This window comes from Kitasatospora sp. NPDC032121, from assembly GCF_055580145.1.
Map to the genome: position 1 here is coordinate 47,503 of NZ_JBVILX010000007.1, position 106,295 is coordinate 153,797.

Annotated in this window: 73 protein-coding genes and 1 pseudogene; 40 read left to right on the plus strand and 34 right to left on the minus strand. The window is 73.8% G+C overall.

Translation table 11 applies throughout. From position 1 onward, the window contains the following. Positions 1-96 precede the first annotated feature (96 nt). Entirely contained in the window at positions 97-1,065 is a 969-nt protein-coding gene (locus ACZ5OX_RS19830) for a pirin family protein (protein WP_465631496.1), read from the minus strand. A 96-nt stretch (positions 1,066-1,161) separates the two neighbouring features. Between ACZ5OX_RS19830 and ACZ5OX_RS19835 the strand changes: the two genes are divergently transcribed. From ACZ5OX_RS19835 to ACZ5OX_RS19865, 7 genes are all read left to right on the plus strand, one after another. Next, positions 1,162-1,650, plus strand: a complete 489-nt coding sequence (locus ACZ5OX_RS19835) for a carboxymuconolactone decarboxylase family protein (RefSeq protein ID WP_465631498.1) — start codon at positions 1,162-1,164, stop codon at positions 1,648-1,650. A 176-nt stretch (positions 1,651-1,826) separates the two neighbouring features. Continuing rightward, positions 1,827-3,092 (plus strand): serine hydrolase domain-containing protein, encoded by a 1,266-nt coding sequence (locus ACZ5OX_RS19840; RefSeq protein WP_465631500.1) that lies wholly within the window; start codon positions 1,827-1,829, stop codon positions 3,090-3,092. Between the two features lie 90 nt (positions 3,093-3,182). After that, entirely contained in the window at positions 3,183-3,668 is a 486-nt protein-coding gene (locus tag ACZ5OX_RS19845) for a hypothetical protein (RefSeq protein WP_465631502.1), read from the plus strand. Between the two features lie 115 nt (positions 3,669-3,783). Then, on the plus strand, positions 3,784-4,350 hold the full coding sequence (locus tag ACZ5OX_RS19850; RefSeq protein WP_465631504.1) for a GNAT family N-acetyltransferase: 567 nt from the start codon (positions 3,784-3,786) through the stop codon (positions 4,348-4,350). Further along, positions 4,347-5,087 (plus strand): leucine-rich repeat domain-containing protein, encoded by a 741-nt coding sequence (locus tag ACZ5OX_RS19855; RefSeq protein WP_465631506.1) that lies wholly within the window; start codon positions 4,347-4,349, stop codon positions 5,085-5,087. The genes ACZ5OX_RS19850 and ACZ5OX_RS19855 overlap by 4 nt, the downstream gene beginning before the upstream one ends. Positions 5,088-5,315: 228 nt before the next feature. Then, a complete protein-coding gene (thrS, locus tag ACZ5OX_RS19860; protein WP_465631508.1) occupies positions 5,316-6,560 on the plus strand; it encodes a threonine--tRNA ligase in 1,245 nt (414 codons plus the stop codon). A gap of 176 nt (positions 6,561-6,736) precedes the next feature. Then, positions 6,737-7,021: a hypothetical protein gene (locus tag ACZ5OX_RS19865; protein ID WP_465631509.1), complete on the plus strand. Its 285-nt coding sequence runs from the start codon at positions 6,737-6,739 to the stop codon at positions 7,019-7,021. A gap of 76 nt (positions 7,022-7,097) precedes the next feature. On the opposite strand, the gene ACZ5OX_RS19870 is transcribed toward ACZ5OX_RS19865, so the two are convergent. Next, a complete protein-coding gene (locus ACZ5OX_RS19870) occupies positions 7,098-7,499 on the minus strand; it encodes a VOC family protein (RefSeq protein WP_465631511.1) in 402 nt (133 codons plus the stop codon). 145 nt (positions 7,500-7,644) lie between these two features. Here ACZ5OX_RS19870 and ACZ5OX_RS19875 point away from each other — a divergent pair, with 145 nt between their 5' ends. Further along, the gene (locus ACZ5OX_RS19875) at positions 7,645-8,121 is read left to right on the plus strand and encodes a MarR family winged helix-turn-helix transcriptional regulator (RefSeq protein ID WP_465631513.1); all 477 of its coding nucleotides are present in this window, start codon (positions 7,645-7,647) and stop codon (positions 8,119-8,121) included. 22 nt (positions 8,122-8,143) lie between these two features. On the opposite strand, the gene ACZ5OX_RS19880 is transcribed toward ACZ5OX_RS19875, so the two are convergent. Next, positions 8,144-8,770 carry a C40 family peptidase gene (locus tag ACZ5OX_RS19880; protein ID WP_465631515.1) on the minus strand — a complete coding sequence of 209 codons (627 nt, stop codon included), beginning with the start codon at positions 8,768-8,770 and terminating at the stop codon, positions 8,144-8,146. A gap of 269 nt (positions 8,771-9,039) precedes the next feature. Then, complete coding sequence (locus tag ACZ5OX_RS19885; RefSeq protein ID WP_465631889.1) at positions 9,040-9,609, minus strand: TetR/AcrR family transcriptional regulator; 570 nt, start codon at positions 9,607-9,609, stop codon at positions 9,040-9,042. 98 nt (positions 9,610-9,707) lie between these two features. Between ACZ5OX_RS19885 and ACZ5OX_RS19890 the strand changes: the two genes are divergently transcribed. Next, positions 9,708-9,998, plus strand: coding sequence for an antibiotic biosynthesis monooxygenase (locus ACZ5OX_RS19890; protein ID WP_465631517.1), 291 nt, complete (start codon positions 9,708-9,710; stop codon positions 9,996-9,998). A gap of 48 nt (positions 9,999-10,046) precedes the next feature. Here the strand turns inward: ACZ5OX_RS19890 and ACZ5OX_RS19895 are convergent, their stop codons facing one another. After that, the gene (locus tag ACZ5OX_RS19895) at positions 10,047-10,274 is read right to left on the minus strand and encodes a hypothetical protein (protein WP_465631519.1); all 228 of its coding nucleotides are present in this window, start codon (positions 10,272-10,274) and stop codon (positions 10,047-10,049) included. 75 nt (positions 10,275-10,349) lie between these two features. Between ACZ5OX_RS19895 and ACZ5OX_RS19900 the strand changes: the two genes are divergently transcribed. Then, on the plus strand, positions 10,350-10,535 hold the full coding sequence (locus tag ACZ5OX_RS19900; protein ID WP_392882222.1) for a hypothetical protein: 186 nt from the start codon (positions 10,350-10,352) through the stop codon (positions 10,533-10,535). A 48-nt stretch (positions 10,536-10,583) separates the two neighbouring features. On the opposite strand, the gene ACZ5OX_RS19905 is transcribed toward ACZ5OX_RS19900, so the two are convergent. The 3 genes from ACZ5OX_RS19905 to ACZ5OX_RS19915 form a co-directional block, all read right to left on the minus strand. Beyond that, positions 10,584-11,216 carry a peptidase inhibitor family I36 protein gene (locus tag ACZ5OX_RS19905; protein WP_465631521.1) on the minus strand — a complete coding sequence of 211 codons (633 nt, stop codon included), beginning with the start codon at positions 11,214-11,216 and terminating at the stop codon, positions 10,584-10,586. Positions 11,217-11,332: 116 nt separating this feature from the next. Continuing rightward, positions 11,333-12,160: a DUF4389 domain-containing protein gene (locus ACZ5OX_RS19910; protein WP_465631523.1), complete on the minus strand. Its 828-nt coding sequence runs from the start codon at positions 12,158-12,160 to the stop codon at positions 11,333-11,335. Between the two features lie 219 nt (positions 12,161-12,379). Next, complete coding sequence (locus ACZ5OX_RS19915; RefSeq protein ID WP_465631525.1) at positions 12,380-12,916, minus strand: hypothetical protein; 537 nt, start codon at positions 12,914-12,916, stop codon at positions 12,380-12,382. A 170-nt stretch (positions 12,917-13,086) separates the two neighbouring features. On the opposite strand from ACZ5OX_RS19915, the gene ACZ5OX_RS19920 reads away from it, so the two are divergent. The 3 genes from ACZ5OX_RS19920 (at position 13,087) to ACZ5OX_RS19930 (ending at position 17,260) form a co-directional block, all read left to right on the plus strand. Next, positions 13,087-14,589 (plus strand): BTAD domain-containing putative transcriptional regulator, encoded by a 1,503-nt coding sequence (locus ACZ5OX_RS19920; protein WP_465631527.1) that lies wholly within the window; start codon positions 13,087-13,089, stop codon positions 14,587-14,589. Between the two features lie 144 nt (positions 14,590-14,733). After that, a complete protein-coding gene (locus tag ACZ5OX_RS19925) occupies positions 14,734-16,101 on the plus strand; it encodes a M14 family metallopeptidase (RefSeq protein WP_465631529.1) in 1,368 nt (455 codons plus the stop codon). Between the two features lie 376 nt (positions 16,102-16,477). Then, positions 16,478-17,260 (plus strand): ScbR family autoregulator-binding transcription factor, encoded by a 783-nt coding sequence (locus tag ACZ5OX_RS19930; protein ID WP_465631531.1) that lies wholly within the window; start codon positions 16,478-16,480, stop codon positions 17,258-17,260. Positions 17,261-17,513: 253 nt separating this feature from the next. Here the strand turns inward: ACZ5OX_RS19930 and ACZ5OX_RS19935 are convergent, their stop codons facing one another. Continuing rightward, positions 17,514-21,527, minus strand: a complete 4,014-nt coding sequence (locus ACZ5OX_RS19935; protein WP_465631533.1) for a DUF7507 domain-containing protein — start codon at positions 21,525-21,527, stop codon at positions 17,514-17,516. A 368-nt stretch (positions 21,528-21,895) separates the two neighbouring features. On the opposite strand from ACZ5OX_RS19935, the gene ACZ5OX_RS19940 reads away from it, so the two are divergent. Continuing rightward, positions 21,896-22,687, plus strand: a complete 792-nt coding sequence (locus ACZ5OX_RS19940; RefSeq protein ID WP_465631535.1) for a putative protein N(5)-glutamine methyltransferase — start codon at positions 21,896-21,898, stop codon at positions 22,685-22,687. 79 nt (positions 22,688-22,766) lie between these two features. Here the strand turns inward: ACZ5OX_RS19940 and ACZ5OX_RS19945 are convergent, their stop codons facing one another. Then, positions 22,767-23,195, minus strand: a complete 429-nt coding sequence (locus ACZ5OX_RS19945) for a PPOX class F420-dependent oxidoreductase (protein ID WP_465631536.1) — start codon at positions 23,193-23,195, stop codon at positions 22,767-22,769. 331 nt (positions 23,196-23,526) lie between these two features. Here ACZ5OX_RS19945 and ACZ5OX_RS19950 point away from each other — a divergent pair, with 331 nt between their 5' ends. Beyond that, on the plus strand, positions 23,527-24,030 hold the full coding sequence (locus ACZ5OX_RS19950) for a DinB family protein (protein WP_465631537.1): 504 nt from the start codon (positions 23,527-23,529) through the stop codon (positions 24,028-24,030). A 63-nt stretch (positions 24,031-24,093) separates the two neighbouring features. On the opposite strand, the gene ACZ5OX_RS19955 is transcribed toward ACZ5OX_RS19950, so the two are convergent. Beyond that, complete coding sequence (locus tag ACZ5OX_RS19955) at positions 24,094-25,506, minus strand: pyridoxal phosphate-dependent decarboxylase family protein (protein ID WP_465631539.1); 1,413 nt, start codon at positions 25,504-25,506, stop codon at positions 24,094-24,096. A 220-nt stretch (positions 25,507-25,726) separates the two neighbouring features. Between ACZ5OX_RS19955 and ACZ5OX_RS19960 the strand changes: the two genes are divergently transcribed. The 3 genes from ACZ5OX_RS19960 to ACZ5OX_RS19970 all read left to right on the plus strand — a co-directional run bounded on the left by ACZ5OX_RS19960 (position 25,727) and on the right by ACZ5OX_RS19970 (position 29,511). Further along, entirely contained in the window at positions 25,727-27,139 is a 1,413-nt protein-coding gene (locus ACZ5OX_RS19960; RefSeq protein WP_465631541.1) for a cytochrome P450, read from the plus strand. Between the two features lie 110 nt (positions 27,140-27,249). Next, positions 27,250-28,239, plus strand: a complete 990-nt coding sequence (locus ACZ5OX_RS19965; RefSeq protein WP_465631542.1) for a terpene synthase family protein — start codon at positions 27,250-27,252, stop codon at positions 28,237-28,239. Between the two features lie 72 nt (positions 28,240-28,311). Continuing rightward, on the plus strand, positions 28,312-29,511 hold the full coding sequence (locus tag ACZ5OX_RS19970) for a cytochrome P450 (protein ID WP_465631544.1): 1,200 nt from the start codon (positions 28,312-28,314) through the stop codon (positions 29,509-29,511). A gap of 31 nt (positions 29,512-29,542) precedes the next feature. Here ACZ5OX_RS19970 and ACZ5OX_RS19975 read toward each other — a convergent pair whose 3' ends face one another. The 5 genes from ACZ5OX_RS19975 to ACZ5OX_RS19995 form a co-directional block, all read right to left on the minus strand. Continuing rightward, positions 29,543-30,841 (minus strand): MFS transporter, encoded by a 1,299-nt coding sequence (locus ACZ5OX_RS19975; RefSeq protein WP_465631545.1) that lies wholly within the window; start codon positions 30,839-30,841, stop codon positions 29,543-29,545. A gap of 37 nt (positions 30,842-30,878) precedes the next feature. Then, a complete protein-coding gene (locus ACZ5OX_RS19980; RefSeq protein WP_465631547.1) occupies positions 30,879-31,472 on the minus strand; it encodes a helix-turn-helix domain-containing protein in 594 nt (197 codons plus the stop codon). A gap of 68 nt (positions 31,473-31,540) precedes the next feature. Continuing rightward, entirely contained in the window at positions 31,541-32,461 is a 921-nt protein-coding gene (locus ACZ5OX_RS19985; RefSeq protein WP_465631549.1) for a transglutaminase-like domain-containing protein, read from the minus strand. Between the two features lie 187 nt (positions 32,462-32,648). Continuing rightward, a complete protein-coding gene (locus ACZ5OX_RS19990) occupies positions 32,649-35,492 on the minus strand; it encodes an RNA repair domain-containing protein (protein WP_465631550.1) in 2,844 nt (947 codons plus the stop codon). Next, positions 35,492-37,285: an RNA ligase family protein gene (locus tag ACZ5OX_RS19995; protein ID WP_465631552.1), complete on the minus strand. Its 1,794-nt coding sequence runs from the start codon at positions 37,283-37,285 to the stop codon at positions 35,492-35,494. The genes ACZ5OX_RS19990 and ACZ5OX_RS19995 overlap by 1 nt, the downstream gene beginning before the upstream one ends. A 387-nt stretch (positions 37,286-37,672) precedes the next feature. Here ACZ5OX_RS19995 and ACZ5OX_RS20000 point away from each other — a divergent pair, with 387 nt between their 5' ends. Continuing rightward, on the plus strand, positions 37,673-39,175 hold the full coding sequence (locus ACZ5OX_RS20000) for a carboxylesterase/lipase family protein (protein WP_465631554.1): 1,503 nt from the start codon (positions 37,673-37,675) through the stop codon (positions 39,173-39,175). A gap of 189 nt (positions 39,176-39,364) precedes the next feature. On the opposite strand, the gene ACZ5OX_RS20005 is transcribed toward ACZ5OX_RS20000, so the two are convergent. After that, positions 39,365-40,102 (minus strand): FadR/GntR family transcriptional regulator, encoded by a 738-nt coding sequence (locus tag ACZ5OX_RS20005; RefSeq protein WP_465631556.1) that lies wholly within the window; start codon positions 40,100-40,102, stop codon positions 39,365-39,367. Positions 40,103-40,158: 56 nt separating this feature from the next. Here ACZ5OX_RS20005 and ACZ5OX_RS20010 point away from each other — a divergent pair, with 56 nt between their 5' ends. The 8 genes from ACZ5OX_RS20010 (at position 40,159) to ACZ5OX_RS20045 (ending at position 60,621) form a co-directional block, all read left to right on the plus strand. Then, positions 40,159-40,971: a gamma-glutamyl-gamma-aminobutyrate hydrolase family protein gene (locus ACZ5OX_RS20010; RefSeq protein WP_465631558.1), complete on the plus strand. Its 813-nt coding sequence runs from the start codon at positions 40,159-40,161 to the stop codon at positions 40,969-40,971. Beyond that, a complete protein-coding gene (locus ACZ5OX_RS20015; protein WP_465631560.1) occupies positions 40,968-42,434 on the plus strand; it encodes an amino acid permease in 1,467 nt (488 codons plus the stop codon). Before ACZ5OX_RS20010 ends, ACZ5OX_RS20015 begins: the two co-directional genes overlap by 4 nt. A gap of 236 nt (positions 42,435-42,670) precedes the next feature. Further along, the gene (locus ACZ5OX_RS20020; protein ID WP_465631562.1) at positions 42,671-43,921 is read left to right on the plus strand and encodes an alpha/beta hydrolase family protein; all 1,251 of its coding nucleotides are present in this window, start codon (positions 42,671-42,673) and stop codon (positions 43,919-43,921) included. Positions 43,922-44,384: 463 nt separating this feature from the next. Next, positions 44,385-48,524: a non-ribosomal peptide synthetase gene (locus ACZ5OX_RS20025; protein WP_465631564.1), complete on the plus strand. Its 4,140-nt coding sequence runs from the start codon at positions 44,385-44,387 to the stop codon at positions 48,522-48,524. Continuing rightward, positions 48,524-57,904 (plus strand): amino acid adenylation domain-containing protein, encoded by a 9,381-nt coding sequence (locus tag ACZ5OX_RS20030; protein WP_465631565.1) that lies wholly within the window; start codon positions 48,524-48,526, stop codon positions 57,902-57,904. The genes ACZ5OX_RS20025 and ACZ5OX_RS20030 overlap by 1 nt, the downstream gene beginning before the upstream one ends. 92 nt (positions 57,905-57,996) lie before the next feature. Then, positions 57,997-59,061, plus strand: a complete 1,065-nt coding sequence (locus ACZ5OX_RS20035) for a GSCFA domain-containing protein (protein WP_465631567.1) — start codon at positions 57,997-57,999, stop codon at positions 59,059-59,061. Next, the gene (locus ACZ5OX_RS20040) at positions 59,024-59,716 is read left to right on the plus strand and encodes a hypothetical protein (RefSeq protein WP_465631568.1); all 693 of its coding nucleotides are present in this window, start codon (positions 59,024-59,026) and stop codon (positions 59,714-59,716) included. Before ACZ5OX_RS20035 ends, ACZ5OX_RS20040 begins: the two co-directional genes overlap by 38 nt. A gap of 32 nt (positions 59,717-59,748) precedes the next feature. Beyond that, positions 59,749-60,621, plus strand: a complete 873-nt coding sequence (locus ACZ5OX_RS20045) for a TauD/TfdA dioxygenase family protein (RefSeq protein WP_465631570.1) — start codon at positions 59,749-59,751, stop codon at positions 60,619-60,621. A 42-nt stretch (positions 60,622-60,663) separates the two neighbouring features. Here the strand turns inward: ACZ5OX_RS20045 and ACZ5OX_RS20050 are convergent, their stop codons facing one another. The 8 genes from ACZ5OX_RS20050 to ACZ5OX_RS20085 form a co-directional block, all read right to left on the minus strand. Next, complete coding sequence (locus tag ACZ5OX_RS20050) at positions 60,664-61,431, minus strand: SpcZ (RefSeq protein ID WP_465631571.1); 768 nt, start codon at positions 61,429-61,431, stop codon at positions 60,664-60,666. Between the two features lie 199 nt (positions 61,432-61,630). Continuing rightward, positions 61,631-66,421: a DUF7617 domain-containing protein gene (locus tag ACZ5OX_RS20055; protein ID WP_465631572.1), complete on the minus strand. Its 4,791-nt coding sequence runs from the start codon at positions 66,419-66,421 to the stop codon at positions 61,631-61,633. 276 nt (positions 66,422-66,697) lie between these two features. After that, entirely contained in the window at positions 66,698-70,843 is a 4,146-nt protein-coding gene (locus ACZ5OX_RS20060; RefSeq protein ID WP_465631574.1) for an AAA family ATPase, read from the minus strand. Between the two features lie 5 nt (positions 70,844-70,848). Beyond that, positions 70,849-71,943 (minus strand): effector-associated domain EAD1-containing protein, encoded by a 1,095-nt coding sequence (locus tag ACZ5OX_RS20065; RefSeq protein ID WP_465631576.1) that lies wholly within the window; start codon positions 71,941-71,943, stop codon positions 70,849-70,851. 4 nt (positions 71,944-71,947) lie between these two features. Continuing rightward, positions 71,948-73,021, minus strand: a complete 1,074-nt coding sequence (locus tag ACZ5OX_RS20070; protein ID WP_465631578.1) for a trypsin-like peptidase domain-containing protein — start codon at positions 73,019-73,021, stop codon at positions 71,948-71,950. Between the two features lie 67 nt (positions 73,022-73,088). After that, a complete protein-coding gene (locus ACZ5OX_RS20075) occupies positions 73,089-74,429 on the minus strand; it encodes an alpha/beta hydrolase (protein ID WP_465631580.1) in 1,341 nt (446 codons plus the stop codon). 266 nt (positions 74,430-74,695) lie between these two features. Next, positions 74,696-75,394: a hypothetical protein gene (locus ACZ5OX_RS20080; RefSeq protein WP_465631581.1), complete on the minus strand. Its 699-nt coding sequence runs from the start codon at positions 75,392-75,394 to the stop codon at positions 74,696-74,698. Beyond that, complete coding sequence (locus tag ACZ5OX_RS20085; protein WP_465631583.1) at positions 75,391-75,954, minus strand: RNA polymerase sigma factor; 564 nt, start codon at positions 75,952-75,954, stop codon at positions 75,391-75,393. The genes ACZ5OX_RS20080 and ACZ5OX_RS20085 overlap by 4 nt, the downstream gene beginning before the upstream one ends. 405 nt (positions 75,955-76,359) lie before the next feature. On the opposite strand from ACZ5OX_RS20085, the gene ACZ5OX_RS20090 reads away from it, so the two are divergent. Then, positions 76,360-77,190, plus strand: coding sequence for an SAM-dependent methyltransferase (locus ACZ5OX_RS20090; protein WP_465631585.1), 831 nt, complete (start codon positions 76,360-76,362; stop codon positions 77,188-77,190). Between the two features lie 190 nt (positions 77,191-77,380). Here ACZ5OX_RS20090 and dnaE read toward each other — a convergent pair whose 3' ends face one another. Beyond that, complete coding sequence (gene dnaE / locus ACZ5OX_RS20095; protein ID WP_465631586.1) at positions 77,381-80,944, minus strand: DNA polymerase III subunit alpha; 3,564 nt, start codon at positions 80,942-80,944, stop codon at positions 77,381-77,383. Between the two features lie 368 nt (positions 80,945-81,312). On the opposite strand from dnaE, the gene ACZ5OX_RS20100 reads away from it, so the two are divergent. Together ACZ5OX_RS20100 and ACZ5OX_RS20105 are read left to right on the plus strand one after the other, a co-directional pair. Continuing rightward, positions 81,313-81,627 carry a hypothetical protein gene (locus tag ACZ5OX_RS20100; RefSeq protein ID WP_465631588.1) on the plus strand — a complete coding sequence of 105 codons (315 nt, stop codon included), beginning with the start codon at positions 81,313-81,315 and terminating at the stop codon, positions 81,625-81,627. A 105-nt stretch (positions 81,628-81,732) separates the two neighbouring features. After that, on the plus strand, positions 81,733-82,647 hold the full coding sequence (locus tag ACZ5OX_RS20105) for a Crystal protein ET79 (protein WP_465631589.1): 915 nt from the start codon (positions 81,733-81,735) through the stop codon (positions 82,645-82,647). Between the two features lie 73 nt (positions 82,648-82,720). Here the strand turns inward: ACZ5OX_RS20105 and ACZ5OX_RS20110 are convergent, their stop codons facing one another. From ACZ5OX_RS20110 to ACZ5OX_RS20140, 7 genes are all read right to left on the minus strand, one after another. After that, positions 82,721-85,486 carry a helix-turn-helix transcriptional regulator gene (locus ACZ5OX_RS20110; RefSeq protein ID WP_465631590.1) on the minus strand — a complete coding sequence of 922 codons (2,766 nt, stop codon included), beginning with the start codon at positions 85,484-85,486 and terminating at the stop codon, positions 82,721-82,723. Between the two features lie 277 nt (positions 85,487-85,763). Then, positions 85,764-86,720: an AraC-like ligand-binding domain-containing protein gene (locus ACZ5OX_RS20115; RefSeq protein ID WP_465631591.1), complete on the minus strand. Its 957-nt coding sequence runs from the start codon at positions 86,718-86,720 to the stop codon at positions 85,764-85,766. A 118-nt stretch (positions 86,721-86,838) separates the two neighbouring features. Next, positions 86,839-87,660 carry a carbohydrate ABC transporter permease gene (locus ACZ5OX_RS20120; RefSeq protein WP_465631592.1) on the minus strand — a complete coding sequence of 274 codons (822 nt, stop codon included), beginning with the start codon at positions 87,658-87,660 and terminating at the stop codon, positions 86,839-86,841. Continuing rightward, positions 87,657-88,595, minus strand: coding sequence for a carbohydrate ABC transporter permease (locus ACZ5OX_RS20125; RefSeq protein ID WP_465631593.1), 939 nt, complete (start codon positions 88,593-88,595; stop codon positions 87,657-87,659). Before ACZ5OX_RS20125 ends, ACZ5OX_RS20120 begins: the two co-directional genes overlap by 4 nt. After that, positions 88,567-89,832, minus strand: a complete 1,266-nt coding sequence (locus tag ACZ5OX_RS20130) for an ABC transporter substrate-binding protein (protein ID WP_465631594.1) — start codon at positions 89,830-89,832, stop codon at positions 88,567-88,569. Before ACZ5OX_RS20130 ends, ACZ5OX_RS20125 begins: the two co-directional genes overlap by 29 nt. Before the next feature lie 165 nt (positions 89,833-89,997). Next, positions 89,998-92,745: a helix-turn-helix transcriptional regulator gene (locus ACZ5OX_RS20135; RefSeq protein WP_465631595.1), complete on the minus strand. Its 2,748-nt coding sequence runs from the start codon at positions 92,743-92,745 to the stop codon at positions 89,998-90,000. Positions 92,746-92,857: 112 nt separating this feature from the next. After that, positions 92,858-94,462, minus strand: coding sequence for an MFS transporter (locus tag ACZ5OX_RS20140; RefSeq protein ID WP_465631596.1), 1,605 nt, complete (start codon positions 94,460-94,462; stop codon positions 92,858-92,860). 461 nt (positions 94,463-94,923) lie between these two features. Between ACZ5OX_RS20140 and ACZ5OX_RS20145 the strand changes: the two genes are divergently transcribed. Continuing rightward, the gene (locus tag ACZ5OX_RS20145; RefSeq protein WP_465631597.1) at positions 94,924-95,694 is read left to right on the plus strand and encodes an alpha/beta fold hydrolase; all 771 of its coding nucleotides are present in this window, start codon (positions 94,924-94,926) and stop codon (positions 95,692-95,694) included. 206 nt (positions 95,695-95,900) lie between these two features. Continuing rightward, positions 95,901-96,971, plus strand: a complete 1,071-nt coding sequence (locus ACZ5OX_RS20150) for an alpha/beta hydrolase (protein WP_465631599.1) — start codon at positions 95,901-95,903, stop codon at positions 96,969-96,971. Positions 96,972-96,995: 24 nt separating this feature from the next. Here ACZ5OX_RS20150 and ACZ5OX_RS20155 read toward each other — a convergent pair whose 3' ends face one another. Then, a complete protein-coding gene (locus ACZ5OX_RS20155) occupies positions 96,996-97,997 on the minus strand; it encodes a S41 family peptidase (RefSeq protein ID WP_465631601.1) in 1,002 nt (333 codons plus the stop codon). A gap of 90 nt (positions 97,998-98,087) precedes the next feature. On the opposite strand from ACZ5OX_RS20155, the gene ACZ5OX_RS20160 reads away from it, so the two are divergent. From ACZ5OX_RS20160 to ACZ5OX_RS20195, 8 genes and pseudogenes are all read left to right on the plus strand, one after another. After that, a complete protein-coding gene (locus tag ACZ5OX_RS20160) occupies positions 98,088-98,600 on the plus strand; it encodes an ArsR/SmtB family transcription factor (protein WP_465631603.1) in 513 nt (170 codons plus the stop codon). A gap of 221 nt (positions 98,601-98,821) precedes the next feature. After that, complete coding sequence (locus ACZ5OX_RS20165; protein WP_465631605.1) at positions 98,822-99,127, plus strand: GNAT family N-acetyltransferase; 306 nt, start codon at positions 98,822-98,824, stop codon at positions 99,125-99,127. 439 nt (positions 99,128-99,566) lie between these two features. Beyond that, the gene (locus ACZ5OX_RS20170; protein WP_465631607.1) at positions 99,567-100,673 is read left to right on the plus strand and encodes an LLM class flavin-dependent oxidoreductase; all 1,107 of its coding nucleotides are present in this window, start codon (positions 99,567-99,569) and stop codon (positions 100,671-100,673) included. A 20-nt stretch (positions 100,674-100,693) separates the two neighbouring features. Continuing rightward, entirely contained in the window at positions 100,694-101,317 is a 624-nt protein-coding gene (locus ACZ5OX_RS20175; protein ID WP_449806701.1) for a CE1759 family FMN reductase, read from the plus strand. 197 nt (positions 101,318-101,514) lie between these two features. Beyond that, positions 101,515-103,041, plus strand: coding sequence for an FMN-binding glutamate synthase family protein (locus ACZ5OX_RS20180; RefSeq protein ID WP_465631609.1), 1,527 nt, complete (start codon positions 101,515-101,517; stop codon positions 103,039-103,041). Positions 103,042-103,316: 275 nt separating this feature from the next. Further along, positions 103,317-103,889: pseudogene (locus ACZ5OX_RS20185) on the plus strand (carbohydrate binding domain-containing protein); the annotation flags it as partial. Positions 103,890-103,931: 42 nt separating this feature from the next. Continuing rightward, on the plus strand, positions 103,932-105,035 hold the full coding sequence (locus tag ACZ5OX_RS20190) for a chitinase (protein ID WP_465631891.1): 1,104 nt from the start codon (positions 103,932-103,934) through the stop codon (positions 105,033-105,035). 128 nt (positions 105,036-105,163) lie between these two features. Further along, positions 105,164-106,162 carry a quinone oxidoreductase family protein gene (locus ACZ5OX_RS20195; RefSeq protein WP_465631611.1) on the plus strand — a complete coding sequence of 333 codons (999 nt, stop codon included), beginning with the start codon at positions 105,164-105,166 and terminating at the stop codon, positions 106,160-106,162. Positions 106,163-106,295: the final 133 nt, after the last annotated feature.

Here is a 106,295-nt window from a genome sequence, read left to right on the forward strand (position 1 = left end):
TCGACGGGGGCGTTGGGGGGGGGGGGGCGTACGGGACCTCTGGCTCGGGGGTGCGGCGGCCCCGCCCCCCCCACCCCCGATTGGCAAATGCCCAGGTCAGCGTACGTTTCCGCGGGGCTTGAGGGGGGTCCCCGGGAGTTCCGGGGCGGGGAGGCGGTCGCCCGGGTAGCCCTCGACGGCGCCGAAGCGGTCGGAGGCGGCCTGCCACTCCTCGCGGGCCTGGACTATGTCCTCGTGGGACCGTCCGATGAAGTTCCACCACATGACGATCTGCTCCTCGAACGGGGTGCCGCCGAGCAGGACCAGCCGGGCGTCGGTCCCCGCGGTGTTGGTGAGGGTGAGGGTGCGGCGGCCGGGGGCGACGTAGCCGAGGTCGGCGGGGTGCAGCGGGGTGTCGAGGAGGCGGATCTCGCCGCTGTCGACCAGCACGCCATGTTCGAAGGCGGGGTCGACGTCGAGGGTGACGGTGGCGTGCGGGCGCAGGGTCAGTTCGGCGCCGAGCAGCGGGGTGAAGGTGGGGACGGGGGAGGTGTCGCCGGCGAGGGTGCCGAGGAACACCCGTGCCTCGCCGCCGTCGAGGGCGACCGGGGCGGGCACGTGGTGGTGGAAGTCGCGTCCGGTGTGGCGGTGCTCCTCGGGCAGGGCGACCCACAGCTGTACGCCGTGCAGGACGGTGGTGGCCGGGGTGGAGACCTCGGAGTGGGCGATGCCGCGGCCGGAGGTCATGAGGTTGACCTCGCCCGGGCGGACGTAGGCGTGCACGCCGAGGCTGTCCCGGTGCTCGATCTCGCCGGTGAACAGCCAGCTCACGGTCTGCAGCCCGGTGTGCGGGTGCGGGGCGACGTCCATGCCGCCGGTGGTCGCGACGTCGTCGGGTCCGTAGTGGTCGACGAAGCACCAGGCGCCGATCGTGGTGCGGGAGCGCTGCGGCAGGGTGCGGCGTACGGTCATCGCGCGCGGGCCGCCGAGCGGCACGTCCCGGGCGGGCAGGACCTCCACCCGCGGGTCGGCGGCGGGGGTGCCGGCGCGGTCGGTCTGGACGCGGTCGGTCTCGGCGGTGCTCACGGGTGGGTCCCTCCCGGGTGTCAATTAGTTCTATATTCAACTATCATGCCATGGCAGAGTGGCGGACGACAGTTGCGATCAGCCTAAGGAGTCCAGGTGAGTGATGTGACGGTGGTCCCGACGGACCGGCGGGTGTTCATCGACAAGCAGAGCCCCCAGGTGTACCGGGCGATGCTGGCGGCCGCCGAGGCGGCGCGCGAAGCCGCGGCCGCGGCGGGGCTGGACCGTCGGCTGATCGAACTGGTCAACCTCCGGGTGTCGCAGATCAACGGCTGCGCCTACTGCCTGCACGTGCACACCAGGGCCGCGATCCGCGAGGGCGAGAGCGCCCAGCGCCTGGGCGTGCTCGCCGCCTGGCGCGACACCGAGGTGTTCAGCGACCGCGAGCGGGCCGCGCTCGGGCTGGCCGAGGCGACCACCGCCCCGGCGGACGCGGCGCTCCAGGAGGCCGCGTACGGCGTGGCGCGCCAGGTGCTGAGCGACGAGGAGATCTCCGCGGCGGTCTGGGTTTCCATCGCCATCAACGCCTTCAACCGGGTGTCCATCCTGAGCAAGCACCCGGTCCGCCCGGCCGCGGCCCGGTAGCCGCGCGCCGGAGGGTCTCCACCCTCCACCGACGGGCCTCCGCCGTTCGGTGGAGGCCCTCCGTTGGCCGATGTACAACCGGCTCCTCCCGGCGGGGGATGACGGACCGTCAACGATGCGGCGAGGCTGGGCGGCGAGGGCGAGGAACTGCTCGCCGACGGCGAAGGTGGGGTCGCATGGCACGTCGTACGCTTTCCGCGCTGGTGGGGGCGGTCTGTCTGGCGCTGGCCGGGCCGGTCGTCTCGGCCGGCGCCGTCGAGCCCGCGGGCGGGCAGCCGGGCGCCGGTGACCCGAGGGCGGCCGCCCTGCGGGCGGTGACCGGCGCCGGTGCGGTCGGGGCGATCGCGGAGGTCAGGGACGGCAACGGGGTCTGGCGCGGGGCGTCCGGCGTCTCCGACCTGGCCACCGGCGCACCGGTCCGCGCGGACGGGCGGTTCCGGGTCGGCAGCGTCACCAAGGTGTTCACCGCCACCACGGTGCTCCAGCTGGTCGGGGAACGGCGGATCGGCCTGGACGACCCGGTCGAGCGGTACCTGCCCGGGCTGGTCCCGAACGGCGACCGGATCACCGTCCGCCGGCTGCTCAACCACAGCTCCGGCCTCTGGGACTCCACCAACGAGAAGGGCGGGGTGTTCCCCGACTGGACGGACCCGGCGGGCATCCGCGACTGGCTGGACCACGGCGGCCTGACGCGGCACATCACCCCGGCCCAGGTGGTCGCCTCCTCGGTGGCGCACCCGCCGGCCTTCCCGCCGGGCGCCCGGTTCGGCTACTCCAACGTCAACTACACCCTGCTCGGCATGATCATCGAGAAGGTGACCGGGCACGGCTACGCCCAGGAGGTCACCGCGCGCATCCTGCGCCCGCTCGGCCTCACCGGCACGTACTTCCCGGGCACGGCCACCGGCATCCGGGGCCCGCACGCGCACGGCTACTGGACGCTGCCCGAAGGCCCCGGCCCGCAGGACCGCAGCGACCGGGACGTCACGGTCGCGAGCCTCACCTGGGCGAACTCGGCCGGTGAGCTGATCTCCACCCTGGGTGACCTGAACCGCTTCCACCGGGCCCTCCTGGACGGCCGGCTGCTGCCGCCGGCGCTGCTCCAGGAGATGACCACGACCACCCCCATCGTGGTCGACGGCGGACCGTCCTCGCTGGGCTACGGGCTCGGGCTGGCCCGCTGGGAGCTCTCCTGCGGTCCGGTCTACGGGCACGACGGCTCGGTGCCCGGCTACAGCACCCAGCTGTGGAACTCGGGCGACCGGCAGGTGTCGCTGTCCGTCACCCCGCGCGGCGACGAGGCGCAGTTCGTCGCGCAGCTGCAGGCGGAGGGCGGCTTCCTGGAGCAGGCGTTCTGCGGCACCGGGCAGCGGGGGACCGGCGCGGCGGAGGCGGCGGGGGTGGCGCAGGGGCCGACCGCCGTGGCGCCGAAGCTGGGCTGACCGCCCGCCGTTTCCGCGGCTCCGAAGAGGGGGACGAGTGCCCGGGGAAAACGGGTGGCGTCGGCGTGGCCGGGTGGTGGGACTGCACCGGTGAACGCCTTGCCGCTGCTGCCCGTACCGGACCCGCGCGCCCACTTCGTCGCCCCCGACTACGCGGGCATGGACACCCTGGTCGCCGGTCTGGCGCTGCCGGCCGGGGCGTCCAGCTCCGTGATGAGCGTGCTGGAGACCTCCCGGGAGCTCATCCGGCACTCGTACTTCCGCTATGAGTTCGCCACCGTCGCCGTCACGCACGCGCTGTTCGCCCTGGAGCAGGTCCTCGCCGAGCGGCTGGCCGTCGGCGGGCCGCTCCCGGAGCTGATCGAACGGGCCGTCGCCGAGGGGCTCCTCGGGGACGGCCCGGCCGCCGAACTCGGCCACGGCGTGCGGCTGCGCGACCGGCTCGCGCGGGGCGCGGCGACGAGTGCCGACGTCAGTCCGGAGCGGGCCGCCGGGCTGACCCTCGCCGTCTTCACCGCCGTTACCGCGCTGCTCCGCCCGGTTGCGGCGGAGCGCCACCTCCCGCCCGCGACCTGAGCCCGGCGTCCTGAGGCCTGCGTCCTGAGCCCCGCGAGCGGTCACGGGCCGGAGTTCCACCCGGTGGCCAGGGTGCGTACGGTGATCCACACACCATCGGAGAGGGGCTTGGGTCATGGCGGGAACGGAAGAGGGGCCGGAGACGGTGCTGACCACCGAACGGCTGGTGGTGCGGCAGTGGACCATGGCGGACCAGGACCGCGCCTTCGACATCTACTCCCGGTCGGAGGTCGCCCGGTGGATCGGCCGGGCCCCGCGGGCCATGACCGAGCCCGAGGAGGCCCGGGCCTTCGTCGAGCGCTGTCGGAAGCGTTCCGTCGATCCGCGCTACGGCGCCTGGGCGATCGAACGGCGTGACACCGGGGTCGTCGCCGGTACCGTCCTGCTGGTGCCGCTGCCGGACGGCGACGGGGAGATCGAGGTCGGCTGGCACCTCCATCCCGACAGCTGGGGGCAGGGCATTGCCACCGAGGCCGCCCGGGCCGTCCTGGCCAAGGGATTCGCCGACGGGCTGACCGAGATCCGGGCCGTGCTGGCCCCGGACAACGCCCGGTCGGCGGCGGTGTGCCGGCGCCTGGGGATGACCAGCACCGGGCTGACCGACCGGTGGTACGGCCGGGAGTTGGCGGAGTTCCGCATCACCGCCGACCAGGCGGCAGGCATGGGGACGTGGGTGCGATGACGGGTCCGACGGATGTGACGCTCAACCTCTGGCGTCGGCCGCTCGACGAGGCACCGGCCGAGGTGTGGGACCGCACCGAGCTGACGGTGCTCATCCTCGCCGAGACGGGGATCAGTGAACTACCGTCCGGCATCGGCAGGTTGACCGCGCTGCGGACCATCGACCTGGGGCACAACCGACTCGCCGAACTGCCCGTCGAACTCTTCGACCTCACCGGACTCGGGGACTTCCTCTACCTGCACGACAACGCGCTGACCGCCCTGCCCGAGGAACTCGGCCGGCTCACTGCGCTGCGCTACCTCAACGTGGGTGAGAACCGGCTCGCCGAACTGCCCGCCACCATCGGCGGGTTGGCCTCGCTGGTCGAGCTGCGCGCGCAGCACAACCGGCTCACCGCCCTGCCGGAGTCGATCGGCGGACTCCGCTCACTGCGTGAACTCTGGCTGCGCGGCAACGAGTTGACCGGCCTGCCGGAATCGGTCGGGCAGCTCGGCGAGCTGCGCGAGCTGGAGCTCCGGGAGAACGCGCTCGCCGAGGTCCCCGCCGTGCTCGCGGGGCTTCCCCGGCTGCGCCGCCTCGACCTGCGTGGCAACCGGATCGCCGAGCTGCCCGACTGGTTGGCCGATCCGGGCGCGCTGCCCGCGCTGGAGAAGCTGGACCTGCGGTGGAACGACGCGCGGCCGTCGGCCCGGCTGGTGGCGGAGCTGGCCGCGCGCGGCTGCGTCACGCTCTTCTGAGCCGGGCGGCCTTCCGGGCCCGGGCGGCGCCGTCCGTAAAAGACCGGCACCCACCGGCGCGGAGCTGCTACCGTGGAACGCATGAAGCGCGCTGCACTCGTCACGACGACGCCGGAGAGAGTCCCGGCGCGCTGACTGCTGATCTAGTCCGAAGCCCCGGGGCGAGTGCCCCGGGGCTTCGCCGTTCCCGGACCCACTCGCCCGCAGACCCGAGTGGAGACCACCGCCATGCACGACCACCCCAAGCACGACCACCGCAAGCTCGGCCGTGAACTCGACCTGTTCGACACCGACCCGCTGATGGGCTCCGGTCTGCCGTACTGGCTCCCCGACGGCGCCGCGATCCGCCACTCCCTGGAGGAGTTCATCCGCGGCCGCGAGCGCCGGGCCGGCTACCGCCACGTGTACTCCCCGGTGCTCGGCAAGCGGGAGTTGTACGAGATCTCCGGCCACTGGGCGCACTACCGCGAGGACATGTTCCCGCCCATGGAACTGGGCTCCGAGGAGATGGTGCTGCGCCCCAGCCTCTGCCCGCACCACGCGCTGATCTACCGCTCCCGCTCCCACAGCTACCGTGAACTACCATTGCGCATGGCGGAGTTGGGCGGCATGTACCGCTCCGAGCTGTCCGGGGTGCTGGGCGGACTGACCAGGGTCCGGGCGATCCAGCTGAACGACGCCCATGTCTTCTGCACCCCCGAGCAGGCGGCCGACGAGGCCGTCGCCGCACTGGAGTTGATCCGTGAGGCGCACCGGGCGCTGGGTGTCGTCCCCGTCCGCTACCGGCTCTCGCTGCCGGGCGAGGGCGGCAAGTACGTGGCGGATCCGGCGCTCTGGGAGCGCGCCGTCGCGCTGCTCACCGAGGTGCTGGAGCGCTCCGGGGTGCCCTTCGAGGCGGCGGAGGGCGAGGCCGCGTTCTACGGGCCCAAGATCGACGTGCAGATCGCCGACGGCGCCGGGCGCGAGTTCACCCTCTCCACCGTGCAGATCGACTTCCATCAGCCCGAGCGGTTCAACCTGCACTACATCGGCGCGGACGGCGCCAAGCACCGCCCGGTGATGGTGCACCGCAGCGTGATCGGGAGCGTCGAGCGCGTGGTCGCCCACCTGATCGAGCTGTACGGCGGTGCGTTCCCGGCCTGGCTCGCGCCCGTCCAGGTGGCGCTGCTGCCCGTCTCCGAGGCCGAACTGCCGCAGGCCGAACGGTTCCGGCAGCGTTGTCTGGACCTCGGACTGCGCGCCGAGGTCGCCGGTCCGGAGCACGGCAGTCTGGGCGCCCGGATCCGGGAGGCCAGGCTGGTGCCGTACCAGGCGGTGATCGGGGCGAAGGAGGCCGTGGACGACCGGGTCGCGCTGAGGCTGCGGGACGGTCGCCGGCTGGAGCCGCTGCCGGCCGAGGAGGCGTGGGCGCGGATCGGCGCGCTGGTGGCGGCGTGCGACTCGGAACTCTGGGCGGAGGATGCCGAGCGCTGAACCGGGGGCCGCGACGGTAGCGGCGCCGCCGCCACCGTCCGGCACGCCGGTGGCGTCCGTACGACTAGTGCGGCGCGCGGTGTGTCGGCCGGGCGGCGGATGGCGGCCGACCGTCGAATGGGCCCCGCGGCCGAGGCGATGGCCGCCGCTGTCCCCACCCGTACGGAGGTACCCCGATGTGCATCCCCCGTGGCCTCGCCGTTCCCGCCCTGGTCGGCTCGCTCGCCCTCGCCGGGGCCGTGGCCGCCTCCCCGGCCGGCTCGGCGGAACTCCGCCCGCTGCCCATCCCGGCCGTCCAGTACTGCGCCGCCGTGCTCGGGCACGTCCCGGGGGCCGACACCGCCTCGCAGACCCTCGGGCGGGCCTGCTCCTCGGACTTCAGGACGGATCAACTCGCCCAGGCCGGTGCCGGCTTCGGATCCTTCGGGCCGATGGGGCGACCCCTCCCGCCGATGCAGTAGGCCGGCGGGCGCGTCCCCCGGCCCGCACCGCAGCGCACGAGACGCGAGCCCCGTGCGGTGCGGGGCCGGGGGGCAGTCAGTAGGACTGGAGCTCGACCAGGCGGCCGTCCGGGTCGCGCAGATGGGCGTTGCGCAGGGTGGGGCCCCACTCCGGGCGGTCGGTCGCCGGCGTGACCGGGGTGCCGCCGTGGCGCAGGCAGAGGTCGAGGGCGGCGTCCACGTCGTCGACCCGCAGGACCAGCATCGCGGCGTCCTGTGCGGGTGGCCCTGCTTGCAGCCCGGTGCCGAGGGCGGCGGCCATCGCGGAGCGGTCGAAGAGGGCCAGGAGGGTCTGGTCGGCGAGGTCCCAACTGGCGTACGGGCCCTCGGGTGCGCCCTTGGCCAGGATGGCGCCGGTGAGGGCCGGCAGGACCGCGCGGTAGAAGCCGAAGCACTCGGCGAAGCGGGTGACGAGCAGACGGGAGTACAGGGCGTCCACGGGCGAACTCCTGGGCGACGGGGCGACCTTCCGAACGGGTGGGCCGAACGGGCGGGCCGGACAGGCGTGGTGGATAGGCGTGGCGGATAGGCGTGGGAATTAGTGGGTCGACACCCACTATAGGGAGAGACCCTAGACTGACGCCATGGCCTCCGAGAACCCGCCGCCCGCCGTCGGCCTCCCTCCGTCGCTGCTGGACCTCAGCACCTACCTGCTCTCCCGGATCGGCCGGACGGCGCGCGCCCGGCTCGCCGAGTGCTTGGCCGAACGCGGCCTGCGGCTCTGGGACATGGCGGTGCTGGCCGCGCTCGCCGACTTCGGACCGCAGGCCCAGCGGGACCTGGTGCGGCGGCTGGCCATCGACCCGAGCGACCTGGCCAAGGTCGCCGACCAGCTCGCCGCCGCCGGGTACGTCGAGCGGGCCAGGGACCGGGCCGACCGGCGTCGGGTCTCGGTCTCGGTGACCGACGCCGGACGGGCGCTGCTCGCCGAACTGGACGCGCTGGCGCGGGCGGTGCAGGACGAGGTGCTCGCGCCGCTGGACGCCTGGGAGCGGCGGGCCCTGCAGGAGTTGCTGCTGCGGGTCCACCACGGGACGGGGGAGTGGCGCGGCGGCCCGTGACCGCCCGGGCCGGTCGGCCGGCTCAGGCTGTGGGCTGCCCCGGGCGGCGGGCACCGGCGAACTCGCCCGCCCAGCGCGGGACGTCGAGCACGTTCTCGACCCGGGCGACCAGGGTGCCGGTCCGCTCGGCGTGGATCATCGCGCCGTCGCCGACGTGGATCCCGACGTGGTGCAGCGGAGCGTCGGGGCGGGAGAAGAACAGCAGATCGCCCGGGGCGAGCGCGTCGAGCTCCACCGGGGCGCTGAGGTTGAACTGCGCGCCCGTGTAGTGCCCGAGTTCGACGGTGCCGTGGCTGGCCCGGTACCAGCAGTAGAGCGACAGGCCGCTGCAGTCGAACCCGACCGTCTTCTCGCCCATGCACACCCCGTTCAGCCAGCCGTTGTCGGCGTCGCAGAAGCCGAGGCTCGCGCCCAGCCGGTCGCCGCCGCCCCAGGCGTACGGCACGCCGAGCTGGCTCGCGGCCACGTCGGCGACCCGGCGGCCCAGTGCGGCGGCCGGCAGCGATCGGGCGGCCTCGGGCGAGGCGTCGGACGCGGCCTGGGCGGCCGGGCCGAGCGCCGGGACGAGGCCGGCCCCGAGCGCGAGGCCGAGCATGCGGCGCCGACGGACTCCGGAGGCCTGGTCGGGGCCGGACGGTTGGGGCTGCATGACGGTGCCTCCCGGTGCTGTGGCGGTGGCGAGGGATGGGCGCTCGGGGGCGTGGTGCCCGGGCGCACGTACCAGCATTCCGCTCCGGCGGGCCGCTCCGCCATCACCCGCAATGGTGAATCGCGGACGCAACGGCCCGAAAGCGGAGGGGAGTTCGCCGGTGAACGGTTCGAGGGCCGTCCAGGAGGGGCCGACGACGGGCGCGAACGTTCGGTCGTGATCGAGGGCCGAGGAAGCCTGGGTGCGCCCGTCGGGCCGGCCGTAACGGGTCAGCGGGCGGGGCCGTCGGACGGCTGCCTGAGGATGAGGCAGCCGGCGCGGTCGAGGACCTCGGCGCGGGTGCGGCCGGGGTGGTCGGCGGCGAGGAAGTGGTTGCCGATGGCGAGGCAGAAGGCGAGCAGGCTGCGGGCCTCGATCTCGTCGGGGTCGGTGCAGACGGTGCCGATGGCTTCGCGCAGCAGATCCATGCGCCGGTTGTCCACGCGGCGCAGGCGTTCGGCGACGGCCTGGTCGCGGCGGGCCCAGTCGCGGACGGCGAGGTCGATGGGGCGCAGGCGGTCGGAGAAGGTGAGCTTCCCGGCGAGGCGGGCCTTGGCCCGGGTGTCCGCGTCCTCGTGGGCGAGCCGGTCGAGGACGTCGTCGGTGGCCTCGTGCTCCCAGGTGTCCAGCATCTCCGTCAGCAGGGCGTCGCGGTCGGCGAAGTAGCCGTAGAACCCGCCTTTGGTCACGCCGAGGGACTTGGCCAGGGCTTCGACGCGTACGGCGTCCACGCCGCCCGAGGCCAGTGCCTGCAGTCCGGCCTCGACCCACTTCTCACGCGGTGTGCGCAACGCGCCCATGGTGTGGTCCACCTCACGATCCCACCCGTTGTGCGGAGGCGTACAACGGGCCTAGCCTCTGGTTATACGCAATCGTACAACACTGGGAGGGCACCGTCATGTCGTTCGGTTTCGTCGCGTTCCACTACCCGAAGCCCGAGTGCGTCGAGGAGTTCGTCGGCCGCTGTCACCGGGTCCGCGAGGTGCTGGCCGCGCGGCCGGGATTCCTGCGGGCCGAGGTCTGGGTCACTCCCGAGGGCGACGCGGTCGTCACCACCGGCGAGTTCGGGTCCCAGGAGGCGTTCCAGGGGGCGTTCGCCGCCGTGGGGCGCGAGGCCGGCGAGGCGGTCGTGTTCGACGAGCGCGAGGTCAGGCCCCGCGAGGTGCGCACCCTGCTGTCGCGGGGGTGAGGGGCCGCCGGCGCCGGCGTGTGACCGGGCGCCCGGCGGGGGAGACGGCTACTCCGTCGCGCAGTCCAGGACCCGGCCGTCGGCCGTGCCGACGGGCAGACGCCCGTGCCCGGGGGCGGTGAGCGCCGTGGGGACGGCGGGGACGCCGGCGACCGTCAGCCGGTGGCGCCGGCGGAGGGTGCCGGTGCGCAGGTCCAGGGCCGGCAACTCGCCGTCGCGGTACGCGACGTGCGCGGTGCTCCCGTCGAAAATCCTCCCAACCGGCGCCGTCGTCAAGCGCGGTTGACGCTCGGCGTGGCCATCGGGCCGTGGCGGCAAGGAAGTTGGCCGTGGCGACCCTACGCTTGGGCCATGAAGCAGCACATCGTCACGTTGGTCCTCGGCGGCCTCCTGCTCGGCATCGTCGCGTTCGGCGCGGGCTGGTTCGCGGCGGACTCCCGGCAGACGGCTCCGGCGCCGACGTACATCATGGTCACGCCGGAGCCGGTCGCCACGGGCGGCGCGGTCTCGCCGCCGCCTTCGGCCGGCGGCCGGTAGCGCGGCCGGCGGGTCGGTCGGCGGGTCGGTCGGGGGATCGGTCGGCGGCTACTGCCTGACGGCCCAGAAGCGATCGGCCATGTTGTCGTAGGCGACCGACCCGGACAGCGCCTGGGCCGGCTCCTTCCAGAGCATCTGCCACTGGCCGTCGCCCGGGTCGTTGTCCACGATCACCTCCAGGCCGCGCGCCGTGTTCACCCAGCTGCTCGCCTGGTCGCGGAACCCGTAGTCGGCGAAGTACACGGCGGCGTCCTCGTGGAAGAGGTTGAACTGGAGGCGGCGGCCGCCCCAGTTCTTTTCGGTGTAGAAGCAGTAGTAGGACGGTTCGGTGGCCGGGGTGGGGCAGTTCTTCCAGTCCGGGCCCCGGGGCGTGCGGCGGCGGTGGTCGCCGCTCCAGGCCGGCGCCTGCGCCTGGCCGGGGAGGGGGAGTACCACCACCGCCCCGTCGGGGTAGCTGACCTCGTTGGCGGCGGTCTGCCTGCCGCCCCGGCTCGTGGCGAGCTGGGCGTCCACCGACCGCTGCAGCGCGTCGCGGTCGCCGTCGCTGAGGGCGGTGATGACGGTCCGCTGGTCCCCGGGAGGGGTGTGCGCGGAGGCGGCCTGTACGCCGAGGGGCGCGGCCAGGAGCACGAGGGCCCCGGCCGTACGGACGAGAAGTCGGCGGACTCGAGAGTGCGTCATATGCCAAACGTAGCCGTACACATACTGCCGGTAACCTGACTTTCTCGATCAGGCGGCGCGTGCGCGGCAGGGGCGCGCTGGTGCGTACGCGCCCCCCGATCGGGCGAACCTGCGCGTCACTCCCTGGGCGCGTGGCCGGCGGGTCCGGGAACGAGCGGCGCGACGACCCGCTCGGCCGGGCCGGTGGTGCCGTCGTCGTCGTTCTCGTCCGAGGTCACCGAGGCGGTGATCGAGCCCGTCGCCCAGGAGGCCAGGCCGAGGATCAGGAAGAGGACCAGCAGGCCGCGCCCGGCTCCGCTCAGGACCAGCGGCCGGGTGGCCGAGGCCGGGCCCTGCGGCTCGCTGCCCGGCTCGTCGCCGAACAGGCGCTTGGGGTAGGCGGACGAGATCATCACCAGGTAGGCGGCGTAGCGCATCCGGTAGCGCACGATCGCGGCCGTCGCCTCGAACAGCGGCTGCGGCATCCGGCCGAGGACCAGCACCACCAGCCAGAGGACGAACGACACCGTCCACCACCCCGCGTTCACCAGGGCCTGCACGATCGAGGCCGGGATGACCAGGACGATGCGGAACAGCACGGCGAGCCGGTTCAGCTCACCGGGCCGCAGGCCGACCTGCACCGGGTAGTCGGGGACCTCGAACCGGAACGGCGGGTAGCGGTCCACGGTGAGCATCAGGTATGCGGTGACCCGCGTGTCGTACGGGAGGAACGCGGTCAGGTAGTCCGCCACGAAACCGGGCAGCCGGCCCAGCACCAGCGCGCCGAACCAGCCGATGACGGTGACGAAGAACCCCACCACCGACAGCACCCACACCACCACGAACTGGGGGATCAGCAGCAGCGCCCGCAGCAGCACCGTCCAGCGGTTCTGCGGGCCGGGGGCCGGCATGTCCAGGACCGGGAGCCACTCGCGGCTGACGGGGGCGGGGGGAGCCTGCCACATCCGGGCCTCCACGGTCTCGGGACGACGGGACCCGGCCGTCGGGCGTTGCCGGGTGCCCTCCGAAGATCGCAGCAACCCGCCCGTCCCGCCCGTCCTGCTGCGCCGGACGGGGCAGCAGGACCGGGCAGCAGGACCGGGCTGCAGGATGGGGCCGCAGGACGCGCGGGACGGGCCGTGGCCGATCGGGCCGTGGTCGGTGGCGCCCTGTGGGCCGGCCGGTCAGCCGATCCTCGCGCAGAGCGGTTCGGCGGAGCCCCGCTCGATGCTCAGCGTGCGGTAGCCGGTGGCACTGATGTCGAGGGTGTAGACGCCGTCGACGGTGTAGAGGTCGCGGGGCAGGTTGCCGCCGTCCGGGCCGACGCCGAGCAGGATCGGGCCGTGGGCGTGCCAGGTCTGGGAGTTGTCGGCGCGGTAGTCGACGACGGCCCGGCCGCCGGCGTCCGCGTCGTACGAGGCGCCGGTCGCCGTGTTGGTGAGCCGCAGGACGAGGGCGCCCCGGAAGGCGGCGCGGCGCACGGTGGTGCCGTCCGGGGCGTACTCCAGCACCCGCCGCTGGACCTCGTCGACGACGGGCTCCATGTGCACGGGGAAGTCGCAGCGGGAGCCGGCCGGGAGGTCGAACGCCCGTGTGGGCGAGGGCTCCCACCCGCCCTGACCGGTGACGGCGCCGGCGGGGGCGGCCGCCAGGCCGGTGAGGGTGACGGCGGTGACGGCGGCCAGCGCGGCGGACGCGGCGGTGGGCAGGATTCGGCGCATGATCGGTCCTCCTGGTGAGGTGTCGGGCGTGCGGAGGCCCAGCGTGGCAGGCGCCCCTGACCGGATTCTCACCACGAGCCCGGCACTGCCGCCGCCCGGCGCACGCCGATCGAGATCGTGCCTCCGGAGGTCTCCTCGTACGGCCGTTCGGGGTTCTAGGGTGGGCCGCCATGGAGTTCCGACTGCTCGGATCGTTCGAGGCCGACCACCGGGGTGAGCCCGTCCTGGCCGGCAGCCGCCGCCAGGAGCGGTGCCTGCTGGCCGTCCTCCTGCTGGAGGACGGCCGGGTCGTCAGTACCGACCGGCTGATCGACCTGCTCTGGAGCGGCAACCCGCCCGGCTCGGCCCGCGGCACCGTCCACACGTACATCGGACGGCTGCGGGCCAGGCTGCGCCCGTACGGCGTGGTGATCGAGACCCGGCACGACGGGTACGCCCTCGCTGCCGGTCAACACGCCGTCGACGTAAGGGAGTTCATCGACCTGACCACCCGGGCGGCCGCCACCGGCGACCCCGGCGAACGGCTGCGCTGCCACGACCGGGCGCTCGCGCTCTGGCGTGGGCCGCTGCTCGCGGACGTCGTCGACGAGGCGCTGCGCGGGCGGCTCGGCCGTCGGCTGGCCGAGTTGCGGCTGTCCGCCCTGGAGCAGCGGGCCGAGATCCTGCTCGCCATGGGCCGACACGAACAGGTGCTCGCCGATCTGACGGCACCCAACCTGACCGCAATCGACCAGACCGCACCCGACCTGACCGCACCCGCTCCGGCCGCGCCCGACCCGACCGCGCCCGCCTCGACCGCACCCGCTCCCGCCGCCCCCTCGGCCGGGCCGCAGCCCGCCGCGCCCGCCGAGACCCCGACCGGCCTTCCCGCCGACGACCTGCTGCCCCGCGAGCGCCTCGTCCTCGCCCTGATGACCGCCCTCTACCGGGCCGGTCGGCAGACCGAGGCGCTCGCCCTCTACCGCCGCACCCGGCGCGTGCTGGTGGACGGCCTCGGGGTCGAGCCCGGCGCCGAACTCGCCGCCCTGCACGACCGCATCCTGCGGGCCGACCCCCGGCTGGACCGCCCTCCGGCGCCGCTGTACGCGGTGCGGGTCGGCGACCAGTGGCTGCCGTGGAGCGCGGGCGGCCACCCCGCACTGGAGTTCTGCAACACCTACGCCGGCTGGGGCGCCGAGCCGGGTGCCGCGCCGGCTCCCGGGTCGGACTGGCTGCGCGGCTACCCCACGCTCGCCGTCTGGGCCGGCCACCACGACCTCGCCGACGAACCGGTCGTCGAGGCGTTGCTCCGCGGGGCGGCGGAGCGGTCCGAGGAGGCGGCCGGCGTGCTCGCCGACGCCCGCGCGTTCCGGTCGGCCCTCTACGCGGCCCTGACCGACCCGCAGGACGGCTCCGCCTTCGGTGCGGTGGCGACGGTGGTGCAGGAGGCCGGGCGGTCGGCGGTCTTCACCCGGGGCGAGGACGGCCTGGCGCACTGGCGGCTGCCACCGGCGGCCGGCCTGCGACTGCCGCTGTACGCCGCCGCCCGTTCCGCCGCCGAACTGCTGGCCGACCCACGGCGGTTCACCATCCGCCGCTGTCCCAGCACCGGCTGCGGCTGGCTGTTCCTGGATGCGAGCGGGCGCCGCCGCTGGTGCAGTCTGGCGACCTGTGGGACCCGAGCGGCCTCCTGAGCCTCCTGAGTCGCCCGCGCCGTCCGCCGAGTGCACCCGGACTTTCCGATGCCTTGACGAATCCATGGCATTGACGGACCATCAAGCTGGCGCGCGCCACCTCCTCCACCGTCCCGCCCCCACGGACCCCCCAGGAGGACAGTCATGCGACTGCCCCGCCGAGGGAAGCCCGCCGCGGCCACCGCCGTGTTGCTGGCCCTCGCTCTCGCCGCCCCGCTCACCGCCCAGGCCGCCACCACCGACCGCCCGCCGGCGCCCGCGTCCGTCACGGCCGACAGCGCCGCCGACACCGCGCGGCAGTACCGGCTGGACGGCCCCCGCACCGTCGCCGAGCGCACCGCCGTCGCCGCCACCGGCGCCTCCGTCGACGCCGTCCTGCCCGACGCGGTGGTGGTCACCGCCACCCCCGCCGAGGCCGCCCGGCTGCGCGCGCTCGGCTGGTCGCCCGTCGCGCTGCCCGGCCCCCGATACGGCGCCGAACCCGGGGACGAGGGCCTGGCCGCGCCGGTGTACGACTTCCCGCAGGCCGACGCCGGCTACCACAACTACGCCGAGGCCACCGCCGACATCGACGCGGTGGTCGCCGCGCACCCGGACATCATGAGCAAGCGCGTCATCGGCACCTCCTACGAGGGCCGCCCGATCGTCGCGGTGAAGATCAGTGACAACGTCGGCACCGACGAGGACGAGCCCGAGGTGCTGTTCACCGCCCACCAGCACGCCCGCGAGCACCTCACCGTCGAGATGTCCCTCTACCTGCTGCACGAGTTCGGCGACAAGTACGCCACCGACAGCCGCATCGCCAACGCCGTCAACAGCCGCGAGATCTGGGTGATCCCCGACCTCAACCCGGACGGCGGCGAGTACGACATCGCCACCGGCCGCTACCGCAGCTGGCGCAAGGACCGCCAGCCGAACATCGGCAGCAGCAGCATCGGCACCGACCTCAACCGCAACTGGAACTACAAGTGGGGCTGCTGCGGCGGCTCCTCGGGCTCCACCTCCAGCGAGACCTACCGGGGCAGCGCACCGGAGTCCGCCAAGGAGACCAAGGTGGTCGCCGACTTCGTCCGCAGCCGGGTCGTCGGCGGCAAGCAGCAGATCACCGCCGCCATCGACTTCCACACCTACAGCGAACTCGTGCTCTGGCCGTTCGGCTGGACCACCGCCGACACCACCACCGGCATGACGGCCGACGAGTACAACACCTTCGCCGCCCTCGGCCGCGACATGGCCGCCACCAACGGCTACACGCCCGAGCAGTCGAGCGACCTCTACATCACCGACGGAGCGATCGACGACTGGCTCTGGGGCGCCCAGCGGATCTTCGCCTACACCTTCGAGATGTACCCCGGAGAGACCGGCAGCGGCGGCGGCTTCTACCCGCCCGACGAGGTGATCGGCCGCGAGACCAGCCGCAACCGCGAAGCGGTCCTGCGTCTGGTGGAGACGGCCGACTGCGTCTACCGCGCGATCGGCAAGCAGCAGCAGTACTGCGGCATTCCGGCCTGACCCGGCGCCGCCGGTACGACCCGCTCCGCGCGGGAAGTCGGCCGGTCCGACTTCTCGCGCGGCCTCGGCGGGTTCTCGACCCGGACGGCCTCCCGCGCACGCAGGAGGCCGGCGCGTGTGTACGGGGACGAACACCTGGAAGAAACCCTTCATCCGGATTCCGTGCGGTGCGAGGACGGCGGGCCGGAGATCGAACCGTCGGGCCAGGCCGGCGTGCGTGGTCGCCGAGCAGTTGGCCGAGCAGTTGGCCGGGTCTGACGGAATGTGAGGAAGGCGAGGGGTCGGCGGGATTCACCGACATCGCCTTGTCGGTCGCCCGTGGCGCGCAGCTAAGATACGGGGTGTTTGGTTTTGTTTTCCGGGAGTTCAGGGCGGGGTGGTTTCGGTGGTACGGCAGGAGCGGGCGCTCCGGACTCGTCGGCTGATCCTGGAGGCGGCGGCCTCGGTCTTCGACGAGTTCGGGTACGAGGGCGCGACCATCGGCGAGGTGGTCTCCCGGGCCGGGGTGACGCGTGGCGCGGTGTATTTCCATTTCGCCTCGAAGCGCGATCTGGCGCAGGGCGTGGTGGAGGAGCAGTTCGTCCAGGACGGAGTTCCCGAACGGAGCTGCAAGCTCCAGGAGTTCGTGGACACCGGGATGGCGGTCGCGCACCTGATGCCCCGTGACCCGCTGCTCAGCGCGGGTGCCCGGCTCTCGCTCGGCCAGGACCTCTTCGACGACCTCGGCAGCGGCGCCATCCCCGGCTGGGTCAGCCGGTTCGAGGTGCTGCTGACCGCGGCGGGTGAGCGTGGCGAGCTGCTTCCGCACGTCGTGCCGGCGGACACCGCCTGGCTGCTCGTGGCCGCGTGGACCGGGGTGCAGATCCAGTCCCAGAAGCTCAGCGGCCGGGCGGACCTGGAGTCGCGGGTGTCCGCGCTGTACCAGCACCTGATGCCGAGCATCGCCGTGCCGGGCGTGCTCGGTTCGCTGCAGATGGGGCCCGACCGCGGGGCCCAGGTGGTCGCCGAGGCCGCGGCGGCCCGTGCGGCCGCGGAGGACGGTGGCCCGGCCGTCGACCCGGCCCCGGGCGGTGAGTCGCGCGGTGAGTCGCGCGGTGAGTCGCGCGGAACGGGCGGCCCCGTGCGCGCCGAGGTGCCGACGGAGATCGGCGTCGGCTGACGGCGGCCCATGCCCTCCTGCCCGCAGGACTCCTGACGGGTGCGGGCTGACCGGCGGCGACGGGACCACGGGATCCGTGCGGAGTCACGCCCTTCGCAGTAACAAACAGCACGTTCGGTTTCCTATCGACCCGGACACGGTCGGCGGCTGCGGCTGCCCGACCCCTGCCACGCCGGACCGACAGCGGGCCGCCCCCGGTACCCGAAGGCACCGGGGGCGGCCCGACCGCCGTCACACGGCGGGAGTGTCGGCGTTACGCGACGGGCTGCTTGGCGGCAGCGCGGCGCCGGGACCGGTGGAGCGCCAGACCGCCGAGGGCGATCAGCCCGTCCCCGGCCAGGCTCGCGCTCGCGGCAGGGGTCGGGGAGCCGGTCGTCGGCAGCCCGCCCTTGCCGCCGCCCTGCGGCGGAACCGGGTGGTGACCCGGGTGGCTCGGGCAGCCGTGGCTGCCGCCGCCCTTGTGGTCGTGCCCCTTCGGCGGGCAGGGCGCGACGACGATGCAGAGCTCGACCGGCGGACTCTCCACGACCTCACCCTGCGGGTCGCGGGCGGTGGCCCGGGCGGTGTTGGTGATGCTGCCCGCCTTCGCGTCCTCCTCGGTCACCGTGTAGGTGCCCTGGCAGGTGGTGCTCTCGCCGGGGGCGAGGGTGGTCTGCTCGCAGGTCACGTTCTGGACCCGGTCGTCGTTCACGGCGACGTCGGTCAGCGTGGTGGAGCCGGTGTTGGTCACCGTGTACGTGTAGGTGACGATGTCACCCGGGAACACGGTCCCGTCGGCGTCGGACCGCTTGGTGATGGTCAGCGAGGGCGCGCCGCCGGCCACGACCACCTTGACCGTGGCCTCGGCGGGCGGGCTCTGGACGGGCCGGCCGTGGGGGTCGGTGGCGTTGGCGTGGGCCGTGTTGGTGACGTGTCCGGCCTGGCCGTCGGCCGCGGTGATCACGTAGCTGCCGTGGCAGGTGGTGCTCTGGCCGGGGTCGAGGGAGGTCGCGTCGCAGGTCACCGCGGTGACATGGTCGTCGGTCACCGTGAGGTTGGTGACGGGCGCCGTTCCGGTGTTGGTGACGGTGTAGGTGTAGTGGACGGTGTCACCGACGTGGAAGGGGCCGGCGCTGTCAGCCCTCTTGGTGAGGGTGAGCTGTGCGACGCCGACGACGGGGACGGTGGCTTCGGCCGGCGGGCTCTGCTCGGGTTGGCCTGCGGGGTTGGTACCGGTGGCGACGGCGGTGTTGGTGACGTGGCCGGCGGTCACGTCGGCCGCGGTGATCACGTAGCTGCCGTGGCAGGTGGTGCTCTCGCCGGGGTTGAGGCTGGTCGCGCCACAGGTGACCGAGGTGACGTGGTCGTCGGTCACGGTGAGGTTGTTGACCGCGGCCGTGCCGGTGTTGGTGACGGTGTAGGTGTAGGTGACGGTGTCGCCGAGGTGGAAGGGGCCGACGCTGTCCGGGACCTTGGCGAGGGTCAGTTCCACGACGCCCGCGACCGGGACATCGGCCTCGCCGGGCGGGCTCTGGACCGGCTGGCCCTCCGGACCGGTGCCGTGGGCATGCGCGACGTTGGTCACGTGACCGGCCGTGACGTCGGTCGCGGTGATGACGTAGCTGCCGTGGCAGGTGGTGCTCTGGCCGGGGCTGAGGGTGGTCGCGTTGCAGGTGATCGAGGTGATGTGGTCGTCCGTCACGGTGAGGTTGGTGACGGGCGCGGTGCCGGTGTTGGTGACGGTGTAGGTGTAGTGGACGGTGTCGCCGAGGTGGAAGGGGCCGACGCTGTCCGGGACCTTCGCGAGGCTCAGCTCCGCGACGCCGACGACGGGGACGGTGGCCTCGCCGGGCGGGCTCTGGACCGGCTGGCCCTCGCGCTCGGTGCCGTGGGCGTGCGCGACGTTGGTCACGTGACCGGCCGTGACGTCGGCCGCCGTCACGACGTAGCTGCCGTGGCAGGTCGCGGTCTGGCCGGGGTTGAGGCTGATGGTGTCGCAGGTGATCCCGGTGACGTGGTCGTCGGTCACCGTCAGGTTGTTGACCGCGGCCGTGCCGGTGTTGGTGACGGTGTACGTGTAGTGGACGGTGTCACCCAGGTGGAACGGCCCGGCGCTGTCCGCCTTCTTCGCGAGGCTGAGCTGTGCCACACCCGCCACGGGCAGTGTCACCTCGCGCTGCGGGCTCAGCACCGTGTCGCCCTGCGGGTTGGTGGCGAACGCCTCGGCCGTGTTGGTGATGTGGCCGAGCGCCAGGTCGGCGTCGGTCACCACGTACGTGGAGTGGCAGGTGGTGCTCTGGCCGGGGTTGAGGGTGGTCGCGTCGCAGGTCACAGGTGTGACGTGGTCGTCGGTGACGGCGACGTCGTGGAGCACCGTCGAGCCGGTGTTGGTGACCGTGTAGGTGTAGTGGACGGTGTCACCGACACGGACCGGTCCGAGGGCGTCCGCCTGCTTGGTCAGGTCGATGGAGGACGGCCCGACCACCGTGACCGTGGCCTCGGCCTCCGGCGAGGTGACCGGTTCGCCGTTGGACGTCCCGCCGGCGAAGACGTGGTTGGTGACCTTCCCGTCCTGGGCGTCGGCCGCCGTCACGACGTAGCTGCCGTGGCACTTGGTGCTGTCGCCGGGGCTGCCGCGCGGGGCCAGGGTGGTGGTGTCGCAGGTGATCCCGGTGACCCTGTCGTCCGTCAGCGTGAGGTTGGTGATCTCGGTTCCACCGGTGTTGTTGACCACGTAGGTGTACGGCACGGTGTCACCGACGTGGAACGGCTCCGGCGCGTCGACGTGCTTGATCACCTCGAGCCCCGGTGGCGCCACCACGGGTACGTTCTCCGAGGACGGCGGAGAGGTGACCGGGCCTTCGTCGGTGGTCCCGGTGGCCTGCGCCGTGTTGTCGACGTGGCCGGCGGCGGCGTCCTCGGCGGTGACCAGGTACGTCGCCGTACACGTCACCGTCTCACCGGGGGCCAGGGAGATCACCGGGCAGCTGATCGGCCCGACCTTGGGGTCGTTGACGGCCAGGTTGGTGATCGGCACGTTCCCGGAGTTGGTCACGACGAAGTCGTACTGGACCGGCGTGCCCACCGTGATCAACCCGGGCAGCGGCTGGTGCGCCTGCTTGACCAGGTTCAGCTCGGGCAGCGGCTGGTCGGTGCTGATCACCACGTTGCGGATCAGGTGCACGTCGGTGAACAGTCCGGTGGACCCGGCGAAGCCGAACTTGTACGTCGCGGGCACCGGCTGCGGCGCGGGCGTCTGGATCACCTGGTGCGGGCCGGTGCCGTCGTTGAAGTCGACGGAGACGGTGAGCACCGGCGAGGGCGCCGGCGTCAGGTGCACGTTCACCCGGCGGCGCGAGGGCTCCAGCAGGGTCTGCGCCTGGTCCGGCGTCACACCGGGCGGCAGCGAGGTGAGCGGGCCCTGGAGGGTGCCGGGCAGGGTGGAGGGCCACGGGCCGGTGGTGGTGAAGTTGCTGGTCGTCGCGGTCAGGAAGCAGTAGCCGAGGACGCCGTTGCCCGGCCCGCGGACGGTGACCATGTTGGCGCCCGGCGCGGGGATGCGGAAGCCCGTACCGGCGGGGGAGCGCTGGGAGCAGCCGTTGCCGCGCTGCTCCCAGTCGCCGAAGTAGTTGCCGAGCACGTCGAGCCCGACGCCCAGGTACCCGCTGTCGACGCCGGGCAGGAAGGTGAGGTTCGGGTTGTCGTCGGGAAGCTTCTGGGCGTAGCCGAGGCTGCCGCCGAAGGCGCCGGGGTGCTTGAGGGAGACATCGCCGTTGACCAGGAAGAAGGAGATGCCGTCGGCCGGGGTGGCCGGTGTGGTGCTGCCGTACTGCCACTGGTCGAAGGACACGTCCAGGCCGTTGCCGGCCGGCAGGGCCTGGTCGAAGAGGACCGCGCCGCTCTGGTCGTTGCCGGCATCGGTGATCCGCAGGTATCCGAGGGGGGCGCTGTCCAGCGGGGGCACCGGGCCGATCTCGGGGACGGGGCAGCCGCCGAGCGGGCGACCGTCCGGCCCGATCGTCGAGACGGGCGCACCGGTGAGGCAGGCGGAGCCGACGGCGACGAACCGCGGGTCGGCGGTCGCACCGGTGAACGTCTCGTGGAGCAGCGGAGTACCGGTGGCCCGGACCCGCTCCGGCAGCGGCGCGGCGAGGTGGTGTGCGGGGGCGACGGCCTGGGCGAGTGAGGCGGTGAGGCCGGCGCCGACCAGGCCCAGGGTGGCCGCGGCGCTGATGAAGCGGGCCGTTCTGGCACGAAGCCGTGACGGTCCGCGGGAATGTCTCGTCATGCCGTTAATATGCGCGGAAACTACGCACCGTTATCACTGAAGTACTGTCAGTGGAGCTATCCAACCGCTCGGACGAGCGAGTCGGAGGGGGTGGCCCGATGGTTCACGGGGTGTCAGGGCGGCCCAGGGCCTTCCAGAATCATTCCCATGATCCTCGCTCGGTGGATGCGGTAAGGTGGCCGACGTCGATCGTGACCGCGACTCAGGAGGTGAGACCCATCAACGGAATGTCCGAGCGGGTGCTCCCGGAGCGCGGCCGTGCGGGCGCCGTCCGCGCATAGCGCGGTCGGTGCGCCGACGCGGTGTCGGCCCTCGCGGGAGCCCCTGACGGAGTCGTCAGCCCTCCCGTCTCCCCCCAAGGGGTTCTCTTGCCGGTCTGTCCTTCCGCCTCCCTCCGTTCCTCGGTGGTCTCCCGGCTGCGCGCCGCCGGGTGCGTGTTCGCCGAGGACGAGGCGCGGATCCTGCTCTCCGCCGCCGCCTCGCCCGCCGACCTGGCCGCCATGGTCCGCTCCCGCGCCGACGGGCGGCCGCTCGAACACGTCGTCGGCTGGGCCGAGTTCGCCGGTCTGCGGATCGCCGTCGACCCGGGCGTCTTCGTCCCGCGCCGCCGCAGCGAGTTCCTGGCCGCCACCGCCACCGCGCTGACCGCGCCGGGCGCGGTGGTGCTCGACCTGTGCTGCGGCAGCGGCGCGTTGGGCGCCGCGGTGGCGGCCGCGGCGGCGCACCCGGTCGAGCTGTACGCGGCCGACATCGACCCGGGCGCGGTCCGCTGCGCCCGCCGCAACCTGGCCGGCGTCGCGGCGGGCGTCTTCGAGGGCGACCTGTTCGCCGCCCTGCCCGCGGACCTGCGCGGCAGTGTGGACGTGCTGATCGCCAACGTCCCGTACGTCCCGACCGGGGACATCGGCCTGCTGCCGCCCGAGGCGCGGCTGCACGAGGCCCGGCCCGCGCTGGACGGCGGGGCGGACGGGCTGGACGTGCTGCGGCGGGTGGTCGCCGAGGCGCCGCGGTGGCTGGCGCCCGGCGGGTCGCTGCTGTTCGAGACCAGCGAGCGGCAGGCGCCGACGGCCCTCGCGGTGACCGGAGCGGCCGGGCTGGCGGCGGTCGAGCAGTGGCAGGAGGACCTGGACGCCACCGTGGTCTCCGCGACGCTGCGCTGAACCGCCGGTCGGCGCAGGGGACTTCGAGGGCCGGAGCCGGCCACCGCACCCCCGTGGCGGTGGCCGGCTCCGGAGCCGGTCAGATGTGGGCGCCGTACACGTGGTCGACCGGGATGGTGAGGAGCACCCGGCGGTCGGAGATCATCGCCTCGCGGTACTCCGCCCAGTCCGGGTGCTCCCCGGCGGCGCGGCGGTAGTAGTTCACCAGCGCCTCGACCTCCGGCCCGTCGGGGTCGGTGCCCGGGCCGGTCAGGGTGGCCACGCCCTCGGCGGTGGCCCAGGAGCGGCCGTCCGGCCCGGTCACCTCCAGGCTGGCCCGCGGGTCCCGGCGCAGGTTGGCGGTCTTGGCCCGCCCCTCCTGGGTGGAGATCAGGACGGCGTTCGCCGCCCGGTCGTAGAACGGCAGGACGGGGGAGAGCTGCGGCCGGCCGTCCGCCTTGATGGTGGCGAGGATGCCGAGGCGGCTCTGCTCGAGCAGCGCGTACGGGTCGAAAGGAGTGGCGGTCATGGGAGCATCATCGGCCTTCACACCGGTGTGAGGGCAAGGTCCGCCACGCGTGTTGGGCGAGGAGGCCCCGCATGACGGCACGGGCCGGCCGGGTCGGTGCGGGCCGGCCGGGTCGGTGCGGGAGGCCGGGAATCCGCCGCGACGTCCGGCGCGAGCCGCTGGGGTCGGGCGTGAGAGCGGTGTCGCGCACGCGGAGTTCATGGACGGGCTGACCGACCGCGCGGGCGGCGTCTACGGGCAGGGGGCGCACCCGTGATCCCGGACGGCCGGGGGCGGTGGCCGTAGCCGCTCCCGGAACGGGTTGTCGGTGGCGGCTGGTACGGTCCCGCGCATGAGCAACAGTGTGCCCTTCACGGGCGAGGAGAAGGAAATCCTTCATGCGGCGCTGGACCGGCACCGCGACGCGGTGCTGTGGAAGCTGGAGGGGCTGGACGACGAGCAGTTGCGCCGTCCGATGACGCCCTCCGGGACGAACCTGCTGGGGCTGGTGAAGCACCTCGGCGGTGCCGAACTCGGCTGGTTCCGGGAGACGTTCGGCCGGGAGACGGGCCCGCTGCCGTTCGACATCGACGCCGACGACGAGTCCGACATGCGGGTGGAGCCGCACGAGTCGACGGCGGACGTGCTGGCCTTCTACGCGCGGGCCCGGGCCGGCGCCGACGAGGCGATCCGGGAGCTCGCGCTGGACGACCTCGGCACCTCCTGGTCGGGCAACACCGTCTCGCTGCGCTGGGTGCTGGTCCACATGGCCACGGAGACGGCGCGGCACACCGGGCACATGGACATCCTGCGCGAACTGATCGACGGCGGGACGGGGGACCACGACCGGCGCTGACGGCTCGTCGGGGCTCCCGTTCGGCCTTTCCCCGGGTTCGAGCAGGGCACCCCGGTCCGGCGCTCAGGCCGTCGCCTTCCGGAAGGCCCGGGCCAGCGCCCGTGCCGTCCGCCGGACGTCCGTCTCGGTGGTGCGCCAGTTGCTGAACGCCGCGCGCAGGGCGGGCTGCCCCGCGTAGTGGGTGGGGGTGAGGAAGGCCTCCTCGGCCAGCTCGGCGGCGAGTTCGGCCAGCCGCTCCGGGGTCGGGTCCGCCGCCAGCGTGAAGCAGACCACGTTCAGCCGCACCGGCGCGAGCAGTTCCAGGCCGTCGATCCGGGCCACCTCCGCGCCGAGCGCCCGGGCACCGGCGACGCAGCGCTCCACGATCTCCCGGTGCCCGGCGCGGCCGTACGCCCGCAGGGTGAACCAGGCGGCGAGGGCGCGCAGTCGGTGGGAGTTCTCCGGCGTCAGGTGGACCAGGTCCGGGTGCTCGCCGAGAGGCCCGAGGTAGGCGGCGGTGTTCCGGAAGACCCTGGCCTGGAGGTCCGGGCGGCGGGTGAACTGCACGGCGCTGTCGTACGGCACGTTGAGCCACTTGTGCAGGTCGACGCAGACCGAGTCGGCGAGGTCCAGGCCCGCCACCAGCTCCGCGTGCTCCGGCGACAGCGCGGCGAAGGCGCCGAAGGCGGCGTCCACGTGCAGCCAGAACCCGTACCGCTCGCGGAGCGCGGCGATCGCCCGCAGGTCGTCGAAGTCGACGGTGTTGACCGTCCCGGCGTTGGCCACCACCACGCACGGCCCGTCCGCCTCGGCCAGCGCCCGCTCCAGCGCCGCCACGTCCACCGCCTCCCGGCCCGGCAGGACGGGCACCGCCCGCAGCGCCGCGCGGCCCAGGCCCAGCACCGACAGCGCCTTGGCGACGCTGGAGTGCGCGCTGCCGGACAGCACCCGCACCGGCCCCAGCGCGCCGGCGCCGTCCTCGGCGACGTCCACGCCGAGCCGCTCGCCCAGCCACTCGCGGGCGACCGCCAGCCCCACCGTGTTCGACATCGCCGCGCCGCTCACGAAGGTGCCGTGGTGCGCCGCCGACAGGCCGAACAGCTCGCGCAGCCAGCCGACCGTCTCCCGTTCCAGCTGCTGACCGGCGGGATCCAGCGAGGAGTTGGAGTTCTGGTCCACGGCCGAGGTCAGCCAGTCGCCGGCGAGTGCCGCCGGTGTCGCCCCGCCCGTCACGAACCCGAAGTAGCGCGGCCCGGCGCTCGCCGACAGCCGGGGCTCCCAGCGCCGCTCGAACTCCGCCAGGGCGGCGCGCACCCCGCCGCCCTCGGTGGCGAGCGGGGTGACGGTGGGAGGTTGCGTCGGCTCGGCCTCGGGCCGTTCGGGCCGGGCGACCACGGGCCGCTCGTCGAGGCCGGCCAGGAAGGCGAGCGCGTGCCGCCGGGCCTCCTCCAGGATCTCGGGCAACCGGCCCAGATCGGCGGCGAGTTCGGGGTGCATGGCGTTTCTCCGTCGGTCGGTCGGGCGGTGTGCTGGAGGCTAGCCGCCGGGGCGGGCGGCGTCCCGGTCCAATCCGGTGCGGGTGGCCTGAAACCTTCGACAGGTGGGGGGGAATTCACGCCGCTCGGCTCAAAACCACCCCGGCAGTCGCAATTCCAGCCGGTCCCTTGACCTCTCCGGAGGTGGCGAACGATGATCACCGTGCACCGCGAGCGAGTGAATGTTCCATTGTCCGACGGGCTTTCGATCCCAGGCTTCAGGGAGGTGCAGGGCTGTGCGTTCCACCACCGCTCCCGTGGCGGCGCCCGTGGCACAGGGGCGCGTTCCACTACTCGGTCACCTGCCGCAGCTGGCCGTCAGACGGGTCGAGTTCCTGCAGTCGATCAGGGCGCAGGGCGGCATCGTCAGGATATTCCTCGGGAATCGCCCGGTGTTCGTCCTGAACTCGCCGGAGGCCGTCCACGAGGTTCTCCTGACACAGAGCCGGAAGTTCGGCAAAGGGCTGCTGTTCGACGTCGCACGGCCTTTCATCGGCAACGGCATCATCACCTCCGAGCGGGATTTCCACATCCGCCAACGGCGGGCGCTCCAGCCGGCTTTCCACCGGGACAGCATCGCCGCGTGCGTCGGCACGATGACCGACCTCGCCGAGGAGCAGGTGTCGGCCTGGCGCACCGGCGAGGTGATCGCCATGGACCTGGTGCTGCGCCGGATGATGACGGCCATGCTCGTGGCGACGCTGTTCAGCACCGAACGCCCGGACGGCGCCGCGGCCGTCGCCGAGCTGGGGGAACGCGTCGCCGAGCACCTGACCACGGTGATGCGAGGGGTCTTCGTGGGCACCCTGCTGCCCGCTCCGATCGCCTCCTCACCCGCGCTGGGGCACCGCAGGTACCTGGCCGCCGCCGAGGCGCTGCGCGAACTCGCGGACACCGCCGTCCGGCAGGCCCGGCACGACCCCGACGACCGCGGCGACCTGCTGTCGATCATGTTCGCCGGCACCCCGGGCAAGCCCGAGGGGATGACCGACCTGGAAGCCCGCGACGAACTGCTCTCCCTGCTGATGGCGGGGGCGGAGACCACGTCCACCACCCTGGCCTGGGCGCTCCACGAGCTCGGCCGGCGCCGGGACCTCGCCGAACGGATGAAGGCCGAGTGCGACGCGTTGCCCGCCGGCGCCCTGCCCGGCCCGGCGACGCTCCCGTTCACCGACCGCTTCCTGCGCGAGGTGCTCCGGCTGCACCAGCCCAGCTGGCTGCTCATGCGGCGCGCCCTGGAACCGGCGCGGGTCTGCGGGGTCGACCTCCCGCGCGGGGCCGAGCTGATCTACAGCGCGCTGACGATGCACCGGGACCCGGCGTACTACCCGGACCCGCTGCGGTTCGACCCGGACCGTTGGCTCGTCCGCCCGGAGAAGGACCTGCCGCCGGGCGCCTACGTCCCGTTCGCCCTGGGCAACCGGAAGTGCATCGGGGACCACTTCGCGATGACCGAGATGCTGGTCGTCCTGCGGTCGATCGTCTCCCGGTGGCGTCCGCGGCCGGTCGCGGGGCACCGGGTCCGGCCGGTGGTCCAGGCGCTGATCCGGCCCAACGCGCTGCCCATGCGCGTCTCGCCCTGGCCGGCCGGCTGAACCGTTCCCGTTCCGACCGGTCCCGTCCCGACCGGTCCACCGGCCCCGTCCCGACCGGCCGGCTCCGTCCCCGGGGCCGACCGGTCCCCTTCCCGGAGGTGCGCCACACCATGACATCGACGGCAGAGCCCCTGTCCCCGGACCAGGAGGCGCCGGCCCAGGCCGCGGACCTCGACTCCCTTCCCTTCCCGCCCCGGATCAGCCCGGACTTCCGGGACGCCCACGACCGCCACCTCGCCTGGCCGGAGTCCTTCGGCTTCCTGTCCACCGAAGCGGAGCGGGCCCACCACCTGAAGGGTCAGTTCCCGCTGATCGCGGCCATGTTCTACCCGAACGCGACCGGGAGCGAACTGGACCTCGGCGTCGACCAGCAGAGCTGGTACTTCCTGTTCGACGACGCGCTCGACGAACAGTGGGGCGCCTCGCCCGAGCGGGTCCGCCACCTGGTCGGACTCGTCCGGGAGGGCGTCACCGGCGAGGCGTCACCGCTGCCGCTGGCCGCCGCCTTCGCCGACATGCGCCGCCGCAGCTGCCGGGGCATGCCGGAAGACTGGATCCGGCGGTCCGCGGTCCACTGGTCCTCCTACCTGGAGCACCACGTCCACGAGGCGCGCAGCCGACAGTCCGGAGCGCCGCTGCCGCTGAGCACCTACCTGCGGGTCCGGCGCCACACCATCGGGGTCGCACCGGTCATCGACCTCGCCGAGCGGCTGTCCTCCTGCGTCCTGCCCGACCACCTGTACGCGCTGCCGCACCTGTCGGTCATGCGCGAGATGACGAAGACCTTCATCATCTGCGACAACGACATCGTCTCCCTGGAGAAGGACGCGGCCCAGGGGGAGCAGAACAACCTGGTGCTCTGCCTGGAACGGGAACACGGCCTCACCCGGCAGGACGCGGTGGACCGGGCGCTGCGCCGCCGCAGCGAAGCCCTGGAGCTGTTCACCGGCGCCCACCGGGCCCTGCTCGACGCCACGGCGGCCGGCCGCCTCGACCCGGCCGAACGCGACCTGCTGCGGCGCTACTGCACCGAGACGCTGCAGACCACCATCCGCGGCGCCTACGACTGGCACCACGCCTCCACCCGCTACCACGGGTGAGGCCCCACCGTTCCACGACCCGCGTTCCACGACCCGCGTTCCCCGGACCGATCCAGCTGAGGAGCCCGCACCATGCCCGACCGCCGCTCGGCGTCCTTCGTCGCCTCCGAACGGGACCGGACCTGCCCGTTCGACCCGTCGCCCGACCTCCGCCGGATGCGCGAGGAGGACGGCCTGCCGCGCCTGCGGGTGACCCACCCGGTGCGCGGCGACATCGAGGCCGTCGTCATCACCAGGTACGGCGACGTCCGGGCGGCGTTCGCGGACGAGCGCCTGGTGACGGGCAACGGCATCGACCCCTCGCTGCCGCGCACCCTGTTCAACCACCCGGGCTTCCTGCCCGCCTACAGCGGCCAGGAGCACAGCCGCCTGCGCCGGATGCTCACCGGCAGCTTCACCGTCCGTCAGGTCGAGCGGCTGCGCCCCGCGATCGAGACGATCGTCGCCGACCACCTCGACGCCATGGCGCAGCGCGGGCCGGTGGCCGACCTGGTCGAGGACTTCGCCCTGCCCATCCCCTCGCTGGCGATCTGCGAACTGCTCGACGTCCCGTACGGGACCCGGGCGATGTTCCAGCGCTGCTCCCAGGTGATCATGGACGGGACCGCCGACGCCGGGCAACTGGTCGCCGCATCGGCCGAGTTGAACACGGCCATGGCGGAGATCGTCGCCCACAACCGGGCCACGCCCGGGGACGGCGTGCTGGGTGAGGTGGTGCGGCAGCACGGCGCGGAGCTCACCGACGAGGAGCTCGTCGGCTTCGGCACCACCCTGCTGGTCGGAGGGCACGAGACCACCGCGACGATGCTCGCCCTGAGCGTGCTGGCCCTGCTCCGCCACCCGGAGCAGCTCGCCGCGCTGCGCGACGACCCCGAGGTCACCGGCCCGGCCGTGGAGGAACTGCTGCGCCATCTCGCCATCCCCGCACCGCTCCTGCGCACCGCCGTGGCCGACGTCGAGGTCAACGGCCACCGGATCGCCGCGGGCGAGCACGTGCTGCTCTCCCCGCTGACCGCGAACCGCGACCCCGAACTCGTCCCCGAGCGCCCGGACGACCTCGACCTGCGCCGACGCCCGGTCGCCCAGCTGTCCTTCGGCTTCGGCGCCCACCAGTGCCTCGGGCAGCAACTGGCCCGGCTGGAACTGAAGGTGGCGCTGCCGGCCCTGCTGCGGCGCTTCCCCGCCCTGCGGCTCGCCGTCCCCGAGTCCGACCTCCGCTTCCGCGAGGGCTCGACGGTCTACGGCGTCGAGGCGCTCCCGGTCGCCTGGTAGCGGGTTCGTCGCGCAGGCCCGGCGGGGGACCTCAGCGGGCGGTAGCGCGCGGGAGTTCGGCGCGGCGGACCGCCGGGGAGGCGAGGGCCAGCGCGGCGCCGAGGCAGGAGAGGGCGCCGCAGCCGACGAAGACCGGGGCGGTGCCCCAGGCACCGATGGCGGCGCCGACCAGCGGATAGCTGAGCGGGGCGAGGCCGACCATGGTGAGCATCGTGACGGAGGTGACCCGGCCCAGGTAGGCCGGGTCGGCGGTGGTCTGGATCAGGGCGCCGTCCAGGCTGCCGAAGACGCCGGCACCCAGGCCCACCAGGGCGGCGAGGACGGCCGCCGTCCACAGCTGCGGCACGAGCGCCATGACCGCCGCACCGACGCTGCCCGCCAGCAGGGTGGCGGCCATGGTCAGGCCGGCCCGGGGAAGGCGCCCGACGACGGCCAGCAGCGCGGCGCTCGCGGCGGCCCCGGCGCCGAAGCAGCCGACGATCCAGCCGTAGCCGGACGGGCCCCAGCCGCGCTCGGCGTTGAGCAGCACCATGCCGACGTTGAGGGTGCCGGTGAGACCGAGTTCGCAGACGGCTCCGGCGGCGACCAGCGGGCCGAGCAGGGGGTGGCGGCGGATGTAGCGCAGCCCGTCGAGCAGGTCGGCGCGCGGGGTGCCGCGCCGGGGCGCGGCGGCGTCCGGACGTGCGTTGTCCGGGTGTTCGTCGTCTGACGGGGCTTCGAGCGGGCTGATCCGGACGGAGAGCAGGAGCGGCAGTGAGAGCGCGAACAGCAGTCCTGCGGTCGCGAAGGCGGCGGCCGGGCCACCCAGGCCCATGGCCAGGCCGCCCAGCGGCGGTCCGGCGATCTGGCCGAGGCGCATCGCCAGCGAGCGCAGGCCGGTGACCCTGGCCAGCTGGTCGGCGCGGGTGATCCGGGGCGGCAGGGCGCCGACGGCGGGGACGAACAGGGCGTCCACGCCACCGAAGACCAGCGCCACCGCGACCAGCAGCCAGAGCGCGGGCGTGGTCAGCGCGATGGCGGCGGCCACCGAGAGGATCAGCAGACAGCGCAGGGCGTCGCTGCCGAGGATCACCCGGCGCGGGTCGAGCCGGTCGGCCAGGACGCCGCCGCCGAGCATGAGCAGGGCGCGCGGGGCGGCGCCCGCGGCCATGACCAGGCCGACCTCGGTGGGCCCGGCGGACCGCTGGGCGGCCCAGGCGAGGGCGGCGAAGTAGACGCTGTCGCCGATCAGGGAGGCGGTGTACGCGGCGAGCCAGCGCAGCACGTTGCCGTCGCGGTGGGCGGGCGGTGCGGCGCTCGCGCGGGGAAGGGTCGGTTCCGCGAGGGTCATCCGGGACTCCGGCGGTCGGGACACGGCGGCGCCGGTGTCAGGGGCGGAAGGGGAACCCGTACAGGTGGACGGACACGTGCTCGCGGCCGACGGTGTCGCCGGCCGTCCTCGCGGCCTTGCCGCGCTCCCGCCAGCGGCGCGAGAGCGCCTGCAACTCCTCGTTCAGCTCGGCGAGTTCGGGCGCGGTGAGATCGAGCATCCACTCGGAGCTGAACGCCGCGTCCGCCCACTCCCGGCCCCAGGCGGCGCGCTGGTCGAGGTAGGCGCGGTACTGGGCGGAGCGGGAGTCGACCACGCCCTTGGTCACCGCGTTGACGGCGGCGGCGCCCTCGGGCGTGCCGGCGAGCTCGGACTCCCGGAAGCCCCAGCCCTCCTCGGAGGCGACCTGCCACCAGCGCTCCCGGCCGTCGGTGCTCCGGCCGCTCGCCTCGGTGACGAAACCCTGCTCGGCGAGCTTGCGCAGGTGGTAGCTGACCAGGGAGGGCGCCTGGTCGACCTGCTCGGCGAGCTGGGAGGCGGTCGCGCTGCCGGCGGCGTAGAGCAGGCGGTAGAGCTGCACCCGCAGCGGGTTGGTGAACGCCTTCAGGCGGGACAGGTCGGTGATCCGGTCGGGCCGGGGCTCTTCGGGCATGCTTCGACGATAGATCTGAAAGAAAAATTGCGCAACGAAAATTTCTGGTCTGGGGCGTGGGGCGGCGGTCAGCGCAGGGTGACCTCGCGGGGGCCGTTGAAGGGGGCCAGGGACAGGACGGTCCTCGGGGTGCGCAGGGCGTCGTGCTCGGCGAAGAGGCGGCGGACGGCGGAGAGGTCGACCGGGCCGGCGGTCAGGTGGGCCACCTCGTCGTACGGCGCGTGGGGCGTGTTGGTGGAGCCGGTGCCCCAGGTGTCCCAGAGGAGGGTCTCGACCTTGTTCAGGGCGGCGAGGTCGAGCCGGGTGGAGTGGGCGACGAACCACTCGCCGTTGAGCGGGCCCTCCTCCGGCGGGTGGACGCCGAAGGAGTCGGCGGCGGCCCGGTCGGAGCGGATGGTGCGCCAGGCCCGGCCGGCGACCAGGAAGCGGTCGCGCGGGACGTCCATCGGGTCGAAGTCCACCCCCCAGGCGGCGGCGACCTTCGGGTCGGCCAGCTGAGGGTCGGCGAGCAGCCAGCCGCGACGGTCGTCCCAGTACTCGGTGGCCACGTGGTCGCAGTGGAAGCCGTCCGGGCCGAGGTAGTCCGCGAAGCCGCAGCGCAGCCGGGCCGGGACGCCGACGTGGCGGAGGAAGGAGCAGTGCAGCAGGGCCAGGTCCCGGCAGACGCCGACGAAGCGGTCGGCGGGCGCCCGGGGGTGGCTGAGCGGGGCCGGGTCGCGGTCGGCGATCAGGTGCAGGATGTCGTCGAGGTAGCGCGTCTCGGCGTCGTGGTGGAGCCGGTCGGCCGGGATGGGGTGGTGGAACAGTCGTCCTTCGAGCCGATGGATGATCAGGTTCCGGGCGATCCGGGCGAGCCGGCTCGGATCCTTGGGGAGTTCGGTGTAGCGGGGGAGGTGGGCGCCGGGGTCGGAGAAGACGCTCTGCCCGAGGTAGAAGGCGGGGAAGTCGGCGGAGGGCACGGGGGAACTCCCATGGGGCTTCGGCCGCATGATCGATGGCTGGGCCGCTGGTCCTCACCGTGGCAAATTTTGCGGGCGATTGTCCAGAAGAGCCGGACGGGCAGGGGTGGTTCGGCTGATCGGTGTGGTTCCTCGGGCGGGCGTCGTGCGGGCGATCGGGACGGGTCCGGCGGGCCGTGGCGTCCGGTGGTTCAGTGGGCCGGGGGCGTCCGGTGGTTCAGCGGGTCGGGGTGGGGACGCCGCCGCCGTCGACGTACTCGACCCGGACACCGGGCAGGCTCCGGGACCAGGCCTTGGCGAGCGGGGCGATCCGGGCGGCGGGGAGCGGGGCGGGGCCGAGGCCGATCGGGAGGTGGACGCGGCCGTCGGCGGTCCGGTACGGGTGCGGCCAGGCGTGCAGCCGGGTGGCCCCGGCCTCCTCCAGGGCGGTCAGCAGGGCGCGGATGCGGCCCCGGACCAGGCCGAGTGACTCCTCGTCGGTGCCGACCACGGCCCAGGCGGCGTGCCGGCGGTGCAGCGGGGGCGCGGCGAGCAGGGCCGGCCAGGGGGCTTCGGCGGCCTCACCGGCCTCGGTGGCCTCGGCGGTCAGTTCCCAGGCGAGGTAGAGCTCCTCGGCGAGCAGGTCGCGCACCTCCGCGCCGACCTGGGTGGTGCAGCTGCGGACCGGGGCGGAGGGGGTGAGGACGGTGAGCGGGCCCGAGGAGGGCGGCGTCGGGTCGCCGGTGAGGGCGACGGGCCGGCGCCAGTCCCAGCTCGCCCAGGTCTCGGTGAAGCGCGGGAAGAGGTCGTCCTCTGGGTCGTCGGTCGCGTCCAGGACGGTCCGCGCGGCCAGCACCGACCAGGCGAGCGAAGGCAGTTGACCGAAGGGCGCGGAGTCCAGACCGCGCGCCCGGGCCCAGGCCTTGACCTGGCGCGCCAACCGGACGAAGCGGGCGCGGCGGTCGCCGAGCGCCGTGAGGATCGCCTCGGCGTCCGTGACCGCGCTCAGCGCGACGGCCTCGGCCTCGCCCAGATCGGCACGACGGTCGACGGCCAGGGCCGGATCGAGCGCGCCGGTGAAGACCACCACGAGGTCGACCGACAGGCCGTCGGCGGCCAGTCGAAGCCCCGGCACCCGGGCGCCGCGCACCTCGCGCAGCCCCCGGGCCCGCGGCAGCGCGGCCGCCACCCGGGCGCGGACGGCGGGCAGGTCGGCGGCGCCGGGCAGCGCGACCACCAGGTCCAGGTCCCCTCCGTCGAGCTGGCAGCCCAGCCGCCGGGAGCCGACCGTGTGCACCACGCCCTCCGGCAGGGCCGCCGCGACGCGCCGGGCCAACGCCCGGGCGGTGTCGGTGTGTCGGGCCGACTCCGGGGCGGGCGAGGCGATCGGCTGCTCGGGCACCGTCCGCACCTCGCCCGTCCCCAGCGAGACCACCGCGCGCGGGCGCATCGGCTCGGCGCCCCGACGGGAGAGCACCACCAGCTCGCCGACCCGGGCCGGGACCGCGGTGAGCCGGGCCGCGCAGTCGGCGGCCGCGCGCTGCGGGTCCTCGCTGCGCCCGAGGGTCAGATGCGGGGTGAAGCCCTCCGCCCGGCCGCGGCAGCGGGGGAAGCGCCGCTCCAGCGCGTGCCGCAGCGCCGCCCACGGGGCGGGGGACGCGGCGGCCGGGTCCAGCCAGACGGTGGCGTCCTCGCGGTGCCCGAAGGTGTGCACGCCCTCCAGCCGCGCGGTGAACGGCGCCACCTCGGCGGCCGCCGCGCCCAGCAGCGGCAGGGCGCGGTCGAACTCGGCCTCCGGGACGAAGCCGAAAAGCAGGTCGACGTGCGGGGGCCAGCGGCGCAGCTGCGGGTCGTACGCCTCGCGCAGCCGCTGGATCGGCGGCCACAGCTCCTCGGGCGGCAGCCAGGCGACGGCGGTGCGGGCGGTGGGCGCGGCGTCCAGGACGCCCGGTGGGCGGCCGGCGGAGCCCTCGCCGTCGAGCACGAGGTCGACGGCCACGCCGTAGTGGTCGGAGGGGAGGAGCCCGTCCTCGGCCGGGCGGTCGCCGAGCAGGACGGCGGCGGTGGCGTGGGTGCCGTCGCCGCGGTGCAGGACGCGGTCCAGGCGGCCCGGCCGGCCGGTCAGTGAGGAGACCGCGGCGAGCGGGTTGGCCGTCGGGTCGAAGGTCGGGGTGTCGTCGGCGGGCCCGCGCACCTCGCTCCAGGCGTCCCGCAGGCCGAGCGCGGCGGCCGGTCCCGAGGCGTCGGAGCGGGCGTCGTTGAAGTCCCCGAGCAGCAGCAGCTCGCCCTCGACCCCGGCCAGGCCCTCGGCCAGTCGGGCGAGTTCGGCCCGGCGCCGGCCGGCGCCGTCCGGTGAGTGGTCGCTGCTGAGGTGGACGGCGGCGACGGTCAGCGGTCCGCCGGCGGTCCGTACCGAGAGGGCGGTGACGGCCTTGTGCGGGCCCAGCGCGTGCCGTCCGGCCGCCAGCACCGGCAGCCGGCTGAGCAGCAGCAGGCCGTGGTCGTCGACCTCAGGCCCCATGGGGTCGGCGCCCAGGGTGTATCCGGCGCGGACCCAGGGCGCCGCCAGCAGCAGCATGACCAGGGCGGGCTCGACCTCCTGGAGGGCGATGACGTCGGCGTCGGCGGCCGCCAGCGCGGCGAGCAGCAGGGGCCTGCGGCGGGCGGTGGCGATGCGGTCGGTGTCGTAGCGGTCCCAGAGGGTGTTCCAGGTGACCACGCGCAGGCAGGGGGCCGTCGGGGCCCGCGGACCGGCCTCCGCGGGCCGCCAGCCGCCGTCCGGGTGCCAGGCGTACGGGGTGGTCGCGGTGAAGAAGGGCGCGGGCAGCCGGGGCGGGTCGGTGCGGCGCCCGGCCTCGGTGCGGTCGAGCAGGTCGACGCCCGAGGTGCGGTCCCAGACCCGTACGCCGTCCGCCTCGACCCAGTGCACCCGGTGCCAGGGGATCTCGCCGGAGGCGGTGAAGGCCTCCAGCGGGACGCGCTCGGTGCGGTCGTCGCGCTGGCGCACGCCCAGGGTGAACCGGGCCGGGTCGAAGCGGGCGTCCCAGCGGATGCGCTGGCAGATCTGTTCGATGGGGCGCATCAGTCCTCCTGCTCGTCGAGCGTGCCCGCGGTGTCCTCCACCGTGCCACCGGGGCCGACGTACCAGGTGCGGTGCGCCTGGCCGGGGTACGGCGGGCCGTAGCGGTGCAGTTGCGAGGCGAGCACCTCGGCGGGCACCGGGTGCGGCCGGACGGCGTTGCGGCGCAGCAGCTCCTCCGCGCCGACCACCGGCACGACCTGGGTGACCAGGGCGTCGCGGCGTTGGGCGACGGCGTGGACGAGGGAGCGCTGCTGTCGGTTGAGCGAGGTGGCGTCCCAGACGGCGGTGGGCCCGGTGGGGTCGCCGGGAACCAGGGCGGCCTCCAGTCGGGCCAGCCCGGCGCGCAGCACCTCGGCGTTGTCGCGCTGGTCGGCGCGCGAGCCCCGGGCGGCACGCAGGTCGTCCAGGCTGATCCGGGCGGCCACGCCGCCGAGCCCCGCGGCGAAGCTGCTCTTGCCGCTGCCGGAGGGGCCGCAGAGGTGGACCAGCCGGGGGAAGCGGCCGTCGCGCCAGCGCCAGGTGGCCGCCACGGCCTCCTCGGCGGTGGCGATCCTTCCCAGGGCGTACGCCTCGCGGGCCTGGGCCCAGCAGCGGTCGGCGGCGTCGCGGTCCAGGCCGGCCAGCGCCTCGCGCAGGCCGGCCCGCAGCGGGGCGAGCGGCGCCTGGTCGAGCAGCCCGGCGTCCTCGGCGTACAGCGCCGACCAGGCGACCAGCTCGCGCTCCGCCCGGCCGGGGGCGGCGGTCGCGGCGACGGCGTGCAGCACCCCGAGGTCGGCGGCGGCCGAGAGCCTGACCAGCCCGGCGCGGCGCTCCTCGTCCGGGTAGGGCCGCTGGAGGGCCGGGTGCAGCCCGACCAGGTCGGCGACCCGCCGGGCCAGCGGCAGGCCGAGCGGCCCGGCCAGCCGAGCGGCCAGCGACTGGCGGGGGGCGGTGCGCAGCGCGGTGGCGAGCACGCCGGCCAGCCGGGCGTCGCCGCCCCGGCTCAGTTCGTCCAGTCGGGCCGACACCTGGGCCAGCTCCTCGGGCGGGCAGGTGAGTTCGGGGAGCTCCAGGGCGGCTGCGAGGGCGGGGGGTTCGGGCAGCGCACCGGACCGTACGGCCCAGAGCGCCGCGCCAGGGCCGAGCCCGTTCTCCACCACCGCGGCGTGCATCCAGTGGGTGTCGGTGCGTACGTGCCGCGGGCGCACCCACTTGGCGACCCGCTCGCCGAACTCGGCCCGGGGGAAGCCCCGGACGGTCCGCACCACGTACCCCTCCTGGCGGTCGAGGTCCAACCGCAGGGCGCGCAGGGCCCGTTCGTCGTAGCGGCCGCGCCACAGCACCCGGGGGGTGGGGATGCCGAGGCGGCGCAGGAAGCGGACGGTGTCGTCCCAGTCCAGGCAGTGGTCCCCGCCGTCGGACCCGCCTGTCCCGCCCGTCGCGCCGCCCGTTCCGCCTGTCCCGCCTGTCCCGCCCGTCCAGACCGAGAAGCCGTAGAACCAGCTCTCCAGGTCGGTGTACGGGATCGAGTGCCGGGCGAACAGGTTCTCGCCGCAGATCCGCCAGCCGTCCGGGATGCGCGGGGCGATCCGGCCCTGGAGGCCCTTCACCCAGGCGCGGGAGGGGTGGTGGGCGGAGTCCAGCGAGCGGGCGTGCAGGCCGTCGCGGTAGAGGGTGGTGTTCTCGCCGTCCAGCTTCTCGGTGACGACGACCTCGGCGCCGGCCAGCGCGGACAGGTCCCCGGTCCGTACGTCGTCCGCCGCGGCGCCCGGTGACCAGGGCAGATGCGGCGTCCGGGGGTAGTGCACACGCATGTCCGGCTCCCTGGGCGTTCTTGATCCGGCGGACACTGTAGGAGCGGCCGCGAGGCCCGGGCCACCGATTAACCGGGGGGCCTCCGGTCGCCGGGGAGAGCCCGGCGGCTTCGCCATCGGCCACACCCGGGACATGCTCGTCATCCGCCGCGCCGCTCGCCCCTGACCCGCAGTCCGGGGGCCGTCCCCGGTCGAACCGCCGCCCGGCCCGTCGACGATGCCCTGCTCCAGGACCTGCTGGACGCGCTCTCCGGCTTCTGAGACCCGCGCCAGGTGAGGGGTGGCCCGGCGGGCCGGGCAGCGGGAATTCGGTTGCGGCCGTGCCGAGCAGGAGGAAGGCTCCTACCGCCCGAACCTCCCGAAACCCTTCCGAAACTGGACGTCCCGATGAGCAACGTCATAGCCGGCACCCGTCACGGTCAGGTCCGCGGTCGTCTCCACGACGGCGTCGCGTCCTTCCTCGGCATCCCGTACGCGGCACCGCCGTTCGGCGCGAACCGGATGCGGGCGCCGCGGGCTGCCGAGCCGTGGAACGGCGTGCGCGACGCGCTCGTCCACGGCCCGAGCGCGCCGCAGCCGGGCTACGGCCCCGCCATGGCGGGGCTGCTGGTCGAGGCGGGCCCCCAGGGCGAGGACTGTCTCAACCTCAACGTCTGGACGCCCTCGCCGCACCGGTCAGGCGAAGGGCTGCCCGTCATGGTGTGGATCCACGGCGGCGCCTTCCGCAACGGGTCCGGCTCGCTGCCCACCTACGACGGCTCCGTCCTCGCCCGGGACGGCGTCGTCTGCGTCACCCTCAACTACCGGCTGGGCGCGGAGGGCTTCCTGCTGCTGCCCGACGGCGCGGCCAACCTCGGCCTCCTGGACCAGATCGCCGCGCTGGAATGGGTGCGCGACAACATCGCCGAGTTCGGCGGCGACCCCGGCAACGTGACCGTCTTCGGGCAGTCGGCCGGGGCGATCGGCATCACCGCGCTGATGGCGATGCCCCGGGCCGAGGGCCTGTTCCGGCGGGCCATCACCCAGAGCGGGGCCGGGCACCACGCGCACTCGCCCGAGACCGCGCGCCGCATCACCGAGCGCCTGGCCGCGCTCGCCGGCGTCGAGTGCACCGTCGAGGCCCTCGCCGCCGTCCCACCGCGGGAGTTGATCGCGGCCGACGCCCGGCTCGCCCAGGAGATCGCCCGCAGTACCGATCCGGGCCAGTGGGGCGAGTCCGCGGGAGGCGGCACGACCGTCCTGCCGGTGGCCGGGACGGCGACGCTGCCCGAGCGCCCCGTCGACGCCGTCGCCGCCGGTGCGGGCCGCCGGCTGGACCTGCTCACGGGCGTCACCGCCGAGGAGTTCCGCCTGTTCCTGGTGCCGCTCGGCATGGCGGACCGCATCGACGACGGCTTCCTGCACGGCTTCCTCGGCGCCCTCGGGCTGGAGCCCGCGGCCGCGCGGGCCGGCTACGCCGAGGCCCGGCCGCGGGCCGGCGCCGCCGACCTGTTCTCGGCCGTGATGACCGACCACGGCTACCGGGTGCCGGCGGTCCGCATCGCGGAGGGCCGCGCCGCCCACGGCGCGGACACCTACGTCTACGAGTACACCCAGCCCTCCCCGGCCCTGGACGGCGCCCTCGGCGCTTGCCACATGGCGGAGCTCGGCTCCGTGTTCGGGAACCCGCACGACCCGCTGACGGACCCGTCGGCCCATCCGCTGCTGTCCGACCGGATCCGCGGCGCCTGGACGTCCTTCGCCCGCCACGGCCGCCCCACCGACGGCCATCTGCCGCCCTGGCCCGCCTACCTGCCCGGCCGGTCCGTCATGTTCCTGGACGCCACCGCGCCCGCCGTCCGCCAGGACCCGGCCCGGCCCGAACGGCTCCTGTGGGACGGGCGGCGCTGACCGGACCGTCGGAGACCGGGCGGCGCAGGGGAGGCGGCTCCGGCCCGGGGGAGGGCGCGCGCACGAGGCCCGCGCGCGCCCGTACGCCGCAGCGCCCGCACGCCGCACGCGTCCGTACGCCGCACGGGATCGGCGCCGGAGCGCGCGGCGGCGCGAGCACCTGGGTACCGGGCGGCGGTCGCCGGTCCGTCAGGCGGGGCTGGGCGGCTGCTGGACGAAGGGGAGGAAGAGGTCCGCGGTGGCCTCGGCGTGGACGGTGAACTGTTCGCGGGCCCGGGCCGGGTCGCGGTCCTCGATCGCGGCGGCGAGGGCGCGGTGGCGCTGGTCGGGGGTGCTGCGGGCCTCGGTGCCGCCGGGGTGGTTGGCGAGCAGCCGGGTCAGCTCGTGCTGGATCCCCTGCTCGGCCTCCAACAGGCGCTTGGAGCCGGAGAGTTCGGCGATGTGCAGGTGGAGTCCGGCGTCCGCCGTGCGGTAGGCCTCCGCGTCGGCGAGGGCCGCGTCGGCGGCGGCCTCCAGCTCGCGCATCCGGGCCAGTCCCGCTTCGGAGGCCCGCCGGGCGGCCCGGGCGGAGGCCTCTCCGGACACGGCGATCCGCCAGGCCGTCAGCTCCTCGATGTCGGCGAGCGTGTACGGGTGGAGGGCGGTCAGTTCGCCGATGCGGGTGAGGATGTCGGGGACGACGTAGGTGCCGGCCCCGTGGCCGCGCCGCGTCTCGATCAGGCCGTCCTCGCGCAGCACCGCCATCGAGTGGCGGACCGTCATCACGGCGACCCCGAACAGCTCGGCCAGGGTCTTCTCCGGCGGTAGGCGGTCACCCCCGACGAGGATCCGCGCGCCGATCAGTTCGCCGAGCCGGCGGGCGATGGCCTCCGCGGCCCCCGCAGAACGCACCGGCTCGATGTGTTGAGTCCACCCCTTGCCATCCATGAAATCTATCTTCTAGATTTCGCATCTCATCCGCAAGCTGCTCAACAGGAGAGCCTATGAGCGTCACCGACCACCCGGCACCCCTCATCGGGATACCCGTACGCCTCAGCGACGGCGACGCCCCGGACGCCGACGTGCGCATCGGCGAGGCGAACCGCATCTTCGACGAGGTCGTCGGCCTGGTCCGGGCCGCCGGCGCCGAGCCCGTCCTGCTGCGGCCGGACTCCGCGGACAGCCCGCTGGACGAGCGACTCGCCGGCTGCGCTGGCTTCGTCGTCCCCGGCGGAGGGGACGTCGACCCGGCCCTGTACGGTGCCGACTCCGACCACCCGTCGCTGTACGACGTCAACCCCGTACAGGACGGGCTGGACGCCGCGGTGGTCCGGTACGCCCTGGAGCACCGGCGGCCGATGCTCGGGATCTGCCGCGGCATGCAGCTGCTCAACATCCTGCGCGGGGGAAGCCTCCACGTCGACATGGCGCCGACCCCGGTCACGCACAACCCGGAGCCCGGCATCGAGTGGGCCGTCCACGACGTCGCGCTGTCGGCCGACAGCGCGGTGGCCGAGGCGTTCGGGCGCGACCGGATCCCGGTGGCCTCCGGGCACCACCAGGCGGTCGACCGGGTGGGCGACGGACTGCGGGTGTCGGCCCGCGCCGACGACGGGTGCGTGGAAGCCGTCGAGGCGTCCGGCGACCCGCAGGCGGCCTGGACCGTCGGCGTCCAGTGGCACCCGGAGGCGCTCGAGCCGGACTCCGAGCTGCGGCTGCCGCTGTTCCGCGCGCTGCTGGCCCAGGTGAACGCCCGGACGGATGGCCAGACGGACGGCCCGGCGGACGCCCAACCGAGAGTGGAGCCGCAGTCGTGAGCGACACCGAGGGACGCGGGGGCGCCGGAACGCTGCGCGACGGTGACGGCGGCCCGGCCTCCGGGCAGGATCGCGCGCCCGGGCAGGATCGCGCGGCGGGCGGCGGACCGCAGCTGTCGCGGAGCCTGCTCAGCCGCCACATGACCATGATCAGCATCGGCGGCGCGGTCGGCGCCGGGCTGTTCGTCGGCTCGGGCGTGAGCATCCAGCAAGCGGGCCCGGGCGTCCTGATCGCCTACGCCCTGACGGCCGCCATCGTCGTGGTCGTCATGCGGATGCTCGCCGAGATGTCCGTGACCCGCCCCGACACCGGCGCCTTCGCGGTGTACGGCCGACTGGCGTTCGGCCGCTGGGCCGGGTTCGCCAGCGGCTGGATCTACTGGGTCGGCTGGCCGCTGGGCATGTGCATCGAATCCATCGCGGCCGGGCAGATCGTGCACGGCTGGCTCCCGGCCCTCCCGGTCTGGCTGGTCGCCCTGGTGATGCTCGGCACGGTGACCGCCGTCAACCTCGTCTCCGTGCGCGCCTACGGCGAGATGGAGTTCTGGGTGGTGTGGGTCAAGGTCGCGGTGATCGCCCTGTTCATCGCCGTCGGCCTGGTCGCGGTCGCCGGCCTGCTGCCGGGCACGCCCGCGCCCGGCACCGGGAACCTGCTGGGCCAGGGGGGCTTCCTCCCGATGGGCCTCAGCGGTGTCGTGATCGCCACCTCCGGTGCGATGTTCTCCTTCTCCGGTACGGAGATCGTGACCATCGCCGCCGGCGAGGCCGAGGACGCCGCCGCCGCGATCCGCAAGAGCACCCGGACGATCATGTGGCGGGTCACCGTCTTCTACCTCGGCTCGCTGTCCGTGGTCGTCCTGCTGCTGCCCTGGAACAGTGCCGCCGTCGGCGAGAGCCCGTTCGCCGCCACCCTCGACTACCTCGGCATGCCCGGGGCGTCCACCGTGCTGAACATCGTGCTGTTCGCGGCGATGCTCTCCACGATGAACTCCCAGGTCTACGCCAGCTCCCGGATGCTGTTCGCGCTCGCCCGGGACCGCGACGCGCCGTCGCTCTTCGCCCGGATCTCCCGGCGCGGGGCACCGCACACGGCGATCCTGTTCACCTCCGCGCTCGCGGCGCTCTGCCTGCTCCTGCAGGTCTTCCACCCGACGACCGCCTTCAGCCGGCTCGTCGACATCACCGGCGACACCGTCTACGTCACCTGGATCGGCATCGCCGCGGCCCACCTGGTGCTCGGCCGTCAGGACCGCGCCGACGGGCGACGGCCCGTCCCCGGCACCGGCGTCTGGCTGTTCCCGGGGCTCACCTGGGCGGCGCTGCTCGCGCTCCTCGGGCTGTACACGGTGATGATCGTCCTGGCGGACTCGCGCGTCGACGCCCTGCTGGCGCTGGCGCTCACCGTGGCCGTGTCCCTCACGGGGCTGTGGCTGCAACGGAGGCAGTCGTCGCCGTCGGCCTGAGGGCAGGCCGGGTCGGAGCCGACCGACAGCGCGTACCGCGCGGGGGGATGCGGCCGGGGGCGGAGTCCGTGATCCGCTCCTGGTCGCACATTTCCGGACCCACCCGCCCGCTCAGGGTGGAGGCCGCTCCGCCCGAGCGGCGGGGTCCGTCCGGCGCGGCGGGTCCGACCAGCGGCTGAGCCGGTTACGTCGCGGGCAGGACGCGCCGGCGCCGGCCGCGAACCTAACGTGGCGTCATGTCGACAACTCCCCGGTGGCGGAACGCCGCCCGGTTCGCCGTACCCATGGCCGCCCTCCTCTCGCTGGCCGGCCCGCAGACCGCGTCGGCCGTCTCCCCGGCCGCCGCACCGCCGCCCTCCGCCGCGGCCTCTTCGGCTTCGTCGGCTTCATCGGCTTCATCGGCTTCGTCGGGCTCATCAGCCCTGTCGGGCTCGCCCGCCGGCGAGGCGGCCGAGGTGCGGGTGCCCGCGCCCACCACGCGCCGCCCGATCGGCGCCACCTCGGTCCACCTGGTGGACACCGGCCGGCCCGACCCCTGGCGGCCGGACGCCGCCACGCGCGAACTGATGGCCACCCTCTGGTACCCGGCGCAGTCCGCGCGCGGCGAGCAACTGCCGTACCTCTCCCCGGAGATGTCCACCGCCCAGTACGGCACCCCGGACCTCGCCGCCGTGCGCACGGGGGTCAGGGCCCGCACGGTGCCGGCGCCCGGGCGGCACCCGCTGGTCGTGCTCTCGCCCGGCTTCGGCTACGACCGCTCCTCGCTCACCGCCCTCGCCGAGGACCTCGCGGCCCGGGGCTACGCGGTGGCCGCGCTGGACCACACCTACGAGACGGCCCTGCAGTTCCCCGACGGGCGGATCGAGGCCTGCCTGATCTGCGACAAGGTGGACGACCGGCTGGCGGCCGAGGTGATCCGCAGCCGGGCGAAGGACATCGGTTTCCTGATCGACCGACTGACCGCGCCCGGGCCCGGCCTGGTCCGAGGCCTGCGGATCGACCGCGACCGGATCGGCGCGGCCGGCCACTCCATCGGCGGCGCGAGCGCCGTCGAGGCGATGCGCCAGGACGGACGGATCCGCGCCGCCGCCAACCTGGACGGCGACTTCTTCGTCCCGCTCCCGGCCGACGGCCTCTCCCGCCCGGTGCTGCTGCTGGGCGCGCAGCGCCACGCCGGCCAGTCCCCGACGGCGAACTGGGACGAGGCCTGGCGGCACCTGACCGGCTGGAAGCGCTGGCTGGACCTGCCGGAGGCCGGACACCTGTCGTTCTGCGACGTGCACTGGCTGGTGGACGCCCTCGGCATCCGCGACCGACTGCCGCCCGAGGGCCTCGCGGAGCAGTACGGCAGCATCAAGGGCGACCGCGCGCTCGCCGCCACCCGGGCCTACCTCGGCGCGTTCTTCGACCGGCACCTGCTCGACCGCCCGGGCCGGCTGCTGGACGGGCCCTCGGCGGCCCATCCGGAGGTCCGCTTCGCCAAGTAGGCCCGCCGGCTCGGCGGATCCGGCCTGTTCTGCCCTGGTCCGCCCCGGTGCGCTCCGGCCCGCCCCGGGGGCCGGGGCGCCCTCGGCGAACGATTCCGGTCAAGGTCGAGCCGGTCTCCGCCGGTCGTGTCCGGAGACGAACGTTCGGACGGGGAAGAAGATCCGAACTCTTGCCCCGGCCGAATTAGTCATCTTAACTAGGCACCCATGGCCGTAGATCCACTGCGGTTCGTCATCGCCGGCCTCACCGGCACCCCTGTGCGCTGCCCCGGTTCGCCCATGCCCCGACGGGTGCCGACCACCCGTCATCCCAGAGCCCGGTGCGTGGTCGAAGCGGTCTGACCGGGCACCGATCGAGGCGATCCCTCCGTACCGCCGGGTCACCGACCCGCTGCCGCCACGCACCGCCGCCCCCACTGCGCCGTCGATCCCTGCAGTGACCCTCCCCTGGAAAGGTCCGGCTTTGTCGCAGACGCACCAGCCCCACGGCACCACCACCGACCAGGCGGACGCGCCTCCCGCGCGGCGGGGCGACGACCCGGCGGCGGCCGGAAGCCCGCTCCCGGAGCTGTCGCCGGGGCAGCGGCGGCTCTGGATGCTGGCACAACTGGACGGCGCCGACACGGCGTACAACGAGACCCTGGCCTTCGCCCTGCGCGGGCCGCTGGACCGCGCGGTGCTCGCCCGGGCGTTCGACGAACTGGTCTCCCGGCACGAGGTGCTGCGCACCCGGCTGGTCGCCACCGGGGGCGCCGTCCACCAGCTGGTCGGTCCGCCCGACTCCGGCTACGCCCTGCTGACGGAAGATCTGACCGGGCTCCCGGACGCCGGGGCGCGCGTCGCCGCCCTGCAGCGGGCGGAGGCCGAGACGCCGTTCGACCTGGGCCGGGGCCCGCTGGCGCGCGGCCGGCTGATCGCCCTGGCCGAGGAGCACCACGTGCTGCTGCTGACACTGCACCACACGGTGTTCGACGGCTGGTCCATGAACGTGATCCTGCGCGAGGTCGGAACGCTGTACACGGCCTTCCGTGACGGCGCGGACTCCCCGCTGCCGCCGCTGTCCCTGCAGTACGCCGACTACATCCGCTGGCAGCGCGCGTGGGCGGCCGGGGACGAACCCGCGGTGCAGGCCGCCCACTGGCGGGCGGCGCTCGCCGGCGCGCCGACCCTGCTCGAACTGCCCACCGACCGCCCCCGCCCGCCGGAACAGGACTACCGCGGCGGCCGGGTGCCGGTCCTCGTCGACGCCGAGCTCGGCACCGCCCTCAAGGAGCTCGCGCGGCAGCAGGGCGCCACGCTGTTCACGGCCGTGCTGGCCGGGTGGTCCGTGGTGCTGTCGCGGTTGACGGGCCAGAGCGACATCGTCGTCGGCGTCCCGAGCGCGAACCGCCGCCGCGGCGGCTTCTCCGAGCTGGTCGGCTTCTTCGTCAACTCCCTCGCCGTACGGGTCGATCTGGCGGACTCGCCGACCGGATCGGCCCTGCTGAAGCAGACGCGCGCCGCGCTGCGGGCCGCCCTGCAGCACCAGGACCTGCCGTTCGAGCAGGTGGTGGAGCTGGTCAACCCGCCGCGCAGCACCGCCCACACGCCGCTGTTCCAGACCATGCTCGCCTGGCAGCCCTCCCGGAACGGCGCGCTGGACCTGCCCGGGATCGAGGTCGAGCCGTTCCCGATCCCTTACGCCGCGGCCAAGTTCGACCTGGCCCTGTCGTTGGCCGAGGAGGAGGACGGCCGGGTGACCGGGTACCTGGACTACGCCTGCGCGCTGTTCGACCACCGGACGGTCGAGCGCTACGCGGGCTATCTGCGCCGGGTGTTGACCCAGCTGGTCGACCGGCCCGACCTGGGCGTGGACGACCTGGAGCTGATGGACGAGGAGGAGCGCCGCCTGGTCCTGTCGCACTGGAGCGGAGCCGACCGCGCCGACCGTGCCCACTCCGACGACCGGGACGAGGCCCCGGCCGGGTTGGTCGAGCGCTTCCAGGCCCAGGTGCGGACCCGCCCCACCGCTCCGGCCCTGGTCTGCGCGGGGGAGCGGCTCGACTACGCCGAGCTGGACCGGCGCGCCAACCGGCTGGCGCACGCGCTGATCGCCCGCGGCGTCGGCCCGGACCAGGTCGTCGGCCTGCACTCCGGACGCTCGACCGAGCTGGTCGTGGGCGTCCTCGGCATCCTCAAGGCGGGCGCCGCCTACCTGCCGCTGGACCCGGGGCAGCCGGTCGAGCGGCTGGCCGCGATGGTCGAGGACGCGGTGCCGGCCCTGGTGCTCAGCGATGCCGACGGCGCCGAACTCCCGTCCGAGGGCCGGCACTCCCTGCGCGCGGTCGAGGCCGAGGCACGGCGCGACGACGCGCCGGAGGTCACGGCCGGGCCGTCGCAGCTCGCCTACGTCATCTACACCTCGGGCTCCACCGGCCGCCCCAAGGGCGTGGCGGTGACCAGGGGCAGCGTCACCAACCTCCTCGACACCTGGCTGGCGCGGTTCGGCGCCACCCCCGGCGAGGCGGCCTCCGCCTGGTCGAGCATCGGATTCGACGCCTCGGTGCACGAGTTGCTGCTGCCGCTCACCACCGGCGCCGTGCTCCACCTGGTCCCCGAGGAACTGCGCGGCGACCCGGAGGAACTGCTGGCCTGGATGCGCGAGCACCGCGTCGTACAGGCCTTCCTGCCACCGTCCTACGTCACGTGGATCGACGAGGGCCCCGGGGCCCGCCTGGCCGGGCTGGCGCTCCGTCAGCTGCTCACCGGAGTCGAGCCCCTCCCGGAGCGGGCGCTGCACCGCCTCCGGCAGGCGCTGCCGGGCCTGCGCGTCTGCTACGGCTACGGGCCCACCGAGGCCACCCTCTACAGCACCGCCTACACCGACCCGCAGCCGCTGGACCGGCCCTGCCCGATCGGCCGCCCCCTGGACAACACCCGCCTCTACCTGCTCGACCGCCGGCTGCGGCCGGTGCCGACCGGGGTGACCGGCGAGGTCCACCTCGGCGGGGCGAGCCTCGCCCGGGGCTACCTGCACCGCCCGGACCTGACCGCCGAGCGGTTCCTCGACGACCCCTTCGTGCCCGGTGAACGCCTCTACCGCACCGGGGACCTCGCCCGCTGGCTCCCGGACGGCAACGCCCAGTACCTCGGCCGCGCCGACGACCAGATCAAGCTACGCGGCTTTCGGATCGAGCCGGGGGAGGTGGAGGCCGCGCTGCTGGCCCTGCCCGGTGTGCGGGAGGCGGCGGTGCTGGCCGACCGCGACGCCACGGGCGAGCCGCATCTGGTGGCGGGCGTGGTCCTGGGCGAGGGCCTGGGGGAGGGCCGGGACGAGGACCTGGGCGAGGGCCGGGACGACGCGCGGCCGCGCCGACCGCACGAGTGGCGCGCCGCCCTGGCGCGGCGGCTGCCGGACTACATGATCCCCGCGCTGTTCGTCGAACTGCCGCGGCTGCCGCTCAACCGCAGCGGCAAGCTGGACCGCGCGGCGCTGCTGGACGCCGCCCGCTCGGCGACCCGTACCCAGGTCAACACGGCGAGCCCGCGGGACCACGTGGAGATGGCGCTGCACACCATCTGGCGGCGGGTGCTGCTCCATCCCGGCATCGGGATATCCGACGACTTCTTCGAGCTGGGCGGCACCTCGATCTCCGCCATCAAGGTGGCCCTGGCCGTCCGCGAGGAGTTCGGCGAGACCCTGCCGATCCGCGAGATCGTGCGTAACCCGACCATCGAGGCCCTGGCCGAACGGATCCGGGCGGGGGCGTCGGGCACCGCGGCGGGCGCACCGGACGGCAGCCTGGTCGAGTTCCGCGCGGGGGACGGCCGGCAGCGGGTGGTCTGCGTCCATCCGGCCGGCGGCACCGCCTTCTGCTACCTGCCGCTGGCCGCGGCACTGCCCGAGCGGGTCGGCGTCCTCGGGGTGCAGTCGCCCGGGATCAACCCCGGGGAGACGCCGCTGCCCACCGTCGAGGCCATGGCGGAGCGGTACCTGGCCCTGGTCGACCCCCGGCCGGACGAGACGCTGGTGCTGTGCGGGCTCTCCTACGGCGGCCTGGTCGCCCACGAGATGGGGCGCCGGCTGGCCCTGGCCGGGCACACCCGGTTCAGCGTGGTGCTGCTCGACACCCACGGCACCGAGGACGCGGAGCGGCTCGCCTCGATCGAGCCGGTGCCGATGGCGGAGTTCCGCGACAAGCTCGTCCGGTTCAACGGGATGTACCCGGGGATCGAGGACGAGCAGATCGAGCGGTACTTCCGGATCTACAACCACAACCGGATGACCGCCCGCGACTACCAGGCGCCGCCCTCACCGGCCCGGCTGGTGCTGGTCGAGGCCGCCGGGGACGGGCCCGAGGAGCAGGAACAGCGGCAACAGGAACAGCAGCACCAGGAACAGCCGCAACAGGAACAGCGGCAACAGGCGCTGGAGGTACGCGCGTTCTGGCAGCGGCGGGCCGGCGGCGGCCTGCTGGTCGAGCCGGTCGCCGGCGGCCACTGGGACCTGCTGGAGAGCGCGGCGGTGCCCCGGATAGCCGAGCTGATCGCCGCCGAACTGGACCGGTTCCCGGTGCCCCCGCCGCATGGACAGCCGTCCGCCGAGCCCGCCGTGGAGGCCTGATGCGCGCCGAGAGCGCCGTACCCGCCACGCCCCCGGCCACCGGCCTGGCCCGGGCCGTGCACGAGCAGGCCCTGCGCACCCCCCGTGCGGACGCGCTGGTCGACGGCGACGTGCGGCTGGACTACACCGGCCTGAACGCCGCCGCCGCGGCGGTGGCCCACGGGCTGCGCCGCGCCGGCGTCCGTCCCGGCCAGGCGGTGGCGGTCTGCCTGCCGCGCTCCTGGCAGCTGGTCTGCGTCATGCTGGGCGTCCTGCGGCTCGGCGCCCAGGTCGTCCCGCTGGACGCGCAGAGCCCGGCGGACCGCCGGCGCCACATCCTGACCGACTCGGGCAGCGTGGCAGTGGTCCACGGAGGGACGGCACCCGACGACCTGCCGGGCGGGCTGCTCGCGCTGGAGGCGGCGGCGCTGCTCGCCGCCGGACCGGCCGACGACGACACGGTCTCCACCGGGGCACCGGTGTCCTTCCTCTTCTACACCTCGGGCACCACGGGCCGCCCCAAGGGCGTGGAGGTGCGGGACGCCGGGATCCTGCGGCTGGCCGCCCCGGGGTACATCCGCATCGAGGAGGGGGCCCGCTACTCCTGCCTGTCCAATCCGGCGTTCGACGCCCTCAGCTTCGAGGTCTGGGTGCCGCTGTTGACCGGCGGCTGCTGCGTCGTCCTCGGTGACGAAGCCGTCCAGACGCCGCACCGGCTGGCGGCCGCCCTGCTGCGGGAGCGCATCGACACGGCCTTCGTCACGGTGGCCCTGTTCAACGCGGTGGTGGACACGGAGCCGTCCTGCTTCGCCGGGGTCGGACAGCTGCTGGTCGGCGGCGAGCAGCTGAACGCCCGGCTGATCCGCCGCTGGTACCGGCACAACGCGACGGCCCCCACCCGGCTGCACAACGTCTACGGCCCCACCGAGGGCACCACCTTCGCGCTGTGCCACCCCGTCCCGCGCGACTTCGACGGGGAGGTGGTCCCGATCGGGCGGGCGCTGCCGCAGACCGGGGCCGTGCTGGTCGTCCCGGACGGCGACCGGGCCGCGGCGCCCGGCGAGGTGGCCGAACTCCTCCTGTCCGGTGCCGGTCTGGCGGCCGGCTACCGCAACCTGCCCGAGGAGACGGAGCGCCGCTTCGTCCGGCTGCCCTGGTACGACGACGGCCGTACGACGCACTACCGCACCGGGGACCTGGTGCGCGCCGACGCCGACGGCCTGATCGAGTACGTCGGGCGCGCCGACCGCCAGGTGAAGGTCCGCGGCTTCCGGATCGAGCCCGGCGAGCTGGAGCGGCAGATCCTCGGGCACCCGGCGGTGCGGCAGGCGTACGTCTGCACCCGCAGGGCCGGGGAGCACGGCCCGAACGAGCTGCTGGCGTACGTCGTCCTCGGCGAGGACGTCCCGTTCGAGGAGTTCGACCGCCATCTGGCGGCCGGGCTGCCCGGCTACATGAGGCCGCATCACATCCACCTGGTGGACGCGCTCCCGCTGACCGCCAACGGCAAGGTCGACCAGGCCGCCCTGCTGCGCCGCGAGGACCGGCCCTGGCGCCGTCCGGAGAGCGATCGCGCGGGCGCCGAGGCCACCACCGACCGGCAGCGCGAGGTGCTGGCCCTGGCGGCCGAGGTGCTCGGGGTGCCGGACCTGCGGCTGGACGACCGCTGGATCGCCTCCGGCGGGGACTCGCTCAAGGCGCTGCGGCTGCGCTTCGAGGTGCGCCGGCGCTGGGGCTGCGAACTGCCCCAGGTCCGCGTCCTGACCGGGGACGTGGCCGGGATCGCCCGGGCCGTGGCGCAGGCCGGGCCGGCCGCCGGCTCGCCCTACCCGGTGCCGCCCGCCCCCACCCGGGCGCGCTCGGCGCCCGCCACCAGCGAGCAGCAGCGCCTGTGGCTGCTGCAGCAGCGGGCGCCGCGCTCCCGGGCGTACGCGGTGGAGCTGGCCTTCCGGCTGGACGGCGCGGTCGACGTCGACGCCCTGCGGGACTCGCTGCGGGAGCTGGTGCGGCGGCACGCGGCCCTGCGCACCGCCTTCCTGGCCGCGCCCGAGGGCCTGCGCCAGCTGGTCGGGGAGCCGTACGACCCGTGGACCGAACCCGAACCCGACTGCTCCCCGGAGGAGGTCGGGGTCGGCGGCGAGGACGGTGCCCGCGCCGAGGACGGTGCCCGCGCCGAGGAGAATCGTTTCTTCGCCGCGTCGTTCGACCTGGCGCGCCCCCGGATGCTGCGCGCCCGCTGGCTGCCCCGGGACGGCGGCGGGGTGCTGCTGCTCCACCTGCACCACATCGCCGTCGACGGCTGGTCGCTCAACGTCCTGCTGGCCGACCTGTCGACCGGCTACCGGCACGCGCACGACGGCGCCGCCGAGGCCGCGCGCCCCACGGACGGCGCCCCGGCGCCCACCCCGCTCGACTACGCCGCCTGGCAGGCCGACTGGTTCGCTGGCCCCGCCTACCAGGCCCAGCGTGCCGAACTGCGGGCCCACTACGCCCGGACGGACGACTCGCCCGACCAGGAGGCGCTCGACCACGACCCGAGGGACCCGGCCGGCCCCCGGCCCGCCTCCGCGGCCCGCCTGCTGCACACCTCGCTGGACGTCGTACGGCGCGCCGCCGTGGACCGGATCTGCGCCGAACTGGGCATGACCCGCTTCGAGTTGCTGCTCGGCGTCTTCGCCTGGAGCCTGTACGGGGTGACCGGCGCGGCCCGGCCGCGGATCGCCGCCCCGGTGGCCAACCGGCCGGTCCAGGCGTTCGAGGCGAGCGTCGGCATGTTCGCCAACACCGTGCTGCTGCCGCAGGCCGTCGCGCCCCGGGAGGACCTGCGCGGCCAGCTGCTGCGCCTGGGCGCCGACGCCCGCCGGGTGCTGGACCGCCAGGACGTGGCGCTGGCCGACGTCCTGGCCGACCGGGAGCCGGCCGGCGGCGACATCCCCTTCGACTACCTCTTCGTCCTGGAGAACACCGACTTCGCCGCGCTGGCCCTGCCCGGCTGCGCCTCCCGCCCGCTGTGGTGGGCCCCGGCCGAGGCCAAGTGCCCGATGACGCTGTCCGTGGTCGAGCACGAGGGCGGGCTCGACTGCCTGTGGGAGTACGCCGACGACCGCTTCGACGCCGCCGAGGTGGCGGCCATGGCGGGCCTGTTCCGGCGCGGCCTGGACCTGCTCGCCGACGGTGGGACGGCGACCCCGGCCCAGCTCGCGGCACCCTACCGCCGCGGACTGCCGGAACCCGGCCGCGGCGCCTCGCCGGCGCTCGCCTGGACGACGGTGGCCGAGGGCTTCGCCCGGCAGGTCGCGCGCACACCCGCCGCGCCGGCCCTGAAGTCCGAAGGCCGGTCGCTGAGTTACGCCGAACTCGACGCCCACGCGGCGGCGCTCGCCGCCGAACTGCGGGCCGCCCACCCGCTGCCGGAGGAGGACGACCGCCCGTGCCGCGTCGCGCTGCACCTGCGGCCGTCGGTCGAGCACGTGGTGGCGCTGCTGGCACTGGCCCGGCTCAACGTGACCATCGTGCCGCTGGACCCGTCCTACCCGCCCACCCTGCGCCGACAGGTGCTGGACCAGGCGGAGCCGCTGTGCGTGCTGCTCCCACCGGGCGGTGACCCGGAGTTCGACGCCGTCGACCAGGGCCGCGTCGCACGCCACCCGGTGGTGCTGTCACCCCTCACCACGGCACCCGCACCCGCCACCGCCCCGGCGCACCGCGGAGCCCGTCCGCTCTACACCCTGTTCACCTCGGGCTCCACCGGTGTCCCCAAGGGCGTGCAGGTGTCCGACCGCACCCTGGCCAACCTGCTGCAGTGGCAGGCCGAGTCGGGAGGACTGGCGGCCCCGGCGGCCACCCAGCAGTTCTCCATGCTCTCCTTCGACGTGTCCTTCCAGGAGGTCTTCGGGACGCTGTGCGGCGGCGGCTGCCTGCACCTGGTGCGGCCCGGCTGGCGCCAGGACGCCCCCGCACTGCTGGAGCAGCTGGAGACGGCCGGGATCGAGCGCGTCTTCATGCCCTACGTCGCACTCCAGCTCCTCGCCGAGCACGCCGTCCACCTGGGCCGCTACCCGTCCCGGCTGCGGGAGGTGGTCACCGCCGGCGAGCAACTGGTGTGCACCGACGCGATCCGCCGCTGGTTCGCCGGCCTGCCCGGCGCACGGCTGTTCAACCACTACGGCCCGACCGAGACCCACGTGGTGAGCAGCATGTGCCTGGACGGCGACCCGTCCCGGTGGCCGGAGCGCCCCGCCATCGGCCGGCCGGTGGCCGGCGCGGTGCTCACGGTGGTCGACGAGGCCGACGAGCCCGTTCCCCCCGGCCGGGCCGGCGCCCTGCTGATCGGCGGCACCATGGTGGAGCGCTGTTACCTCGGGGACCCCCAGCTCAACGACACGCGCTTCGTCGAGCTGCCCGGCCTCGGCCTGCGCTACCGCAGCGGCGACCGGGCCCGGTTCGACCGGCAGGGCCGGCTGCACTTCCTCGGCCGCGACGACGACCAGATCAAGCTCAGCGGACACCGGCTCGAACCGGGACAGGTCGAGGCGGCCCTGCTGCGGCACCCGGACGTCGTCAACGCCGTGGTGGCCCCCGACGGCGGCGAGCTGGTGGCCTGCCTGCAGTGCCGCGGCGAGGCGCCCACCGCCGAGGACCTCACCGCCCACCTGGCGCCGCTGCTGCCGGGACACGTCCGGATCGCCCGCTTTCGGGTCGTGGAGGAGCTGCCCAGGACCCCCAGCGGCAAGCTGGACCGCCGGGGCGCGCTGCGCTCCGCCGGGCGGGAACTGCGCCGGCCGACGGCCCGCGCGGCCGGCCTGACGGCACGCGAAGCCCTGCTGACCGAGGCGTTCGAGACGGTCACCGGTCTGACGATCGACCCGGGACAGACCTTCTTCGACGCCGGAGCCTCCAGCCTGGCCCTGATGCGCTTCCACCTCCACTGCACCACCGAAGCGGCCCTGCGCTTCACCGTCGCCGACCTCTTCGAACACGTCACCGTACGGGCGCTGGCCGCCTTCCTGGACCGGCCCGCGCCGGCCGCCGCCACCGACCCGCCCGCCGTGGCCACCCCGCCCGCTGTGACTGCCCCGCCCGCTGTGACCGCCCCGCCCGCCGAGGCCACCCCGCCCGCCGTGGACGAGCCGATCGCGGTCGTCGGCATGGCGGTCCGGCTCCCGGGCGCGCCCGACCTCTCCGCGTTCTGGCGGATGGTCACCACGGGCGGCACCGGCATCGAACTCTTCGACGCCGCCGACGGCCTGGTCGGGGCGCGCAGCCAGTTGGACGGCCCACTGGACTTCGACCCGGAGCACTTCGGCATCAGCCGGCCGGAGGCCCGGCTGATGGACCCCCAGCAACGGCACCTGCTGATGAGCTGTGTCGAGGCACTGGCACACGCCGGGATCGCCGACCCGTCGGGCCTGCGCGTCGGCCTGGTCGCCGGCGCCGGCGAGAACACCTACTTCCAGTCCATGCTCCGCGAGGCCGACCCCGAACGCCTGCCCGACGGCTTCCAGTTGGCCCTGCACCACGACAAGGACTTCCTCGCCACCAAGGCCGCCTACCACCTGGGGCTGACCGGCCCGGCCTTCACCGCCCAGGCGGCCTGCGCCAGTTCCCTGGTGGCCGTCCACGTCGCCGCCGGGATGCTGCGCCAGGGCGACGCCGAGGTGATGCTGGCCGGCGGAGTCCTGGTCGACCCCACCCTGACCGACGGATACCGCTACCAGCCGCAGCACATCTTCTCCGTGGACGGCCGCTGCCGGCCCTTCAGCGACGACGCGAGCGGCACCATCGGCGCCAGCGGCGTCGGCGTGGTGGTGCTCAAGCCGCTCCGCCTGGCCCGCCGCGACGGCGACACCGTCTACGCCCTGATCACCGGCTCGGCGCTGAACAACGACGGCTCCGACAAGCTGAGTTACAGCGCCCCCTCGCTCGCCGGGCAACGCGAGGTGATCCGCGCCGCCCTGCGCCGCAGCGGCCGCAGCGGCGCCGACCTCGGCTACGTCGAGGCCCACGGCACCGCCACCCGGCTCGGCGACCCGGTCGAGGTCGGAGCCCTGCGCCAGGCCTTCGACCTGGACCGCTCCGGCCACTGCGCGCTGACCTCGGTCAAGAGCCAGATCGGACACCTGGGGGCGGCGGCCGGAGTGGTCGGACTGGTACGGGCCGCGCTCGCCGTCCACCACGGCGTGATCCCGCCCAACATCGGCTTCCACGCCCTCAACCCGCAGCTCGGCGCCGACCCCACGCCGTTCTACATCCCCACCGAGGCCCGGCCCTGGCCCGCCGACCGGGACCGCATCGCGGCGGTGAGCAGCTTCGGGATCGGCGGCACCAACGCCCACGCCGTGCTGGAGGCCGACCGGCCGGCCCCGGGGACGGCGGCCGCGGCGGCGTCGGACACCGCCGCGGCTCCCTGCCTGCTGCTCTCCAGCAGCAGCGAGGCGGGACTGCGCGCCGACGCCGCCCGGATCGCCGACTACCTGGAGGCCCGGCCCGCCGCCTATCCGCAGGTGCTGCGCCACCTCCAGGCGGGCCGTCCCGCCCGCCGCCGACGGCTGGCGGCGGTCTGCCCCGACGCCGCCTCCGCCGTCGCCTGGCTGCGCAGCGCGGGGCCGATCACGGACACGGGAGCGGAGGAGGCCCGTACCGGGGCACCCGTCCCGGGCGAAGGACTCACCGCCGAGGAGACGGCCGCGGCCTGGCTGGCCGGCGCGCGGATCGACTGGCCCGCCGGCCCCGCCCAGGCACCGTGGGACTTCCCGCCGCCCGCCTTCGCGCTGGCGGAGTTCGACTTCCCCCGCGCCACCGCGACCCCGGCCCCGCACCCGGCCCGCCCGGTGGTTCCGGCCGCCGCGGACGTCCCGCAGCGCCTGCCGGAGGACGCCTGGCTGCACCAGCCGCACTGGGCCCGGCTGCGCCGCGCGGGCACGGCGATCGGCGCGCCCACCTCCCGGCTGCTGGTGCTGTTCACCGACGGACCGGCGCCCCCGGACGCGGTCCGCGCCTTCGAGGCCACCCATGCCCGGGTGGTGCGGGTCCGCGCCGCCGAGGCGTTCGCCCGGCGAGGCGACGACGCCTACGAGGTCGACCCGGCCGACCCCGCCTCGCTCGGCCGGCTCCTCGACGCCCTGGCGGCCACCGGAGCGGGCGACGGCGGCGTCGACTGGCTGCACGCGCTGCCGCTGGGGATCGGCGGGCCCGTCGGCCGGGACAGCCTGGCCCGGGCCGGCTGGGCCTGCCTGGACACGCCGGCCGCGCTGCTGCGGGCCGCCGCCGGGTCCGCCGGGTCACTCCGTCTCAGGCCGTGGTGGCTGTCCTACCGGGCGAGGCCGGTGGACGGCCCGGTGGGTCGGCCGGAAGCGGGCCTGCTGGCCGGCGCCGCCGAGGTGGCACCCCAGGAGGGAGCCACGGCGGGCCACTGGGTCGACCTCCCCGAAGCCGACCCCGCCCACTGGGCCGCGCCCCTGGCGGCGCTGCTCGCCGAGGACGCGACCACGGAGGGCGCGGCCGGACTCCCGCGCCGGCTGGCGCTGCGCCGAGGCCACTGGTGGGAGCAGGTCATGCTGCCGGTGTCCACGGCCGGCCCGGGCCCCGCCGCACTGCCCGACCGGGGCGTGCACCTGGTCCTGGGCGGCACCGGCGGGATCGGCCGCGGCATCGCCGCCTGGCTGCTGGAGAACGGCGCCGCCCGGGTCCTGCTGCTGGCCAGGCGCCCCCGGTTGCCGGAGGAGCTGACGCCCTGGGCCGATCGGGTCGAACTGGTCGAAGCCGACCTCGCCGAGTCCACGCCCGAGGAGGTCCTGGCCCGGATCGGCCGTCACACCGAGCGGCTCGACGGCGTGATCCACGCCGTCGGGGTGGCGAGCGGCGGCATGATCACCCGGCGCGACGCCGGGGCGATGCGCCGGGCCTCCGCCGCCAAGCTGCAGGGCGCCCTGCTGGTCGAGCAGCTGATCGAGCGCTACCGGCCGTCGACCGCGGTGTACTGCTCCTCGATGTCCGCGGAGCTCGGCGGCGTCGGCCAGTTCGACTACGCGGCCGCCAACAGCCTGCTCGACGGCTTCGCCCAGTACCGGTCCGGCGACGCCGAGTCCACCGTCCGGCTCGGCGTGAACTGGGACGTGTGGAGCGAGACCGGTATGGCGCTGCGTGTGCCCCAGGCGGACGCGCGCCACCGGGCGCACCTCTCGGTCGGCCTGACGGTGGCCGAGGGCCGGCGGGTGTTCGCGCGGGCCGTCGGACTGCAGCTGCCGCAGGTGCTGGTCTCCACCACCGACCTCCACGAGTCCCGCGCGTTCTACGCGGCGCCCGGCGCCCGGGCCCTCGTGCCTGCCGACACGTCACCGGTGCCCGCCGAAGACGCCGATGCGACCGACGCGGCGGACGCGAGCGCGGCCGTCCTGCTCCGCGACTGGCTGTGCGACTGGCTGGACGTCGACCACATCGATCCCGACGCCCCGCTCTACGACCTGGGCGCCGACTCGCTGACCCTGCTCGACCTGATCGGCGTGGTGAAACGTCACCTCGACGTCGAGCTTGACGTCACGCGGTTCAGCCACCGGGTCTCCCTCACCGAGATCCTCACCCGGTTGTCCGAGGCGGCTCCCACCGGGGCCGTCGCCACCGAGGACGTGGTCCCGGTGGTCTGGCAGCACGGCACCGGAGGCGACGTGCTGTGCCTGGTGCACCCGGTCGGCGGCGACATCCAGGCCTACCGGTCCCTGGTGTCGGCACTGGGCCCCCGGCTGACCGTCTGCCTGATCGCCGATCCCGCGCTGGAACGGCCCGGGGCCGCGGACTGGACGCTGGCCGAGCGGGCCCGCCGCTACGCCGCCGCCCTGCGGTCCCGCTTCGCGGACGGCACCCGGCGGCTGCACCTGGCCGGATGGTCCTTCGGCGCCTGGGCGGTGATGGGCATGGCCGCGGAGGCGGAGGCGATCGGCAGGCCGGTCCACGGCGTCCACCTGATCGACCCGCCGCCGCCCGGTTCCGGCGCGCTCTTCCAGGGCTACGACGACGCCCAGCTCCAGGCGGTGTTCGAACACGAGCTCGGCCAGGGCGGGTCCGGGCCGGCCGGCCCCGAGGCCCACGACTACGCCGAACGCCTGGCCCGGTGCTGCCGGGCCAACCTGCGGAGCATGGCCGAGTACCGGATGCCGCTGCTGAGCGCCACGCCCAGCCGGCTGTGGCTGGCCGGGCGACCGGTGCCGGGGCTGCCCTCGCCCGGGGCACCGGAGCGGCAGCGGGAGCTGTGGCGCCCGCACCTCCCGGAACCCAGCACCTGGCACCGGCTCGACACGACGCACTACGGCATCGTCCGCCCGCCCCATGTGCACGCGGTGGCGGCGGCGATCGACGCGGCCTCGGACGACCCGCCCGGGGAGAGCGGCGACCACCCCCGGAGGTGATCCCGGCACGCTCCCCGCCCCGGCGATCCGGGCCGCACCAGCCGCTCCCGTCCCGCACCGACGCCCCGCCCGACCATCGGAGACCGTCCCTCGTGAACCCCTACCAGTCCCTCCCCGCGCGCTCGTTCTGGCGCTCCGCCGTGGCCGAGCCCGACCCGCTCGCCATCGACGACCTGTGGACGCCCGCGTTCGAGATCGGGCAGGACGAACCGGTCCTCACCGCGGGGTCCTGCTTCGCCGCGCACATCGGCCGGGCCCTGCTGGAGCGGGGCATGAACTGGTACGACGCGGAACCGGCCCCGCCCGGGCTGACCGAGGAGGAACGCAGGGCGCGCCACTACGGGGTGTTCTCGTTCCGCACCGGGAACATCTACACCGCCGCCATGCTGCGCCAGTGGCTCTCCTGGGCCTTCGGCCGCACCACCCCGCCCACCGGAGCGTGGCCGGAGGACGGCCGCTACCACGACCCCTGCCGCCCGTCCGTCGAACCCGGCGGCCACGCCTCCGCCGAGGAGATGCTGGCCGCCCGGGCACGGACCCTCGCCGCCATCCGCGAGGCCGTCACCGAGGCCGGCTGCCTGGTCTTCACCCTGGGCCTGACCGAGGCGTGGCGGGACCGCGCCGACGGCACCGTCCTCCCGTCCTGCCCCGGCACCGTGCGCGGCACCTTCGACCCGGACCGCCACGTCTTCCACCAGTTCACCTTCGAGGAGGTCCGCCGCGACCTGACGGAGGCCGTGGCACTGGCCCGCGAGGCCAACCCGCGGCTGCGGGTCCTGCTGACCGTCTCACCGCACCCGCTGACCGCGACCGCCACCGGCGGCCACGCGCTCACCGCCAACACCTACTCCAAGTCGCTGCTGCGGACGGTGGCCGGGCAACTGACCGAGGAACTCGACGACGTGGACTACTTCCCGTCGTACGAACTCATCACCGGCCTCCCGTTCCGCAGCCGGTTCTACGCGCCGAACCTGCGTGAAGTGACGCCCGAGGGCGTCGACTTCGTCATGCGCCACTTCATGGCCGGGCTGTCCCGGCGGGCGGCCGACGCGCGCCCGGCGGCCGACCCGCGCCCGGTCAGGACCGGCGCCCCGGCGGAGCCGAAGGGGGTGGACACCTGTGACGACGCCGTCCTCGACTACTACCGCCCCCGCTAGGTTCCTGCTGCTCGGCGACTCGCACGCGGGCCCGATCGGACGGGCCGCGAAGGCCGCCCGGATCCCCTTCCAGGGCGGTCCGATCGGTGCCGGGCGCGAGTTCACCGACGACTTCTTCGAGCCGCGCGAGCACGACGTGGTGTTCCGCAAGGCCGAGGCCGACGCCTACTACCGGAGCTTCCTGGCGGACCTGGACGTGGACGGCCTCGGGCACCTCACGGTCCCGCTGGTGTGCACCTTCGGCCTCAGCTCGCACTTCGTCGCCACCCGGGAGAACTGGCACCTCTACCGCCGCGACGGCGGCTTCGCCCCGGGCTTCCTCACCGGACCGCTGTTCGACGCCGTCGTCCGCGCCACCGTCCGCGACGCACTGGCCTTCTACCGCCACGCACTCCGCCTCGGCCTGCGGGTGCTGGCCGTGCTGCCGCCGCAGCGGGTGCCGGAGCAGTCCGACCCGGCGGTGTTCATGGCCGCGCAGGAGACCGTCCGCAGCGCGCTCGACGAACTCGGCGTCGAACTCGTCGACCTCCGGGCCCGCACCACCGGACCGGACGGCCTCCAGCGCCCCGAACTGTGCGAGGCCGACGACTCCATCCACGGCAACCTGGCCTTCGGCCGGCTGGTCCTCGCGGACCTGCTGGCCCGCGGGCTGTGACGACACCGAACACCCCACCACAGGAGCAGGTCATGGAGCAGTACGAACTGGACGCCGTCAGGGCCGTCACCACCAGGCCCGCCAAGGAGTACCGGACCATCACCGTCGACCCCGTCACCCCGGTGATCGGCGCCGAGGTCACCGGCGTCGACCTCTCACAGGAGCTGCCGGGCGAGCAACTGGCCGAACTGAAGCAGGCGTTCCTCGACCACCACGTCCTGGTGTTCCGCGACCAGCACCTGACGGACGAGGACCACAAGCGCTTCGCCGCGCACTTCGGCGAACTGCGCCCCGTCAACCCGCCCCCGGTCGACGCCGATCCGTACATCCTGGAGATCAGCACCGACGCGGCGGCCGAGAACGTCGCCGGCAACGGCTGGCACGCCGACGGCACCGCCGACGCCGAGCCCTCGCTCGGGTCGATGCTCCACATCACCCGCGTGCCGGAACCGGGCAGCGGCGGCGACACCCTGTTCGCCAACATGCACCTGGCGTACGAGATGCTGTCCCCGACGATGCGCGGACTGCTCGACGGCCTGACCGCCGTGCACGACGGCCTCGTCGCCTTCCAGGGCTACACCCCGCCGCCGGGATACGTGATCCCCAAGAACGAGCACCCGCTGGTGGTGCGGCACCCCGAGACCGACCGCAGGATCCTCTACGTCAACAAGGCCTACACCGCGCGCATCCCCCAGCTGTCCGCCGACGAGAGCCGGGCCCTGCTCGACCTGCTCTGCGCGCTGCCGGCCCAGCGGCCCATGCTGACCTGCCGCATCCGCTGGACCCCCAACACGCTGGTGTTCTGGGACAACCGCTGCGTCCAGCACCACGCCACCTACGACTACCACCCGCACACCCGCTACGGCCGCCGGGTCGCCATCAACGGCGGGCCGCTCAAGGGCTGAACCGGCTCCGGCCCGGGCCGCTCAGCCCTTGAGCGGCCCGGCTCAGGCCGCGTCCGCGCGGGCCAGGCAGTCGGCGAGGCCGTCGGCCAGCCGCGCCCAGGTGGCGCGCTCGCCGTGCTCGTCCCGCCGGTCGGCGTGCACCCGCACCACCGCGCGGACCCGGGCGAACGGGCAGGTCTCGGCATAGGCGTCCGGGTCCGCCGCCGCGTAAGCGGCCGCCAGGGCCGCCGAGTTGGCCAGCGCGTTCGCGTCGGCATGGGCCCGCACGTTGGCCGTGGTGTTGAGCTCCGCGTAGGTCTCGCCGTACCGGGCGGCCTCGGCCGCGTCGTAGCCGTTCGCCAGCGCGAAGGAGCCGGCGGCGGCAGCGGCCGTGGCATGGGCCTCGGCGTACGGGTACGCGTGGTGGAAGAGCTCCCGCAGCTCCGGTTCGAGGGCCGCACGCCACGTGCTCTCGTCGACCCGACGGCCGCTCAGCGCACCCGCGTGCAAGGCCAGGACGGCCTCGATGGACGCGGCGGACCGGCCGTGCCGCTCGCTCGCCTCGGCCAGCACCGGGCCGACGGTGGAGCAGTGCCAGTCGTGGATCACGCCGAACGGCACCCGGCCGCTCAACCGCGCCAACTCCCGTTGCACCCGGAGCACCCAGGCCCCGGCCGTGTCCGCGTCCATGCCGTCGCACAGCACCTCCGACACCTGCGCCAGCCAGGCCGGCCCGGTTGGCCCGCCTCCTGTCGGTGCCGCCCCGCCGGAGGCCGGTGAGTCGGCGCCGAGTGAGGAGCGGGCGGTGGGAGCGGTTTCGGCTGAGGTCATCTGATCTGCTCCTGAGTGGTGGGACGGTCCGACCCCTCGCCTACCCATGCGGACGACTCGGGTCACCTCGGCGTCGAGGTCCGCGCCGGAACGCACGAAGGGTGGTGGGGGGGGGGGGGGGGGGGGGGCTCCCCCCCCCCCCCCCCCCCCCCCCCCCACCACCCTTCTTCCGCTCAGGGCTGGTTCAGCCCGATCGGGATCAGGCCCTTCCTCCCTCAGCGGCCAGGAGGGGCATCAGCCAGTCGAAGTCGGTCAGCAGGAAGCCGGTGGTGAGGTAGGGCAGCTCCGAGTCGAACTCTGCCGGCAGTGCCCAACCCTGGTGCTGGAGGTAGGGGTTGTCCCACGCCACCACGTGGCCGCCGCTGCCGGTGCTGTCCTGCTTCGGGCCTTCGGTGTGGTCCCAGCCGTCCCCGTGGCCGTGGCCGGGGTGGTGGTGGTCGCACTTCTCCTCGCACGGCGGGAGGCACCGGGCGAGCGCGGAGGACGGCGGGGTGGTCACCGGCGCGGTCCCGGGCGGGGAGTTCGGCGGCACGTAGGAGGCGGTGACGGTGTTGACGGTGTCCTCACTGATCAGGCTGGAGCAGTAGAAGGTCTTCGTCTCTCCCGCCGCCAGGTCGAACGACCCGGCCGCCGCCTCGCAACTCCGCTCCTGGGCATCGTTCAGGGTGATGCCGGTCAGGTCCGCGGTGCCGTTGTTGGTGACGGTGATCTGCCAGAAGGCGAGGCACTTGTCCGGGTCGCACATGTCGGCGGGCCCGTTCCCCTTGCGCAGGGTCACCTCCTTGACCCACGGCCCGGTCCCGCCGGCACCGCAGTCAGCGGCGTTGTCGGACTCGCAGACCTTCTTGTCGACGATCAGCGACGGGGTGCCGGTCACGTCGACGGTGGCCTCGGACGGGGGCGTGGTGATCGGGGTGCCGCCGGGGCCGGGGAACGACGCCGTCACGGTGTTCACCGTGCGCTGGGTGACGTTCGCCAGGTCACAGAAGACCTGCCGCGACGCGCCCACCGCCAGGTCGAACGTTCCCGCAGCGGTGACGCAGGACGGCGAGACGCTGTCCGTGAGCGTGATCCCGGTGACGGGGACGTTGCCGGTGTTGGTGACGGTGATCCGCCAGTATGCGGTGCTGCCCGAAGGCACGGTGGTGTTCTTGGCCCACGGGCCCGGGCCACCCGCCATGCAGTCGGCGGCGTTGGTGGAGGTGCAGACCTCCTTGTTGATGCTGATCGAGGGGACGGCGGGCGGGGTCACGTCCACCGTCGCGTCGGACGGGGGCGTGGTGACCGGGGTGCCGTTCGGGCCGTGGCCCGAGGCCGTCACGGTGTTGACGGTGTGCTGGGTGACGTTCGTCAGGTCACAGAAGACCTGGTGCGAAGCCCCCGCGGCGAGGTCGAAGGTGCCGGCGGCGGTGACGCAGGACGGGGAGACGCTGTCCGTGAGGGTGATGCCGGTGACGGGAACGGTGCCGGTGTTGGTGACGGTGATCCGCCAGTACGCGGTGTTCCCGGAGGGGATGGTGGTGCTCTTGGCCCACGGTCCGGGGCCGCCCTCGACGCAGTCGGCGGCGTTGGTGGAGGTGCAGACCTCCTTGTTGATGCTGAGCGAGGGGACGGCGGGCGGGGTCACGTCCACCGTCGCGTCGGACGGGGGCGTGGTGACCGGGGTGCCGTTCGGGCCGTGGCCCGAGGCCGTCACGGTGTTGACGGTGTGCTGGGTGACGTTCGTCAGGTCACAGAAGACCTGGTGCGAAGCCCCCGCGGCGAGGTCGAAGGTGCCGGCGGCGGTGACGCAGGACGGGGAGACGCTGTCCGTGAGGGTGATCCCGGTGACGGGAACGGTGCCGGTGTTGGTGACGGTGATCCGCCAGTACGCGGTGTTCCCGGAGGGGATCGTCGTGCTCTTGGCCCACGGTCCGGGGCCGCCCTCGACGCAGTCGGCGGCGTTGGTGGAGGTGCAGACCTCCTTGTTGATGCTGAGCGACGGGACGGCGGGCGGGGTCACGTCCACGGTCGCCTCGGACGGGGGCGTGGTGATCGGCGTGCCACCCGGACCCGGGAACGACGCCGTCACGGTGTTGACGGTGTGCTGGGTGACGTTCGTCAGGTCGCAGAAGACCTGGTGCGAAGCGCCCGCGGCGAGGTCGAACGTCCCCGCAGCTGTCACACACGACGGCGAGACGCTGTCCGTCAACGTGATGCCGGTGACCGGAACCGTCCCGGTGTTGGTGACGGTGATCCGCCAGTACGCCGTGTCCCCGGAGGGAATCGTCGTGCTCTTGGCCCACGGTCCGGGGCCGCCCTCCACACAGTCGGCAGCGTTGGTGGAGGTGCAGACCTCCTTCAGGATCGCGAGCGACGGCACGTCCACGGTCGCCTCGGACGGCGGAGTCGTGATGGGCGTGCCGCCGGGGCCGGGGAACGTGGCAGTCACGGTGTTGACGGTGTGCTGGGTGATGTCCGTCAGGTCACAGAAGACCTGGTGCGAAGCGCCCGCGGCGAGGTCGAACGTCCCCGCAGCCGTCACACACGACGGGGAGACACTGTCCGTCAACGTGATGCCGGTGACCGGAACCGTCCCGGTGTTGGTCACCGTGATCCGCCAGTACGCGGTGGCACCGGGTGTGAGCGTCGCGTTCTTCGCCCATGGTCCTGGGCCACCGTCCACACAGTCGGCGGCGTTGCCCGAGGTGCAGACCTCCTTGTTGATGGTCAGCTGCGGCGCGCACTCCGGACCGGGAGTGACCTGGAGGGTGACGGTGTTGGAGGTGACGGGAGCGCTGCCGTTGGTGGTGGCGGAGGCCTGGTCGGAGACGGAGGTGACGGAGCAGTCCGTGCTCACCGTGGTGTCGTAGCAGATCTGCGGGGCGTCACCGACGAAGGTCACCTGCATCTGCGGCTGGCCGCCGGAGAACGAGGAGTCGTTGATGAGGTCGATGTTGCCGATGACCTGGATGGGTGAGTCGGTGATCGGTACCGAGGAGATGTCCGCCGTCCCCGTGGCCGGGTCGAACGGGAAGGTGCCGATGGTGGTGCCGTCGGACGCCACCACGGTCACCGTGGACTGGTTGAAGTTGACGGTCGTCGGGTCGATGCCGAAGAGGCTGACCGTCCCGTAGGACCTGACGTGTCCGGTCAACCCGTCGCAGTAGTACGCCGAGGGGTTGATGGTGCTCTGGGCCCTGGTCTTGAGGCAGGGCGAGGCACCGGTGACCGGGTCGAGGGAGAACAGGTAGCCGGTGTCGCCGAGGCTGTACTTGCACTGGCCGTCGTAGGCGAAGCCGTACGGACTGGTGTTGCCGCCGTTGACGTTGGGCGGGCCGTTGACGACGCCGTTGGTGCCGTACTGGGTGCACGGGCCCTGGATCGTCCAGTCGTAGCAGAACAGGCTGCTGTTCAGGGTCGGGGTGTTGCCCGTGTAGAGCCAGAACGGGAACTCGGTCTCCAGGTGCCCGTTGGGGGAGGTGATGGTCAACGGGACCTGGTAGTTGGCCTCACCGGGGCCGACGTTGGTGCTGACCAGGGCCTGGAGGCCGGGGGGCGCGGCGATCGGGTTGCCGGCGAAGTCGAAGCAGACGGGGGTGCCGATCGGCGGGTTGGTCTGCTGGTAGACGCCGCCGGCGATGGTGCAGACGCCGGTGGCGGTGCCCGAGGAGTCGTGCGTCGCGAAGACGTTGTCGACCCGGGCGGGCCCGCTGCTGATCGGGGTGACGATGACCTTGGGGGTGGCCCAGCCGGTGCAGGCGGCGCCGGTCGACGGGTCGAAGCAGCCCATCACCGACGGCAGCGGGTTCCGCTGGTTGTCGGTGACGTAGACCTTGCCGTTGATGACCGTCATGGTGCCGACGTAGTCACCGGGGAAGCCGCCGGCCTCGTTGGGGGGCAGCCCGATGTTGAAGGTGCCGCAGGAGGCGTTGGCGGTGCGGTCGTAGCAGAGGATCTCTCCGGTGCTGGAGACCGCGTAGATCAACCCGTTCGGTGCCTCGACCACGCCGCCGATGACCGTGCCGCTGCCCTGCTGGAGGACCGTGAAGCCGCAGCTGGCCTGGGCCTGGAGGTCGATGCAGCCGACGCCGATGTGCTGGAAGACGACCCGGTCGACCGCTGCGTAGTACAGCTTGGAGCCGTCCAGCACGTAGGTCGGGGTGCGGGTGCTGCCGAGGTCGCCGGTGGTCGCGCCGGGCACCGAGGAGTTCAGCGCCTGCGGCCAGGTGGTGGGCGCGCCGCTCGGGGTCGGGCAGGGGCCGTTGGTCAGCAGGTCCGTGCAGACCACGGCGGCGGTGTTCGAGGAGCCGTGGTGGTAGATGTTCCAGGCCTGGGGCGTGGCGACACCGTTGATCGTGGCGGTGTAGAGGATGGGGGTGAAGCCGTCGCCGCCGGTGGCCGTGTTGACCGGCTTGAACGGCGGCGGGATCGGGATGACCGCGCCGGTCGCGGGCGCGGAGAGCTTGGGGTTGCTCGCCTGGACGGCGTTGGTGGCCGTGCCCGAGTCGGTCGTGGTGAAGGTGGTGCCGCCGTTGGTGGACCACTCCTTGGAGAAGCCCGGGGGCACCTGGAGCGAGCCGGGCACGTAGGTCTGGGTCTGCGGGGTGCTGCCGGGTCCGCCCTGGATCACGTCGGTGATCGTGGTGGAGACCGGTGTGTTCTCCGGGTTGGTGGCGGAGACCACCCAGCGGATCGGGTCGCCCGGCGCGGCGGTGGTCGTGCTGCCGGTGGCGAGGTCGGTTCCGGTCTTCGTCAGGGTCACCGGCAGCTGACGGCCGGTGTGACGGTCGGTCGCGCCGGTGCCGGTGCCGGTGCCGGTGCCGGCGCCGCGGGCGGTGGAGGTGGTCGGGGTGTCGGCGGCGTGCGCCGCCGCCGGCGCGGCGAAGGACGCGGACGCGGTGGCGAACGCGAGGAGGAGGGGTAGCGCCGCCCGGGTGAGGCGGTCGCGGAGCGCTACCGGTCCATGGCGTCTTCGCTCGCCTCCGCTGATGGGTGGACAGCGCCTCATGACGATTCCCTTCGATTGAGCGACCCGGTGTCACACGGTGTGCTGAGCGGTGGTGGTGCGAGCGGGCAACCGTGGGGCAGGGGCGTTCAGTGCGTGATCCGCTACCCACAGTGACCGTACGGATGTAGTATGACTTCTGAAAGTGCGACAAATAGCTTTAATGCCCCCAAATGAGAAGGCATTCACTCCGGTGTGCGTGACAGCGGGCCGACCGGCCCCGGGGATGCGGAAGGGCGGCCGGAGCAGTGCGCTCCGGCCGCCCTTCCTGTCGTGGTGTCAGACGAGCCCGGTGACCAGGAGGAGGTCGCTGACCCGTTCGGCACCCGAGGTGACGGTGACTCGGTAGAGGCCCGGCCGGGGGAGGGTGACGGCGGCCACCAGGGTTGCCTCGCTGAGGAGGAGTCGGGGTGTGGCCACGGTCGCCCCGGTGGCCTCGTCGACGATGCGGCAGGTGGTGCCCTCCGGCGGCGCGCCGTGCGCCATCAGCGGCCAGGGCTGCCCGGAGACGGCCGTCTCCGGGAGGGACAGGCCGAGCCCGGGGCGCTGGAGGGCGCCCATGGCCGCGCGGGGCCGATGGGCGGCCGGCCGCCGGTCGGTGAGCACGGACCGGACGAGCTCCAGGACGTTCGGATCCGAGGGGAGGGTGCCGTGCCGGCCGGACACGTACAGGACGGCGTTCGAGGCGGAGGGCGCGGCGGCGTCGCGGGGGACGAGACCGTCCCCGCCACGGTCCCAGCGGACGATCTCGCCGGAATCGCTCCGGTACGGGCGGCCGTCGGCGTGGGTGCGCGGTGCCGTCAGCAGTGGCTCGACGCCGTCCCCGGTGAGCCGCAGGCCCTGGACGGTCGGCTGGCCGATGCCGACGACGGCGCGGGTGCGGGGAAGGAAGGGTGCGCGCGACTCCGCGGCCCGTGCGGCCCGTGCGGCGGCGGCGAGGTCCGGGTCGCCGCCGAGGCGGCGGACGTCGTCGAGGTGGAGTCGGCGCGGTCCGTCGTCGGTCTCGACGCAGCGGAAGTCCGGCAGCAGGTCGTACACCCCCGGCAGGGTGGCGGCCAGGCCGTGCAGCGAGCGCGGCAGGAACCGGCGGCGGCCGCTGAGCATCTCGGCGACGGCGGGGGTGCCGTGGAAGGGCGTGCCGATGGTCACCAGGTCGCGGGTGAGCGCGGCCAGTCGGGAGTCGGCCGCCAGCGCCGCCCGGGCGACGAGTCCGCCGGTGGAGTGGGCGACGAAGACCAGCCGGGGTTCCTCGCCGGGCGCTGCTGCCCGGAGGCGGTGCGGGCTCGTCCGCCAGGCGGCCAGGTGGTGGTGGGCGGCCTCGGCCAGCAGCCGCGCGTTCACCTCGGCGGAAAGTCGCCAGTCGTAGGGGAAGGGCAGGACCGCGTCCTGGTGGGGGACGGTGGCGTGCAGGGCGTCGAGCAGGGGCTGGTAGGTCTCCAGGCCGCCGAGCGTCGAGAGCCAGGCCGGGGCGCGCAACAGGCCGTCGGGGTGCAGGCGCCCGGGCCTGCCCGCGCGCTCGGTGGGGGTGACCTGCAGCGGGGAGAGGTCGCCGAGAGTCAGCCGGAGGAGGTTGGTGGGTCTCAGATCGCCCCAGACGTGCCGGCCGGTCTCGGTGTCGAGGAGCGCGCTGCCCATGAAGCCGGGAAGGAAGACGACGGCGTCGTGGGTGATGTCGCGGGCCGTCGGGTGGCCGGCGGCGGGGGGCAGCAGCTCCTGGTCCACCTCGTGCCGGAGGTGTTGGACCACTGCCGTGTTCCAGGCTTCGGGGTACTCGCCGTCCCGGCCGAGGTAGGTGTGGACGGCGTCACCGAAGTCGACGCTGGTGAGTGCGGGGCCCGACGGGTCGGTGTCGGTGTCGGCGTCGGTCGTGGCGACCGGGACGTCGACGCCGGTGGTCCGGGTGAAGTCCTGCAACTCCTCGGGGGTGAGGGTGTCGCGCAGGGCCGCGTCACCTCCGTCGGAGAGGTCGACGCCGGACTGCTGGGCGGCCAGGGCGACCAACTCGGGTGCGTCGTCGCCGAGTTCGGCGGCGATCTGTCGGACGAAGGCAGGACTCCAGGCGATGTCGCGCAGGTCCAGCCCGTTGACCATGGCGAGGGTGCGGGCACGAAGCTGCCGGGCATCGAGTGAGTCCAGCGAGCCGCCCGTCCTGTGCAGGCGCAGGAGGGCCACATTGATGTTGAGCAGGATGAACGTGTCCTGGATGGCCTCCGCCGCGAGCAGGGCTCGGTTGAGCAGATCGAAACCCAGGCCGAAGTCGCCACGGTTCGCGGCGATCTGGGAACGCAGCATGAGCATGGCCACGGTGAGGGTCGGGTCGCTCCCGTCGCCGAGAACGTCGTCGGCCATGGCGTCCGCTTCGTCCCAGCGGCCCAGGGAGCCCAGGGCGCCGATGTGCCGAATGGCGAGTTTGGCATTCTCGCGCACCTGTTGGGGGCGTTCCTGAAGGAGCGCCAGCGCCTCGTCAGGAAGGTCGTCGACGAGGAGCTGGCCTGTTGCCCGCAGCGCCTGTCGGGCCCAGGTCTCGTCGTCGGCCTGCGCCCGGATCTCCGCGGGGGCGATGTTCCCCAGCCGCTCGGCGAGGTAGGCCTGTGAGCGCGGTGGCAGTTCGTCGTAGGCCGGCTCCAGCAGTCGGCCCGCCTCTTCCTCCCACCGGTCGTCGAGGGCCGCGGTCGGCTCGCCCAGGGCCAGCCGGTGGTACAGCTCCTCGACCCGGTCGCCGTTCTCCTCGTAGTGGGCGACGGCCCGCCGGCGGATCAGCTCCACGACCTCGGGATGGTCGTGCCGGAGCAGTGGCAGCATGACGGCGCGGACGTCCGCCCGGTGGACGACCGCGAACTGCCCCGGTACCTCCTCGACGAGGGAGACTTCCTTCCGGAACCGGTCGAACAGGTCCCATGCGCGGTCCTCGTCCACGGTACCGAGGCCGCAGGGATCGGCCAGGACGTCGCGGATGACCTCCGGCGTGACCTTCCGGACGACCAGGCCAGGGCTGGCGATGCGGCGCAGGTCCGGGTCGTCCAGGTGGTCGAGGATGCGCCGGTACAACACGCCCTGGACGGTCTCGGCCTCCAGCTTCTCCCGGAGCCGCTCGTGCAGCGCCGGGTCCCGCAGGGCGTCGGACTCGTGGCGGAGCAGGGCGGCGGCCAGCTTGAGGTTGAGCGGGCTCCGGCCGACCGTGTCGGTGACCAGGTCCAGCTCCTCGTCGGTGGCCCGGGTGAGTTCGGTGACGTGCCGGCGCAGGAAGTGGCGGGCCGTCGCCGGGTCGAAGCCGTCGAGCGGAAGGTGGCGGAAGCGGGGGTCGTCGACCGGCGCGCGGCCGGCGGCGATGACGCGCAGCTTCGGGCAGATCCAGCGCAGGCTGTCCAGGGCGTGCAGCAGGCGCTCCTGGGCGTGTCGGCCACGGCGCTGCACCCGCTCGAAGGTGTCCAGGACGAGCAGTGGAGCCTGGCCGCCGAACTCGGACCCGAAGGCGGTCAGGAAGGCGCCGACCCTGCCGAGCAGCAGGTCGGTGTCCCGGGCCTGTGAGCTCCGGTGTTTGGACGAGGAGCTGCGGTCCTGCTCCGCACCGAGGTCGGCGGCGACGGCGCGGCGGAGGGAGTGCCCCAGGGCCTCGGCCCTGGGGGCCAACCCCGGTGCCAGCAGGGCGACCTGGCGGACGGCTTCGATCAGGACGGTCAGCGGGCGTTCCGGTGCCAGCTCGGGACGCTCGAAGGTCAGGTAGAGGTGGGCGACGGAGCCCCATGCGGCGCGGTCCAGCAGGAAGCGCGACAGCAGGGTGGACTTGCCGACCCCGCCCGGCCCGTGGACCAGCAGCCAGGGGGAGTAGCCGTCCTGGCCGTCCACGTACCGGCCGAGGGTGCGCAGTTCGTCCCGCCGGCCCGTGAAGGTCTCGTCGGCGAGCGCCCGCAGCGGTTGCAGCAGCCGGGCGCGCTTGAGGTTCTGCTGCAGCTCGTCGGTGGACGGCAGGGTCAGTCCCCGGTCGGCGAGCGCGGCCCGGGTGCCGGGGGTGTCACGGAACCAGCCGACCACGGTGAGGGCGGCGTAGAGCTCGTCGAAGCCCTGGTGCTCCAGCGGGGGGTTCCGTTCGGCGAGGAACCGCTCGACCCAGTCGCGCGCGGCGTCGCGATCCGTGCGGGGCGCGGCGGTGAGGGCGGCCCGCAGGCGTTCCGGGCCGCCCAGGGCCTCGATGGTGAGGGTGCGCACCTCGGGGGTGAGCCGCCAGCGGCGGCCCTCCCGGGTGGTGACCCGTTCGCAGTCCCGGGTGAGGAAGTCCCGCAGGGACGCGTCGACCTCGTCCGCGCCCCTCGCCACGGCGGCTGTCTCCACCGTGGCCGTCTCCAGGCTCTCGGCGGTGAACGCGCCGAGCAGGGCGGTCCGTTCGCGGTAGCCGGCGCGGGGCGGCAGGGTGATGGTCTCGGTCACCGTCGTCAACGTCCCTCGTAGAGGCTTCGGCCGAGGCCGACAGCCGTGTGCTGGATCGCGGCGGTCAGGGGGAGGCCATCGGGGAGGCAGGCGTCGAGGCCGGTCTCGTCCAGAAGTTTGGCGGTGAGGTCGCCGGCCGCCTCGGCGTCGATCGGGCAGCCGGCGTCCGCGGCGACCGCGTGGAAGTACTCGCGGAGGTCCTCGACGCCGATCGGGGCCAGCCGTTCCCTGGCCGCGTGCCACTCGATGTCGGGCGGCAGCCAGCCGTCGTAGGCGAGCAGCACGATCCGCAGCCGGTCCGCCATCTCCTCCTCGACCACCGCCTCGACCAGCCGGCTGACCGCGCGCAGGGCGGGCTCGGTGAAGCGGAGGGACTCCGAGTCGTCGAAGACGAGCCAGTGCCGGGGTCGCGCCGGGCCGGAGCGCTTCTCCTCGCGCATCAGCCCCCTGAGCTGACTGACCAGCCGGTCGGCCTGCTGGTCCTCGGAGGAGTGGTGGTCGATGTCCATGTTCCACTCCCGGAACTCGTCGTTGAGGAACGCGGTCAGTTCGGCCACCCGGACCGGCTCGGTGTACTGGCTCATCCGGATCCGGCACGGGTCGATCCCCTGGCTGGTGAGCACGTGCTGGATGAGGAACCAGGTGAAGGTCCGCCCGGTCCGCGGACCGCCTTCGACGGTGAGCACGCGGTGGCCGCGGTCCTGGACCATCTCTCGCAGCCGGTCACGGAGGGACTTCCGGTCGAAGAAGGCGCGCTGCCGGTCGTTGATCAGGCCGTGGCCGAACGGATCGGTGGGCTGCTCGGCCGCCTCCTCGCTGAGCAGGTTTCTGAAGACCACCGCGTTGGCCCGGGAGTTGGGATCGTCGGCGGCGGCCTGGACGAGCTTGCGCAGCCGCCCGGTCGCGGCCGCCAGCTCGAGGATTTCCGGCCAGGCGTCGAGCATCTTCTGCTGCCAGTGGATCTCCGCCGCTCCGATGCCCGCGAGGGCGGTGAGCTGCCGGGACTCGGGCTGGAGGCTGTAGGAGTCCATGAGGGCCTTGAGTAGCCACTTGGCTCTGAAGTCCTCATGGGGGAACGGGCGTTGGTCCAGCAGTGCCACCGGCTCACCTCACCCCGGCGGCGGCCAGGTCCGCGGCCACCCGTTCGACGCGCAGGCCCTCGTTGCGGAACTCCGACGCGCTGAGCCGCCCTCCGGCGCGGGTGTAGCGCCGGTGCAGGGCCACCAACTGCCAGCGCTCGTCGAAGACGGGGGAGCCGGAGGAGCCGTACGCGGTGTCCGTCCAGTACTGCACGACCTGCTCGTCCACGTGCCGGACCACGTTGTGGCGGGCGGCGAGCTTCTTCACCAGTCCGTGCGGGTGCTGGATGATGCAGACCCGGTCGCCCTCGGCGACGGAGACCCGTTCGGGGAGCGGCACCACCAGGGCGTCCTCGGGCAGGGGGTCGGCGGCCCGGATCACGGCCCAGTCGGCCTCCGGCCGGCCGACGGCCGTGCCGGCGTCGCACCGGACGGTGCGGTAGGTGAGTTCCCTTCCGTCGAGGTCCTGCTCGTAGCCGAACCAGGCCTCGACCGCCTCGGCGGGCCGGCCCCCGGAGTGCAGCACGTGGTGGTTGGTCAGCAGCAGGTCGGGGCCGATCCGGAAGGCGGTGCCGTAGCAACTGCTGCCGTCGGCGTGGGTGACCAGCAGCCGGCAGACGGCGGTGGCGAGTTCGGCGCCGCGGCGCAGGAACGCGACGTCCAGGAACTCGGAGGCGCGGAAGATCTGGCGTTCCTGCTCGTCCGGGTCCCGGAAGGCGGCCCAGGTGTCCGCCGGGGGCTCCGGTTCGGGGGCGGGGAGCACGGGTCGGGCGGCGAGCAGTTCGCGGATGCGGGTGGCGAGGGCCACGTCGGGGCCGGCGGCGATCCGTTCGAGCAGGGGGCGGAGCTTCTCCTGGTTCCGGGCGACGGTGATCAGGTCGAACCAGACGAGGGTCATCGGCTGGTCCCAGTTGATCGCGGCCGGGGGGACGCCCGCCTGTTGGGCCAGCTCCAGCACCGGGTTGACCCGGAAGTGGACGGACGCGAGCAGGTCGCGGAGCTCGACGGCACCGGGGTCGGTCCACCGGAAGGGGTAGCTGTCCAGGAAGTGGGGTCGCGGGGAGGGGGTCCCGCCCTGCGCGGGGATCGTCGTCGCCATGCCCTGTGTGTTCGCTCGTCGGGGAGGGGTGGGGGAGGCGGAGGGGGAGGGACCGCCGCCTGGGAGGCTACGGCTGGAAGGCCCAGTACGCGCCGTCCGGGTGCGGGATCCGGGCCAGCCCGTAGCGCCGGGACGGTCCGTGGCCGTGGCGCAGCAGCCCGTGCAGGTCGGACAGGACGGACCGGTGGTCGCCGGGGTAGGAGTGGCCCATCAGGCCGGTGTCGAGGTGGGAGACGTCGACGGTGTCCAGGCCGGGGGCGACCACCAGGCCCGGTCCGGCCTGGCCCGCCCGCGGGTGTTCGGCCAGGCGGCGCGAGGCGGCGAGCGCCAGGTCGTTGGCGGAGACGTAGAGGGTGCAGCCGCGCGCCTGGCGGACGATCCGCGGCAGGAGCTGGCGGAACACCTCGGCGTCGACGTCGGGCGCGGTGAAGACGACCTGCCCGAGCCGGCCCGCTCCCGTGGGGAGGGCGGTGGTGTCCAGGTCGGCCAGGGCGTCGACGACCACTCGGTTGCCCATGCTGTGGGCGACGATGTGCAGCTCGTCGACGCCGGTGCCCGTCAGCACGTGCCGCAGGAACTCCTGGAAGTACGGGACGGCCCGGCGGGCGGCGTTGCCGTCGGCCGCGTAGTCCGTGACGGAGGCCCTGGACGGCCAGCTGTACAGCATGGGCAGGCCGGTGAAGTTCAGGTCGTAGGCGATCTGGGCGGCGCGGACGGCGGCGTCGGCGAAGGAGACGTTGTAGCCGTGGACGAACACCAGCGCCGACCGGGGGCCGCCCCCGCCGGCCGGGAGGTGGTGGCACCGGGCGAGCGCAGCGAACTCGTCGTCGGTGAGCGGGCTGACGTCGTCGAGGTGGGTGTCCCGGGCCGGGCTGGTGCGGAACCGAAGCTGCCACCAGCGGGGCTTCTCGACGGCGCCGACGCGGTGGTCGTCGGGGACGTTCACCAGGGCCTGCCCGTACGACAGTTGCCCGCGCTCGCCGCCGTACGCCGGCCGCGTCCGGGGGCCGCCGCCCCCGGTGACCGGCGCGCGGTCGGTGGCGTAGAGGACGGGGACGAGCAGCGACCGCGGCGTCGTGCCCCAGGAGGGCGGCGGAGCGTCCGGACCGAAGCGTTCCCGGCCCTCGGTGAGCGCGTCGAACTCGGCAGCCAGGAGGTCGCCCAGCGGCGGGTGCGCCTCGAAGGCGGCGGCCACCGCGTGGGCGGCCTCCTCGACGGCGTCCGGTGCGTCGGCCCCGGGCGCGCCGGGCCCGGCCGACGGCGCCTGGACGCGCGCGCTCTCCAGGGCTCGCAGTGCCACCAGGACCTCGGACTCCAGGCGTTCGCGCTCGGCTTCGGGCAGGCTGTCGGCCACCTTCGGCCAGACCCGGGCGACGGCCGGCTCCAGCACTTCCCACGCGTCCAACATCGGCCCCCAACCAGATCGTTCACGATGAACCCGACGGTGTGACAACGGTATCGAACCGGATCGATCGCATCATAGGGCCCGGGTGGACGGGCACTGTCACGAACGCATGCCGGGTTCGACCTGATCGAGCATCAGAAAACCTGACCGGCAGCCCGGAACTGCCCAAGTCCACCCGAGTGGAGTGGTGCACCGCGACCTCGGTCCGCGCGGTGAGCCGGCGCTGAAGGCGGCGGACGTTCGGTCGAAGCGGGTGCCGGGGCCGGGCGTCAGAGGTGGCGGGAGTGTCTGGAGGCGTGGGCGAGGTCGTCCACGAGGGTGGGGGAGGGCTGGGGGATCTCGCCGTGGTCCTCGTCGTCGGAGTGGACGGGCAGCTGGTGGACGACGGCGGCGACGCGGGCCGGCAGGCGCAGCGTCAGGCCCTCGTGGCAGGCGGCGAGGGTCTCGGCCCACACGGCGGGCGGGAGCGGCCGGCCGGGCCGGGGCGCGGTCGGCGCGGCCCGGTCGCGGGGTTCGGCGGCGAGCCGGTCGGCCTGGTTGCGCCAGTAGTCGGAGTCGCGGAACTCGCCGCGACTGGCGTGCAGGAAGGACAGGCAGCTGGCGGCGGTGGTGCTGCCGCCACCGGCGGCGAACTGCAGCCAGAACTGGCAGCCGTCGTCGTGTCCGGTCAGGTGGAGCAGTGCCGCCAGGACGAGCGCGCCGCCGGGGTGGACGCGCTGCCGGTTGTTGGTGAGGGCCTTCAGGGAGTCGGCGGCCTCGGGCTGGGCGATGATCAGGGTCGCGGCGAGGTCGAGTTCGTGGCGGGCCTGGAGGTGTTCGGCGCCCAGGGGGGCCCGGGCGCGGACGAGGCGGCGCAGGTCGGGGGCGGACACGCCGTCGGGCAGCTCGACCGGTTGATCGGGTTCGTCGTCGTACCCGTAGGGCCAGTTCCAGGGGGCGGCTGCCCGGCGGTCGTGTCCCCGTGTCACTTCATGTCCCCCGTGGTGGTTTCGGCGCCGAGGAGGCGGCGGAGCCTGGCCAGGCCCTGGCTGGTGGTGGTGCGGGCGTTGGTCTCGGTGATGCCGAGGTAGGTGGCGATCAGCGGGTAGTCGATCTCCAGCATGTAGCGGAGGACGATCATGTCGTACTGGCGCTCCGGCAGACGCAGGATCGCCTTGTAGAGCGCCTCGTAGTCGTTGTCGAGGTTCTCCAGGCTGATCCGGGCCTGGGCGTGGGCGCGCCGGATGGCGACGGCCCAGTCCGGGAGGACCGCCCTGGGCGGGGTCTGGCCGGTGCTCAACTCCCGGTCGGCGATGCACCGTTTGGCGATCATCCAGGCGTGGGCCTCGACGTCGGGCTGGCTCAGGACGCCGACCCAGTTCTGCCGCAGTTCCCGGCGGATGGCGCGGATCGCCTGGTCGACGAGTTCCGGGTCGTGCAGCCGCGCCCGGGCGACCGCACGCCAGGCCTTCTCGTGGCGCTCGCAGAAGGGTCGGTACGACAGTCGGTGGGTCGGCCGAACCGCCGCCCACTCGTCGTCACTGGTCAATGATCCTCCTCGTCGGCCCCAGGGGGGACGACGTTCGGCCGACCCGGGGTCGGGCACGGTGGGGTCCGTGGAGGACTCGCCGTCCTCCTGCGGACATCCAATCGTTCCGGGGAGTCGAATGTGAAGGCAATCACAAAAAGGCTTATACGACCTGCCATATGACAATGAGTTAAATGATGATCAGTCATATCCGATCGAAAGCGGTCGGGTTGGGCTCTGGGTCGGCCGCACCGCGTCGAGCCGGGCAGCCCGCGCCCGGCGAGGCGGTACGGCGCTTGATTGTCCGCGGCGAGGTGTGGGCATAGTGGACGATGGCCCGCGCCAGGGGTTCGCCACGCCTCATCACGGGGTTCGTGGTGCGCGCCGGCCTGCGGGCGTGACAACAGCCGACGCAGGGGGAAACGCATGGCAGCAGAGCAGCACGACGACACCGTCACACCGCCGGACGCCGAGGTCAACCTCGCCATCCACCGCCCCCACACGGCACGGATGTACGACTACTTCCTCGACGGCACGACCAACTTCCCCGCCGACCGGGAGGCCGCCGGACACGCCCTCGCCGTCTTCCCGCAGGCCCCGTTCGCGGCCCGCGCCAACCGGGCCTTCATGCACCGCGCCACCCGCGCGCTCGCCCGGAGCGGCATCACCCAGTTCCTCGACATCGGCACCGGGATCCCCACCTCGCCCAACCTCCACGAGATCGCCCAGCGGACCGAACCGCGGGCCAGGATCGTCTACGCCGACAACGACCCCATCGTCCTCACCCACGCCCAGGCCCTCCTCCACAGCAGCCCCGAAGGGCGCACCGCGTACGTCCAGGCCGACGTCCGCGAGCCCGAGGCCCTGCTGGAGGCGGTCCGGGCCACCGGTGTGCTCGACTTCACCCGGCCGATAGCCCTGAGCCTCGTCGCCCTGCTCCACTTCGTCCCCGAGGGCGCCCACGAGATCGCCGAGACCCTCAGGAACGCGATGCCGGTCCGCGGTTCCGCCCTCGTGATGAGCCACTTCACCCCCGACTACGCCCCCCAGGACGCGGCCCGCATGGAACGGGTCTACCGCGACAACGGCAACCCCGTCCGGGCCCGCGACCACGACGAGTTCAGCCGGTTCTTCACCGGATGGGACCTCCTCGACCCCGGCATCACCTCCACCCCCCGCTGGCGCCCCGAGCCGGACGACGAACGGATCAGCGACGCCCAGGCGTCCTGCCTGGCCGCCGTGGCCGTCCGTCCCTGACCGGCCCTCGGCACCAGTCTGGCAGGCCGCCGCCCCCGATGTGAAAGGCCGTCGCGACGAATTCGCACCGGACCTCCGACCGCCGTCCGGAGGAGTCGGCGCCCCCGGGCCCGGACCGTGACGTCCGGGCCCGGATCGTGAGTTCCGGGCCCGGATCGTGAGTTCCGGGCCCGGATCGTGACGTCCTGGGTCAGGACCGGAGGCTCGCTCCCGCCCAGGCGCGGTTGCCCAGGAGGGTCTTGACGTCCGAGGCGAGTCCGTTGTCCGGGTTCACCCGGAATCCGAGCTCGTAGAGGGTGTTCTTGTCCCAGTTGGTGGTGAGCAGCCGGACCGGGACGTCGCCGGGGTGGGACTGGAGGGCGAGTTTGAGTTCGGCGACGACCCGGGGGTTGATCCGGGCGGCGGGGACGGTGATGTGGACGGGCGGCTTGGTGCCGAGTTCGGCGGAGGAGACGTCGAGGGTGGTGATCTCCTGCCCGAAGACGCTCAGTGACCCGTCGCGCTCGTTGAGCCGGCCGCGGATCGAGATCACGTTGTCCTCGATCATCTGCTCGGCCATCAGGTTGTAGGTCGCGGGGAAGAACAGCACCTCGACCGAGCCGTCGCGGTCGGCGAGGGTGATGATCGCCCATGCGTTGCCGGCCTTGTTGATCCGCCGGTCGACGCCGGTGATCAGCCCGGCGAGGCGCACCTCGCCCTCGGAGCGGCCGGAGCCGAGGAGTTCGGCGATCGAGGTGTCGCGGTTCTGGGAGAGGATGTGCTCGGCGCCGTCGAGCGGGTGGCTGGAGACGTAGAGGCCGAGCATCTCGCGTTCCAGGGCGAGGAGTTGGCGGCGCGGCCACTCGTTCTCGGTGAGCTGGAAGTCCAGTCCGATGCTGGGCCCGCCGTCGCCGGTGTCGAGGGCGCCGAACAGGTCGTCCTGCCCGATGGCCTGTTGCTTCTTCACCCCGGTGACGGCGTCGATCGCGCTCTCGTGCACGGTGCTGAGCGAGAGCCGGGAGTGGCCGAGGGAGTCGAAGGCGCCGGCCTTGATCAGGGAGTCGACGGTGCGCTTGTTGCACACCACCAGTTCGACCTTGTCCAGGAAGTCGGCGAAGGAGGTGTACTTGCCCTGTTCGTCGCGGGTGCGCACGAGGGACTCGATCACGGGCACGCCGACGTTGCGCACCGCCTTGAGGCCGAAGCGGACGTCGCTGCCGACGGCGGTGAAGTCGACCACCGACTCGTTGACGTCGGGGGAGAGGATCTTGATGCCCATCTGCCGGCACTCGGCCAGGTAGACCGCCATCTTGTCCTTGTCGTCGGCGACCGAGGTGAGCAGGGCGGCCATGTACTCGGCGGGGTAGTTGGCCTTGAGGTAGGCGGTCTGGTAGGAGACCAGGCCGTACGCGGCGGAGTGCGACTTGTTGAACGCGTAGCCGGCGAACGGGACCAGGACGTCCCAGACCGCCTGGATGGCCTCGTCGGAGTAGCCGCGTTCCTTGCAGCCGGCGTGGAAGGGGACGAACTCCTTCTCCAGCACCTCCTTCTTCTTCTTGCCCATCGCCCGGCGGAGCAGGTCGGCCTGGCCGAGCGAGTAGCCGGCGAGGACCTGGGCGGCGCGCTGGACCTGCTCCTGGTAGACGATCAGGCCGTAGGTGGGGCCGAGGACCTCCTTGAGGGGCTCCTCCAGCTCGGGGTGGATCGGGATGATCTCCTGCTGGGCGTTCTTGCGCAGCGCGTAGTTGGTGTGCGAGTTCATGCCCATCGGGCCGGGCCGGTACAGCGCGGAGACGGCGGAGATGTCGGCGAACTCGGTGGGCTTCATCAGGCGCAGCAGGGCGCGCATGGGGCCGCCGTCGAGCTGGAAGACGCCGAGGGTGTCGCCGCGGGCGAGCAGCTGGTAGGTGGTGGGGTCGTCGATCGGGATGTTGTCGATGTCGACGTCGACGCCCCGGTTGGCCTTCACGATCTTGATGCAGTGGTCGATGATGCCCAGGTTCCGCAGACCCAGGAAGTCCATCTTGATCAGGCCCATGGCTTCGCACGACGGGTAGTCGAAGCCGGTGATGATGGTGCCGTCCTTGTCCCGCATGTGCAGCGGGATCAGGTCGAGCAGCGGCGTCGAGGAGAGGATCACCGCGGCCGCGTGCACGCCGGTGCCGCGGATCAGGCCCTCGATGCCGAGGCCGGTGTCGATGATCTTCTTGACGTCCGGCTCGTTCGCGTAGAGCCCCCGGATCTCGGTGCCCTCGTTGTAGCGGGGGTGCTTCTCGTTGAAGAGGTCGGCCAGCGGGACGCCCTTGCCCATGACGTCCGGCGGCATCGCCTTGGTGATCCGGTCGCCCATCGAGAACGGGTAGCCGAGGATGCGGTTGGCGTCCTTGACGGCCGCCTTGGCCTTGATCGTGCCGAAGGTGTTGACCTGCGCGGTGTACGCGGAGCCGTACTTCTCGGTGACGTAGCGCACCATCTGGTCGCGCTGGCGGTCGTCGAAGTCGATGTCGACGTCCGGCGGGTTGATGCGCTCGGGGTTGAGGAAGCGCTCGAACAGCAGGTCGTGTTCCAGCGGGTCGAGCTGGGTGATCCCGGTCAGGTAGGCGACCATCGAGCCGGCCGCCGAGCCTCGGCCGGGGCCGACCGGGATGCCGTTGTCGCGGCCGTACTGGCAGATGTCGGCGACCACGAGGAAGTAGGCGTCGAACCCCATCGGGGTGATCACGCCCATCTCCAGCTCGACCCGGTCCAGCACCTCCTGGCTCGGGTTGTCGCCGTAGCGGTGCTGGAGGCCGGCCGCGATCTTCTTGCGCAGGTAGGAGGCCTGGGTCTCGCCCTCGGGCACGTCGAACTGCGGCATCCGGTCGACGTAGGTGAAGACCTCCTCGTACGACTCGACCCGCTCGGCGATCGCGAGCGTGTTGTCGCAGGCCTCCGGCAGCTCGCGGAAGAGCTCGCGCATCTCCTCGGCGGTCTTCACGTAGTAGCCGGTGCCCTGGAACTTGAAGCGGTTCGGGTCGTCCTTGTTCTTGCCCACGCCGACGCAGAGCAGGCTGTCGTGGGCGTCGGCCTGGTCGGCGGTCACGTAGTGCGAGTCGTTGGTGGCCAGCAGGGGGATATCCAGCTGCTTGGCGAGCCGGAGCAGGTCCTCGCGCACGTCGCGCTCGATGTCCAGGCCGTGGTCCATCAGCTCCAGGAAGTAGTTCTCCTTGCCGAAGATGTCCTGGTACGCGCCGGCGGCCTTCACGGCCTCCTCGTACTGGCCGAGCCGCAGCCGGGTCTGCACCTCGCCGGAGGGGCAGCCGGTGGTGGCGATGATGCCCTCGGCGTTCGCGGCGATCAGCTCGCGGTCCATCCGGGGCTTCATGTAGTAGCCCTCCATCGACGCGAGGGAGGAGAGCTTGAACAGGTTGCGCAGGCCGGTGGCGTTCTGTGCCCACATCGTCATGTGGGTGTAGCGGCCGCCGCCGGAGACGTCCTTGCCGCCCTCGCCGTCCGCGCCGGTCGGGCGCTGGCCGCCCGGCGACCAGAACACCTGCTTCTTCAGGAAGCGCGAGGACGGCGCCACGTACGCCTCGATGCCGATGATCGGTTTGACGCCGGTCTTCGCGGCGGCGTGGAAGAACTCGTAGGCGCCGAACATGTTGCCGTGGTCGCTCATCGCGATGGCGGGCATGCCCTGTCTCTCCGCCTCGGCGAACAGCTTGCCGTTCTTCGCCGCTCCGTCCAGCATCGAGTACTCGGTGTGGACGTGCAGGTGCGCGAAGCTGTCGGACACGGCGCTGTGCTCCTGGGGCGGGTGTCGGGAGGGAGAGCGGTCCACGCTAGCCGATCGGCGGCGGCGACGCGCCGGGCGGGGGTCGGTTGCCGAGACCTTGACGCATCCTTCCCGCTTCCCTGACGGGCTCTGCGCGTTCGCGACGGAGCCGGAACCACCGTCGACCGAACTCGCAGCCGGGAGTGGGCCGTTGCGCGCCGTGTGGGCGCCCGCGGAAGCCACGGCGGGCCAAGTTCGCGGTTTTCCACGATGCCCGCGCGTGGTGGCCGCGTGCCAGTCTGTGACTGCCACCGCAGCCCGCGACCGGGCCGGGCGGATCCGTCACAGGAGACCGGCCGTTCGCGGGGAACTCCAGGAAGGATATTGTCATGAACAGGCGAATCCGTGCGGCCTCGCTCTGCGCCGTGCTCGCCGCCGCGGTCCTCGTCGGCGGTACGGCCCAGGCGTACGCGGCCTCCCCCGCCCAGGCGCCGGCCGCGGCGCCCGCGGCCGTCACGCCCGTCGCCCAGGAGGGCGCGTCGGCGCTCGCGATCGACATCTGGCGCTGGGCCGGCCGGTACGACTCGTACCTCGCCGCGGAGGCGGCGTACTGGGTGCTGTACGGCCTCGGGAGCGCCGTCAAGATGAAGATCGAGCAGACCTACGCCGACAACGCGCCGAGGTGGGAGCTCTACATCCAGTGAGCCCCCGGCGCCGGCACCGAGCCGAGACGCCCGCCGACGTAAACAAGGCGAGCGCGACACACGTCCGTTCGCCCAGCCTCGAAGAGAGTTGGTAGACCCATGCGCATGACCTCCATGACCGGTCTGGGCCGTACGGCCGCAGGAGCGCTCACCGCCGTGCTGATGGCGGCCGGAGCGGTCGCCCTCGCCCCGTCCGCGCAGGCCGCGGCCGGACAGGCCACCGGGCCGCGGGCGTCCGCGGAGCAGAGCCAGGCCGCCGGGAGCGAGGCGGCGGGCGTGCCGCTGCTCGCCGCGGAACGTTCCACGAGGGTCACGCTGTCCAACAGCACCGGGTCCGGCCTGACCAAGACGTGGGAGAAGCTCGACCACGGCTGCTGGACGAACGACATGCTGCCGTCCGACTACATCCCCACCGGCAAGTCGGCCAGCTGGCAGAGCGAGTCCTGCGGGTTCGCGACCGGGACGGAGGGGAGCATCACCTACACCCTCGCCGACGGCGGCGAGGTCAAGCTGCACTGGAACAACCCCTACTGGGGCAGCAACGACTACAGCTGCGACGTCCCGGACGGTTACACCTGTTCCAGGAGCGGTGGCAGCGGGGACAACGCCTCCACCACGTTCAGCATCGGGAAGAAGTCCAAGGCCGCCGCGGCGCCCGCCCTGATGAGCGCCGCCCGGAGCACGAGCGTCAACCTGACCAACAACTCGGGGAAGCTGCTCACCCGTTCCGGCGCGAGCCTGCAGTGGGGGATCTGGTCCGACGGCATGATGCCTCCCTCCATGATCCAGTCCGGTGTCACCGCGAAGTGGGCGAGTGAGTCGGAGGGCTTCATGACCGGCACGGAGGGCTCGGTCAGCTTCGCCGTGGCCGGGGAGCAGAACGGCGTCACGGTGCACTGGAACAACCCCTACTGGGGCGGCAACGGCTACAGCTGCGACGCCCCGTCCGGCTACAAGTGCACCTGGCAGGGCGGCAGCGGCGACAACGCCTCGGTCTCCTTCACCCTGTCCAAGTCCTGATCGCGCCGGATCGAACCGGTGCCGCCCTCGTCCGGGCCGGGTGCTCCGCACCCGGGCGAGGGCGGCACCGGCTTCAGAGCACCGCCACGAGTTGGGTGCGCCGGGCGATCCGCAGCTTCCGGTAGGCGTTGGTGAGGTGGGTCTCCACGGTGCGGCGGGTGAGGCACAGCGCGGAGGAGATCTGGGTGTTGGTGTGCCCCGCCGCCGCCAGTTCGGCCACCCGTCGTTCGGCGGCGGTCAGCGCGTGCCCGCCGTTCCTGTTCCGCACCCCGCCGCCGCGCAGCGCCTGCTCCGTCAGGTCGAGGAGACGGCCGACGGGACGGCCGTCGGCGCCCGGTCCGCCGGCCTGGCCGCCGGGCCCGGGTACGGGCTCGGCCAGCCGCCGGGCCACGGCGTGCGCCTCGCGCAGCGTGTCGCGGCCCTTGCGGCCGTTGCCCGCCTCCAGGTGGGCCCGGCCGAGGTCGACCAGGGTCTCCGCGAGTTCCACCGGGGCGGGGCTCGCCCTGAGCAGGCCGGCGCCCTCGGTCAGCGAGCCCAGGGCCAGCTTGCCGCCCACGGCCGCGGCGTACGCCCGCAGCGCCCGGCCGACGGTGCGGGGCGTGCCCCAGGTGCGGGCGTGGCGCAGTTCCTCCTCGGCGAGTTCGCGGGCCTCCTCCCGTCGGCCGAGCCGCACCAGGGCCAGTGCCGCCCCGGAGCGCCACGGCGTGGCGACCGGGCTGACGAAGTCGTGGGCGCTCTGGCCGGCTCCGCAGGCCAGGTAGTCGTCGAGGGCCGCCTGCCAGTCTCCGTCCGCCGCGTGCAACAGGGCCCGGGCGTACCCGAGTTCGTTCCACTCCCAGGAGCTGTCGCTGCCGGACGGGCCGACCAGGGCCACCGCCTCCCACGCCTCGGCGCGCCGACCGGTCTCGCGCCGGGCGATCGCCACCATGGCCGCCAGGTGCGGCAGCCGGACGCCCTGTCCGGCGGTCGCCTCCACCAGCGGGGCGTTCTCGGCGATGACGCGGTCGAACTCGCCCGCCCAGAGCGCCGCCTCGGCCCGGACGCTGAGCAGGCACTGCACTCCCACGTCCGTGAGGTCCGGGGGGACGGGCGGGACGGGCAGGCACAGGGAGGCCAGCTCGCGGGCCTCCTCCAGGCAGTCCGCCCACTGCAGCAGGGTGGCGGCGCTCCCGAGCCAGGCGGTCCGCAGCCGCGGGTCCACCGGGGCCGCCAGGCGCGGCCGGACCCGGGCGAGCGCCTCGGTCGCCGAGCAGAGGCCGGCCCCGGCCTCGTACTCGGTGATCAGCCCGCACACCAGCGGCTCGATGGCGGGCGGTGCCGTCGGGGCGAGCGCGCGCAGTCCGGCGACGGCGCCGCGCCAGGCGTCGTTGTCGTGCGAGGAGACGAGCGCGCCGAGGGTCTGCAGCACCTGGACGAGCTCGTCGTCGTCGGCGACGAGACTGGCCTGGCGCAGGACCCGCAACGCGGTGTCGGGATCCCGGCCCGCGACCAGGGCCGCGCTGAGCGCGGTCGCCGCGGTCGCCCGTTCCCGGTGGCAGGTGTGCAGGTCCAGGCCGGTGTGGAGCCGGCGGATCGCCGCGGTCGCGTTGTTCGGCAGCTCCAGGGCGCCGAGGCGCAGGGCGAGGGCGGCGCGCCGTTGCGGATCGAGTGGGCCGCTCAGGGCGTGGCGCAGGTACCCGGCGGACTCCGCCGGCCGGCCGGCACGCAGCGCCTCCTCGGCGGCCTCGGCCAGGGCGCGGGCCATCCACGCCTCGCCGGGCCGGTCCAGGTGCAGGAGCCGGGAGGCCACGGCGGTCGCGGGCGCGCCGCTCTCGTCGAGCAGTTCCGCGATCCGGGTGTGCAGCGCGGCGACCTCCTGCGGCTCGGCGGCGGCCAGCACGGCCTCCCGGGCGAAGGGGTGGCTCAGCAGTCGGCACAGCCGGCGCACCGACCGCTCGCCCGGGGGCCGCCCGGACGGGCAGAGGCCGGCGAGCCGGCGGAGCAGGGCGGGGTCGGCGGGCGTCCCGCCCTCGGCCGCGACGGCGACGGCGAGGCAGGTGTGGCGCAGGCCCGGATCGGCCTCCCGCCGCAGCCAGTCGGCGATCGCGCCGCGGTAGCGGCCGCGCGGGTGGGCGGACGGCAGGAGGGGGAGCGGTCCGTCGGCGAGGTCGGCGACGAGCGCCCGAACCAGGGTCGGGTTGCCGGCGCCGGCCTCGACGCAGGTCACGGTGGACTGCCGGTCCAGTCCGGCGGCCCGGGCGAGGCGGACGACGGCGGACACGCTGAGGGCGGGGAGGGTCACGGACACGCCCGTGGCGGGCGGGAAGGGCGCCGGGCCCGACGGGTCGGCGCACTCGGTGAGCACCAGCAGGACGGGGACGTCGGCGAGGCGCCGGGCGAGGTAGCCGATCCAGCGCCGGGACGGCTCGTCGGCGAGGTGGAGGTCGTCCACCGCGAGCAGGGTGGGCCGCTCGGCGGCGGACCGGGCCAGTCGCGTCACCAGCCCGTGGAACAGCTGCTGTTCGTCCGGTCCGGCGAGGGCGGAGAAGGGAACGGCCTCGTCGTCCGGGAACAGCTGCCGGACGAGCCCGAACGGGAACGCCGTCTCCTCCGGTACGCCGCGCGCGCGTCCGATGTGCATGGCGTCGCCGTCGGCCTGCTGCCGGACGATCGCCTCCAACGCGGTGCTCCGCCCTCTGCCGGCCACCGGCGCCGAGAGCAGGACCCAGCGGCCGCCGCCCGCTCGGGCCGATGCCGCGGCTGCCGCGGCCATGTCAAGCACCTCGTCGCGCTCCAAGAGCATGTGTCGACCAACCCCTTCGGCTGTTCGTCCCGCGGTGCCGGTCGGGGCTCGCGCCATCCGCCGGGATTCGGCCTCCGTGGCACCGGAGCCGGATTTCCGCGGGAACACCGTGACGATCTCGTCCTGGGTCGATCTTCACCCGGGTGCGGGGCGCGTCCGCTCATCGCATGGAAAACGGCGCGATCGTGCGCGTGGCCGTGCTGGATCCCGCCGCTTTTATCACGTTTCACATACGAACTTTCCGCCGGCGGCGGTCCGTAGTGGAGGTGTGGTTCGGGTGGGAACGGTCCGGCCCGGCAATTCCTCGGACGTGCGTTCGGTGAGCGCGGGGGCGTCAGCCCGTCGGCCTGCCGTCCGTCTGCCAGTCCCTCGGGGACATGCCGTAGGCGGCGCGGAAGGCGCGGCTGAAGTGGCTGGAGTTGGCGAAGCCCCAGCGCCGGGCGATGCCCGCCACGCCGAGTTCCGCGGCCATCGGGCGCAGCAGGTCCCGGCTGCAGCGCTCCAGGCGCTGGGTCCGGATCCACCCGCCGACCGTGAGGTCCTCCTGTTGGAACAGCTTGTGGAGGAAGCGCACCGACATGAAGTTCGCCTCCGCGATGGTGGACGGCGAGAGGTCCGGGTCGCGCAGGTTGCGCAGGATGTGGTCCTTGACCCGCTCCAGCGAGGCCGCGCTCTGCGAGTCCTGCGGCCGGGTGCGCCCGGCGCGGTCGTCGACGAGCAGGGCCAGCAGGTCGAGTGCCGTGGCCGCGGCGCGGCGCCCGACGGCCTCCTCCAGCCCGGCCGCCTGGCGCGTCATCTGCCGGAGGTAGGTCGCCAGCAGCGCGGCACTGCCCTCGGTGCCGCTGAACGCCGTCGCGGTGAGCGCCCGCAGGTCCTTCTCCCGGACGCGGAGTTCCGCGCGGGGGAAGTGGAAGGAGGTGAAGGTGAAGTCCTCGTCGATCCGCTTGCGGAACACCCGGGAGGTGTCGGTGAAGGAGAACTCGCCGGGCCGCACGAGCGTCTGCCTGCCGTCCTGCTCCTTGAGCGAGGTGCCGCGCTCCTGAACGCTGAGGATGAGCGTCGGCGAGTCGTCGTCGGTGAGCAGGTTCCGGTTGCGGGTCAACGTCTGGGGCCCCGCCTGGACCCGCGAGATCCGCACCGGGCCGAGTCGGCGGCCGGTGATCTCCCCGGGCGACGGCACCTCCTCCAGGAGGTCCACCTCCAGCGGCACGAAGGTGTGGCACATCGCGTCGTGCCACGCCTCCGCCCGGTCGGAGGCGGACAACCGCGCGGTGGTGAGAGACGCGGGCACCGGGTTCCTCTCAGCTCGGTCGCCCCCGGTTCGGGGATTCCGGGACAGCCTGCCGGTCGGCCCGCGGCGGGGCATCGCGTGAACACGTGAGATCAGGGAGGAACCGTCTTCACCCGCCTCACTTGAGGGCTCCGTCGGTCGCGGCGGTGGTGACGTGGCGCTGGGCGACGACCAGCAGGACGGCGGCGGGCACGGACGCCAGGACCGCGGTGGCCATGACGGCGTTCCACTGGTTGGTGTGGGCGCCGATGTACTGGTACACGCCCAGCGTGATCGGCCGGACCGTCTCCGTGGTGGTCAGGGTGAGGGCGAAGAGGAAGTCGCTCCAGGCGAAGAGGAAGGTGAACACCGCGGCCGTGACCAACCCGTTGGTGCTCAGCGGGAGCACCACGGAGCGGAGGATCCGCAGGCTGCCGGCACCGTCCACGCGTGCGGCGTCGACGATCTCCCGGGGGATGGTCCGCATGGACGCCCGCAGGATGACGATCGCGAACGGGACTCCCGCGGTGGAGTCGGCGAGGACCAGCCCGAGGTGGGAGTTCAGCAGCCCCAGGTCGCTGTACGCGCCGTAGAGCGCGTCGGCCACGACGATGCCCGGCACCATCTGGGTGACCAGGATGCCCAGCAGCGCGAGGTCCGTCCCGCGCGGCCGCAGCCGCGTCAGCGCGTAGGCCGCCGGGGCGGCGAGCGTGAGGCTGAACGCCGCGCTGCCGAGGGCCACGACGAGGCTGGTGACGAGGTTGCGCCCCTGGTCGCGCAGCGCGGTGGCGTAGCCGCCGAGGTCCGGATGGAGCGGGAACCACCCACCCCGCAGGGTGTTGCCCGTGGGCTGGAGGGAGGCGTTGACCATCCAGTAGACGGGGAACAGCATCAGCGCGAGCAGGGCGATCCCGACGGCGGTGGAGAGCAGCCCGCGGCGGCGGCCGGACTGGCGTTTCACGGGCGCGCCTCCCGGGCGGCGCGGGCCCGCCGGTCGGCGCGCAGGTAGGCGAGGGCGCACACCAGCGACAGCACGACGAGCAGGTTGCCCATCGCGGCACCGCGCCCGAAGTCGTACTGCCGGAAGGACAGTTCGTAGGACTGGGTGGCGAGGGTCTCCGTGGCGCCGGCCGGCCCGCCGCCCGTCACCACGAGGATGATGTCCAGCACCTTGAGCGTGTAGACCACGCCCAGCACCAGCACCACGCCCGCCACGGGCCGCAGCAGCGGCCAGGTGATGTGGCGGAACGTCGCCAGGCGGCCGGCGCCGTCCAGCGCCGCCGCCTCGTACACGTGCGTGGGGATGTCCTGCAGACCGCCGTACAGGATCGCCGTGTTGAAGGGGATCCCGACCCAGATGTTGACGAGGACCACCGCCAGCAGCGCCTGCGAGGTGCCGGTGAGCCAGGGGACGCCGGAGGACGAGAGGTGGAGGCCGCGCAGCACCGCGTTGACGACTCCGCTGTCGGGGTCGAGCATCCACCGCCACGTCGTCCCGGAGACGACCAGCGGCAGCAGCCACGGCAGCAGCAGGAGCGAGCGCAGCAGGCCGCCCAGCGGGAAGCGCCGCCGGAAGAACAGGGCGAGGGCCAGGCCGACGGCGAACTGCCCCAGGACCGAGCCGGCGGTGAACAGGACCGTGGTCAGCAGGGTCGTGGGGAACCGCTCCGAGGAGAGGACCGCCGCGTAGTTCCGCAGCCCCACGAACGGTGCCTCACCCGTGTAGAAGGTCGTGACGGTGTGGTGCCGGAAGCTCGTCACGACGTTCTCGGCGAGCGGGTAGCCGAAGAACAGCAGCAGGTACGCCGCGGCCGGCGCGAGGAACGTCCACCGGGCCCACCGCTCCCGGCGCCGCGGTGGGACCGGGTCAGTTCTCGGTCGCGAGCCGCTGCGCATGCCTGAGGGCTTCCTCCGGGGTCTGCTCGCCCGTCAGCGCGGACTGGATCGCGGTGTAGATCCCGGTCGCCGCCTGCGGCCACCTGACGCCGAGTTCGCCGGTACGGGCCCGGGCCGCCTCCACGCTCTTCACGAAGGCGGCCATCGAGGGGGTCTGCTCGGCGTACTGGGCGGCCACCGTGGTGCGGGAGGGCACGGTGAAGTGTTGCCGGGCCGCGGTGAGCATGTTCGACGGGCTGTTCAGGCAGGCGAGGACCTGGGCGGCCTTCTCCTGCCGGGCCTTGGAGGGGCCCTTCGGGACCGTCCACACCTCGCCGCCGAGCGGGGTGACCGGGGTCTGCCCCGGCTGGGGCACCGGCACCGGGGCCACTCCCCAGTGCAGGTTCGCGTCCTGGTCGAGGGCCGGGATGCGCCACGGCCCGTTGATCATCATGGCGGCCTTCCCGGCGACGAACTGGTCGTGGACGTCGGCCTGCGTCCAGTTCAGTACGGACTTCGACATGGACCCGCTGTTCACCAGGTCCACCCACAGCCGGAGCGCCTGCGCGGCCCGGGGGGTGTCCAGCTGCTTCTCGTCGCCGCCGTTGGACCACAGGAAGGGCAGGAACTGCCAGGTGCCCTCGAAGGTGGGGTTCGCGTCGACGGCCATGCCGTAGCGCCCGGGGCGGGTCAGCGCGGCGGCCGCCGCCTTCAGCTCGTCCCAGGTCCCCGGGACGGCGACACCGGCCTCGGCGAGCATGTCCTTGTTGTAGATCAGCGCGACCGTGCTGACGTTGGGGGCCAGCCCGTACACCGTGCCCTCGTAGGTGCCCGCGGACCGGATGCCCTCGGCGAAGCCGTCGGCGTCGATGCCGTACGCGTCCAGCGGGGTCAGCGCGCCGGTCCGGGCGATCTGCTGCAGGTCGGGGTTGTCGAGCATCAGCAGGTCGGGGAGGGTCCGCGACGACGCCTGCTGGAGGACCTTGGGGATGAGGGACGCCCCGGGGACGCTGGTCTGCTCGACCTTCACACCGACGCTCCGGCCGCACGCGTCGAGCATCTCGCCCCACTGGGCGTGCTCGGACTCGTCGGTGTAGTAGTCGAGCGCGGTGATGGAGGTGACCTCACCCCCGGCCGAACCGGAGCCTGAGCCGGAACCGCTGCCGGAGCCGCACCCGGTGGCGGCGAGCGCCAGGAGGACGCTTGCGGTCAGGAGGGCGGCGGTCCGCCGCGCCGGCGGGCTGGCCGGTGAGAACATGCTGGTGCCTTTACCGAGTGACGGGGTGACCTGGTCGGTCGCCGGGAGGGACCGGACTGCGGGAGTGCCGTCAAAAGCGGACCGACCGGCCCCTTCCGTTCGAACGCCCATTAAACAGGTCGCCGTCGGCGGCATGATCGGCGCCCTCCTCGACGGCCCGCCCGCTCAGTCCTCGGGCAGCGACGCGACCAGGTTGGCGAGCTGGACCCGGGAGCTGATCGACAGTTTCCGGAAGACGGCGGTCAGGTGGGTGTTGACCGTGTGCGGGGAGACGACGAGCGTCTCGGCGGCCGACCGGTTGGTGTGGCCCTGGGCGATGAGGCGCGCGACCTTCCGCTCCGAGGCCGTCAGGGCCCCCCACCCCTGGACGGGGCGCGGCGCGCCGGCCGCCTTCCGCCGGCCGGCCTCCGGTCCCTCCAGCGCGCGCCGCACCTCCTCGGCCGCGGCGTGGGCGCCCGACTCGGCGAAGGCGCCCCGGGCGTGGGCCAGCGCCGCCGTGGCGCGGTCCTTCCGCCCGGCTGCCAGGAGCGCCCGGCCGAGATCGGCGTACGCGGCGGCCCGGACCAGCCGGCGGGGGCTCTCCGCGAGCAGCTCCACGGCGTGTTCGAGCACGGCGGGGTCGTTCGCCACCAGCCCGCGGGCCTGGGCCGCGAGGCCGGCGGCGGTCAGCACCGACGGGTTGCGCCCGGCGTGGGCCTCGGCCTGCGCGGCCAGGTCCTCGGCGAGTTCGGGCGCCCCGCCGCGCAGGGACATCCGGACCGCGGCGTCGACCCAGTCCCGCAGCAGCCGCCAGCGCATGAAGAGTCCCTCCCGCTGGACCTGGCGGATCCGGTCGACGGCGAGCCCGAGGTCCCCGTCGGCCTCGGCGTGCACCGCCTCCAGGAAGCGCACCGCGGCCGTGTTGCCCGGGTTCGGCTTGACCGCCAGGCGCTCCCGCGCGGCGGCCAGGTGCTCCCGCGCCGCCTCCCGGTCGCCGCGCAGCAGGGCGAGCCGGGAGCGGATCACCCGGCCGTTCACCTGCTGGACGGGCACCTCCACCCCGTCCTCCAGGCGCTCCATGGTCTCGAAGCCGGCCTCTGCGTCGTCGAGCCGGCCGAGCCCCAGGTCGTGCTGGCCGCGGGCCCACAGCAGCATGGCCTGACGCGTCGTCCCGGCCTCGCCCGCCGGCCCCAGGAGCAGGCGTTCGGCCGCCGCGAAGTCGTCCGCGTGCAGGTGCGCGACGATCTCCTCGGGGAGGAAGCCGGAGTCGATGGCGCTCAGCGCGGCGAAGCGCTCCAGCCCGAGCGCCGTCTCACCGGCGTTCAGCGCGATCTCGCCGAGCCCGGACAGGGCCAGGACGTGGGCCTCCCGGTCACCGGCGGCGGTGGCGGCGCGCAGCGCGGCCTCGCCGGCCTCCCGCGCCGCGACGAGGTCGCGGCCCCGGGACAGGGCCAGCGCGCGCAGGGCGGCCAGCCGGGCACAGATCTCCGGGGCGGAGCCGCCGGTGGTGAGCGCGGCCTCGGCCCGGCGGCGCAACTCCTCGGCGAGGTCCAGGGACCACAGCGTCCCGCCGAGGGCGGCCTGGAGTCGGCCGAAGGTCTCCAGCGGCGGCCGCTCGGCCAGCAGCCGGTCACCCGCCGACAGCGCCTCCCGGTTCCGGCCGGCCCGGGTCAGGGTGAGGATCGCCTGCTCGCCCACGGCGAACTTCAGCGGCCCCGGCGACGGCACCAGTTCGAGGGCACGCGTCATCAGGTCGGCCGCGAGGCCCGGCGTGACCGGCAGCACGTCCTCGGCCGCCCGCCGCAGCAGCGCCACGGCCTCCTCGTCCCCGGGCACGGCTCCCCGGAGGATGTGCGGCACCGCGTCGACCGGCCGTCCGCCGGCGGCGACCAGGTGGCGCGCGGCCTCGCGATGCAGGGCCTTGCGGGCCGACGGCGGGACGTCGGCGTAGACCGCCTGGCGCAGCAGGTCGTGCCGGAACACCAGGTGGTCGCCGTCGTCGTCCAGGAGCCCGGCCCGTACGGCCTCCTCCAGCGCCGGGACCAGCGCGGTGGCCGGTCGGCCGCAGAGCGCGGCGGCGTCCTGGAAGCCGAACCCGCGGCCCAGCACCGCCCCCGTCCGGAGGAAGTGCAGGGTGTCGGGCCGCAGGGAGCTGAGCCTGCCGCGCACGCCCCCCACGAGCCCGGAGGGCACGGCCTGCTCCGCGGCGTCGGCGATCCGCAGCCCCGCCAGCGTCTCGACGGCCAGGAACGGGTTCCCGCCGGCTCCGTCGAGCAGGTCCCGTACCCAGGCGTCGGCCGCCGTGCCGAGGGCGTCGTCGGCCAGCTGGCCGATGGCCGCGCCGGACAGCGGGCCCAGGGCCACCGTGACCGTCGGAAGGTTGCCGGTCGCGGCCGCGACCACCTCCTCCGCGGGGCCGGCGGGCTCCTGTCGCGCGGTCAGCAGCCACAGCACCGGTGAGGTCCGCAGCCGGGTCGGGAGCTGCTGCAGGGCGAACCGGCTCAGCGCGTCGGCCCACTGCACGTCGTCCAGGCCGATCAGCACCGGCCCGCTGCCCGCCAGGGCCTCGACGGCCTCCGCCAGGCTCTCCACCAGCCAGATCCGCTGGTCGTGACGGCGGGCCAGATCGACGAAGGCGCCGTCGGACAACAGCGGCCGGTCGCCGTGCAGGAGACTGGCCGCCAGGGACGAGAGCGGCACGATGTGGTGCAGTTCCTCGGCCTTGCCCAGGCCGACCGCGAAACCCGCGGCCCCGGCCCGGGAGACGGCCTCGGCGAGCAGCGTGGTCTTGCCGATGCCGGGTTCGCCCTGGATCAGGGCCAGCCCTCCGCCTCCCGTGCGGGCCACCGAGGTGATCAGTGCCTGGAGCTGCTCGAGCTCGGCCTCCCGGCCTCGCAGTCCACTGCGGGACAGCGGACCGCCCGACCCTGCCATGTCCGCCCTCTCCCGTCGCACCCGCCCTGCTGCCGTTCGCAGCTTCCCGAGGGTACGCCGTTCGTGGCCGCCGCATCGCGGGCCCCGGGGCACCGCCGTCCGCGAAGGCCCGTCAGCGCGCCATGGTGGCGTGGGTGACGGTCGGCTCCCGGGTGAGCAGCGTGCGGGCGTCGGTCTCGAAGGCGTGGTCGGTGCCGGTGTAGCGCCCGTGGTGCTGGGCGCAGTGCTCCGACCACGACGTCACGGTGAACGTCTCGACGAACCGCTCCGGCCGGGCGGCGTCCCGGTACAGGCCCCAGGTGACCGCTCCGGTCCGGCGCCGGGAGGCCTCCACCTTCCGCATTGCCGCAGCGAAGGCCGGACGCCGCTCCGCCCGCACCTCGTACGTCACGGTCACCAGCACCGGCCCGTCCTGCGGCGCCGGCTCGACGGCCAGCCGGGGTTCGGGCCAGGCCTCCGAGAGTGTCGGGTCGTTCTGGCCGCCGAGCAGCGGCAGCAGCCGCAGCGTCAGCACCCCGCCGAGGAGGGCCACCGCCGCCAGCAGCATCGCCGGCGACACGCCGGCGTGCTGCGCCACCTGCCCCCAGACCAGCGAGCCGAGGGCGCTGCCGCCCTGGAAGACGAGCAGGTAGAAGGCGGAGGCGCGGGCCCGCACCCAGGCCGGCAGGGCGACCTGGAGACTCGCGTTCAGGGTGGACAGCGCGGTGATCCATGCCGCTCCGGCCAGGACCAGGGCCAGGAAGGCCACCGGCACGCTGCCGCCGACGGCCAGGGCCACCAGCGCGCCCGCGAAGACGGCCCCGGCGAGCGCCAGCGAGCCGTTGCCGCCGATCCGTCGGGACACCGCCGGCAGCACCGCCGCTCCCGCGACCGCTCCCAGCCCGACGGCGCCCAGCAGCACGCCGTACCCGGCCGCACCGAGCCCGAGGGACTCGTGCGCGGACACCGGCAGCAGCGCCCACAGGGCGGAGGCGCCGGGCACGAACAGGGCGCTGCGCAGCAGGATCCGGCGGATCCGCGGTGCGCTGCGCACGTACCGGCCGCCGGCCCGCATGGCCGCCAGCAGGTGCTCGCGCTCCTGCCCCGGCCGCGGCGGCCGCTCCTGGTCCCCGGGCCGCCAACCGGCCAGCACCACCAGGATCGCGAGGAAGGAGGCGGCGTTGACGGCGAAGGTCCAGCCGACCCCGAGGGCGGCGACGAGGATCCCGCCGAGGGCCGGGCCGACGGCGCGCGCCAGGTTCATGTTCACCGCCCCCAGGGCCGCGGCCTGGCGCAACTCCTCCCGGGGGACGAGCGAGGGCTGCACAGCCTGCCAGGCCGGGCCGTTGAGCGCGTTCCCGCAGCCCAGGAGGAAGGTGAGGGCCAGCAGCGTCCAGGGCCCGAGCACTCCCGCGAAGGCCAGCGCGGTCAGCACCGCGGCCACCAGCGCCATGGCGGCCTGCATCGCCAGCAGCAGGCGGCGCCGGTTCACGAGATCCGCGAGGACCCCGGCCGGCAGGGCGAGGAAGAGCACCGGCAGGCCCGCGGCGAGTTGGACCAGGGAGACCTGGCCCGCGCCGTGGCCGACCAGCAGCCACTGCGCCCCGACGGTCTGCATCCAGCTGCCCACGTTCGAGGTGAACTGGGCCAGCCAGAGGTCACGGAAGACCCGTCGGCGCAACGGCGACCAGGCCGAACCGCTCGCGGTGCCGTGCTGTCCGCCGTCGGTCCCGGTCATCGACGCACCACTCGCTCGTCCTCTCTCACACTGCCCACCGGACGCCCGACGACGCGACGGTACGGGGGAGTCGACGTCGTCGGGCGGCCCCAGGAGAGCCCCTCGCTCCCTGTCCCGGGAACGCTAGGCGGCCCGGCGCCGACGGACTTGCCCGTCAGCGCCCACCGCTGTGCGGATCCTGCACGCCTGCGGACGCGCGGCCCCCGGAGCAAGCGGGAACGTGCTTCGTGGGCACCCGTCCCGGTGGCCTTGCTACAGAGCGATGAAGCTTCGTCGGGCAATCCCTACGTCGGTCGGTGGTCACCCGGTCCGGTGCGCGGCGAGAATCGTCACGACGAGCCGCCGCCCATCTCCTCGGCGGGGCAGGCCCATGCCGCCCACGCCGACCGGCGCAACCCGGCCTGAACCCGCCCCCGCAGTCCTGTCGCGTCCGGCCGTCCGGCGCCAGTCGAAAGGTCGCCATGCCCTCCATCCGGCCCACCGTCGTGCTCGTCCACGGCGGTTGCTCCGACGCCAGTGCCTGGTTCGGCGTCGTCGCCGAACTCCACCGCCGTGGACTGACGGTCCTCGCCGTCGCGAACCCGTTGCGGGGCCTCGCCCATGACGCCGCCTACCTGGCCGACGTCGTCGCGGGCATCGACGGCCCCGTCGTCCTGGTCGGCCACTCCTACGGGGGCGCCGTGATCACCGAGGCCGGGGCCGCCCCCAACGTCCTCGCGCTGGTCTACGTGGCCGCCTACCTGCCCGACGTGGGGGAGAGCTACTGCGCGCTCGCGCGCCGTTTCGCCCCCTCGCCGCTGATCTCCCGGCTGCGGCACACGGAGTTCACCACCACCACCGGCACCGAGCGGGCGACGGAGCTCTCCGTACCCGCGGAGTGTTTCCGGCCGCTGGTCGCCGCCGACCTCGACGCGGAGCTGGCGCAGGTGCTGGCCGCGATCCAACGCCCGGTCGTCGAGCGGGTGTTGACCGACGCGCCGACGGTGGCGGCCTGGCGCGCGAAGCCCTCGTGGGCCCTGGTGACCGGTGCCGACCGGGCGCTGCCGCCGGCCGTCCAGCGCTTCACGGCCGAGCGCGCCGGCGCCACCGTCCTCGAACTGCGCGACGCCTCCCACAGCGTGGCCGTCTCCCGGCCCACCGCGGTCGCGGAACTCATCCACGATGCCGGCAAAGCCGATCGTGTACAGTCGGCGGATCTCCCGATCGAGGAAACCGCACCCGATGGACATTGAGGCGCTCGTCGTGGGAGCGGTCGACGCGCCGCTCGCCCCGGCCGGAATCCGTGCACGATCAGACCAGCGGCGCCGGCGCCCGGGCAGTACGGTCGATGGCGTGTTATCGGCTCGGGCGGACCGGGGTTCGGCTCGGCTCGGACCGGGTCCACGCCGGGGCGCGCAACGCCGTGCCGCGTCCCTTCGATCAGGTCAGGAGCGAAGAGTTGTCCGAGCCCACCCCGCAGCCTGACCGGCGCCCGGTGCTCGACCGGGCGCTCCAGGAGTTCCTGGACGCCGGAGCCGGCCGGTCCGCCACGGAGCTGCCGGACCTCTCCTTCCTCGCCTGCGACCTCGCGCCGGGTGCCGGGTCGGGCGGTTGGCCGGACGGTTGGCCGGATGGCTGGCCGAGCGCTTGGTCGGACGAGTGGCCGGCCGACGGCGAGTTCGAGGACGAGTTCGAGGACGATCCGTGGGGCATCGAGTCGGAGTGGCTCGCCCTGCCCTGTGAGTCCGCGGGGCGGGTGCACGTCCAGGTGACCAGGCCCGTCGGCGCCGCCCGGCCCAGTCCGGTGGTGCTGTTCCTGCCCGGCCTGGGCTGGTCGCTCGGTGACGCCGACTGCTACGCCCGGCTGGTGCGGGAGTTCGCGCTGGGTACGGACGCGGCGGTGGTCTACGTGGACTACGCCCGGGCCCCGGCGGCGCGCTATCCGGTGGCCGTCGAGCAGTGTTACGCGGTGGCCCGGTGGATCCATGAGCACGGTCATGAGATCGGGTTGGCGGGGGAGCGGATCGCGGTCGTCGGGGATTCGGCGGGGGCGAACCTGGTGGCGGCGCTGACGCTGCTGGCCCGGGAGCGCGGTGAACTCCCACTGGTCCATCAGGTGTTGCTGTACCCGGTGACCGACGCCGACTTCGACACCCCGTCCTACCACCGGTTCGCCACCGGCTACTTCCTGCACCGCGAGCACATGCGCCGGTTCTGGGACGACTACCTGCCCGAGCGGGACCGTCGTACGGAGGTGACGGCCGCACCGCTGCGGGCGTCCCTGGAGCAACTCGCCGGGTTGCCGCCTGCGTTGGTGGTCACGGCGGAGGCCGACGTGCTGCGGGACGAGGGCGAGGCCTACGCGGCCAGGCTCCGCGCGGCCGGGGTGCCGGTGGTGGCCACGCGCTACCAGGGGGTGATGCACGGCTTCCTGCTCGTCGGCGGGATCCATCCCACGGGCACCACCCGGGCCGCGCTGATCCAGATCGTCGACACCGTGCACATGGCGCTGCACAGCCGGCCCTGGTGAGGTGAGGGCCGGCGGCGCCGGGCGTCAGAGCCGGTCGTCCGACGGCGCGGGGCGGTCCTCGGCCCGGCCGCCCAGCGCCCGCCGGGCCTCCTCGGCGGACGGGGTGTCACCGCCGAGCCGGGCCACCTCGGCCAGCGCCGCGCGGTGGGCCACCTCGTGGGCCAGGGCCGGGTCCGTCGCGGTGTCCGGGATCACGCCGGTGCCCTCCCAGTTGCCGCCCGAGACCGGGTTGATCGAGCGGGCCGTCGGGATGGTGGCCTCCAGGTGGGGGTGGAGGGTGAAGCCCCGGCGGGGGTTGGCGCCGCCGCCGGACACCTCGCCGACCACCACGGCGCGGCCGCGCTGCTGGAGGTCGTACGCGAGTTCCTCGCCGCCCGAGAAGGTGGCCGCGCTGATCAGCACGTAGAGCGGCTTGCTGCCGCCGAACCGCGGGCCGGGCACCTGGGCGGGGCTCCAGAACTGCTGCTCGGCGTCCTCCTCGCGGTCGTAGAGGGTGTTGAGGTGCGTCGGCTCGTCGAAGAGGTGGCCGCAGATGTGGGCGGTCGTGTACGGGTGGCCGCCGACGCACTCGCGCAGGTCCAGGATCAGGGCCTCGGCCCGCGCGACCAGGGCGAGCGCGGCGTCCAGGGATCCGCCGGTCATGTCGAGCGGGAACAGGATCGGCGCGAGCTTCAGCAGGGCGACCCCGCCCTCCAGGCGCTCGATCCGGGGCACTCCGCCCAGCGAGAGGTCGGCGGCCCTGGTCAGCTCGGCGAGGACGGCGCCGTCCTCCTTGTCCGCGGGGATCGGGTGGGGGTGGAACTTCAGCCGCAGGTGGCCGTCGGCGTTGACCGAACGGAGATCCTCGGTGACCAGCCGGCCGAGCGTCTCGGGATCCTCGGCCCGGTGGTAGCGGCCCTGGGACAGCGCCTCGGCGAGGCGCTCGGCGATCCGCTCGCCGACCTCGGGGAAGACGTAGAGCTCGGTGGTGAGCCGGCTCACCTCGGTGACGATCCCGGTGATCTCGGCCGACTGAAGCCCCGCCATCTGTTGCCCCCCGCTGGTGATGATCGATCAGGTCGGCACGAGTAGAGCACGCGGCTTGCGAAAGCGTCAAGAAAATTGGACGCTTTACCGATGGAGGATCAGACCCAGGACCAGGAACTCACCATCGAGAGCCCGCAGCAGTACAAGGCGCTCTCCCACCCGCTGCGCCAGCGGCTGCTGCTGGCACTCGGCGGGGAACCCGTCACCGTCGGCCGGCTGGCGGCGCTGCTGGACAGCCGCAAGGGCACGGTGGCGCACCACCTCAAGGTGCTCCAGGACGCCGGCGTCGTCCGCATCGTGGAGACCAGGAAGGTGCGTGGCGGCAGCGAGCACCTCTACCAGCGCACCGCCCGGCGGATCACCGTGGCCGGAGCGGACGCCGGGCCGGCCACCGCGCTGCTCGGGGCGGTGGCCGAGGAGTGCGCCAAGGCCCCGCAGGAGCCGCTGCTGGTGCTGCGGCACCTGCGGCTGACCGCCGACCAGGCCGCGCGCCTCGGCGCCGCCCTCCAGGCCCTGGTGGACGAGGCCGCCGAGGCCCCGCAGGGAGAGCCGGTGCACGGCGTGCTGGTGGCGCTCTACGAACAGGGCGGCGGGCGCGGTTGACCGGCCGCCCGGGACGGGACGCCGCCGAAGGCGTCGAGCGCCCTCGGCGGAGGCCCGACTTCCGTTCGGTGCGCGGACCGACCGCAGCCGGTGCACCGTCGGAACAGGCCCCGGCCGGCCACGTTCCTAGCCTGAGGACCGACACCGAGGGGCTCCGGAGGTCTGCTCCGGTGCCGCGCGTTCCAGTGGCGGCCAGTGCCGCGACCAGCAGGAGGAAGACCATGGAACAGACCGTCAGCGACAACGCGGAGAAGTCGCGCTTCGAGATCCGTGACGGCGGGGAGCTCGCCGGTTTCGCCGAGTACCACCGGTCCGGCGGCGAGATCGCCTTCATCCACACCGAGATCGACCCCCGGTTCGAAGGACGCGGCCTGGGCGGCGTGCTGGTGCGCGCGGCGCTGGACGCGGCGCGCGAGCAGGGGCTCGCCGTCCTGCCCTACTGCCCCTTCGTCCGGGGCTGGATCATCAGGCACCCCGAGTACGCCGACCTCGTCCCGGCCTCGCACCGGGCGCGCTTCGGCCTCTGAGGCGTTCGGACGGTTCGCTTCCGGCGTGCCGGCAAGCGATCTGCCGCCGTTCTGCCGCCCTTCTGACGCCGTTCTGGCGCCGTTCTGACGCATGCCGACGGGCTCGGGCTCCGGGTGGGTTCCCCACCCAGGGCCCGAGCCCGTCCGGCGTCGCCCGCCCGGCGCGGCAGGAGTGGGCCAGGCGTCCACGGCCCCGGCCGGATCGGCGGGGCGTCACGCCAAGGACAGTAGCCCGCGGTCGGCGGGAGGTTCTGCCCGCTCTGCGCCCGGGACTGTTCCGACAACGCACGAGCACGGCCACCCCGGCCCGTCGCCGACGGCAGTGCGCTGCCGGGCAACTGGCGATGCGTTGCGAAGTCCGTCCGCCCGTCGTCGGTTGCCTAGGTTTCGCTGGGCGGCCCGACCGGGCCGCGACCAGCCGAGGGATAGGCGAAACCCCATGCAGTTCGGGATATTCAGCGTCGGTGACGTGACGGTCGACCCGACCACGGGCCGGGAACCGAGCGAGCGCGAGCGCATCAAGGCGATCCTGGCCATCGCGCTCAAGGCCGAGGAGGTGGGCCTGGACGTCTTCGCCATGGGCGAGCACCACAACCCGCCGTTCGTCCCGTCCTCGCCGACGACCATGCTCGGGTGGATCGCCGCGAGGACCGAGCGGATCGTGCTCTCCACCGCGACCACCCTGATCACCACCAACGACCCGGTGAAGATCGCCGAGGACTACGCGATGCTGCAGCACGTCGCCGACGGCCGCGTCGACCTGATGCTCGGGCGCGGGAACACCGGCCCGGTCTACCCGTGGTTCGGCCAGGACATCCGCCAGGGCATCCCGCTCGCGGTGGAGAACTACGCGCTGCTGCGCCGGCTGTGGCGCGAGGACGTGGTCGACTGGGAGGGTCGCTTCCGTACCCCGCTGCAGGGCTTCACCGCCACCCCGCGCCCGCTGGACGGCGTGCCGCCGTTCGTCTGGCACGGCTCGATCCGCAGCCCCGAGATCGCCGAGCAGGCCGCCTACTACGGCGACGGCTTCTTCCACAACAACATCTTCTGGCCGCAGGAGCACACCCGGCGGATGGTCGAGCTCTACCGCGAGCGCTTCGCCCACCACGGCCACGGCACGCCCGAGCAGGCGATCGTCGGCCTCGGCGGGCAGGTGTTCATGCGGAAGAACTCCCAGGACGCGGTGCGCGAGTTCCGCCCCTACTTCGACAACGCCCCGGTGTACGGCCACGGGCCCTCGCTGGAGGAGTTCACCGAGCAGACCCCGCTGACCGTGGGCAGCCCCCAGGAGGTCATCGAGCGCACCCTCGGCTTCCGCGAGGCCGTCGGCGACTACCAGCGCCAGCTGTTCCTGATGGACCACGCCGGTCTGCCGCTGAAGACCGTGCTGGAGCAGCTCGACATCCTCGGGGAGGAGGTGGTGCCGGTGCTGCGCGAGGAGTTCGCCAAGGGCCGGCCCGCGACCGTTCCCGACGCCCCCACCCACGCCACGCTCCGGGACGACGCTCCCGCCACGCCCGGGGACGACGTCCCCGCCACCTCCTGACCAGGACGGAGTTCTTCCCCATGGAACCGACCTCGCCGATCACCCTGGCCGTGGTCTCGGGCGGCCTCAGCCTGCCCTCCTCCACCCGCCTGCTGGCGGACCGCCTCACCGAGGCCACCTCCGCCGAGCTGGCCCGCTCGGGCCGTGAAGTCCGGGTGCTGGTGCACGAGTTGCGCCCGCTGGCCACCCCCGTCTCGCACCACCTGCTGTCCGGCTTCCCCTCGCCGTCCCTGGGCGACGCGCTGGAGCAGGTGAGCACGGCCGACGCGCTGATCGCCGTGTCCCCGATCTTCTCCGCCTCCTACAGCGGACTGTTCAAGTCGTTCTTCGACCTGCTCGACCCCGGCGCCCTGGAGGGCAAGCCGGTGCTGATCGGCGCGACCGGCGGCACCGCGCGCCACTCGCTGGCCCTGGAGCACGCGCTGCGTCCGCTCTTCGCCTACCAGCGCGCGCTCGTCGCTCCGACCGCCGTCTTCGCGGCCTCCGAGGACTGGGGCGGTACGGGCGACAGCCGCACCGACACCCTGCCGCGGCGGATCGAACGGGCCGGGGCGGAGCTCGCGGCGCTGACCCTCGCGGCCCTGGCGAATCCGCGGCGGGCCGACGGCCCGACCGTCACCCCCTCCGCGCTCGGCTTCCACTGACCCGGCGCGCGCCCCCGGGGATCCGCTCCCGCCGTCACGAACCCGACGGCGGGAGCGGCCGCGTGTCCGGGCCGCCCGGTGCGGCCCCTGACCGCCGACCCGTCGACCGGGACTCTTAACATCATCTGGCACCGTTCGACGGACGCCGATGCCCGCGAGCCCGCGTGCCCGCCGTCCGACACCGAGGAGGAACGTCCATGCAAGCCCGGAAGATCGGCGCGGTCGCCGCGTCAGCGGTGGCGGTCCTGGCTGCCCGCGACCTCGTCCAGAAGAGGCACGCGCTGCTCCGGAACTTCCCGGTGGTCGGGCACGCCCGGTACCTGCTGGAGCGGATCGGGCCGGAGCTGCGGCAGTACATCGTGACCTCCAACGAGGAGGAGCGCCCCTTCAGCCGTGACCAGCGCACCTGGATCTACGCGTCGGCGAAGGAGGAGAACAACTACTTCGGGTTCGGGACCGAGGTCGACGTCGAGCACGTCCAGGGCCACGCCTACCTGAAGCAGCGCACCTTCGCCGGCACGCTGCCCGACACCCACGACCCGCAGGCCGCGCTGCCCTCGGCCAAGGTGCTGGGCGGGCCGCGCGGGCGCGCCAGGGCGTTCCGGCCGGCGAGCGTGGTGAACATCTCGGCGATGAGCTTCGGCTCGCTCTCCGGCGCGGCCATCACGGCGCTCAACAAGGGGGCCGCGCTGGCGGGCACGATGCACAACACCGGCGAGGGCGGCCTCTCCCCGTACCACCGTAACGGCGGCGACCTCGTCCTCCAGCTCGGCACCGCGTACTTCGGCTGCCGCGACGAGGACGGCAGCTTCAACCTGGAGAAGCTGAAGGAGGTGGTCGCCGGCGCCCCGGTCAAGGCGATAGAGATCAAGCTCTCCCAGGGCGCCAAGCCCGGGCTGGGCGGGATGCTTCCGGGCGCGAAGGTGACCCCGGAGATCGCCGGGATCCGTGGCATCCCGGTCGGCGAGGACTGCGCCTCCCCGTCGCGGCACACCGCGTTCGGCGACGTCGACTCGATGCTCGACTTCGTCGAGCTGCTCGCCGCCGAGACCGGCCTGCCGGTCGGGGTGAAGAGCGCGGTGGGGGAGATGGGCTTCTGGCAGGAGCTGGCCAGCCTGATGGCGCGCGGTGACCGCGGGGTCGACTTCGTGACGATCGACGGCGGGGAGGGCGGCACCGGGGCGGCGCCGCGGATGTTCGCCGACTCGGTGTCGCTGCCGTTCCGGATGGGCTTCTCCCGGGTCTACGGCACCTTCGCCGAGCTGGGGCTGACCGACGACCTGACCTTCATCGGCTCCGGCAAGCTCGGGCTGCCCGAGAACGCCGCGGTGGCCTTCGCCCTCGGCGCCGACACGATCAACGTGGCCCGTGAGGCGATGCTGTCGATCGGCTGCATCCAGGCGCAGAAGTGCCACACCGACAAGTGCCCCACCGGCATCGCCACCCAGAACCCGTGGCTGGCCCGCGGCGTCGACCCGGCGTCCAAGGCCGACCGGACCGCCAACTACCTGCGCACGCTGCGCAGGGAGCTGCTGAAGGTCTCGTCGGCCGTCGGCGTCGCCCACCCCGGGCTGATCACCGCCGACGACGTCGAGATCCTCAACGGCGACTACGAGGCCCGCACCCTGGCCGGGGTCTACGGCTACAAGGACGGCTGGGGCGAGCTCGGCCCGCAGCTGGCCGAGGAGATCACGGCGCTGATGACCGCCCCGCGGACCGCCTGACGCCCCCTCATCGGAGCCGCGGTCGCGGCCCGAGTTCGGCCTCCAGGGCGCCCGCACCGACCCGGATCGGTGCGGGCGCCCTGTCATGACGGTCGGAAGCATGCGCGGAAATTGGTCCAGACCTCAAATGGTCCAGACCTATTGACGTGCCTTGCCGCCCCTCCTACGATCCGGTCCGGCACTGCTCCGCACATCCCCCCACTTCACCCAGAGCCGGGCGTCACGCCCCCACGCGTCGGTCATGTCCATGACGCTCGGCGGAAAGGGAGCACAGCATGTTTCGTCGGAGGTCACACACGCCGCGCCCGTCGGGCGGGAGCGAGCCGCTCGGAACTCCCCGGCCGCGGCGGGCGGCCGTGGAGCGCGCGACGCGGAGGGACCGGACCGGCCGCGCCCGGCCCGGGTCGACCGTCCTGCACCGCTCCCTCGCCGGGGTGAGCGCCGCCGCCGTCATCGGGGCCGGCCTCGCCGTGGCCGGCACCACCGTCACGGCCGGGGCCACCACCCCCAACCTGGTGGCCAACCCCGGCTTCGAGAACGGACTCTCCGGCTGGACCTGCTCCGGCGGCACCGCCGCGGCCGTCGGCAGCCCGGTCCACTCCGGGGCCGCCGCGCTCCAGGCCACGCCGACCGGCCAGGACACCGCCCAGTGCAGCCAGACCATCAGCGTGCAGCCCAACTCCCAGTACACGCTGAGCGCCTACGTCCAGGGCAGCTACGTCTACCTGGGCGCCACCGGCACCGGCAGCGGCAGCGACCCGTCCACCTGGACGGCGAGCAGCGCCTCGTACGGCCGGCTCAGCGTGGGCTTCACCACCGGGGCGAACACCACCTCGGTCACCGTCTACCTGCACGGGTGGTACGGGCAGCCCGCGTTCTACGCGGACGACGTGTCGCTCACCGGCCCCGGCGGCAGCAGCCCCTCGCCGACCGCCACCACCCCCACGACCCCGCCGCCCACCAGCACCCCGCCGACCACCCCGCCGCCCACCAGCACGACGCCGACCACGCCGCCGCCCACCACCACCCCGCCGGGCGACACCTGCCCCACGAAGCCCAAGCCCTCCGGCAAGGTCCTCCAGGGGTACTGGGAGAACTGGGACGGCGCCTCCAACGGCGTCCACCCCGGCATGGGCTGGGTCCCCATCACGGACAGCCGGATGGCCGCGCACGGCTACAACGTCATCAACGCCGCCTTCCCGGTGATCCTCTCTGACGGCACCGTGCTGTGGCAGGACGGCATGGACACCAACGTCAAGGTCTCGACCCCCGCCGAGATGTGCCAGGCCAAGGCGGCCGGGGCGACGATCCTGATGTCCATCGGCGGCGCCGCCGCGGGCATCGACCTGAGCTCCAGCACCGTCGCCGACAAGTTCGTCGCGACCGTCGTCCCGATCCTCAAGAAGTACAACTTCGACGGCATCGACATCGACATCGAGACCGGCCTGTCCGGCAGCGGCGACATCAACACGCTGTCCGCCTCCCAGGCCAACCTGATCCGCATCATCGACGGCGTACTCGCCCAGATGCCCGCAGGCTTCGGCCTGACGATGGCCCCCGAGACCGCGTACGTCACCGGCGGGAGCGTCAACTACGGCTCGATCTGGGGCGCCTACCTGCCGATCGTCAAGAAGTACGCCGACAACGGCCGGCTGTGGTGGCTCAACATGCAGTACTACAACGGCAGCATGTACGGCTGCTCCGGCGACTCCTACCAGGCCGGCACCGTCCAGGGCTTCACCGCGCAGACCACCTGCCTGAACAACGGCCTGACCATCCAGGGCACCACCGTCAAGGTGCCCTACGACAAGCAGGTGCCCGGCCTGCCGGCCCAGCCCGGCGCGGGCGGCGGCTACATGGACCCGGGCCTGGTCGGCCAGTCGTGGAACGCCTTCAGCGGCTCGCTGAAGGGGCTCATGACCTGGTCGATCAACTGGGACGGCTCGAAGGGCTGGAGCTTCGGCGACAACGTCAAGCGCCTCCAGGGACGTTGACGTCCCGGTGACACGCTGCTGAGAGTCCCGCCGCGCGGGACGCGGGCCCGGCGGTTGTTCGGCGTTTTGTTCAATGACCGAGAGCCGAACCAGAACAACCCCGGTGCGCTACACCGGTAGCGCACGGGATGGACGAGACGGACGAGAAGGGCGAGGTGACCGTGGAGGGGAGCGGGATGCGCGCGCTGGTGATCCACCGCTACGGCGGGCCGGAGGAACTCCGCGTCGAGACGGTGCCGCAGCCGCAGGCAGGACCGGGCCGGGTGCTGGTCGACGTCACCCTGGCCGGCCTCAACTACGCCGACCTGGAGTGCCGCACCGGCGAGTACCTCCGCTTCCCGCTGCCGGCGGTGCTCGGCGTCGACGTGGTCGGGCGGCGCCGCGAGGACGGCCGGAGGGTCGTCGCGCTGCTGCGCACCGGAGGCGGGTACGCGGAGGTGGCCGTCCCCGAGGCGGCGCACACCGTGGAGGTGCCGGACGACGTGGACGACGAGCAGGCGCTCGGGCTGCTGGAGCAGGGGGCGACGGCCTACGGCGCGCTGACCCTGGCGGGCCGGCTGCGGCCCGGCGAGGCCGTCGCGGTGACCGCGGCCGCGGGCGGGGTCGGCCACCTGGCGGTGCAGCTGGCCAGGGAACTGGGCGCGGGCCGGGTGGTCGGCCTGGCCTCCACCCCGGAGAAGCGGGAGTTCGTGCGCTCGCTGGGCGCCGACACCGTGCTCGACCCGGCCGACCCCGACCTGGCCGAACGGCTCGCGGAGTCGGGCGGGCTGGACCTGTTCCTCGACTCGGTCGGCGGCCCGGTGCTGCGCGCCGGGCTGGCCGCGCTGGCCCCCTTCGGGCGGCTGGTGTCGGTCGGGGCGCGGGAGGGGGTCGAGGACTGCTTCACGATGGGCGAGCTGACCGAGCGCTCGGCGGGGGCGCAGGGCTTCTGGCTCAAGCACGTCCTGACGGACCGGAAGCTGTTCGAGGGCGTCGCCGACCACATGTTCCGGCTCGCCGCCGAGGGACGGCTGGTGGCGCGGATCGACCGGACGGTGCCGCTGTCCGGGGTGGCCGGGGCGCACCGGGCGATGGCCGCGCGGGAGACCGTGGGCAAGGTGCTGGTGGACGTCCGCCGCGAGGACTGAGCGGTACGGGGGCGGCCGGCCGGCCGCCCCCGGCGCAAAAGGAACAAAAAGGTCAAACCCCGGGGACCGTGTGTTGGTTACGGCCCCCCTCACCTCCCTACAGCACTGGGACTAAAGAGGGAGGAGAAAAGGG

Coding starts and splice junctions, on each gene's coding strand:
- ACZ5OX_RS19840 (WP_465631500.1), top strand. CDS start 1,827: ATGGCACGTCGTACGCTTTCCGCGCTGGTGGGGGCGGTCTGTCTGGCG.
- ACZ5OX_RS19850 (WP_465631504.1), top strand. CDS start 3,784: ATGGCGGGAACGGAAGAGGGGCCGGAGACGGTGCTGACCACCGAACGG.
- ACZ5OX_RS19855 (WP_465631506.1), top strand. CDS start 4,347: ATGACGGGTCCGACGGATGTGACGCTCAACCTCTGGCGTCGGCCGCTC.
- thrS (WP_465631508.1), top strand. CDS start 5,316: ATGCACGACCACCCCAAGCACGACCACCGCAAGCTCGGCCGTGAACTC.
- ACZ5OX_RS19865 (WP_465631509.1), top strand. CDS start 6,737: ATGTGCATCCCCCGTGGCCTCGCCGTTCCCGCCCTGGTCGGCTCGCTC.
- ACZ5OX_RS19875 (WP_465631513.1), top strand. CDS start 7,645: ATGGCCTCCGAGAACCCGCCGCCCGCCGTCGGCCTCCCTCCGTCGCTG.
- ACZ5OX_RS19880 (WP_465631515.1), bottom strand. CDS start 8,770: ATGCAGCCCCAACCGTCCGGCCCCGACCAGGCCTCCGGAGTCCGTCGG.
- ACZ5OX_RS19885 (WP_465631889.1), bottom strand. CDS start 9,609: ATGGGCGCGTTGCGCACACCGCGTGAGAAGTGGGTCGAGGCCGGACTG.
- ACZ5OX_RS19890 (WP_465631517.1), top strand. CDS start 9,708: ATGTCGTTCGGTTTCGTCGCGTTCCACTACCCGAAGCCCGAGTGCGTC.
- ACZ5OX_RS19900 (WP_392882222.1), top strand. CDS start 10,350: ATGAAGCAGCACATCGTCACGTTGGTCCTCGGCGGCCTCCTGCTCGGC.
- ACZ5OX_RS19905 (WP_465631521.1), bottom strand. CDS start 11,216: ATGACGCACTCTCGAGTCCGCCGACTTCTCGTCCGTACGGCCGGGGCC.
- ACZ5OX_RS19910 (WP_465631523.1), bottom strand. CDS start 12,160: ATGTGGCAGGCTCCCCCCGCCCCCGTCAGCCGCGAGTGGCTCCCGGTC.
- ACZ5OX_RS19915 (WP_465631525.1), bottom strand. CDS start 12,916: ATGCGCCGAATCCTGCCCACCGCCGCGTCCGCCGCGCTGGCCGCCGTC.
- ACZ5OX_RS19920 (WP_465631527.1), top strand. CDS start 13,087: ATGGAGTTCCGACTGCTCGGATCGTTCGAGGCCGACCACCGGGGTGAG.
- ACZ5OX_RS19925 (WP_465631529.1), top strand. CDS start 14,734: ATGCGACTGCCCCGCCGAGGGAAGCCCGCCGCGGCCACCGCCGTGTTG.
- ACZ5OX_RS19935 (WP_465631533.1), bottom strand. CDS start 21,527: ATGACGAGACATTCCCGCGGACCGTCACGGCTTCGTGCCAGAACGGCC.
- ACZ5OX_RS19945 (WP_465631536.1), bottom strand. CDS start 23,195: ATGACCGCCACTCCTTTCGACCCGTACGCGCTGCTCGAGCAGAGCCGC.
- ACZ5OX_RS19950 (WP_465631537.1), top strand. CDS start 23,527: ATGAGCAACAGTGTGCCCTTCACGGGCGAGGAGAAGGAAATCCTTCAT.
- ACZ5OX_RS19955 (WP_465631539.1), bottom strand. CDS start 25,506: ATGCACCCCGAACTCGCCGCCGATCTGGGCCGGTTGCCCGAGATCCTG.
- ACZ5OX_RS19960 (WP_465631541.1), top strand. CDS start 25,727: ATGTTCCATTGTCCGACGGGCTTTCGATCCCAGGCTTCAGGGAGGTGC.
- ACZ5OX_RS19965 (WP_465631542.1), top strand. CDS start 27,250: ATGACATCGACGGCAGAGCCCCTGTCCCCGGACCAGGAGGCGCCGGCC.
- ACZ5OX_RS19970 (WP_465631544.1), top strand. CDS start 28,312: ATGCCCGACCGCCGCTCGGCGTCCTTCGTCGCCTCCGAACGGGACCGG.
- ACZ5OX_RS19975 (WP_465631545.1), bottom strand. CDS start 30,841: ATGACCCTCGCGGAACCGACCCTTCCCCGCGCGAGCGCCGCACCGCCC.
- ACZ5OX_RS19980 (WP_465631547.1), bottom strand. CDS start 31,472: ATGCCCGAAGAGCCCCGGCCCGACCGGATCACCGACCTGTCCCGCCTG.
- ACZ5OX_RS19985 (WP_465631549.1), bottom strand. CDS start 32,461: ATGCGGCCGAAGCCCCATGGGAGTTCCCCCGTGCCCTCCGCCGACTTC.
- ACZ5OX_RS19990 (WP_465631550.1), bottom strand. CDS start 35,492: ATGCGCCCCATCGAACAGATCTGCCAGCGCATCCGCTGGGACGCCCGC.
- ACZ5OX_RS19995 (WP_465631552.1), bottom strand. CDS start 37,285: ATGCGTGTGCACTACCCCCGGACGCCGCATCTGCCCTGGTCACCGGGC.
- ACZ5OX_RS20000 (WP_465631554.1), top strand. CDS start 37,673: ATGAGCAACGTCATAGCCGGCACCCGTCACGGTCAGGTCCGCGGTCGT.
- ACZ5OX_RS20005 (WP_465631556.1), bottom strand. CDS start 40,102: ATGGATGGCAAGGGGTGGACTCAACACATCGAGCCGGTGCGTTCTGCG.
- ACZ5OX_RS20010 (WP_465631558.1), top strand. CDS start 40,159: ATGAGCGTCACCGACCACCCGGCACCCCTCATCGGGATACCCGTACGC.
- ACZ5OX_RS20020 (WP_465631562.1), top strand. CDS start 42,671: ATGTCGACAACTCCCCGGTGGCGGAACGCCGCCCGGTTCGCCGTACCC.
- ACZ5OX_RS20030 (WP_465631565.1), top strand. CDS start 48,524: ATGCGCGCCGAGAGCGCCGTACCCGCCACGCCCCCGGCCACCGGCCTG.
- ACZ5OX_RS20045 (WP_465631570.1), top strand. CDS start 59,749: ATGGAGCAGTACGAACTGGACGCCGTCAGGGCCGTCACCACCAGGCCC.
- ACZ5OX_RS20050 (WP_465631571.1), bottom strand. CDS start 61,431: ATGACCTCAGCCGAAACCGCTCCCACCGCCCGCTCCTCACTCGGCGCC.
- ACZ5OX_RS20055 (WP_465631572.1), bottom strand. CDS start 66,421: ATGAGGCGCTGTCCACCCATCAGCGGAGGCGAGCGAAGACGCCATGGA.
- ACZ5OX_RS20070 (WP_465631578.1), bottom strand. CDS start 73,021: ATGGCGACGACGATCCCCGCGCAGGGCGGGACCCCCTCCCCGCGACCC.
- ACZ5OX_RS20075 (WP_465631580.1), bottom strand. CDS start 74,429: ATGTTGGACGCGTGGGAAGTGCTGGAGCCGGCCGTCGCCCGGGTCTGG.
- ACZ5OX_RS20090 (WP_465631585.1), top strand. CDS start 76,360: ATGGCAGCAGAGCAGCACGACGACACCGTCACACCGCCGGACGCCGAG.
- ACZ5OX_RS20100 (WP_465631588.1), top strand. CDS start 81,313: ATGAACAGGCGAATCCGTGCGGCCTCGCTCTGCGCCGTGCTCGCCGCC.
- ACZ5OX_RS20105 (WP_465631589.1), top strand. CDS start 81,733: ATGACCTCCATGACCGGTCTGGGCCGTACGGCCGCAGGAGCGCTCACC.
- ACZ5OX_RS20110 (WP_465631590.1), bottom strand. CDS start 85,486: ATGGCGCGAGCCCCGACCGGCACCGCGGGACGAACAGCCGAAGGGGTT.
- ACZ5OX_RS20125 (WP_465631593.1), bottom strand. CDS start 88,595: ATGCGCAGCGGCTCGCGACCGAGAACTGACCCGGTCCCACCGCGGCGC.
- ACZ5OX_RS20130 (WP_465631594.1), bottom strand. CDS start 89,832: ATGTTCTCACCGGCCAGCCCGCCGGCGCGGCGGACCGCCGCCCTCCTG.
- ACZ5OX_RS20135 (WP_465631595.1), bottom strand. CDS start 92,745: ATGGCAGGGTCGGGCGGTCCGCTGTCCCGCAGTGGACTGCGAGGCCGG.
- ACZ5OX_RS20140 (WP_465631596.1), bottom strand. CDS start 94,462: ATGACCGGGACCGACGGCGGACAGCACGGCACCGCGAGCGGTTCGGCC.
- ACZ5OX_RS20145 (WP_465631597.1), top strand. CDS start 94,924: ATGCCCTCCATCCGGCCCACCGTCGTGCTCGTCCACGGCGGTTGCTCC.
- ACZ5OX_RS20155 (WP_465631601.1), bottom strand. CDS start 97,997: ATGGCGGGGCTTCAGTCGGCCGAGATCACCGGGATCGTCACCGAGGTG.
- ACZ5OX_RS20160 (WP_465631603.1), top strand. CDS start 98,088: ATGGAGGATCAGACCCAGGACCAGGAACTCACCATCGAGAGCCCGCAG.
- ACZ5OX_RS20165 (WP_465631605.1), top strand. CDS start 98,822: ATGGAACAGACCGTCAGCGACAACGCGGAGAAGTCGCGCTTCGAGATC.
- ACZ5OX_RS20170 (WP_465631607.1), top strand. CDS start 99,567: ATGCAGTTCGGGATATTCAGCGTCGGTGACGTGACGGTCGACCCGACC.
- ACZ5OX_RS20175 (WP_449806701.1), top strand. CDS start 100,694: ATGGAACCGACCTCGCCGATCACCCTGGCCGTGGTCTCGGGCGGCCTC.
- ACZ5OX_RS20180 (WP_465631609.1), top strand. CDS start 101,515: ATGCAAGCCCGGAAGATCGGCGCGGTCGCCGCGTCAGCGGTGGCGGTC.
- ACZ5OX_RS20195 (WP_465631611.1), top strand. CDS start 105,164: ATGGACGAGACGGACGAGAAGGGCGAGGTGACCGTGGAGGGGAGCGGG.